Origin of the sequence: Rhodococcus sp. IEGM 1330, assembly GCF_033142445.1 — a bacterium.
Classification (GTDB): Bacteria; Actinomycetota; Actinomycetes; order Mycobacteriales; family Mycobacteriaceae; genus Rhodococcoides.
In genome coordinates this window covers 114,754-227,291 of the sequence record NZ_JAWLSB010000001.1, presented here as the reverse complement: position 1 = coordinate 227,291, position 112,538 = coordinate 114,754, and the positions used below count along the sequence as shown (strand labels likewise).

Sequence of the window (112,538 nt, the reverse complement as noted above, 5' to 3'; positions counted from 1 at the left end):
GACCGTCACTACGACCCGCAGCGTCGGCAGCCCCGACGTGAGCGCGTCGACATCGGCGGCCTTGTCTCTGAACGTCCCTCCGTACACGTACCCGTCGGCAGTGATCAGTGCCGTGGGTTCGAGCTGGCCCAGACGGTCGAGTGCTGCCGAGGCCGAGTAGTCCTGCCCGCACGCGGACCACACCGCACCCAGGCTCGCGGTCGCCAGGAATGCGATCACCGCCTCGGGAACGTTGGGCAGGTATCCGACGACGCGGTCGCCGCGTCGGACTCCCGCCCCTGCCAGCGAGCCCGCCAGCGCCCCCGCCTGATCGATCATCTCCTCCCACGTCACGGTCCGCGTCGAACCGTCTTCACGGGCGTGGACGATCGCGGCGCGACCGGGTCGAGCGTGCCGAATCACCTGGTCCACGTAGTTCAGTTCCGTACCCGGAAACCACTGTGCGCCCGGCATACTGCGATCACCGAGCACGACGGTCGGCTCCGTGGCCGCGTGGATCTCGAAGAAATCCCACACCGCTCGCCAGAACAGTTCCAGTTCGGTTGTCGACCAGCGCCACAGAGCCGGGTAGTCCGGTAGCAGCACATCGTGGCGTTGCTCGACGAAACGCGCGAACTCGGTCACCCGAGCCTCGGCGAGATCGGAATCCGTCGGCGTCCACAGCGCACTGATCATGGAAGCGAGTATGTCAGCCGAACGGCAGCTGTTCGATCAGGCCGAGCGATCGCTCGCGCATCTCCACCTTGCGTACCTTGCCGGTGACCGTCATCGGGAACTCGTCGACGACATGCACGTAACGCGGGATCTTGTAGTGCGCCAGCCGTCCTTCACAGAAAGACCGCACTGCGGCCGAATCGAGCGGCGCGACATCGTCTTTCATCCTGATCCACACCATGAGCTCCTCGCCGTACTTCGGGTCGGGCACACCGATCACCTGCGCGTCGAGGATATCGGGATGGGTGTACAGAAACTCCTCGACTTCGCGGGGATAGATGTTCTCGCCGCCGCGAATCACCATGTCCTTGATCCGCCCGGTGATCGCCACGTAGCCGTCTCCGTCCATCACCCCGATGTCGCCGGTGTGCATCCACCCCTCGTCGTCGATGGCCTCGGCGGTCTTCTCCGGCTGCTCCCAGTAGCCGAGCATCACCGAATAGCCGCGGGTGCACAGCTCGCCTGCCTCGCCTCGTGGCAGCGTTCCGCCGAGGACAGGGTCGACGATCTTGACCTCGAGATGCGGACCGACGCGTCCGACGGTCGACACCCGCTGCTCAACGGAGTCCTCGCTCCGAGTCTGCAGCGACACCGGAGACGTCTCGGTCATGCCGTAGCAGATCGACACCTCGGCCATCCCCATCCGCTCGATCACCTGCTTCATCACCTCGGTGGGACACGGCGATCCGGCCATGATGCCGGTACGCAGGCTGCCGAGGTCGAAGTCCTCGAAGTTCTCCAACGCCAGTTCGGCGATGAACATCGTCGGGACTCCGTAGAGCGACGTGCACTTCTCCACGGCGACGGCGGTCAACGTCGTCACCGGATCGAACGAGGGACCGGGAATCACCATCGCTGCGCCGTGCGACGTGCACGCGAGATTGCCCATCACCATGCCGAAGCAGTGGTAGAACGGCACCGGAATGCACACGCGGTCCTCTGCGGTGTAATGGCACAGTTCGCCGACGAAGAAACCGTTGTTGAGGATATTGCGATGACTGAGCGTCGCACCCTTGGGGAAACCCGTTGTCCCCGAGGTGTACTGGATGTTGATGGCATCGTCGCCGCGGAGCCGCTCGGACACATCGGTGATCATGCGCGGAGTCTTCGCCAACGCTCGATGCCCGCGATCGGTCATCGCCTCCCACTGGATGCTCCCGATGAACAGCACCTCACGCAGGGACTCCACCTCGGGGCGCACGTCGTCGATCATCGCCGCGTAGTTCGATCCCTTGAACTCTGTGGCCGACAACAACACCGACACCCCGGCCTGCTTCAGCACGAACTGCAGCTCGTGCGAGCGATACGCGGGATTGATGTTGACCAACACGACACCGATCTTGGCCGTCGCATACTGCGCCAGAACCCATTCCGGGCAGTTCGGAGCCCACATTCCGACGCGGTCCCCCACCTCGACTCCGGCCACGAGCAAGCCGGCCGCCAACAGATCGACGTCGGCGACGAACTCCGAGTAGGTCCACCGCCGCCCGGACCCAACATCGATCAACGCATCACGATCCGAGTATCGCGCCGCAGTGCGATCCAGATTCGCGCCGATCGTGTCGTCCAGCACGGCTGTGTCCGACGCACCGGAAGAGTAACTGTCCATGAACCCCACGGTAGTGAGCCCGGTCACGTACAGCCACCCCCGAATAGGGGGGACGTCACTCCAGTGTGAGGGCCTCGGCTGCCTCGAGCACATCGGCTCGCGAGGTGTCCTTCAACGCCACACCCGACCGCCCGAGCTTCCTCGCCCCGGCCAACAGACCGGCCACGATTCGTGCCGACTGCGCATACCCCTGCCCTTCCGGCGGATGGATGTTGGAGATGCAATTGCGATCGGCGTCGGTACACCCGGGTTTGGGCAGATGCGTCAGATAGATACCGAGACTGTCGGCGACCGACAACCCCGGACGCTCCCCGATCAGCACCAACACCGTCCGCACACCCATCGCCGCGGCGATGTGATCACCCAGCGCCACCCGCGCCTCGGTCGCGATCACCGGAGCAGCGATCGAATAACGATCGGAGAGCTCTGCTTTCAGCGCCTCGAGCATCGCCACACCGTGATCGGCAAGCGCACGCGGAGACAACCCGTCGCCCAACACTATGCCGATCTCGTCCTCGGAATGCGGCACCGTAGACAGATCTTTCGGCTGCCGACCCAGATCGGGCCGTCGCAGATACTCCGCACGACTCGTGGCCAACGACGTCACCACCGACGGTGCACCGAGACCGACCTGCTCGACCCGGCCCACGAACTCCTCGACCTCGAGCGGCATGTGCACCGCATCCCGAGCCGCAGCATGCGCCGAGCGAAACTCGAGCACCCGCGTGGTCGGCAACGAATCACCGATGCGCCCCAGGCCGATTCGAGCCTGCGTCATCGCTCGCAACTCGCCCCAGAACTCATGCTCCGGTTGCTTCACAGGTTCGTTCATCGCGCACTCATCAACGCTCGCAGCGGCGATCCCGCGGCGTCGACGTCGAGGACTCTGCCGTCGGCGTCCACCATTCCCAGTCGGGAGAGCCACGACTCGAATTCCGGTGCGGGTCGCAGACCGAGAACCTGCCGAACGTAGAGCACGTCGTGAAAGCTCAACGACTGGTATCCGAGCATGACGTCGTCGGCACCCGGCACCGCGATGACGAACGCGACGCCGGCGGTGCCGAGGAGCGTCAGCAGGGTGTCCATGTCGTCCTGGTCGGCCTCGGCATGGTTGGTGTAGCAGACGTCCACTCCCATCGGCAGTCCCAGCAGCTTGCCGCAGAAGTGATCCTCCAGGCCGGCCCTGATGATCTGCTTGCCGTCGTACAGGTACTCGGGCCCGATGAATCCGACGACCGTGTTGATCAGCAGCGGCTCGAGATCGCGGGCCACCGCGTAGGCACGCGTTTCGAGGGTCTGCTGATCGACGGGGCGGTCGCCTGTACCGATGTGCGCACCCGCCGACAATGCCGAGCCCTGACCGGTTTCGAGATACATGACGTTGTTCCCGACGGTTCCGCGGCGCAGCGATCGGCCGGCCTCGTTGGCTTGCCGAAGCAGCGGAATGTTCACTCCGAAGCTCGAATTGGCCCCCTCGGTGCCCGCGATGGATTGGAACACCAGATCGACCGGAACGCCCTTGTCGATCAGTTCCATCGTCGTCGTCACGTGCGAGAGCACGCACGATTGAGTGGGAATCTCGAAGCGCTGCCGAATCTCGTCGAGCAGATGCAGCAGGTCGGCCGTCGCCTGAGGCGAGTCGGTCGCCGGGTTGATCCCGATGACCGCATCGCCTGATCCGAGCAGCAACCCGTCGAGCGTGGCCGCGGCGATTCCACGGGGATCGTCCGTCGGGTGATTGGGCTGGAGCCGAGTGGTGAGTGTTCCGGGAAGTCCCACTGTCGTTCGGAACGCCGACGTCACCTGCACTGCTCGCGACACTGCGATCAGATCCTGGTTACGCATGATCTTGCTGACCGCTGCCACCATCTCCGGAGTCAGCCCGGCTGCCACCGACCGCAACGTCGCCGCCGCGTCCGGCCTCGCGGTGACCTGGAGCAGCCAGTCCCGCAGGCCTCCGACGGTCAGGTGCGACACCGCTCCGAAGGCGATGCGGTCGTGTGAATCGATGATGAGACGGGTGACCTCGTCGCTCTCGTACGGAACGAGCAGATCGTGCAGGAAGACATCGAGCGAGACCTCCGACAGCGCCCACTGCGCTGCCGCGCGCTCGGCATCCGATTCGGCTGCGCAGCCGGCCAATTCGTCACCCGATCGAAGCGGTGTCGCCTTGGCCATCAAGTCCACCAGACCGTCGAAGGTGTAGGTGGTGCCCGAGACCTGCTGGGTGTAGATCGTCATTCCAGCTCGGCCTCGGCCTCGGCCAGTGCGGCGAACTCCTCGTCCGGCGAGTTCGCGACCAGATGATGCCTGCTGTAGATGCCGAAGTAGGCCATGAACGCGACGAACACGGCCAGGCACCACAGTGCCGCTGTGGAATCGACGACGAACGTGGCAACGACGGCGAGCGCCGCGATGATCAACGCGAATCCGGTGGTCACGACGCCGCCGGGGGTTCGGTACGGGCGTTCCATGTTCGGCTCGTTGCGACGGAGCACGATGTGGCTGACCATCATCAGAACGTAGCTCAGTGCCGCGCCGAACACGGCCATGTTGAGCAACATTCCGCCCTGACCGGTCAGTGAGAGCAGGAAGCCGATGACGCCTGGGACGATCAGTGCGAGCGTCGGGGCCTTGCGAGAGTTGGTGATGGACAGTGTCTTCGGCAGGTATCCGGCACGTGAGAGAGCGAAGAGCTGGCGCGAGTACGCGTACATGATCGAGAAGAAGGACGCGACCAGTCCGGCCAGTCCTATGTAGTTGACGATCTTGCTCGCAGTTCCGTCACCGAGGGCTTCGACCAACGGGTTTCCCGATTCCTTGACGGCGTCGGCACCGCCTGCGCCGGTCACCAGGAACAGCACGACGGCACCGGTGACGAGCAGCACGCCCATGGCGGCGATGATGCCGCGCGGGACGTTCTTGGTCGGATCCTTGGCCTCTTCTGCGGCCAGTGGAACCCCTTCGATCGCGAGGAAGAACCAGATGGCGAACGGGACGGCAGCCCAGATGCCGAGGTAGCCGAACGGCAGGAATCCCGAAGCTCCGGCTGCGTCGGTGGGTGCGATGTCGGTCAGGTTGCTCGCGTCGAATTGTCCGATGGCGGCGATGGCGAACACGACGAGTCCGACCAAGGCGATCGCGGTGATGACGAACATGATCTTGAGGGCTTCGCCTGCGCCGGAGAGATGGATTCCGATGAACACCGCATAGACCACCAGGTAGACCCACCACCCGTCGGTGATGCCGAACAGCCCGAGGGATTCGACGTAGGCACCGATGAACGTCGCGATGGCGGCGGGAGCGATGGCGTACTCGATGAGAATCGCTGTGCCGGTGGCGAATCCGCCCCACGGTCCGAGAGCGCGGCGGGCGAAGGTGTAACCACCGCCGGCAGCGGGCAGCGCCGACGACATCTCGGCCATACCGAGGACCATGGCCAGGTACATGCCCGCGATGATGATCGCCGCGATGAGCAGGCCCCCGAAGCCACCCTCGGCGAGACCGAGATTCCATCCGGAGTAATCACCGGAGATGACGTAACTGACACCGAGACCCGCCAGCAGGACCCAGCCCGCCGTCCCCTTCTTCAAAGTTCGCTTGGCCAGGTAGTCACCGCCCTCGACGTGCGACCGAGTGCTCTCGTGGGAGCCTGCTTTGGGATGAGACGACTGGGGGTCTACTACGGACATTGCAAGCCTCTCGTAACCATTTCGCTCGGAGCGGGGTCACGCCCGAGGGGACGATTCACAACACGTGTGGCGCGCGAATCGGTTCAAGATAGGCCCGTGATGTAAGCGGCGCGTCATCGATGAATGACGGGCGAATTACGACTGGTACCCGACGGCGTTGACGTCGCCGATGTCTCCCTCGTCCGGTTCGGCGACTGTCAGTACTGCGTCCACCACAGCTCTGTTGGTTTCCAACTCACGCTCCAGCCGCCGGAGCGTGTGCGCGATGCGTGATTCTGCGAAATCACCGACGAGATCGACACTCGCCACCACGTAGAGCTGTTTGGGACCGACGAACTCGATGCGAACGAACCTGACCGACGCCACGTCGGGAAGTTCTTCGATCCGCTGCACCACCGCGTTCCATAATGCTCTCGATCCCGGTTCGCCGGTGAGGAATCGGCGGTTTCGATCGATCAGGACGAAGGCGACGATTCCGAGCAGCACACCCACCAGAATGGAGCCGATGGCGTCGAACGCCGCCGATCCGGTGAGCTGATGCAATCCGATTCCGGTGCCGGCGATGACGATGCCGATCAGTGCGGCACTGTCCTCCGCGAACACTGCGCGCAACGTCGGATCCGAGGTCTCGAGCGCGTAGTCGAGAAAGTCTCTGTCGTACTCGGCGGCCTCGCCGCGAATCTGTCGAACCGATTGCAGGAACGACACTCCCTCCAGCAGAAAGGCGACGGCGAGCACAACGTAGGCGACGAGGTAGTTCTCACTGCTCGATTCACCGTCGAGCAGTGAGGTGATGCCGTGCCACACCGACACTGCCGCACCGGCGACGAAGAGTCCGACCGCTGCGAGGGTCGACCAGAAATAGGTCTCCCGCCCGTACCCGAGAGGCCGTCGATCATCGGGCCCGCGCGATCCCCGGCGATTGGCGACGAGCAGGAAAATCTCGTTTCCGGTATCCGCCCACGAGTGCGCAGCTTCGGCGACCATGGACGCCGATCCGGTGAACACGGCCGCGAACGTCTTCGCGATCGCGACGCCGAGATTGGCGACGAAAGCGATGATCACGGTGCGAAGGCTCTCGCTGCCCTCGGCCGCGTCGGACTTCGGTGCGCTCTTCATCTTTCGCACTGTATGCGCTCCGCGCAGTGGTGCGGTCAGGTGCCTCCAAGGGCACTCAACCGCACCACTGCCGCAGGCAGTCAGCCCTGAAGCATCCCTGGGACGGGACACGCGTCGACGGCCTCGGCGACCACCAAGGGGTCTGCGGTAACCTCCGGTCGTCTACCTTCTTCCCAGTCGACACCGACCAGTGGTGGATGCTCCGCGAGGATGTCGTTCTCCTCGGCGGTGTACGCGCGTCCGCGGCTCAGGAAGCGCACTCCCTCGGGCGATTCCAGCGAGAATCCACCGCCGCGGCCGGGAACCACGTCGAGCACGAGTTGCGTGTGCTTCCATGCCTGGAACTGAGATCCCGAAATCCACACCGGCACACCGTCGCTCCCGCTCGGAAGGTCCCGTGGAACCTCGCCGACCCCGAGCCGAAGGTCGATGTACCCCAGGAGAACATCCCGGTCGCCGACGATGAATTCGCCTGCGGGATAACACATCGGCGACGACCCGTCACAGCATCCCCCGGACTGATGCATCATCAGTTCCCCGTGAATACCGCCGAGGCGACGGAGCAGGTCCATCGCCTCGACGGTGGTCTTCAGCCGCGCGGGCTGCGCAGCGTCGTTCATCAGAAGAAGCCCTGGGCCTTCTGGGCGTAGCTGACGAGCAGGTTCTTGGTCTGCTGGTAGTGATCGAGCATCATCTTGTGGTTCTCGCGGCCGATACCGGACTGCTTGTAGCCACCGAACGCGGCGTGCGCGGGGTACTGGTGGTACGTATTGGTCCACACCCGACCGGCCTGAATATCGCGGCCGGCACGGTAGGCGATGCCGCCGTCGCGAGACCAGACGCCTGCGCCGAGACCGTACAAGGTGTCGTTGGCGATCTCGATGGCGTTGTCGTAGTCGGTGAACGACGTGACCGAGACGACCGGCCCGAAGATCTCTTCCTGGAAGATGCGCATGTTGTTCTTGCCGGTGAAGATGGTGGGCTGCATGTAGTAGCCGCCGTTGAGGTCGCCGCCGAGCTGCGCGCGCTCGCCACCGGTGACGACCTGTGCGCCTTCGCCCTTGCCGATCTCGATGTACGAGAGGATTTTCTCGAGCTGATCGTTCGACGCCTGCGCGCCGATCATGGTGTCGGTGTCGAGCGGATCTCCCTGTCGCACAGCCTTGGTACGGATGGCAGCGAGGGCGAGGAACTCGTCGAAGATGTCCGCCTGAATCAGCGAGCGCGACGGGCAGGTGCACACTTCACCCTGGTTGAGGGCGAACATCGTGAAGCCCTCCAGAGCCTTGTCCTGGTAGTCGTCGTTGGCCTGAAGCACGTCGGAGAAGAAGACGTTGGGGCTCTTGCCGCCGAGTTCCAGCGTCACCGGAATCAGGTTCTGCGAGGCGTACTGCATGATCAGGCGGCCGGTGGTGGTCTCGCCGGTGAACGCGATCTTGGAAATACGCGGGCTCGATGCCAGCGGCTTGCCTGCCTCGACACCGAATCCGTTGACGATGTTCAGCACACCGGCGGGCAGCAGGTCACCGATGATCGAGATCAGGTGCAGGATCGATGCGGGAGTCTGCTCGGCGGGCTTGAGCACCACGGCATTACCGGCCGCGAGCGCGGGTGCGAGCTTCCAGACGGCCATGAGGATCGGGAAGTTCCACGGGATGATCTGCCCGACGACTCCGAGCGGCTCGTGGAAGTGGTAGGCCACTGTGTCGCTGTCGATTTCGGACAGCGAGCCCTCCTGCGCGCGAATGCAGCCGGCGAAGTACCGGAAGTGATCGATGGCCAGCGGGATGTCTGCGTTGAGGGTTTCGCGGATCGGCTTGCCGTTGTCCCAGGACTCCGCCAGTGCGATGGATTCGAGGTTGTCGGCGATACGGTCGGCGATCTTGTTCAGGATCACGGCGCGCTCGGCAGCGGAGGTCTTGCCCCAGGCTGGGGCTGCGGCGTGTGCGGCGTCGAGCGCAAGCTCGATGTCCTCGGACGTGGAGCGGGCGACCTCGCAGAAGTTCTCACCGGTGACCGGAGTCGGGTTCTCGAAGTACTGACCCTTGACCGGCGGTACCCACTCGCCGCCGATCCAGTTGTCGTAGCGCGACTGGAACGACATGACGGAATCGGCGGTACCTGGACGGGCGTAGACGGACATTGAAAATCCTCCTGATCGACACGTGCTTCACAGTTGATGCGGTGTGTGATTCAGGACACTAGGGGTTGCAACGTTGCAACTACGTTGCCGATGGGACTGAATCCATGTTGCCGCTGCTGTCGGAGGTGCCGCCAGTGGCGATACGGTCAGATTCCGAACTCGCGGTCGAGTAGATCGATACGCGCACTGACCTGCCCGTAGAGCGCGGAATCACTGCTCAGGGTGGCCCGGTACGCCTCCCATGCGATCACGTCCGAGCGACCGTGAATGGACGATGTCCACTGCGCCAGCAGCACCGGATCTCCGAGTCGGAGCAGCGCGGCCTGCATCCGGGACCGCAGTTCCTCGCGGATCTCCTCGATGCCGGGCGCGGACGATCCGGGAAGCACCGGGCCCGAATAGATACGTAGAGCAGCGTCGACGTCGCCGCGGTCGAGGGCACGCCGAATGTCTCCGACGTCCGACGACAGCTCGCCGACCAGACGATAGGGCCGCGATGCCAGGCCTGCAGTACCGAAGGTCTTGCGCAGTCTCGACATCTCGGCGCGGATGGTGACGGAGTCGAGCTCCTGCTCGTCGAGCAGCACGGCGAGGTGGTCGGAGCTCAGGCCTTCGGGATGCTCACCGAGCAGAAGCAGGATTTCCGCGTGTCGCTGAGAGAGCGGTATCCGGCCGGATCCGCGCACCACTCCCGGCCGTCCCGATCCGAGAACCTCGAGCCGAGGAGCTGTGTCGCCCAACGATTTCGGCGAGTTCATCAGGTGCAGACGCAACTCGGATTCGGCCGCGGCGACGGTAGCACGCACCAGGGAGAGCACCTCGGGCACCGCCACCCGCGGGCCACCGGTGATGTCGATGGCTCCCAGAATGTGACCGCTGGTGGGGTGGTGCACCGGCGCGGCCGAGCAACTCCACTCGTGGACCGACCGAGAGAAGTGCTCGGACGCAAAGATCTGCACACTGTGGTCGACCGCGAGAGCAGTACCCGGGGCATTGGTGCCTTTGCTCTCCTCGCTCCAATCGACCCCCTCGGCGAAGTCCATCGCGAGCGCTCGGTCCTTGGCCGCGGAATCACCCTCGACCCACAGCAGCCGCCCCTCGGCATCGGAGATGGCGACGAGCAAACCGGTGTCCGACGCGTCCTCGACCAGCAGCTTGCGGATGACCGGACGGATGATGGCCATCGGATGACCGTTGCGGTAGCGCTCGAGATCCGGCCCGGTCAACGCAGGAGTGTCGTTGCCGCCGTCGGGATCGACGCCTTTGGTACGACTGCGCATCCACGAATCGAGCACGACGGACCGCACCGCCGAGCCCTGAGTACGAATATCGTCGACGAAAGATTGATGGGCACTGGACATCTGGCGCGCGAGCACAGCGATGTCCTCACCGGGGCGCACTGCGACCCAGGGGTTGCCACCACTGTCCGATCGGCTTGCCATTCGACGCTTCCTCCGTGACCTGTCCACATCGCTGTAACCCAGCTCACAGGCAAGGATACAGCCGTGGCCGACACGCGCGGCCATGGCCGGTCGCGCCGACCCGGGTGCCTACTTCTTCTTGACGGCCGAGGTGATGATGTCGTTGCTGGTGTCACCAGTCGACTTGGCCCGCTTGTCCGCGCGCTTGTCCTTGAGCGATTTGCCGGATTTTTTGGTCATCGTGTTGCGGGGCGATTTGTCCGACATGGCAGTAACCCATCTATCGGGGAACCTGAACGGTCCCCAGACCACGAACGCTACGCCTCGACGCGCCGACCGTGGTCTGTAACAGTCACCAGTCATTCCGCCGGCTCCACTCCCATCAACGAAGCGGCGCGTTCTGCGAACATGATCGCCGTCGCATGCGGGCCGCGGCTGGGCACGACCGGAAACGCCGAGGTGTCGACGACGAAGACACCGTCCACTCCGCGCACGCGGCAGTGTTCGTCGAGCACCGCCCCCGGATCGGACTCCGGTCCCATCCTGGCGCTACCGGACAGGTGCAGCGACGTGCCCAATGCCGCCAGAGGGTCGTCGATCGAGGGGACTTCGACACTGCAGGCCATCGACGGCGACGCAAGCAGATCTCGCGCCAGTTCGACGCCACCTCGCATCGCCCGCCGGTCGCCCTCCGATTCGAGATAGCGGTATCTCACGTCCGGGGCCTCGAACGGATCCGTGCTGCGCAGCGCGATGCTCCCTCGTGCCGTCGAGCGCATGAGGCCGACGCCGAACACGTGCGGCCCGCGTGGAAGACCGGAGATCAGTTGATCGAATCTCCTCGTGTACGGCCGGATCTCCACGTCGCCCGCATGCAGCACCGCTTCCAGAACAGGAGATACCGTCGAGAATTCCTTCATCGTGACGACGGGAACGGCGACCTCGGGATGGTCACTGAAACCGTAGCCGACTCCCGGACTGTCGGCGATCACCGAAATACCCAGCGCAGCAGAGCCTTCGGACGGTCCAATGCCGGATCGAAGCAGCAACGCGGGGGTGTGCACCGCGCCGGCCGAGACGACAACGGTGTCGGACTCGACGACAGTGCGTACCCCGTCGACGACGATCTCGACCCCGATCACCCTGTTTCCCTTGAACATCAACGACGCCACCGTTGTATTCCCCTGTACCCGTAGGTTCTTTCGACCGATGACCGGCAAAAGATAAGCCAGAGCAGCACTTACGCGGATCCCGTTGCGGATGTTCGACGGAACTACACCTACTCCCCCCACGGCCGCGTCGGGAGCGTTCATGTCCTCGTGGAATCGAAAGCCCGCGTTCGTAGCGGCCTGCACGAATGATGCCGTCAGAGGATGTCGGTCCTGCTCGGGGGTGCGCGAGACCGGCATCGGCCCGCGGGAACCGTGCCACCGCCCGATCGCTCCGGCATCGACATCGGTTTCGGAGCCGATGTAGAACGGCAGCACCTGATCGAAGGACCACACCGACTGCGGCCAGGCGTCGAAGTCACCCGGAGTGGCGCGGATGAAGTAGCCGCCGTTCACTGCCCCGGAGCCTCCCAGCACCCGGCCTCGCGCGATCGCCCGAGAGACACCCGGTGCGAGTTCGGCCGCATAGGTTCCCACCCATTCGCTGCCGGGGCCGATGGGAAGCGTCGACGCGTCGAGCAAAGCCGCCGGAACATCGGCTACGCCGGAGAACGCCGGTCCGGCTTCGAGCAACAGCACCGACCGATCGGGATTCTCGCTGAGCCGCGACGCGACGACGCAGCCGCAGGAGCCACCTCCGACGACGATGACGTCGGCGAACTCGATCGGGTTCACACCGTCAGACGGAGCCGACGGGGCTCGCACCACGTCAGCCGTCGAGCCGTGGCTTGAGGGCCTCGACGCTGCGGGCGGACAGTGCGCCGCGCCACAGCCCCGCTCCGTAGGCGACGTCGTCGGCTCGTTTGTAGAAGGCATAACGCACAGGATCGAGGCCGCCGAGCTCACGATGCTTGTACCAGTCCGAGAATGCCTCTGCCACAGCCAGTCCCAGCGCAATTTTACGAATCCGGCTCGACAGCAGCACGGCAAGCAGGGTGATCGGCCAATAGTGTCGGCACAGGGCCGATGCCAATTGCCACAACCCCGCCACGAAACCCTCGGCGGCGAGGATGGCCGCGATCCGCGTGGGCTGATCCAGACCGACGAACATCTTGCGCAGGCGAACGATCGTAACGCCGAGCGTGGCGGCGGCACCGACAAGTCCGATCCGCGTCAGACTGGCGGCGAGCAGACACGCGACCAACGTCCACGGAGACATCGCGATCGGCGGCACCATTCCGGGATGACGTGCCGACAGCGGTGTGGCACCGGTCCCGTAGAACAGCTTGCGGGCGAACCACTCGACGAAGGTGACGCGATGCTCGTGCGCGACGTGGGCGACGGGTTCGTAGCGGAGCCGCCACCCCGCTTCCTGCAATCGCCAGCACAGATCCACGTCCTCGGCCACGTGCATCGACTCGTCGAATCCGTCGCAGTCCATCGCCACCGACCGGCGCATCAACATCGCGGCGCTAGGTACGTACGAGACCGAGCTGCCCGCCCGTACTGCCGCTTCCTTGCGACCCAGGTCGAGCGACGAGCGAGCGTGTTCGTACCTGGCCAGCGCACTGCCCTCGGGCTCGAGTGCGACGATGCGGGGGGCCACCAGAGCGACCGCCGGATCCGAGAAGTGACCGAGCATCACCTCCAGCCACCCCTTGCGCGGGACGACGTCCGAATCCAAGAAAGCTACAAAATCTGTTGTGGCACATCGCAAGCCAGTATTCCGCGCCGCAGCCGGTCCGCGCGAGCGCTCGTGCCGCAGTACCGTCACGCTGCCCACGCTCCACGAGATGCGCGGTACTGCGACCGGGACGTCCGATCCGTCGTCGACGATGATGACGTGGAGACCGTGGAGTGCCGCGATCAAGCGCTCCAACCCCGCCTCGTTGTTCTTGAGCGGTACGACGACGGTGACATCACACGGCGACGGGATCGACATCGGGCGCGGATTCCCGACACCCGAGTCGAGCAATTTGCGAGCGACGAGAGCGGACTGCGAGTCGGTCACTTCGATGAATCCATCGCCGATCATCGCCGCGGCGGTCGGTGCGAGCTTGAGCATGCGGGTCGGTGAACCACCGATCAGGACGCGCCCTTCGGAGAATGTGCGTACGCGTGGATCGACTCGCACCCCGAAGCCATCAGGCAACCGACCTTCACCCATCAGGAGATCGTAAGCGGACAAGCCGCCGGAGTGTCGGCCACCCGGGAAATAGGACGGAACATACCTGCGCCCCGTTTCGCGGGACTCGTCGCCCGATACCCCAGCAGGCGTTTCACCGTATTCGGTCATGCGATCACACCGTGCTCGGAGGGACTCCATCTGCGCACCGCATCGTCGGCGCGGGAGCTGAGGGCCTCGAAGAGAGCCCTGCCCTCCTCCGAATCGGCCCCGGTGGGATCGCCGAGTACCCCATTGGCAGTGATCGGTGCCAATCCACCGTCGCGAAGTGCCGGGAGCAGGGCGGCGATCTCGGTCACATTTCCAACCTGCGCCTTCGTCATGTCCACCGCCTCGGGCGAAAGGTGCAGTAGCAACGACGTTTCGGTCCGCCCGGCGTGAGCATCTGCTCCGGGTATCGCGCACGGAAACCACACGACATCGCGTCCCTCGTACCGGAGCTGCAGCACTGCGGTCCGCACAGTGGGCCCGTTTCCGCCGTGCCCGTTGACGAACACCACCCGCTCGGCCCACCGGCAGGCGGAGCGTCCGTACTCCACCAGGAGCGTTTCGAGCGCAGCGGCACCGATCGAGACGGTGCCGGGAAAGCCTTCGTGCTCGCCACTGGCCCCGTACGCGATCGGAGGGGCCACGACAGCGTCCGGAATGGTTCGCGCCACGGCGTCGGCGATACGAGTGTCGGTGTCGAGAGGAAGGTGCGGTCCGTGCTGCTCGATCGAACCGACCGGCACGACGAGGGTCCTCGACCCGTCGACGTCAGGCCAGTACTGCGCACCGAGGGGGTCCGTGGACATGGATGCAGATGCTATCGGATGGAACGAAGCCGTCACGCCGCCGAAACACGCGGGCGCTAATCTTCGATCCGTGCCACCCCGCCGTCGGTCCATATTGCTCTCGCAATTGTCGATATCGGCACCCGGCGGACCACAGCCGTCGATTCTGCGCGAATTGCGTCGAGTAATTCTCGCCGGCGACGCTCCACCGAATACTCCTATTCCACTCAACGAAGTGGCGGAACTGTTCGGGGTGAGCCGAATACCGGTGCGCGAGTCGCTCAAGACGCTGATCGGCGAGGGATTGGTCGATCACCGGCCGAATCTGGGCTACACGGTCGCCCAATTGACAGCAGCCGAACTACGCGAAATGTACATCGTCCGAGAGGTTCTGGAGACGGCAGCGCTTCCGATCGCCGTCGAACTCGCCACCGATGCCGACCGCGAGCACATCATCGAGATCAATCGGCAACTCGAAGCGTCGCTGGCTCGGGACGACTCGCGTGAGTACCACCGCCTGTCGCGGGAATTCCACCTGGCCCTGACGAATCCGTCGAGGATGCATCGACTCTTGAACATGCTCGAATCAGCCTGGAACATAACTGAACCCGTGCAACCGATGGTGCATGTTGCCGAGACCGATCGATCGTCCCTGCACAGCGATCATGCAGAGATGCTCAGTGCATTCCTGGCCCGCGATTCCGAGGCTCTGCTCAACGCCGCGCAACATCATCACACGCGTCTCAATTCGGTCATCTCGACACTCTCGAACGAGCACGGATTGTTCGCCGATCCAGCCCCGGATGCATCGCAGTAAATCAGCTCGGAAAGATATATCGCTTTCGTCACGAGCGCGCAACACTGCGCCGCTAGCTTTTCCTCATTCACTCGTTCACCTCCTTCGTTCACCTCAATGCCATGCCGTCAGGAGCATCGATGACAGATACAGCGCACGGTCCCGCTCAAACGGGAGATCTCGTGGAAGCCGCGGGCCACCCCGTCGGTGGTGGACTGATCAAGGACAGTTACGACCCGCGGCTGACCAACGAGGACCTCGCTCCGCTGAGAAAGCAGACGTGGACGTCGTACAACCTGTTCGCCTTCTGGATGTCCGACGTGCATTCGGTCGGCGGTTACGTGACCGCGGGCAGCCTGTTCGCGCTCGGGTTGGCCAGTTGGCAGGTGCTGATCGCATTGCTCGTCGGCATCACGATCGTCTACTTCTTCTGCAACCTCGTCGCCAAGCCGAGCCAGGTGTCGGGGGTTCCCTATCCGGTCATCTGCCGCAGTGTCTTCGGAGTCCTCGGTGCCAATATTCCGGCCATCATCCGCGGATTGATCGCGGTGGCCTGGTACGGCATTCAGACATTCCTGGCATCGGCTGCTCTCGACATCGTGCTGATCAAGTTGTTCCCGTCGCTCGGTAAGTACGCCGTCACCGCCGACTACGGTTTCGCCGGGTTGTCGCTGCTGGGCTGGGCGAGCTTCCTGTTCCTCTGGGTCGTCCAGGCAGCGGTGTTCTGGCGCGGCATGGAGTCCATTCGTAAGTTCATCGATTTCTGCGGCCCGGCCGTCTACGTCGTGATGTTCATGCTGTGCGGCTACCTGATCTGGAAAGCAGGCTGGGGCGCAATCGATCTCAACCTCGGTGAGGTCGAGTACACCGGCATGAGCGCAGTTCCGGTGATGCTCGGTGCCATCGCACTCGTCGTCTCCTACTTCTCGGGCCCGATGCTCAACTTCGGCGACTTCTCCCGCTACGGCAAGTCCTACGCGGCGGTGAAGAAGGGCAACTTCCTCGGACTGCCCATCAACTTCCTGGTGTTCTCCATCCTCGTCGTCGTCACCGCGTCTCTGACGCTTCCGGTGTTCGGTGAACTGATCACCGATCCGGTCGAGACAGTCGCGCGGATCGACAGCACGTTCGCCATCGTCCTCGGCGCACTCACGTTCGCCATCGCAACCATCGGCATCAACATCGTCGCCAACTTCATCTCCCCTGCATTCGATTTCTCGAACGTCAGCCCCCAGCGCATCAGCTGGCGCGCAGGCGGCATGATCGCCGCCATCGGCTCGGTGCTGATCACGCCGTGGAACCTGTACAACAACCCCGACGTGATCCACCTGACGCTCGAGACCCTCGGCGCATTCATCGGACCCCTGTTCGGCATCCTGATCGCCGACTACTACCTCGTCCGCAAGCAGAAGGTCGTCGTCGACGAGCTGTTCTCGATGTCGCCCACCGGGCTGTACTGGTACTCCAAGGGTTACAACCCGGCGGCGGTGTACTCCACCATCGTCGGCGCGCTGGTCGCGATGTTCACCGTGCTCTTCAACGGGGCCATCGACGGTATGCAGATCGCCGGTATGTCGACGGCGTCGAAGTACAGCTGGTTCATCGGCTGCGGCATCGGATTCGTCATGTACTACTACCTGGCGACGCGAACCAAGCTGGCTGTCACCAACTTCGACGTTCCAGTGAAGGCATAGGATCTCTTTCGTGCTCATCAAGGTCATCAATCCGAACACCACCAGTTCGATGACTGCAACGATCGGCGATTGTGCCCGGGCCGTAGTCGGCCCGGGCACCGTCGTCGACGCGGTCAGCCCCTCGATGGGGCCGGTGTCGATCGAAAGTCATGTCGACGAAGCCCTCAGTGTCCCTGGCATTCTCACCGAGATCGCCAGCGGTGAGACCGCCGGCGTCGACGGCTATGTCATCGCCTGCTTCGGCGATCCAGGTATCGATGCCGCCCGAGAGATGGCAGCCGGACCGGTCGTCGGGATCGCAGAAGCAGCGATGCACGCGGCAAGCTTTCTCGGGCGCGGGTTCAGTGTCGTCACCACCCTCGGCCGCACCGTCGGCCGCGCTCAGGATTTGGCGAACCACTACGGCTTCGGCCGTCACTGCCTCGGCATTCATGCCTGCGATCTACCGGTGCTCGATCTCGAGACGGATCCCGATGCTCGCAAGATCGTCACCGAGGCCTGCCGTGTCGCAGTCGAGACGGACGGCAGCGATGCCGTCGTGCTCGGATGCGCAGGCATGGCCGATCTGTGCCAACACATTTCGTCGGAGATCGGGGTACCGGTGGTCGACGGTGTGGCCGCGGGAACCCTGTTCGTGCAGTCCCTGGTCTCGCTGGGACTCGGCACCGGAAAGCGTGGCGAATTCGCCGTCCCGCCGCCCAAGCGCTACACCGGAATGCTGGAGGGATTCAGCCGCGCGTGACCATTACCGCGAACGAGTGAGATGGGAAACGGTGTAGCCGATGGCTGCGCCCGCGACGAGCACGCCGACCAGCAGCGACACAACTTGCAGGGCAGTCGACATCGAGTCATCGAAGAAGGCAACGTAGATCACGGCGCAGGACGCGACGATCGCCACGACAGCGGACAGCGTCGGAGTGTTCTTCGGAGACTTGGCGGTCATCGTGCCAGTACAACACCACCCGATTCGTTCTGGCCAGAGTCTGCGGTGGACGACGGCAACCGAATCAGCCCCTCGGTTCTGTATCTCGGACTCCGATCGGCGTCGGGTATACCGAACCGGGGAGCTGATTCGCTCGGGTGAAGCCAGGCAGCACGATGACATCCGACGGTGACAGTTCGTGGACCGACGCGCGGCCGAGGCCGAGTACTGCGGAGTCGAGACCGCCGCGCAGGATGTCGAGCACGTTCTCGACCCCGGCTTGACCGTTCGCCGCCAAACCCCACAGATACGCCCGGCCGATCAGGACGGCCCGCGCACCGAGCGCCAGTGCTTTCGCGACATCACTTCCACGCCGGATACCACCGTCGAGGGTGATCTCGACCTGATCGCCCACCGCCTCGGTGATCGACGGCAACACGCGGATCGACGCCGGCGAACCGTCGAGATTGTTGCCGCCGTGATTGGACACCGAGATCGCCGTGACGCCCGCGTCCACGGCCCGCAACGCATCGTCGACCCGCGAAATCCCCTTGAGCATGAAAGGACCGCCCCACTGCTCGCGTAGCCAGGCGATGTCCTCCCACGTCGGCAACGGCGTGGACTTCCACTCGCGGTACGCCGCGAAGAACGTCGGCGCAGGCCCTCCAGGCGGAGCAAGATTCGGGGCAGTCAGATCAGGGAAAATGCCCGAGCGTGCCCACTGTGCGAGCCACCGCGGCCGGGCGAGTACCTCGGGTGCCAACCGCAACATCGCCCGCAGATCGAGCCGTTCGGGGATCACCGGGCTACCCCAGTCCCGGCCCTCGGAGAACGACCAGTCCATCGTCAGAATCAGTCCGACCGCGCCTGCATCACGTGCACGATGAAGCATGTGCCCCAACAACTCCCGCGAACCAGCCCAGTGCAGCTGAAAGAACGTCTGCGGGTTGGCGGCGACGACCTCTTCGACAGGTCTGCTCGCGAACAACGACACACCCATCGAAATCCCCCGCGCCGCCGCCGCCCTGGCGACGGCGACCTCACCGCCGGGATGCACCGCCTGCACACCCGTCGGCGAAATCATCACCGGAAACGACAACGGTTGCCCCATCAGCGTCGTCGACACATCGCGTTCGTCGAAAAGCCCGGCAACGTGCGGGGCGAACCCGAGTTCACCGAACGCGGCTGTGTTGTCCGCAGCGGTCAGACCACGTTCCGATCCCGCCACGAGCGCGGAGTACACCGACGCCGGAAGCCTCTTGCGGGCCCTACGCTGCGCTTCGGCAACGCTCTCGAACCACTCGGTCACACACCCAGCCTGCGATCGAACCCGGGCGCCATCACCACATCCGACGGCGACAGATCATGCACCGACGTATGCCCGAGCCCCAGGACAGCGGAATCGACTCCGCCGCGCAGAATGTCGAGCACGTTCTCCACACCGGCCTGACCGCCCGCCGACAGGCCCCACAGGTATGCCCGGCCGATCAACACCGCTCGCGCACCGAGAGCCAGTGCCTTCACCACGTCGCTGCCGCGGCGAATTCCGCCGTCGAGCGTGATCTCGATCTGATCGCCCACGGCCTCGGCGATCGCGGGCAGAGCCCTGATCGGTGCCGGAGTGCCGTCGAGATTGTTGCCTCCGTGATTGGAGACCGAGATCGCCGTGCAGCCGGCGTCGACTGCCCGTTTTGCGTCGTCGACGCGCATCACGCCCTTGAGCATGAACGGCCCGCCCCACTGCTCGCGCAGCCACTCCACGTCCTCCCACGTCGGCAACGGAGTACCCATCCACTCGCCGTACGCCCCGAAGAACGTCGGGGCCGGTCCGCCGGTCGGTGGCGTCAGGTTCGGTGTAGTCAGATCGGGGATTTTGCCGGTCTTGGCGAACTCCCACAACCACTTCGGACGGGTGATGCCCTCGGGTGCGAACTGGACCATTGCCTTGAGGTCCATCTTCTCCGGGATCGACGGGCTACCCCAATCGCGGCCGTTGGAGAACGACCAGTCGAGAGTCATGATCAGCCCGACGGCTCCCGCTGCGCGTGCCCGCTCCATCCGCTGCAGCAGAATCTCACGCGACCCCACCCAGTACATCTGGAAGAATGTCTGCGGATTCGCAGCGGCGACCTCTTCGACGGACTTGCTCGCGAACGAGGACAGTCCGATCGGAATACCACGCGCCGCAGCAGCTCTCGCGACAGCGACCTCACCGTCCGGGTGTACGGCCTGAACGCCCGTGGGGGAGATCATCACCGGGAACGACAGCGGCTGCCCCATCACCGTCGTCGACAGGTCACGCTTGTCCGACAGCCCGGCTACATGCGGGGCGAATCCGAGTTCACCGAACGCAGCCATGTTGTCGTCGATCGTCAAACCACGCTCCGAGCCGGCCACCAGCGCGGCGTACACGGACTTCGGTAGACGCTTCTTCGCACGCCGCTGCGCTTCGGCAACGGTCTCGAACCACGCACTCTTCGCCATAGCTTGTTTCCTATTCCATTCCTGCGAGCGGGTTCTCGTCGCAGATCTTCGCCGGCGGGCGCATCATCAACGTGAGCGGCACCGACTTTCGAGGGGTCTTGCGCTGACCGGTACGAGAATGATCGACACTGGACTTGGGGATCTCCCCTGCCGCTGCCAGAGCCATTTCGCCGTTACCGATGACGCATTCGGGATCCGGGCCGTCCATCGGCAGGCCCGTGAAGAATTTCGCTGCCATGCACCCGCCACGGCACGAATCGAAATGGGCGCACTTGGTGCAGGCCCCCGAGGTCTGCGGCGAGCGAAGTTCCTGGAACAATTCCGATGTCTGCCAGACCGATTGGAACCCGCCCATGCCGTCTTTTGCGTCACGGACGATGTTGCCTGCGAGGAAGTTCTCGTGAATGGCGAAGGGGCAGGCGTAGACGTCGCCGATCGGGTCGATCAGGCACACCACACGCCCGGCACCACACAGGTTGAGCCCGGGCAGAGCGTCACCGAAGGCCGAGAGGTGGAAGAACGAATCGCCCGTCAACACGCCCTCGCCGTTGGCGACGAGCCAGTTGTACAGCTCGCGCTGCTGACCGGCCGTCGGGTGCAGATCGTCCCAGACATCCGCGCCGCGACCCGACGGCCGCAACCGGGTGATACGCAGTGTCGCAGCATATTTGTCGGCGAGAGCCTTGAAATCGTCGAGCTGACTCACGTTGTGTCGGGTGACGACGACGGAGATCTTCGCGTCGCGGAAGCCGGCCTCCTTCAGGTTCTCCAGAGCCCGGCACGCCATGTCGAACGAACCCGGTCCACGGACCGCGTCGTTGACCTCGGCGGTTGCGCCGTCGATGGAGATCTGTACGTCGACATAGTCCGACGCGGCCAACCGCGCGGCCACCTTCTTGTCGATCTTGACCCCGTTGGTGGAGAACTTCACACCCACCTGATGGGCCGTCGCGTAATCGACCAGCTCCCAGAAGTCCGATCGCACAGTCGGTTCGCCGCCGCCGATGTTGACGTAGAACACCTGCATTTTCTGCAACTCGTCGATGATCGACTTGCACTGCTCAGTACTGAGTTCGCGAGGGTCACGGCGACCCGACGAGCTCAGGCAGTGCACGCACGACAGATTGCAGGCGTAGGTCAGCTCCCACGTCAGACAGATCGGCGCGTCGAGCCCGAGCTCGAACTGATCGACCAGTTTTCCTACCGGAGCTGGTCTTTCGAGGGTGGAGGTCATGGGCGGAAGTCCTCTTCTGCAGTAGGTCTGGGCTTTACGGGCGAGTGATCATGTTCGAGTGAGCCAGCGTCGCGAGCGCCGTGACGTACGGGGCCGACTGCGACTCGGTGATCCCCGCGGCTGCGATCGCCGAACGCATGTCCGAGTGATCGGGCAGCGATTGGATGATCGCCACGATCGTGCGGTTCTTCAGAAACGAAAGCTTGCGAGTTCCGAAGTGGTAGAGCAGCGCCCCGAACGACTCGGGACGCAGCGCCACCTGCGGATGCAGAGCCCAACGCGCATCCAGATCCAACCCGACCGCATCGAGGTCATCGCGCACTGCAGTGGTCATGATCAGTACACGCCGCACATGCCGTCGATCGACACTTCCTCGACCAACGACTCCTCCACGAGATCGGATTCGACGACAGCCGTACCGACCACAGCATTCTCATTTTTCTTCGACATCTGGAACCTCCTGCGAAATATGCTCGGTCACAATCCGATTGGTTGTGTCTCGGATCACCACGCTAGCGGCCGATCACCAGTCGGAACCGGCGTGACGGGAGGAACTGGTCGGCCGTCGCGACGAACCGTCCATATGGGTAGGTAGCGGCCCGTCCGGCGCGCGGGGTTCACAGCGTCCGAGCGGCCCGACCTGCTCGGGAGCGGCCGATTCGCCGACCTACGTGTGGAACGCTCGACCTCACCGAAGGGGCAGCCACGCCGAGTGGGCGACGTGCGACGAACAGGAATGACTTCGATGACCGAATTGGATGCACTTGCACCGAGCCCGGATGGAGTGTGGGCTCACGAGAACGTGGTCGTTCGGCATCTTCCCGGACTGGAGTTCGACGCGGCCCGGACAGGGTCGACCGTGCAGGTGTGCCATGGCCTGACGTCGGCCGAGATCGGTGAGCGCCTCGTTCCGATCGTGACCGCACAGGCACGTCATGTGGGTCTTTCACAGCGCGAGTTCGAATTGGTCTTGGTCGGAATCGTGCGCACCACCGTCGCCGATCCGGTCGACGCCTGGGCCACCTATTACCGGAATTCGCTGGACGAGCTGCTCTCGGGAACCGCCGACTTCGCGCCGGTCCATGAACGCGCAGAGAAATTGGTCGTCGGATCGGTGCTCGACATGGGTTCGTGCTTCGGCTTCTTTCCGCTACGGCTGGCGATGAAGGGTCATTCGGTGACTGCGACGGACCTGTCGGCCGGCACCATGCGGTTGCTCGCCACCGTTGCCCCGCACCTCGGGATCACGCTCGACACCATGGTGTGCGACGCTGCGGATGTTCCAGTTGCCGACGGCAGTGTCGACACGGTGACTGCACTGCATCTCCTCGAACACGTCGACGCGGAGACAGGCTCGCGCATAGTGAAAGAAGCACTACGCATCGCGCGCACTCGTGTCGTGGTTGCCGTGCCCTTCGAGACCGAGACCACCGCCTGCCACGGACACATCCGCACGTTCGACCAGGCTGCCCTGGTAGAACTCGGTCGCTCGACGGGCTCTGGATTCGAGACCTCGGAGCACCACGGCGGATGGCTCGTGCTCGACAAGGCCTCGGCTCCCCAGTTTGCCTGATATTCCCGTCGAACCTGGTTCTGTCTCAGCAATTTTCGAGCATCGGCGTTCCCCTGTCGAGATCGGGATCAGGACTGCCGAACATCCTCGTCGGACCGACGCGTCGCCCGGGGCTTGGTGTCGGCCCGTCGAGTGAGAGCGATGACGAACCCGTCGACGAGACGATCGAAGCTCCGATCGATGTCTGCACTCATGGCAAACGCTCCTGCCGTTTCGTAGGAGACGAATCCGTGGAGAGCGGATCGGAACGCCCGGATCGCATCGACCGCATCGTCTCCTTCGAGGCGGTACGCGGTCAGTACGTCGGCGATGACACCGATGGCGGCCATGGAGACCGACTCGTCCTCGACATCGTCCGGGGCGGGAATCAGATTCGACGCCTCGTACCGGGCCGGATGCTCGAGCGCCCAGGCCATCGTCGGCAACTCGCTGGCCGCCGGGGCAGCGGTGATCGTCGCCGCCGATCATCCCCGCCAGGTCGACGGGTTGGCGCTGGTCGGACCGTACGTGCGTAACCCACCCTCGAATGTGTTCACGCGGGCGATGTTTCACACGATGATGGCACCGCTGTGGGTTGCCCTGATGTGGAAGTCCTACATGGCCTCCCTCTATGCGGGACGCAAGCCCGACGACTTCGACGACTACCGCACTGCGGTCGTCGCCAGCCTGAAACGGAAGGCGTACGGCACAGCGTTCTCGAAAACGACACGACAGACCGATCACGCGGTTGCCGAGGCCCGACTCGGTGAGGTTGCCGCACCCGTCGTGGTGATCATGGGAGAACTCGACCCGGACTTCGAAGATCCTGCGGCCGAGCCCACTGGATCGCCGACACACTCCACGGCGAGGTCGTCATGGTTGCCGAAGCCGGCCACTATCCGCAGGCACAGCAACCCGACGTGACCGCCGACGCCGTGCTCGAATTTCTCACCGCAGTACACAGCGCCTGACCCCACACCCCACCCGAACCTTCACGAACGGACACATCATGGGCATCGTGCTCACTTCGACCATCGACATTGCCGCCACCCCCGAGCAAGTCTGGGACGTGCTCTCCGACTTCGCTTCCTACGGCCAGTGGAGCAACTTTTCCCGCGTGACCGGAACAGCGACGAAGGGCACCAGGCTGTCCATCCGAATGCCGGGCATGTCCTTCCGTCCGTATGTGACCGCGGCCGTTCCGAATCAGGAGCTCGAGTGGTCGGCGAAGATCGCCACCGAACGCTTCTTCGTCGGTCGGCACACCTTCCAACTGATCCAGAACGACGACGGAACCACCCGACTGAACAACGTCGAAACCTTCTCCGGTGCCTCCGTACGGCCGTTCCGACGATTGTTCGCCAGCAAGGAGGACGACGGGTATGCCACGTTCAATCGTGCGCTGAAGCAACGGGTCGAGACACGACCGACCTCGAGATGAGTCCGTCGTTCTAGATCAAGCCCTGCTTACTCGCCGCGTACACGGCCTCGGCTCGTCTGGACACCGCGAGCTTGCGCATGATGTTGCTGACGTGGAACTTGACGGTCGTCGCCGAGATGAACAGTCTCGTACCGATCATGTTGTTGGACAATCCTGTTGCCAGTAGCCGAAGCACTTCGAGTTCGCGCTCGGTCAGGCGCTCGATGCTGCTCGGAGTGCCGTTGAGAGAGCGAACGACGGCCGAGGCACTCCGCGAGTCGAATGCACTCTCGCCTCGCGAGACCGCGCGGATCGCGCGTACCAACTCGGTGGTGTCGACGTCCTTGACCACGTATCCCCGCGCTCCCGCATGCACCGCCTCCACCACGAGTCGGTCGTCGAGGAAGGTCGTGAGCACCAGAAGCCCGATTCCGTTGTGCGCCTTGGCCAATTGTGCACACAGGGCAAGTCCCTCGTAATCCGAGCTGGCCGAGAGCTTGAGGTCCATCAGCACAATGTCGGGCTCCACCCGCGCGACGACGGCCAATCCCTCCTCCCGTGTCGACGCCTCCCCCACGATCGTCAGGTCCGTCTCACGCTCGAGCACCGACCGTAGCCCGTCGCGCAGAATCGCATGATCGTCGACCAGCACGATGCGGACCGTGGGTGCGGCCACTTTCCCTGGGCCTGTACGAACCGTCGGAACACTCACTGTGTTTCGCCCTCCTCGGATGGTTCACGAAATGGAATACGAACCGCAATTCGTACTCCCCCGGTACGGGCACGGCGGATCTCGAAGACGCCACCGTGCTCGCGGGTGCGGGCCGCCATGTTGGCCAATCCGCGGTGCCTGCCGTCGACGTCCGTGGACTCGGCCATGTGCAGCATCATGCGCAGATGGGCCGGGTCACCGTCACCGTCGTCGGCGACCGACAACTGCACGTGATCGGCCGTGTAGGTCAATCGGAGGATCGCCCGGGATGCATTCGCATGCACCGCCGTGTTGAACAACGCCTCGCCGGCAATGCGGAGCAATGCGTGCTCGCATTTACTGCTCAACTCCACGGGAGTTCCCTCCACGCGTAGGGAGACCTGCAATTCGTCGGGCATGTGGACCACGGACAGTTGTTCGAGCATCTCGGGCAGCGACGTGCGATCGGCGTCCTGCGGGTGATTGAGCGCGTAGATCGCCGACCGCAGCTGATCCACTGCCCTACGAGTCAGATCCTTGGCCAGATCCAATCTGTCACTCCGCTCCTCGGCCGATATGTCGCTGCGACACACCTCGATCTGCATCCCTGCGGACAACACGGCCTGGGTGACACTGTCGTGCAGTTCACGAGCGATGCGATGGCGTTCGTCGTCGAGGACCTGATGACGATGTGCGGCACCCAGTTGTCGCTGTGTCAGCAGGAGTTCGGCATTGCGGGCTGCGAGATCGGCTGCTGTTCGATTCGCCTCGGCATAGGCACTCTCGGTGCGCTCGAGCAATTGCCGTCGACTCTGAAAGAGAGCCGAATTCTGTAGCGCCACAGCAGTTTGGCTGGCAAGGATGCTCAGAACCGCCGCGTCGGTCGCGTCGAGCACCCGGTGGTCACCGGTCCACGCAGCGAACGCACCGACAACGCCTCCATCGAACGCAATAGGTACGAAGGCGTGATGGGCCGAGATGACCGGAGTCAGTCCGTCGCCACACGTCGAATTCCGGATCGACTCGAGACAGTCGATGACGTCGTCCGGCAGCGGTGGACCTTCGACGTTGTCGACCAGGAACGGTGTTGCGTCCGGTCCGAGCACCAGCCTCCTCGGACCGGCATCCGGGAGCGCGCCGTCCGCAAGCGCAAACACGACCCACCGTGCACTCAGATGGGCGCGAGCAGCTTCTGCGACGGCGCACACCAGTGTTTCCGGGCCGTCGACCGTGCGCACCAGAGCTCGTGAGATCAGTTCGAGTGCGTACACCACACGTTCCAAACGCTCTGCCGCACCACGATACTGGGGATAGAACGTGTTCTTGCCCGAGCGCAACCCGGTCAGCAGAGACAGATCCGGTCCTGAAGTCACAACGCACTCCGGAACAGATCGACCATCTCGCGATGCGTCGCCGAGCGCGGGTTGGTGGACATACAGGCGTCTCGTAGCGCGTTGGTCGCCAATACATCGATGTCGGTCTCGCTGACACCGATCTCCGCCAGTCCTGCAGGAACACCCACTCGACGGGCGAGACGGTCGACCCGATCGGCAACAGCTTCCGCGGCTTCCTCCGGACGCGCTCTCCCCTCGGGGAGCCCGAGACTGGTCGCAATCGCCACGTACGGCAGCGGATCTTCGGCGGCGTTGAAACGAATGACGTGCGGCAGCAGCACTCCGTTGATCACCCCGTGCGGCAGGTCGAGAAGTCCGCCCACCTGATGACTCATGGCATGCGTGGCCCCGAGAATCGCGTTGGTGAAGGCAAGTCCTGCTTCGAGGCTCGCCTGCGCCATCGATCCACGGGCGGTCATGTCGGTGGGTTCGTCGATGGTGCGTGCCAGCTGCGACATCACCATGGTGATGGCTCGGAGCGCATGGTGGTCGGTGAGCTGATTGTGCCCGAGCGAGACGAACGCCTCGATCCCATGGGTCAGCGCATCCAAACCCGTTGCTGCATTGAGCCACTCGGGCATCGTGGTGAGCAACCGTGGGTCGATGACGGTGATGTCCGGAACCAGTGCCCGGCCGAGGATCGTAATTTTCGTCGAGCGTGCGGTGTCGGTGACGATGCAGAACTGCGAGACGTCCGCACCGGTACCCGAGGTGGTGGGCACCATGACCAGAGGCGGGATCGGTCGGGTGGCTTGATCGACCCCCTCGTAGTCGAGAATCCCGCCACCGTTGCCGGCGAGAATGGCAATCCCTTTGGCCGCATCCATCACCGAACCGCCGCCGATGGCCACCAACACATCGCAGCCGAGTTCGGTGTAGGTCGCATACCCGGCTTCGATCTCGAAGTCCTTGGGGTTGGGTGTCAAGGCACTCCACACCTGTGGCTCCAGGCCCTGCATCACGAGCAGGTCGACCAGCTGCCCTGCCCAGCCACTCTCGAGCAGACCCGAGTCCGTGACGAGCATCGGCCGAACCCCGCCGAGCCGGCATGTCGCGTGCGCGACCTCACCCAGCGAATCCGGACCGAACACGATCTCGGGCGCATGGAACTTCAGGACTCGAGGGGCCTCGACCCGGCTGCGTTGCGAGTCCAGGTCGTGCAGAGCCTTGCCGACGTCCGCAGTAGCTGCCTGGTCCATCGTTCACACCCTCGCTGTCCCTCGGTCCGAGAATATCCGGGCCTGTGATTCAGGTTACAACCTTACGAGAGCTGCGGGTCCGATCCCACCAGCGCCGGGCCAGGTTCCTACCTACCCGATCGGGTAGGTAGTGCGAACCGATGGTCAGGTCAGGACAGCGCATGACCGAGTTCAGCTGCCTGCGCCGTCAACTGTTCCCCGTCCCGTGCGACCACCACCCGGTCACAGACCTGCTCGTAGTCCTCCATCGAACATGCGGCCTGCGCCCAGTAGCGTCGCGCTTCGGGAGTGATCCAGGCGATGCGGTGCACCTTGGACCGAATCTTCTCCAATGCGTCGAGTCCAGCCGGCCGGCCGTTGCACCGCCCGTCCCCCACGATGATCACGGCGGTGCGTTTGTTCAGCACGTCCCCATGAGAGTCCAGAAGATCCCCGAAGGTCTTGCCGTAATCACTGCTGGCTTCGAGGTCCAGCCGCGCATCGGCAAGCACGGCGGCGAGCGCGCCGTCACCGGTGCTACCGAGGAGGGAGGTCGTGACATCCACGGGCGCATCGACGAATCCCATCACCGTGCATCGGTGTGCGCGCGCATGCATCGCCTGGGCGAGCCGCAGGGTGAACGCGGTGATGGGCCGTACCGACAGTGAGACATCTGCCAGCACGAGCAATCGGACCTTGTCGGGTACAGGCGTTTTCGTGACCAGACGGAAAGGGATGCCGTCGGTCCGCAGACTCGACCGCACGGTGCGCCTCATGTCCAACGGCCCTCGGGAGTGCTCGCGCGGCCGCGGCCGCGGGGTACCGCGCATGTGCCGCAGCACTTCGTGACTCGCGCGCTCGATCTCGGCGTGCCGGTCCATCGCCTGCGCCGCACCGTCGATCGGTACCGGTGAGGACATCGTGCCGGTCAGATCACCCAGCGCCGCGACGAATGCCTCGACGGCATCGGTGATCCGGTCCAGCATCGCGGCACTGAGCGGACCGGAATCACCGCCGTCGCCGTAGACGCTACGCGGATCGTAGGCGTCGAACCACGCCAGGATGCTCGCTGGATCCTCCCAGTTCAGTTGTCCCGCAACCGCTCCGCTGGTGCTCGACGCCAACTCTCCCGCCGCCGTCGATCCGGACCGTTCCAGGTCGACGGTGTAGGTGACCCCGCGACGACCCATGTCGCCATCGGTGTCGATCGACAGATCGTGATCCTCGGAGGAAAGGCTGATGTCGTCGTCGTCCTTGTGCGGGTTGAAGCCCTTGTCGGCCTCGGGCGCGTCGAGCAGATCCCCGATCTCGACGGCACGCTCGTTGTACTCGGCGTATTTCGCCGCCTCCTGATCCGCTCCCACGTCCAGATCCGTCGGCAGTCCGCCTGCTACCTGGGCGCCCAGAGGCGAACGGTGCTCGTCCACAACCCCCTCGGCCGCACGGTGAAACATCGACTCGAACGCGAGATCGAAGCCGTGCTGTTCGTGGTCGTACTTCGCGCACGTCGCGCGCAATGCCGCGCGTAACACCGTCAGGTCACGGCCCCCGAGAAGACCGAGGACGCGTCGTACCTCGATGACCTCGGCCGGCGACGCCGCTACTCCGAAGCGCCTGAGCGTCCGCCCGAAGACAGCCGCCAGCACATCGAGCACCACCGATGCCGAGAACGACTGGCGCCCGGTCATCGTCGTATTCCGATGCCGCCCTTGTCGCGTCCACCGTGTCCTCGGAATGCCGTCGCGGTCGTATTGACGATCGTTCCGAGTGATGTTGCTGCAGTGGATGTTTCTGCTACCGGCCCTGCCATGGCGATCTTCATGTCCGAGGAGTACTTGACCAGCGCGGCGAGCAGATACTTGCGGGTGTCGTCGGCGTGTCCGAGCACCGACGCGATGCGGGCCGCATCGATCACCTCCGAGATCGACGGGCTCTTGCGTAGCGGTAGATCGCGCAATTCGGATGCCAACTCGACGATTTCGGCGACTATCTGTGCGGGCACCTCAGGAGCTCGAGCGGTGACGATCTCTCGTTCACGCGTAGCCGTCGGGTAGTCGAGATGGAAGTGCAGGCAGCGACGCTTGAGGGCCGAGGACAGCTCACGAGTGTCGTTGGAGGTCAATATCACCCACGGATCGCTGCGCGCGGTGAACGTGCCGACCTCGGGGATCGTCACCTGCTTCTCCGCAAGTACCTCGAGCAGCAACGCCTCCATCGATTCCTCGGTACGATCGACCTCGTCGACCAGGAGCACCACCGGCTCCTCCGAGAGCACCGATTCCAGCAGGGGGCGCACGGCGAGGAAAGGCTCGGAGTAGAGACCGAAATCTTTGGCAGCGAGCATCTTCGAGGCGTCGTCGATATCGGTGACGTGTTGGGTGAGCGCGCCGATGTGCTCGCGAAGCATCTGCACGTGCAGCAGTTGCTTGGCATAGTCCCACTCGTAGAGGGCTCGGTTGTCGTCGAGGCCCTCGTAACATTGCAGCCGAACCAGCTTGCGTCCGCTCGCCGCGGCGAGGGACTTGGCCAGCTCGGTCTTGCCCACGCCCGCGGGGCCTTCGAGCAGGAGCGGACGATCGAGTGCTGTCGCCAGATGCACCACGGTGGCGAGGTCGTCGTCGGCGATGTAGTCCTGCTCGCCGAGCGCGCGCTGCAGATGAGACGCGTCGGTGAATCGAACGGTGCCGGTGTCGTCGCTACGCACTGTCGACAGCGAGGTCATGTGTTTCCCTTCGGAAGGCGGCTGCGCCGCATGTGAGCGGAACTTCGACCCCTGCTACGAAGTTCCGCTCACATGGGTGGCGGTTAGTACGACTCGTTGATCGCGTGAGAAACGACGGGAATCATCGACTCCACGGTCACCTGACGGGGGTTGCCCGGGGTGCACCAGTCTTCCTGGATGTGCTCGGAGATCTTCAGAACCGACTTCTCGTCGCCCTTGATCACGTCGCCCTTGCCGGCGTACTTGCCGGTGTTCATCCGGTTCTTGTCGTACGTCGCGGAACGGATGGAGCCGAAGTTGTCGGGAATCCCGACGTCCTTGGCGAGCCGGATGGCGGCTTCGACGGCAGCATCGGCTGCCTGCACGGTGGTCATGTTCTTCGTATCGACGCCCATGGCCACGGCGATCTCGGCGTAACGCTCGTAGCGTGAGGGCAGGTTGTACTCCCACACGCGCGGCAGAGCGATGGCGTTGTTGAGGCCGTGCGCGCTGTCGTAGAACGCGCTGATCGCGTGCGAGATCGAGTGGATGACACCGAGTCCGCCGGAGTTGAAGGCCTGCGTCGCGATGTACTGGGCGTTCATCATGCCCTCGCGAGCCTTCAGGTTGCCCGGGTCGTACACAGCTTCACGAAGATGCTTCGACACCAGCCCGATCGAGTAGATGGCGTTACCCAAGGACGGCGCGAAGTCCAGACGCGAGACGTACGGCTCGGCGCCGTGTGCGAGAACGTCGAAGCCACAGAACGCGGTCCACTGCTGGGGGCAGGTGTAGTAGAGCAGCGGATCGTCCAGTGCCAGAGTCGGTGTCGACGCCTCGTCGAAGGCGAGCCACTTGTGCGGCTTTTCCATGTCCGAGGTGTCGGTGATGACGTAGGCCCAGGATGTCTCCGAACCCGTTCCGGCAGTGGTCGATACGGCGATGTGCGGCGGGTTCTGCTTGTTGGTGGACTTGGAGAAGCCCTCGAACTCGTTGATGTTGCGGCCGTCGTGGGCGACGACGACGCGGATGCCCTTGGCTGCGTCGTGGCTCGAGCCACCACCGATGGAGATGACGCTGTCGCACTTCTCCTTCTGGTAGAGCGCGGCACCGTCCATGACGTTGTAGTCCTTGGGGTTCGACTCGACCTTGTCGTAGAGGACCACCTCGACGCCCTGGTACTCGATCTTGCCGATCAGTTCCTCGATGATTCCGGACCCGCGCAGACCGGTCGTGACCAGCAGCGAGCGCTTGAACCCGAGTTCCTTGGCCTCGACACCGATCATGTCGTGGGCGCCGACACCCAGCTTGGCGCGCGGCAGCGGGTGAAACTCCTTGATGGGGAATTCCCAGATCTGATTGAGCTCGATAACCATCGGTGTCTCCTCGGTGAGTGTGAGTGACAAGACGCCTTCTTCTGTGATCGGCGTCTCACTGATGACCACACTTCACTGCCCTGCACCGCGTGGGAACACCTCGAGGCGGGAACCCTGCCAACGACCCGACCGAACTACCCGATCGGGTAGGAGTACTCGCTCACCCTCGGCAGAGGAAGACTCACAGACTCTGGCGCACTATCGATCTCGCCGCTGTGCCAGCGAGAATCCGAGAACCGAGAACAACGCCATCGTTATGACGAACGCGCCGTACACCTCCACCGTCGTGCTCAGCCCCAGTCGGTGCACGGCCAGTCCTGCGGCCACTGCGGGCACGCTGAAGGCGAGGTAGCTGATGACGAACGTCGTGGCGAACACCCCGCCTCGCTCGGCGGCGGGAACCAGGGCACCGAGCGTGCGCATCGCGCCGAGAAATGTTGCCCCCCAACCCGATCCGGCGATGACGGCCCCGACGAAGTACAGTGCTATCGACTCGATCTGCACCGACACCAGGGTCAGCGCGACGCCTGCAGCCAACACCGTCGCACCGGTCATCATCACTGTCCGAGGGAACCCGTTGCGCACCACCGCAGCTGCCACTGCGCCCGAGGCGAACAGTGCGAAGATCTCCAGCCCGCCGACGATGTGGTTGTCGATACCGAAGACGCCACCGACGATCGAGGGTCCGAGCGAGAGGTGGAAGCCACCGAGAGACCAGGTAGCGAACAGAGCAGGGGCGATGAGAAAGAACGGTGCCCGCACCGACTTCGGGATCGACATCCTCGGCAGCAGGGTCGACGCGAGGTGACGGCGGGAATCGAAGCCGCGCAATGCCGAGGTCTCGGGGACGAACAACAGGGCGACGGCCAGGGTCAGGGCCAGGGCGATCAACAGTGCGAAAACCAGGATCTCGGGCGCGGGAGCCAGTTGAACCAGCAGCCCGGCACCGAGCGCACCGCCCGCCAGACCGAGGGAGGGGGCAACGCTGTTGAGCAGCGGTCCGGTGGAGGCGTTGGGCTGCAGATCGATGACGGCCGCACTCATGGCTCCCGTAGCCGCGCCTGCGGCAATTCCCTGCACGACGCGAGCGGCGATGAGGAGCGGAACGCTGTCGGCGACGATGAACAGCACCAGGCTCACGACGAGCAACAGCAGCGATGTGATGAGAATCGGCTTACGGCCGATGTGGTCCGACAGGCTTCCGACGGTGAGCAGCGTCGCCAACAGCGCGACCGCGTACACGGCAAAGATGAGGGTGAGCGTGATCGCGCTGAATCCCCACGACTGCTGATACACCGGGTACAGCGGAGACGGTGCCGCCGAGGACGCCATCAGGATTACGAAGGCGACGCCGACAACCCAGAACGCGTATCGATGCGGCATGCGCACCGCCGTCCGTCCCGCTGGACTCCGAGTGTCGACGCCGACCATGTGTTTCCCTTCACCGCAGTGACCGTTAGCTCAGTGAAAGACAACGCTCGGGAGCGTCCAGCATTCCCCGACGGTCAGTGTTGCTCTGCTCGAGCGTCGCCCCGCAGCAGCATTCCTTCGCGGTACCGCTGCGCGCTCGCAGGCAACCCGCCCTCGATTCCGCTCAACCACACCGATACACGGCCGGTACCCGAACCGCTCGAACCGACTTCGTCGACGCGTCGCACCGTCTGGTTGGCCACCGCCTCGGCGCTGTCGAACATCGTCACCCGGGTGGGCAGCTGCGCCACGATCTCGTCGAGCACCAGCGGGTAGTGAGTGCAACCCAGCACGATCGACTCGACATTGTCCGGAGTGGCTGCCACGGCCGCGGCGATGGCGGCACCGATCCCCCGCACGTCACCGCGATCGATCGAATCCGCCAGACCGTGGCACGCCACACTCGTCACCGTTCGGTGCGAGGCGAACTCCTCGATCAAGCGCGCCTGATACGCGCTCGCCGTCGTTGCCGCCGTCGCCCAGATTGCGATCCGATCGCTCACCGCTGCAGCGGGTTTGATCGCCGGAACGGTACCCACCACCGGAATCGTGTCACCGAGCGCGGCCCGAACGTGACTCAGCGCCGTCACACTGGCGGTGTTGCACGGAAGCACGACCACCTCGGCACCGAGTTCGACGGCATGCTGCGCTGTGCCGACAACCCGGTCCACGACCCACCCGTCCGGCTTGGGTCCCCATGGAGCGTTGTCGGGGTCCATCATCAGCACCAGATCGAGCTCGGGGCGCGCTTGTCGCAGCCGCGCAGCCGTCGGGAGCATCCCCAGGCCCGAGTCGATCAGTGCGACGATCATGCCAGCGCTTGCTCGACGTCACCGACCAGATCGGCACCGTCCTCGATACCGACCGACAGACGCACCAGATCGTCGGGCACCTCGAGCAAAGACCCGGCCGTCGACGCATGAGTCATCGCGCCGGGATGTTCGATCAACGATTCGACGCCACCCAAGGATTCGGCGAGGGTGAAGATCTCGGTCTTCGCGCAGAAGTCCAGTGCAGCCTGCTTGCCACCGGCCAGACGAACCGAGACCATCCCGCCGAAGCGTCGCATCTGCTTCGCGGCGACCGCGTGGGACGGATGGGATTCGAGCCCGGGGTAGATGACCTGCGAAATGGCCGGATGCCCGTCGAGGAATTCGACGATCTTCTCGGCGTTGTCGCTGTGTCGCTCCATCCGCAGCGCAAGGGTCTTGATGCCGCGCAGGGTCAGGAACGCGTCGAACGGTCCGGGAACGCCGCCCGCGCCGTTCTGCAGGAACGCGAACGCCGTGTCCAGTTCCTCGCTGTCGGTCACCAGTGCGCCGCCGACGACATCGGAGTGACCACCGATGTACTTGGTGGTCGAGTGCAGCACCACGTCGGCACCGAGGCTCAGGGGCTGCTGCAGATACGGGGACGCGAAGGTGTTGTCGACGACGAGCTTGGCCCCGCCCTCGTGCGCGACGCCCGCGAGCGCCTCGATGTCACCGACGTTGAGCAACGGGTTTGTGGGCGTCTCGACCCAGACGAGCTTGGTGTTCGGACGCATCGCCGCGCGGACCTCGTCGACGTCCGACACCGCAGCCACCGAGTATTCGATGCCCCACTGGGTGAAGACCTTGTCGATCAATCGGTACGTGCCGCCGTAGGCGTCGTTGGGGATGACGAGGTGGTCACCGGGACGCAGCGCCGAGCGCAGCAGGCAGTCCGTGGCCGCCATGCCCGAGGAGAACGCGCGACCGTAGGTGCCGGACTCGATGGCCGCGAGATTGGCTTCGAGCGGCCGACGCGTCGGGTTGCCGGTGCGCGCGTACTCGAATCCGCTGCGCATGCCGCCGACGCCGTCCTGAGCGAAGGTGGAACTGGCATAGATCGGCACGTTCACCGCGCCGGTCAGCGGATCGGGCTCGTAGCCGGCGTGGACCGCCTTCGTGGAAAAGCCCTGCCAGGAGGTGTTGTCTGCCTTGCTGCGCTGCTCACTCATGGCCTCCACACTAATCGGCCTGCTTCGCCCGGCGGGGTCGTGGGTAACCTGCGAAGACAACCCCCAGCGGAAAGAGGCACCGTGGCCAACTCCCAGAGCGTCGACGAACTGTTCGCGATCGATTCACTCCTCGACGACGAGGAGCGACAGATCAGGGACACCGTGCGCAAGTTCGGCAACGAGCGCATCCGTCCGCACATCGCCGACTGGTTCGAGGAGGGCACAGTGCCCGTGCGAGAGCTGGCCAAGGAACTGGGCTCGCTCGGCCTGCTGGGCATGCACCTCGAGGGCTACGGCTGCGCCGGAACGTCCGCGACGGCGTACGGCCTGGCCTGCCTCGAGCTCGAAGCGATCGACTCCGGCATCCGTTCGCTGGTCTCGGTGCAGGGCTCGCTGGCAATGTTCGCCATCTGGAAGTACGGCTCCGAGGAGCAGAAGCAGCAGTGGCTTCCGGGGATGGCCGAGGGATCGCTGATCGGTTGCTTCGGGCTCACCGAGGCCGACTTCGGATCGAACCCCGGCGGCATGCTCACCCGCGCCAAGCGCGACGGTGACGACTGGATCCTCAACGGCAGCAAGATGTGGATCACCAACGGACCCGTCGCCGACGTCGCCGTGGTGTGGGCACAGACCGACGACAAGATCCGCGGATTCGTCGTTCCCACCGATACCCCGGGATTCACCGCCAACACGGTCAAGAAGAAGCTGTCGCTGCGTGCGTCGATCACCGGAGAGTTGGTGTTCGACGACGTCCGACTCCCCGCAGACGCGATGCTGCCCGAGGCCCTCGGTCTGCGCGGACCCCTCAGTTGCCTCAACGAAGCGCGCTTCGGCATCGTCTTCGGCGCGATGGGCGCGGCGCGGGACTGCATCGAATCGGCGATCGAGTACTCGCAGACCCGCGCGGTATTCGACAAGCCACTCGCCGGATACCAGCTCACCCAGGCCAAGCTCGCCAACATGGCCCTCGAACTCGGTAAGGGTCAGCTGCTCGCCCTGCACCTGGGCCGACTCAAGGACAAGGGCGAACTGCCGGGCGAGCGAGTGTCACTCGGCAAGCTCAACAACGTGCGCGAGGCCATCAAAATCGCCCGTGAATGCCGAACGATATTGGGGGCCAACGGAATCACGCTGGAATACCCGGTGCTCCGTCACGCCAACAATCTCGAATCCGTCCTTACCTACGAAGGTACGTCCGAGGTCCATCAACTCGTGATCGGACAGGCACTGACCGGCACCAGCGCAGTGCGATAGAGCGGCTGGCGCCGCAGGTGAGTGGAACTTCGTAGCAGGCTACGAAGTTCCACTCACATCCGTGGCCCAACCCAGGAGGGCGTCGGCTGTTGCAGCGGGTTGATCCTCGGGAAGAAAGTGCGTGCCACTGCCCACGTCGACGATCGTCATCGCGCGTCCATGGTTTCGGCACCACGCGACCTCGGCGCGCCCGACAACCGCACCCGGAGTGCCGTGCATGAGCAAGGTCGGCATCGTTGCATCCGCGAACACCTGCTGATTGCTCGTCACGATCGAGACGACATCCGACGGCTCCCCTGCGATCGGTATCTCACGCGTCCACCGGAGCATCGGCTCGCGCGAGTCCGGATTCACGAATGGACGGCGATAGGCATCCATTTCCTCGGGACTCAGTGTCCGAAGGATTCCCGATGGCAGCACCGTCTCGATCATGACGTTGTCCACGAACACCATTCCCTCACCTACACCGGCGGTGCGCAACGCCGAGAACAGTGCTCTTGCGCCGTCGTCCATGTCGTCCCATCTATCGATGGGACGTAGATGACCCTCCATCACCGCTACGCCGCGCACCCGGCCCGGATCCGAGCGGGCGAGAGCGAGAGCGATGACCGCGCCCCAGTCGTGGCCGACGAGAATGACGTCGGACAGACCGAGCTCGTCGATGAATTCACCGACCTGGGCAATGTGGTCGACCAGACGGTACCCGGAGGACGACACGCCCGACCGACCCATCCCGACGAGATCGACGGCTATGCACCGATAGCCGGCAGGCGCGACGACGCTGGTCACGTCCCGCCACAGATACGACGACGTCGGGTTGCCATGCAGAAACACCATCGCCGGACCGTCGCCGGATTCGACGTAATGCACTGGTCTACGCCAGGCCTAGGCGCCCTTGCTGAGGAATCCGAGCAGATCGTGGCGAGTGATGACGCCGACGGGCTTGCCTTCTTCGACGACCATCAGCGCATCGGATTCCCCGAGTGCCTTGGTGGCGTCGGAGACGGTTTCGCCCGCACCGATCAGTGGGAACGGCTCGCTCATGTGCTTGGCGACCGGGTCCGCCAACGCTGCGCGACCCTCGAACACGGCACTGAGCAGATCACGCTCGGTGACGCTGCCGGCAACTTCGCCTGCCATGACGGGCGGCTCCGCTCCGACGACCGGCATCTGCGAGACGCCGTACTCGCGCAGGATCTCGATGGCGTCGCGCACGGTTTCCGACGGGTGGGTGTGCACCAGATCCGGCAGCGCACCGGACTTACCGCGCAGCACCTCGCCCACCGAGGTCTCGTGGGTCTTGCCGTCGAGGCGTGAGCGCAGGAATCCGTACGACGACATCCACGAGTCGTTGAAGATCTTTGCCAGGTAGCCGCGGCCACCGTCTGGGAGCAGAACCACCACCAACGCGTCGGGCCCCTCGCGCTCGGCCACCTCGAGCGCGGCCACCATCGCCATGCCGCACGAGCCGCCGACCAACAGGCCCTCCTCTCGGGCGAGGCGACGGGTCATGTCGAATGCGTCGGCATCAGACACGGCGATGATCTCGTCGGGGATGGACGGGTCGTACGCGCTGGGCCAGAAGTCTTCACCAACCCCTTCCACGAGGTACGGACGTCCGGTGCCACCGGAGTACACCGAACCTTCTGGATCTGCACCGATGACCTTGACCTTGCCGCCGGACATCTCCTTGAGGTACCGGCCCGTCCCGGTGATGGTGCCGCCGGTGCCGACGCCGGCCACGAAGTGCGTGATCTTGCCGTCGGTGTCAGCCCAAATTTCGGGACCGGTGGTCTCGTAGTGGCTTTCCGGGCCGGCCGGGTTCGCGTACTGGTTGGGCTTCCACGCACCCTCGATCTCACGGACGAGGCGATCGGAGACGCTGTAGTAGCTGTTGGGGTCGTCGGGCGCGACGGACGTGGGGCAGACGACGACCTCGGCTCCGTAGGCGCGCAGCACGTTGCGCTTGTCCTCGCCGACCTTGTCGGGGCACACGAACACGCACTTGTAGCCGCGTTGTTGAGCGACGAGCGCGAGGCCGACGCCGGTGTTGCCGGACGTCGGCTCGACGATGGTCCCGCCGGGCTTCAGTTCTCCGGATGCTTCTGCGGCGTCGATCATCTTGACGGCGATGCGGTCCTTGGAACTGCCACCCGGGTTGAGGTACTCGATCTTGGCGGCCAGGGTTGCCGAGCCGGCCGGGACAACAGAGTTGACCTTCACCAGCGGGGTGTTGCCGATGAGTTCGGTGATGTGCTGAGCGATGCGCATTGCACCATCTTCCCAGATGCGGGTATTCGACTCTCGGTCACGGCCGTCGACACCCCGCATACGATGGTGTCGACGGCGCGACGAGAGGGATCGATCTGTGACGGCGAGCGGATGGCGCACCGCTGCGAAAGCGAGCGCCGCGACGGTACTTGCGGGCTCTGGAGCAGGGACTGCGTCCTGGGCCGCATACCGACATCTGATGGCTCAGGCCGCTGCAGCTCGTGGTGTCATCGGGCGCACCACCGCCAAACCACCGGAGGCCGACGGCATCTACACCGCTGGATGCGCGGCCCCGGAACGGTGGCGGATGGGAAATTCAGCAGATATTCATCTGATGATCTTCGGCGACTCCACTGCTGCAGGCGTGGGCTGCATCGTCGCCGACGAAGTTCCCGGCGTGCTACTCGCCCGCGGACTTGCAGAGGAAACCGGGCAACGAATTCGATTGAGTACCAAAGCAATTGCCGGTGCCACCTCCAAGGGCCTCGAAGGCCAGGTCGACGCCATGTTCGTCGCGGGTCCGCCGCCCGACGCAGCGGTCATCTTCATCGGGGCGAACGACGTCACCAAGAAGTTCTCCATCCCGGCTTCGGCGGCCCGGCTCGGCGACGCGGTCGAACGATTGACGGCCAAGGGCTGCGTCGTCGCCGTGGGCACGTGCCCCGATCTCGGTGTCGTGACGGCCATTCCGCAGCCGCTGCGCACCGTCGTCCGCAATTGGGGTCGACGCCTCGCGAACGCGCAGACGGCCCGCACGCTCAGCGCCGGCGGACATCCGGTGGCGCTGGCGGATCTGCTCTCCCCCGAGTTTCTCGCGGCGCCCGACACCATGTTCTCGGCGGACCGCTTCCATCCGTCGGCCGCTGGCTACGAGCTCGCGGCACAGCAGATTCTGCCCGTACTCGCATCGGCATTGGGGGTGTGGCACGGCGGCCCGTTGCCCGAGCTGCCGACCGTGTCCGCTGCGGCCGAATCACGCAGGGCCATCCCCCGCGCCACGGCCGCACTCGATCGCTTCCTGCGTCGCAGAACGGCAGAGCTCGATGCCGAGATCGTCACTGCGTCGGAGGATCTCGTACGTCGTGGCGGCGGCGGTCAGGCGGGGTTGTAAGTTCGGTCAGGAGACATCGCCTACTCGGCGGTAACAGAGCAGGTAAGCAGTATCGATTCGAAGGAGATCTCATGCCAGAGGCAGTCATCGTCGCCACCGCGCGCTCACCGATCGGCAGGGCGATGAAGGGGTCGCTCAAGGACATTCGTCCTGACGACCTCACCGCTCAGATGGTCGCCGCCGCGCTGGCCAAGGTGCCCTCGCTCGACCCGAAGGACATCGACGATCTCCTCCTGGGCTGCGGACTGCCCGGCGGCATGCAGGGCAACAACCTTGCTCGCATCGTCGCGGTTCAGCTCGGCTACGACTCCCTGCCCGGAACGACGATCACGCGCTATTGTTCGTCCTCGCTGCAGACCACCCGGATGGCGCTGCACGCGATCAAGGCAGGCGAGGGTGACGTGTTCATCTCCGCCGGTGTCGAGAGCGTGTCCAGCTTCATCCATGGCAGCTCCGACTCACTGCCCGCGAGCCACAACCCGATCTTCGCCGACGCCGAGGCCCGCACCAAGAAGGCACAGGAAGAGGGCGCGGACAGCTGGACCGACCCCCGCGAGAACGGCGAACTGCCCGACGCGTACATCGCGATGGGCCAGACGGCAGAGAACGTCGCCCTCCTCACCGGCATCACCCGTGAGGACCAGGACCACTGGGGCGTCCGCAGCCAGAACCGCGCCGAAGAAGCGATCAACGCCGGCTTCTTCGAGCGCGAGATCACTCCGGTGACCCTGCCCGACGGCACCGTCGTCAACACCGACGACGGACCTCGCGCCGGCACCACGTACGAGAAGATCAGCCAGCTCAAGCCGGTCTTCCGTCCGAACGGCACCATCACTGCGGGCAACGCCTGCCCGCTCAACGACGGCGCAGCAGCGCTCGTCATCATGAGCGACACCAAGGCCAAGGAACTCGGCCTGACCCCGCTGGCCCGCATCGTTTCCACCGGAGTCACCGGCACATCCCCCGAGATCATGGGCCTCGGCCCCATCGAGGCCACCCGCAAGGCGCTGAAGATCGCGGGCATGTCGATCTCCGACATCGACCTGTTCGAGATCAACGAGGCCTTCGCAGTTCAGGTCCTCGGTTCTGCACGCGACCTCGGCATCGAGGAGGACAAGCTGAACATCTCCGGTGGTGCCATCGCGATCGGTCACCCGTTCGGCATGACCGGTGCCCGCATCACCACCACGCTGCTGAACAACCTGACAACACAGGACAAGACGTTCGGCGTCGAAACCATGTGCGTCGGCGGCGGCATGGGCATGGCCATGGTGCTGGAACGCCTGAGCTGAGCAGTAGCTCCCCCGAAAGACAGAAAGCCCCGCACTCCGAAAGGAGTGCGGGGCTTTCCTCGTGAGTACTAGTCGTTGTTGAAGTAGGTCAGCAGGCGCAGGATTTCGACGTACAGCCACACCAGAGTGATGGTCAGGCCGAGGGCGACGCCCCAGGCTGCCTTCTCGGGAGCCTGTGCACGGATCAGCTGATCGGCCTGGTCGAAGTCGAGCAGGAAGCTGAACGCTGCGATACCGATGCAGACGAGGCTGAAGATGATGGCGATGGGTCCGCCGTCACGCAATCCGAAGCCACCGTCCATGAAGAAGCTGGCGACGAGGTTGCCCAGCATCAGAACGACGACACCGATGAGGGCACCGACGATCATGCGGGTCAGGCGCGGCGTGACGCGAATCGCACCGGTCTTGTAGACGATCAGCATGCCGAAGAACACGCCGAACGTGCCGAGCACGGCCTGGCCGATGAGGGCCGATCCACCGACTCCGCCGAACTCGACGCCGGTGAACATCATGGACAGCGCGCCGAGGAATACGCCCTCTGCCGCGGCGTAGGCGAGCACGATCGCCTTGTTGTCCATCTTGCGCCCGAATGTCGCGAACATGACCAGGCCGAAGCCGATCAAGCCGCCACCGATCACGAACGGGATGGCCAGATCGGGGTTACCCGATACGAGGAAGTACGAGATGATCGCCGTGACGCTCAACACACCGAGGGTGATGCCGGTCTTGGTGACGACATCGTCGATCGTCATGGCCCGCTGAGCGGGCTGCGTGGTGTACGGATCGGCCTGCGTTCCGGGATGCTGGCCGAAGGTTGCGGCCTGCGAGGCTCCAGCCGTCGCAGATCCGAATGTGGCGTAGCCGCCGCCCTGCTGCTTGGGCAGGTTGCGGAACACCGGGTTGCTGGAGGTGCGCACCGTGTCTCTTCCCTTCGTAAGTTCTGATCCCCACCGGGGATCTCCCCGTCGGTCATCAGTAGAACGTCTGACATCCGGACAAAAGTTCCCAGGAGGAGAACTTCTACGACGGACAAATCGGACTCTACCGGGTAGGGCCTCGACACGCGGAGACGACGGCGTGTGTGACACCGAATCGAAACGGGCACTATGAGGAAATGGCTATCGAAGACGGACCCGACCAGACTTTGGACCCCAGTGAAAGCGTCGACTCCGACGAGGTGCGCAACGACGACGGTGACACCGTGGTCGATCCCCCGGACCACTGGAGCGAAGCCAACAGCTTCGGAACCACAGCCCGTGAGGCCGCCGAGGGCGAGAGCCTCGACCTCAAGCTCAGCGAGGAAGAACCCGACGTCGCCGTCGAGGAGGACCTCGACCGCCCGATCGCGCAGACACCCGACGACGAGCTGACCGAGGAATTGGTGGATCACGTCGTCGAGGAGTCGGACGAAGATCCCGACATCGACTACGCGGAAGGACAGCGTCAGGCAGAGATCGTCGAAGGCACTCTCGTCGAAGATCTCGGACGCAACCGGGGACAGATCGACGGAACTCCCGAAGACGGCGGCCCCGTCACCTGATACTCACCGTTGCTCGCTCGGGCGTACCGAGCGAGCGACGGTGAACTTGCCGTTGCGCCCCATCAGGTCGGTGGGGCCAACGGCGTCGGCCAGTTCGCGCCGATAGTTCAGATGAGTGTTGAACACCGTCCACAGCTGACCGCCCGGCCGCAGCACCCGACCGGCCGCGACGAACAACTTGCTGGCCCCACCCGTGTGCACCGCAGCACCCTCGTGGAACGGCGGGTTGCACACCACCAAATCGACCGACTCGGACTCGACAGTGGACATCGCGTCGTCGGAAAGCACCGATATTCGCGCCCCATTCGCCTCCGCAGTGGCCGCTGCCGACGCGATCGCGGCGGCCGAGCGATCGGTGGCGATCACCTCGAGATCAGGCCTCGTCCGAGCCAACTCGGTCGCGAGAATTCCTGTGCCACAGCCCAAGTCGACGGCGACACGGGCTCTCGGGAGCATCTTCGGAACGAACTCCAGCAGATATCGCGTCCCGATGTCGAGACCGGCCCCCGCGAACACCGCACCGTGCGCCACCACCGTCAAGTCCAGGTCGGCAATCCGCTTGCTCACCGGATACGTCATGCCCGACGCCACCGCCCCGCGTGCGGTGAGCACTCGGGCTTTCTGCCGTCCTCGGCCGGCCGTGACGGTCTCGAACGACTTTCGCAGGACGTCGTTCATGGCCGGGGTCATGTGCTTGTCTCGTCCGCCCGCGAGGACGACGACGTCCGCCGACGTGTGTGCGGCGATGTGTTCGGATATCTCGGTCAGTTCGGCCAGTCCTCGCGGCAACTGCATCAACACCACCCCGACGCCGTCGAGCAGTTCGGCACCGAGGGCGTGCTGGGTGTAGCTGCCCGACATCGAGACCCGCGCGGCGTTCAGCTCGAGCGCCCGCACGCCGGTGACGGCGTCCTGATGAACGCGTACCGCGGTGAACCCCAGCGAAACGGCCCCGAGGGTCAGGGCTCCGTACCGGTCGCCGATCACCGCGATCGGCGTCGCCCTGTCGATTCCGGGGAGTTCGTCGACGGTATCGAGGACGAGGCGGTCCGCAGCGTCGACGGCATGGAGGTTGGGTGCCTCGGCGTCGGGCTCACGCCGCAGGGCGTCGAACAGGGATTCATCGGGCACTCGAGCAGTATCCCACCCGAATACGACCGGTCGGACACGGTCGTTCCGCGCGGCAAGTGGCTATTGCGGCGAATCAGGGGCATGCTCGGGGAATGGAACACAAAGACAAGAACGAGGCACTGTTCAGCCATCCCGACGACGCATCGACCGATGCGCACGCCGAAGCCTCGAAGCCGGCCGTCTACACCGCCCTCTTCAGCGGCGCGAACGAATAGCACTCACGACAGGTAGCGCAGATACTCCAGCGCCTTGGTCGCATGCACGTGACCGCGCTCGCTCTGCACCATCATCCGCACCACTCGGTGCCGATCGATAACGAACGTCGTCCTTTTCACGGACAGCAACTGCCTCAGATATCCGCGTCGGCCCGCGTTCGAGTGGCCGCGTTCGAGCTCTCGGAGCCGACGCCGCCGGGTGAACCACCCGCCTCGCCGCACTCCGAACTGTTCGGCCACCGCACCGTCGGGATCGGACAGCAACGGAAAGTCGAACGACCTCTGCAGCGCGAAATGATGGTTGCGATCTCGGGTGTCGGTACTGATGCCCACCCGTTGTGCTCCGAATCTCTCGAATTCCGAGCCCAAGTCCCTGAAGTGACACGCTTCGGCCGTGCAGATGGGGCTGTTGGCCGCCGGGTAGAAGAACAGCACCACCGGACCCGATGCCGTCAGCTCCGAGAGCGCACGAGACTCACCCGAGTGATCGGGGAGCTCGAAATCCGGGGCCGTCTGTCCGATTCGCATGACGCAGAGGCTACCGCTCAGTCCTGAACCAATTCGGCGACGAGCCGTCCGCGCAGACGTTCATCGATACCCAGGTGACTCAGATACGCCTCGAACGATCCGTGATTGGTCGCCACAGCCGCCATTCCGCGTTCCAGATAGGACGCACGGACTCCCAACAACGCCTCCCCGGGCACTCCGGCGTCATCGATACCCGACCACGTCCGGCGCACGTGGGCGAGCAGCGGCTCCACCGCAGCATTGCTGGCGAGGTAATCGGCGAGGATCTCGTCCTCACTCACCCCTACCGCCCGCAGCACGGTCGCGACGGTCCACCCGGCCCGATCCTTACCTGCGGCGCAATGCACCAGAACTCCGCCTCGGCCGGCGGCGATGGCCTGGACCACGTGCTTGATCGCGTACGCCGCCCCGTCCAGCACCGGAAACGACGCGTACGCGCGCAGCAGGTAGTCGACCTGACTCTGTTCTTCGTGGGTCGGTGCCTCGTGCGGAGCGCGCTCACCTCTGTCGTTGTGGAACGGTACCGAGATCGACTGCACGCCGTCCGGAACTCTGTCGACACCACTTCGTGCGATCTCGGAGTCACTACGAAAATCGAACACCGTGCGTATCCCGAGATCGACGACGGCGCGTTGTCCGTTCTCGGTGAGAGCGCTCAATTCCGATGCGCGATAGAACTTTCCGGGCCGAATCTTCGAGCCGTCGACAGTGCGAACACCGCCGAGGTCTCGAAAGTTCCAGGCCCCGTCGAGAGCGAACTGGTTGTGCACGTGGGCGTCGGGCATGACCTCGACTGTATAGAAGCGAGGCTCGTCTCAGGCGCGCGGTACGAGCCACTTCCGCAGCCGGGCGGTGACGAACGGCATCACCACGTAGACCATCAACGGCGTGCAGATCATCACCACGACCGCCGTTCGCAGGGCCACGTTCAACCCTGTCAGATGCGGTGTGAGAACGATGTTGACCAGCAAGCTGACGGCATAGAACGCCACACCGATCGAGATCGCCTGCTTCCACCGGGGTGGCGGGCCGCCGATCACTCGAACTGCGTCGGTCAGGTTGGACTGCGGCTCGAACCATCCCTCCACGCCGGAAAGACGATGTGTTGCAACGTCGTCGGCGATGGGCCGGCCGCTGCTGAGCCAGCGGCGTCGAGAGTCCGAGTGCAGCCAAGCGTCGAGGTTGTCGTGGGTCTCGAACCGGTACACCACGTGATAGTCGTTCGATCCGCCGGAGCTGCGCAGCCAGCCGCCACCGAGAAAACCGGGGAAGGTTCGGACGAGATCGATACCGCGATCGGTCCATTCGACAAAATCTGCTTCGTATCCCTCGCGAACGCGCCGTGCGACCGAGGTCGTGACGTGATCGAGCGTGTCCGTCGTGGTCATGCGGTGCCCCTCCTGCGCGTGTTCGTCGCGGATCGATGTGTTCTACACAGAGTGCGGCCAGATGGACCGACATTCAAATCGAGAGCCGAATCGGAGATCAATGGCCAGATGCACCAAAAGGTGTGACAATTCGTCTACGCAGACCCCTCTCGAGCGACCTGGAGTGGACGGATGGCACAGCACCGACCCGAGTACCGACTCGACGACGTGGACCGACGCATCGTCACCGAGCTCAGCCGTGACGGTCGAATGTCCATGCGCGCCCTGGCCGAGGCCACCCATATTTCGCGAGCACACGCCTACGTACGCGTCGACCGTCTCGTCGACGAAGGGGTCATCGAGGGATTCACCGCACGCATCGCCTACGAGAAAGCGGGGTTCGGCGCGTCGGCGTATGTGGCACTGTCCATTCGGCAGGATTCCTGGCGCGCCGTCGCCGACGACCTGAGCACCTTCCCGTTCGTCGAACACGTCAGCCTCATGGGTGGCGACTTCGACGCACTCGTTCTGGTGCGAGCTCCGGACACCTCGGCGCTACGCCATCTGGTGCTCGACAAGCTGCAGGGACTCGACGGGATACTGTCGACGCGAACCTGGCTGATCTTCGACGAGGCGATCGGACCCGGAGCGCAGTGGACCGCAGAGACAACGAACGGGAGCAATCCATGACCACGTCCGAGCGAGAACCGAACTCCACCGACGTCATCGTGATCGGCGGCGGAATCGGGGGTGTCTCGCTCGGTTACGAACTCGCGAGCGACCGACGCGTCACACTGCTCGAGCGCGAACCGACCCTGGCCTTCCACACCACCGGACGCTCGGCCGCTCTTTTTCTGGAAACCTACGGCAACAACACGATTCGTGCTCTGACGACGGCCAGCCGTGACTTCCTGGAGAAACCGCCGGAGCACTTTCGATCAGAACTGCTCGCCCCGCGGCCCCTGCTCCAGTTCGCGTCCACCGGACGAGGCGACGCGCTCGAAGCGATGTACGCCGACGTCAGCCGACTGACACCCGACGCCCAATTGGTCTCCCCGACCGACGCGCGTACGCTCTTTCCGCCGCTGCGTCCCGAACTGATCGATTGTGCACTGTACGAACCACATTCGATGGAGGTGGACGTTCACGCACTGCATCAGGGCTTCGTGCGGGGGCTGCGCGATCGAGGTGGACGAGTCCACACCGGGGCAGGCGTAACGCAGCTGAGCCGCGTCGACGGACTGTGGCACGTGCACACCACGGACGGGTCTGTCCACACTGCGCCGCTCGTCGTCGACGCAGCAGGCGCATGGGCTGACGTCATCGGCGCATTGGCGGGTGCCCATCCGATCGGACTCGTCCCGATGCGTCGGTCGGTGTTCATGGTCGCCGCGCCCGACGATCTGGAGACTGCGAATCTTGCGACGTTGAGCGACATGGACGAGAAGTTCTACATCAAACCCGAAGGCGCTCAGCTACTGTGTTCTCCTGCCGACGAGACGCCCACCGAGCCGAGCGATGCCCGGCCGGACGAGCTGGAGATCGCGCGGGCGTTCGACGACATCGCCGAGGCGACCACGTTGACTGCGCGGCATGTGCGGTCGTCCTGGGCCGGTTTGCGCAGCTTCGTGCCCGACCGAACTCCGGTCGTCGGATTCGATCCGAACATCGAAGGTTTCTTCTGGTGCGCCGGCCAGGGTGGATACGGAATCCAAACCTGTGCGGCGCTGGCCCGAGTCGGCGCGACAATCGTTCGCGGAGAACCACTTCCACAGGACGTGGCGTCGCGGGGCCTGCACGCGGGCGATCTGACTCCGAACCGATTCGGGTGAGAGGCGCTTCGCGCCACGTGCACGAAAGTTCGACCTCTGCTACGAAGTTCCACTCACGTCGAGAAGCTCAACCGACCACGACGCGTCGGAGATCACGCACCGTGGTTCGGTAGATGTCCAGCAGATCGGCGTCTTGCCCACCGTCGACTCGCTTGGCCCAGTCGTCGAAGGCGATGCGCATGACCATGCCGGCTCCTTCGACCAGAAGTCGTGCGTAGGACCGTGGCTCGTGGCCACCGAGCTTATCGGCCACCGCATCGGTGACGCGGCACAACGTCATCGCGTCGTGAGCGAAGGCCGCGGATCGCAGATGCGCGTCGGCCCCGATCAGCCGTCGGGTACGCCGAAGACGATCCCGCACCTCGTCCGGTGCGGAGGAAAATCGTTCGACGGATCGCTCGTAGAGTGCTTCGATACCAGAGATGGTGATGCTCTCCGGTGCCGTGGACGCCAGCCAGGCGTTCAGGTCGACGTCCAGCTCAGGATCGTTTCCGAGGACGGATTCTTCCTTCGACGCAAAGCTGCGGAAGAACGTGCTGGGCGACACCCCTGCCCGACGCGCGATCTCGTCTACCGTCGTCGCGGCGCACCCTTGCTTCTCGAACAGGTCGAGCGCGGCGCGCGTGATCTCGAGCTGGGTGTCTCGGCGACGTCGCTCTCGCAGATCCGGCACTCGTTCGCTCATCCTCGCCACTCCTTCATCACCTCGCTGTCAACTTACCAGTAGAATTCAAGTTGACAGTCACTGTCATCTTGATTCAAGCTATCTAGGCGGGCCTTTGTCCGCGCCTTGTACCCAAACTCGAAAGCTTTCGATGACCTCACCTGAGACCGACCACGTATCCGAGTCCACGCCGGACGGCGAACTCGCGCCGGGCAGCACACTGCTGATCGGCATTCTCGTCATCGCCGCGTTCGTCATGATCCTCAACGAGACGATCATGAGCGTGGCACTACCGACCCTGATGGTCGACCTCGACATCACGGCGACCACCGCGCAGTGGCTCACTACCGGATTCCTGCTGACCATGGCCGTGGTCATTCCCGTCACGGGATACCTGTTCCAGCGATTCACGTTGCGTCAGGTGTTCGTGGCAGCGATGACGTTGTTCACCGTCGGCACGCTGCTCGCGGCATCCGCCCCTGGCTTCGAGCTGCTCCTGCTCGGACGCATCACCCAGGCCAGCGGCACAGCAATCATGTTGCCGCTGCTCATGACCACGGTGCTCACCGTCGTCCCGGCCCACAAGCGCGGCGCGATGATGGGAATCATCTCCATCGTCATCGCCGTCGCTCCGGCCGTCGGCCCGACGATCTCGGGAGTCATCCTCGATTCACTGAACTGGCGTTGGATGTTCTGGCTCGTTCTTCCCATCGCACTCATCGCGTTTGCGATCGGAACCACGCTGGTGAAGAACGTGACACAAACCGGTCGGCCTTCGTTCGATCCCCCGTCGGTCGTGTTGTCCGCCTTGGCGTTCGGCGGAATCGTCTACGGCCTGAGCAGTCTGGGACATTCGGCCGAAGAATCGGTGGTACCGGTATGGCTACCGCTGGTGGTCGGTGTGATCGCACTCGTGGTGTTCGTGCTGCGCCAGATCTCTCGTCAGGACCGCGGCGGCGCACTGTTGGACATGCGGCCGTTCCGCACCACCACGTTCAGCATCGGCCTCGGCATGATCGCGATCTCGATGATGGCCCTGTTCGGTGTCCTGATCCTGCTGCCGATGTATCTGCAGAACGTTCGCGGTCTCGACACTCTCGACACCGGCCTGATGCTGCTCCCCGGAGGATTGCTGATGGGTCTCCTCGCTCCGTTCGTCGGCCGAATCTTCGACCGAGTCGGGCCGCGTCCGTTGGTCATTCCGGGGGCCATCGTGATGAGCGCCGCCCTGTGGTCGATGACCGTGCTCGACGCGCAGACCGCGCTGCCCGTGGTGATCGGCATCCACATGCTGCTTTCGGCAGGGCTCGCGTTCATCATGACTCCACTGATGACGTCGGCACTGGGTTCGCTGCCCACCCCGCTGTACTCGCATGGAAGCGCAATCTTCAACACGGTGCAGCAGTTGGCCGGTGCTGCCGGAACCGCACTGTTCGTCACCGTCATGTCGAACACCGCGGCGGCCCGAATCTCCGACGGCGCAACCGAGGTCGGCGGTTCGGAGGCCGGCATCCACACCGCCTTCCTCTACGGCGGGGCCGTGTCACTGGTGGCGGTGGCAGCGTCGTTCTTCATCCGAGCACCGGCACGCAGTGACACCGACGCCGTCGCCCCTGCCCAACCGGTGCACTGAGTCACTCGACTTCGATCAGCTTCACGGCCGCAGCGACGATCTGGTCTTCCGACAGGAGGACCAGATCGGCCGCGGCGCCGAGTGGTACGAACGAATTCTTGCTCGACACTCTGCGGATGGCACCGTCGTAGCCTCCCTCGACCAGAGCTGTCACGACGCCCTCGCCGACTCCCCCGTCGTGCCGGGTCTCGTCGGCGATCAATACCCGACCGAATTGCGAGAGACGTCGCAGCAGATCCTCGGTCGGTAGCGGAACGATCCATCGCAGATCGACAACCGTCACGCCGATCCCGTGTGCGCGCAACGTGGACGCGGCGCGCCTGCTCATCACCACCCCGTTACCGAAGGTGACGATGGCCAGATCGTCACCGTCCGAATGGGTTGCGATGGTGCCGAACTCGGCCGACGCGTCGTCGACGCACCGCAAAGCCCCGTCGCCGTCGTTCAGATCGACGCGGTGGTACAGCGCAATCGGCTCCAGAAAGACGCATACCCGTCCCTCCTCCACGGCCAGTGCCACACACGTCCGCAGCAGAGCGGCGGCCTCGGCCGCGGAACTGGGAACGGCAACGACGATGCCCGGAATGTCGCGCAGAACCGCAACCGCGTTGTCGTTGTGGAAGTGCCCTCCGAAACCGCGCTGATACGCCAGACCGGCGATGCGCACGACCATCCCGTTGGTGAACTGCGAGTCGGAGAAGAACTTGAGCGACGCGGCCTCACCGCGCAGCTGATCCTCGGCATTGTGCAGGTACGCCAGATACTGAATCTCGGGTATCGGGACGAATCCTGCGAGCGCAGTACCGAGGGCGGTGCCGAGCACGGTCTGCTCATCGAGCAATGTATCGAAAACCCTTGCTGCGCCGTACTTCTTGCGCAAACCCTTCGTGACGCCGTAGACGCCGCCCTTGACGGCCACGTCCTCCCCGAACACGAGGACCTCCGGTCGCGCCGCCATGATGTCGGTGAGCGTCCTGTTGATCATGGCGGCGAGCGTCAGACGCGGCCCGCCCTGTGCAGGTCGCAGGCTCAGCTCGGTGGCTGCCACGGCAATCGGTCGCCGTTCGGTGAGCGGAGCCACCACCGCGGCCGCGGTAGCCAGGCGCAACGACGCCCCGGACCGCAGCGACTCGACCACCGCCTCGGCCTCGGTCATCACGGTCTCGCGCATTGCCTCGTAGCGGCCTTCGACGTCGGCTGCCGAGAGCACACCGGCCCCGATCAGCGCACGTGCACAGGCGAGCAACGGATCTCGCTCGTAGTCGCCGACGATGTCTGCATTGGTGCGGTACGCGAGCTCGGCGTCGGATCCGGCGTGGCCCATCAACCGCACCGTCTCGAGATGCACCATCACCGGCCGACGCCCCGACCGCACTGCGTCGACAGCGGCGTCCACGGTTCGCATCAGCGCGACCGGGTCGGTCCCGTCGGCTCGCACGTACTCGATCGAGGCGAACCTGCCGAGCGACTGCTCGATCCAGCCCCTCGGCGATCGGGTACTGATTCCGATGCCGTTGTCCTCGCAGACGAACAGGATCGGCATCGGAATCGACTGGTGGGCAAAGTACGCAGCCGAATTGAGCGCACCCACCGTCGTCGAATGATTGGCCGAGGCATCGCCGAAGCTACACACCACGATGGCGTCCTCGGGCCATGGTGTTCGATGACGCAGCGCCTTCGCTCGCCCCAGCGCGAATGCAAGTCCGACCGCGCGCGGAACCTGCGAACCGATGGTGGACGTCTGTGGCACGATGCCCAGATCTGGGTGCCCGAACACCTTGTGCCGCCCGCCCGAGATGGGGTCGCGGGTGGAGGCGACCAACCCGGCCAGCACGTCGCGGATCGGATTGGACCCGGGATTCTGTTGTGCACGTGCGGCATAGAAGCCGCCGGAGCGGTAGTGCAGCAAAGCCGGGTCGGTGACCGTTGTCGCGGCACCGACGGCTGCATCGGACTCGTGCCCGGACGACCCGATGGTGTAGTAGCCGAAGCCCGTGGACTGCAACCAGCGGGCTGCGAAGTCCAGGTGTCGGCTCGCGAGCTGCGCATCGAAGTACCGCAGCAGACGATCCGGATCGGCTAGCTCCGGCCCGCTCGTCGCCGCGACCCGGATCCGGTCCAGGAAATGCGCGTCGATCGCGTCCGCCACGCTCGCCCCTTTTCTTCTCCCGGTACGAGCTGGGAAGTCAGCCCAGCGCGATCATATCCATCGGAGTGCTCAACAACCGGCCGACGAGCGCGAGGAACTGCGATCCTTGCTGACCGTCGACGAGGCGATGGTCGAACGAGAGCGACAGTGTCGTCACCGACCGCAGTGCGATGTCGCCCTCGTGTTCCCACGGCATGCGGCGAATGGAGCCGAAACAGAGGATGGCGGCCTCACCGGGGTTGAGGATCGGTGTACCGGCGTCGACTCCGAACACTCCGACGTTGGTGATGGTGATCGTGCCGTCGGCGAGATCGGCCGGACTGCTCTTGCCTTCCTTGGCCGTCCGCGTCAGATCCGACAGCGCGCGCGCGATGTCCACGAGAGAGAGTTCGTGAGCGTCCTTGATGTTCGGCACCATCAGGCCGCGCGGAGTCGCGGCGGCGATACCGAGGTTGACGTAGTGCTTGGTGACTATCTCCTGAGTCGTCTCGTCCCAGGAGGAGTTGAGCGACGGATTCGATTTCAACGCAACGAGAACCGCCTTGGCGACCAGAGCCAGCGGGGTCAGCCGCACGTCGGCGAAGTGGGCCGAGGAACGCAGGGACTCGAGCAGGTTCAGGGTTTCGGTGACGTCGACGGTCACGAACTCGGTGACGTGTGGAGCGGTGAATGCACTGCGCACCATCGCATCCGCCGTGTGCTTGCGCACTCCAATGATCGGTGTGCGCACTTCGCGTCCGACCCGCAGCGGTGCCCGCTCCCCTTCCGGATCTTCACCCCCGAGATAGGTCTCGATGTCCTGCCGGGTGACGTCACCGCGGCCTCCGCTGGCGGGCACGGCGGCGAGGTCGACGGCGTTGTCCTTGGCGATCTTTCGCACCGGCGGCGCAGCCAGCGGTTTCCCGTTCTGCCCGTTCGGCGTCGGGGTGACCGGTGCAGCACCTCTGCCGCCGCGCCGACTGGAGCCTTCCTTCGCCACTCCGTAGCCGACGAGAACCGGAACGCGTTCGTCCCCATCCTCGGCCGGGGCTGCCCCGTCGGTATCGGGAGCGACGGGCTCGGGCTCGGAACCGCTTTCGTCGTCGCCACCGACCCTGATGTCGATGATCGGCACCCCGACCTCGACGGTGTCACCCTCCGAGACGTGCAGCGCGGCAACGACACCGGCGAACGGCGACGGAAGTTCGACGGCTGCCTTGGCCGTTTCGACCTCGGCGATGTTCTGGTTCAACTCGATCGTGTCGCCGACCGCGACGAGCCAGGTCAGCAGGTCGGCCTCGGTGAGGCCCTCCCCGAGGTCGGGCAACGGAAAGCTCTTGATGGTGGGCATCGTCGGATCCTGTTCGGTGTCGAGATCGGCGTTCGGTGAGCGCGAGGTCAGTGCGAGCGGCAGCGGTCGACTGCGTCGAGGATCCGATCGACGTCGGGAAGGAAGAATTTCTCGAGTTTCGATGCCGGGTACGGGGTGCCGAAGCCACCGACGCGCAACACCGGTGCCTCGAGGTTGTAGAAGCACCGTTCGGAGATTCGAGCTGCGATCTCCGAACCGAGTCCCATGAACACCGGGGCCTCGTGGGTGACGACGAGACGCCCGGTCTTGCGTACCGAGGCCTCGATGGTCTCGAAATCGATGGGCGAGAGCGAGCGAAGATCGATGACCTCGATCGACATTCCCTCGTGGGCAGCGACTTCGGCGGCCTTGCGTGCGGTGGCGACGAGCGGTCCGTACGCGATCAGGGTGACGTCGGTGCCCTCGCTGACCACTCGCGCCCGATGCAGCGGGTACGACGCGTCGGCGTCGAGGTCGATCGGGCTCTTCTCCCAGTACCGACGCTTCGGCTCGAAGAAGAGCACCGGATCGTCGCTGGCGATGGCCTGCTGAATCATCGAGTAGCCGTCGGAAGCGTTGCTGCACGTGACGACGCGAAGGCCTGCGGTCTGCGCGAAATAGCCTTCGGGAGATTCGGAGTGGTGCTCGACGGCACCGATTCCTCCGCCGTAGGGCACCCGAATCGTCATGGGAATTTTGACGTTGCCACTGGTGCGGTAGTGCAGCTTGGCCACCTGCGAGACGATCTGGTCGAACGCCGGGTAGATGAAGCCGTCGAACTGGATCTCGCACACCGGCCGAAAGCCTCGCATCGCGAGCCCGACGGCGGTGCCGATGATGCCCGATTCAGCCAACGGCATGTCGAGCACGCGGCCGGGGCCGAAGTCCTTCTGCAGCCCGTCGGTGATGCGGAAGACGCCGCCGAGCTTGCCGATGTCCTCTCCCATCAGCAGAACCTTCGGGTCGTTCTCCATCGCCCGCCGCAGGCCTGCGTTGATCGCCTTGCCCAGCGGAAGACCGGTGGGCCGTTCCAGGGTGGTCATGACGAAACTCCTTCGAATCCGGCCTGATACGAGGCGAATTGGGCGCGCTCCTCGTCCAGGAGGGGGTGGGGGTCGGCGTAGACGTTGTCGAACACCGACATCGCGGCCGGTTCGACGGTCTCGAGGCAGCCGCGGCGAAGCTCGGCTGCGACCTCGTCGGCAGTGCGCTTCACCGAGGCGGCGAATGCGTCGTCGAACACGCCGATTCGCCTGAGCAACTTCTCGATTCGATCGATCGGATCCTTGGCGCGCCATTCGTCGTCGGTGGCACCCGAGCGGTATCTCGTCGGGTCGTCGGAGGTGGTGTGCGGGCCCATGCGGTAGGTGACGGCCTCGATGAGCGTCGGGCCGCTACCTTCGCGGGCGCGAGCGAGCGCGGCCCTGGTCACAGCCAGGACGGCGAGAACGTCGTTGCCGTCGACGCGGACCGACGGTATTCCGTATCCCTCACCGCGGGCGGCGATCGTCGCCTTCGTCTGCACCGTCACCGGTTCGGAAATGGCCCACTGATTGTTCTGGCAGAAGAACACCACAGGTGCGTGAAAACTCGCGGCGAAACCGAGTGCCTCGGAAATATCGCCCTGGCTGGTTGCGCCGTCGCCGAAGTAGGTGATGGCCGCGCCCTCGGCTCCCTCGAGTTGCAATCCGATCGCGTACCCGGTTGCGTGCAGGCCCTGCGATCCGACGATGATCGCCGGCGTCGTCATGCGGTATTCGTACGGGTCCCAGCCGGACAGGGTCGATCCGCGCCAGAACCGCAACATCCGGGTGGGGTCGACGCCCCGGCAGTAGGCGACGCCGTGCTCGCGATAGCTGGCGAACACGAAGTCTTCGGTGTCGAGCGCGCGAGCCGAACCGACCTGCGCTGCTTCCTGCCCGAGCAGCGGTGCCCACAACCCCAGTTCGCCCTGTCGCTGGAGTGCGGTCGCCTCGGTGTCGATGCGTCGGACGACCACGAGATCGCGGTACATCTCCATCATCGCGGCCGTGTCGATATCGGCGACGAGAGGCGAGTAGGTCTCGTTGCGGACCACCGTTCCAGATTCTTTTATCAGCTGTACCAGCGAGGTGGTGTTCATGTTCGTGGCACTCTCCGTCGTGGTGTGATGTCTTTCACAAGCACACCACCGACATCCACCCTGCACAAGTGATGACTTCACAACTGCGCAGTGTGCACACTATTGGGTAACCAACGAGCTACAGGAAGTGCGCAATGACCGATCTGGACAAGACCGACGCCCGACTCCTCCTCGCCCTCTGCGCCAAACCACGAGCCACCGGCGTCGAACTCGCCACCACATTGGGCCTGTCCCGCAATACCGTCCAGGCGCGCCTCGGTCGATGGGACGACAAGGGATCGCTCACGCCGATCGATCACCGCATCCCACCGAAATCTCTGGGGCGGCCACTGCAGGCATTCGTCACCGCACAGGTCAACCAACACACGCTCGCCGCAGTGACCCAACACCTTCGCACCATCCCGGAGGTGCTCGAAGTGTTCGGACTGTCCGGAGCCGCAGACATGCACATCCGCATCGCGGCCGTCGACGCCGACGACCTGTATCGCATCGCGGGCCTCATTCTCGATATCCCCGGAGTCGAGCGCACCAACATGTCCATCGCGATGAGCGAGTTGATCCAGTACCGCACCAAGCCGTTGCTCGAACAGCTCGCCGAGGAGGGCCGACGCTGAGCAGCCAGACCAGCTCCGCCGAGTCGATCCACGCGCCACCGTGCAACATGCACGTTCTCGGCGACGGCGGTTGACCAGCATGCACGTTCACGACACTCTTCGGGGACAAGAATCCCGGGTACCACCGACTTCCGGTACCGCCGCCTCATCACCGAAAGAGACCGACTGTGTCCGTCGTTGCCGACCGTCCCGCCGCCGTACCCACCCCGACCGACCACCTGCCGACGGGCGTCTTCGATCGTCCCGACATGCCGCGCGACTCTGCACACGAACGCGTCGTGTTCTGCCAGGATCCCGACACCGGTCTGCGCGCGATCATCGCGGTCCACTCCACAGCGCTCGGTCCTGCACTCGGCGGAACTCGCTTCTATCCCTATGTTTCCGAGCAGGAAGCGTTGACCGACGTACTGCGACTCTCCCGTGGAATGACGTACAAGGCAGCCGTCGCGGGAGTCGACCTCGGCGGCGGAAAAGCAGTGATCATCGGCAACCCCAACGCCCTCAAGACCCCGACGCTACTGGGCGCGTACGGCCGGTTCGTCGAGTCGCTCGGCGGAACGTACGTGACGGCAGGCGATGTGGGCACCAACAGCGACGATCTCGACATCATCGCCGAGGAGACGGCGCACGTCGTCGGCAAGAACACCACCGCAGGCGGCACCGGCGACAGCGGCCCCCAGACCGCGCTCGGAGTCTTTCTCTCGCTCCTGGCCGCAGCCGAATCGACCTGGGGCTCGGACGATCTGACCGGCAAGCGCGTCGGCGTCGAGGGTGCAGGCAAAGTGGGCTACAACCTCGTCGCACTGCTTCGCAATGCAGGTGCCGAGGTGATCGTCAGCGACTCCTACGCCCCCGCCCTCGATCGCATCGTCACCGACTTCCCCGGTGTCACCGTCGAATCCGACATCATCGGTGCCGACCTCGACGTCTATGCACCGTGCGCCATGGGTGCCACTCTCGACGCCTCGTCGGTGGCCCGGTTGTCGGCGTCCATCGTGTGCGGCGCAGCGAACAATCAACTCCTCACACCCGAGGTCGAGACGATGCTGGCTGCGCGCAACATCGTCTGGGTACCCGACTACGTCGCCAATGCCGGCGGCCTGATCCAGGTGGAAGGCGAACTGCGCGGCAAGGATTCGGCCGAGGTGATGGCCACGATCGGCAAGATCCGCAGCACGGTCGCCGGCATCTTCGCCATCGCCCGCGCCGAGGGCATCCTGCTCGGGGCAGCGGCAGACCGCCTCGCCGAGGATCGAATCGCCGCAGCCCACAGCTGATCGTCGGCCTGCACCCTCTCGCTCCACTCCAGGCTCGAAGTCACCGATTCCCGCGTACCCGAGCGCGGAGTGGAGCGTCGCGTGCACGGATTACCGTAGAGCGATGTACTTGGTCTCGAGGTATTCCTCGATGCCCTCGGAGCCGCCTTCGCGTCCGAAGCCCGATTCCTTCACACCACCGAACGGGGCTGCGGCGTCGGAAATTGCACCGCGATTGACGCCGACCATGCCGGTGTCCAGTGCTGCCGACACGCGAAGGGCGCGGTCGAGGCTCTCGGTGTAGAAGTACGCCACCAACCCGTACCGGGTGTCGTTGGCTGCGGCGACGGCTTCGTCCTCGGTGTCGAACCCGACGATCGCCGCGACCGGGCCGAATATCTCGTCCTGCAACAGATTCGCGTCGGCCGGGATTCGGTCGAGCACCGTCGGCGCGTAGAAGAAGCCGGGTCCCTCGGGCGCGGCTCCGCCGGTGCGCACCCGGGCTCCCTTCGCGACGGCGTCGTCGACCAGTGCCATGACCGTTCGACGCTGCTTGTCGTTGATGAGCGGCCCGATGTCGGTTCCGTCTCGGTCACCCGGCCCGACCGTCAGCGCGTCGATCCGCGCGGTCAGCTTCGCGGTGAATTCCTCGCGCACCGAGTTGGCAACGTACAGACGATTCGCTGCCGTGCACGCCTCGCCGCCGTTGCGCATCTTGGCCAGTATCGCTCCGTCGACAGCGGCGTCGATGTCCGCGTCGTCGAACACGATGAACGGGGCGTTGCCACCGAGCTCCATCGACGTCCTCAGTAGTCGATCCGCAGCGTTGCGCACCAACAGTTTTCCGACTCCGGTCGAACCGGTGAACGTGATCTTCCGCAGCCTCGGATCGTCCATCAACGGTCCGGTGACGGATGCGGCGTCGGAGGCCGGGAGTATCGACAGCACACCACGGGGCAACCCGGCGTCAGCGAATATTAGTCCGAGCAGAAGCATCGTCAGCGGGGTGTCCTCGGCCGGTTTGACGATGACGGTGCAGCCCGCCGCCAATGCCGGGCCGATCTTGCGTGTGCCCATGGCCAACGGAAAGTTCCACGGAGTGATTGCCAGGACCGGGCCGACCGGCGACTTGGTGACCAGGATCGAGCCGTTGCCCGCAGGGGCGGGGGTGAACCGGCCACCGATTCGGACGGCCTCCTCACCGAACCAGCGTAGGAATTCGCTGCCGTACTTCACCTCACCGTGGCTCTCCACCAACGACTTTCCCATTTCGAGCGTCATCAGCAGAGCGAAGTCGGCAGCACGCTCCTGCAGCAGGTCGAAGGCGCGCCGCAGAATCTCGGCTCTCTCACGAGCGGGCGTCGCCGCCCACCCCTGCTGAGCCTCGGCGGCAAGGTCGAGCGCGGTGATGCCGTCGGCCGCGGTGGCGTTTGCGACAGTCGTCAACTCCTCGCCGGTCGCCGGGTTCAGAACGGCGAACCGTGCGCCCGACGCGGAGGGAGACTGCACGCCGCCGAGCCAGAGATCGGTGGGCAGCGAGGAGATCAGGTCGGCAGCCGACATGTCAGTTCCCCTGTGCCGCAGCACGAAGCGCGTCTTCGAGCACGGTGAGCGCCTCGTCGAGCAGCTCGTCGGAGATCACCAGTGGCGGAAGCAGTCGGATGACGTTGCCGTAGGTGCCGCACGTCAGCACTATCACCCCGGCCGCGAGTGCCGCCGCCGCAACGGCTTTGGTGGCCTCCGGGTTGGGCTCACGCCCACCCGGCACGACGAGCTCGATCGCAAGCATGGCTCCGCGACCACGCACCTCACCGATGATGCCGACCTCGGTACTCAACGCAGTCAGTCGCTCGAACACGATGCGTTCGATGTCGCGGGCGCGCGCGTTGAGGTCGAGAGTCTCCATCTGCTCGATGGACGCCAGGGCCGCGGCGCAGGCGACGGGGTTGCCGCCGTAGGTGCCACCGAGTCCACCGGGGTGCACGGCGTCGATCAGATCGGCACGGCCGGTGACCGCGGCAAGCGGCATGCCACCTGCGATTCCCTTCGCCATGGTGATCAGATCCGGCACGACGGCCTCGTGTTCGCTCGCGAACCACGCTCCGGTACGGGTGAACCCGGCCTGCACCTCGTCTGCGATGAACACGACGCCGTTCTCGCGGGCCCAGTCCGCGAGTGCCGGCAGAAATCCTTCTGCGGGCACGATGAAGCCGCCCTCGCCCTGAATCGGCTCGATCAGGATGGCCGCGAGATTGCCTGCGCCGACCTGCTTGTCGATGACGGAGATCGCCCGGGCCGCAGCCTGAGCGCCGGTTACCGCGGAACCGTCGGCGTTCAGGCCCTCCCTGAACGGATACGACATCGGAGCGCGGTAGACCTCGGGAGCGAACGGCCCGAAGCCGCTCTTGTACGGCATCGACTTCGAGGTCAGTGCCATCGTCAGGTTGGTGCGTCCGTGGTACGCGTGGTCGAACACCACGACAGCGGAGCGTCCGGTGGCATGCCGTGCGATCTTGACCGCGTTCTCGACGGCCTCGGCACCACTGTTGAACAGAACGGTGCGCTTGTCGTGATCACCCGGGGTCAACTCGGCCAATTTCTCGGCGACCGCGATGTAGCCCTCGTACGGCGCGATCATGAAACACGTGTGGGTGAAGTGCGCGACCTGATCTTGCACGGCGGCAACCACAGCCGGGTTCGAGGCACCGACGGTCGTGACCGCGATTCCGGCTCCGAGGTCGATCAGAGAGTTACCGTCGACATCGACGACGACGCCGCCGTCCGCGTCGGCCACGTACACCGGCAACGTCGATGCCACACCCGCACCGACAACGGCCTTACGTCGCTCCGCCAACTCCGACGACTTCGGACCGGGGAAGGCGGTGACGATCTTGCGCTCCTGCGGAAGTCGGTACTCGATCGAGGCCATGGTCGCACCTTTCGTGTGGGCTTGTCGTGCCAGTATGCGACTCTCCGAGCGAAACGTCCGGACGCCATTTCGTACACCTCAGCGGAAGATTGCACTCCATTTCGGCAGTCGTGCCGCTACAGTTCCATCGGTGAGCGTGCAGATGTCCTGGCTGCTGAGGCAGCAACACCTTCGCCTGAGTCATCGCGGCGGACCGGAGCGCAGCACTGCGCCGATCACCTTCGCGCAGGCGACCGAACTCACCGATCCCAGTCCCTGGCTGTCCGGCGGTGAACTGATTCTCACGACCGGGCTCGGCTTCGACGCCGACGGCCCAGCTCTCGGCACCTACGTCCGGACCTTGGCGGCCGCGGGTGTCGCCTGCCTCGGCTTCGGAGTCGGGTTGTCCCACAGCACAATTCCGCGTCACATTCTGGACACGGCCGAGGATGTCGGGCTTCCCGTCGTGGAGGTTCCCTACGACATCCCGTTCGCCGCCGTGATCAGAGCGGTCATGAAGCGCATAGCCGAGCAGGAATACGAGCAGGTTCTGCGCGCCGCGTCGGTCCAGACCCGCATCACTCGGGCAGCGCTGCACGGCGGCGTCGACGCGATCGTTCGCGAACTGGCCGTCGCCACATCCACGTCCGTGGCGCTGATCGGCAATCGCACCGAATCCTTTCATCCCGCCGCCGCATCCGATCTCGTCGAACGCGCCCGCGACGTCGCCCGCAGCATTCACCCGTCGTCGTCACCGGCCACGGTGTCGGTCAGCGAACCGGGGTGCACCGTGACTCTGCACTCCGTCGCGATCTCCGGCGGGGAGTCGAGCTTTCTCGCCATTCGCACCGCAGGCCCGGTGACGGGCGTCGAGCAGATCCTGCTGGGGCACGCGGTCTCGCTGGTGACACTCGAACTCGAGAAGCCCACGCGTCTGCGCGCCGAGCAGTCCCGACTCAACACGCTCGCACTCGGGTTGTTGTTGGACGGCCATCTGCCCTCCACCGACGGCACTGCGTTACCGAGCTATCTCGTCGACGCCGCCGACGACGACTCTCGCGTCAGGGTTGCGATGGTCCGCGGACCGTCCGAGCGCATCGTCGAGGCGATCGATGCCGAGTGCCGGGCCCGGGTGCGGCCCACGTTCGCACGGAAGACCGACATCGGTGTCGCGGTATTGCTGCGCGGTACCGACGACTCCGATCTCGTTGCCCGACTGCTCGATTCACTGCCGAGGTCGGTGTGCGTCGGCCTCAGTTCCAGCCACCACATCACCGAGACCCTCGTAGCTTCGAAGCAGGCTTCCCTCGCGTGTGCCTCAGCCGGCTCGAGCGATCGGATCGTGGAATTCACCGGATCCATGCTGTTGGCCTCCGAACCGGTACAGGAGTCGTTGCGTGCCATGGCTGCTGTGACCATCGCAGTACTGGCCGAGTACGACCGCACCCATTCCGCCGATCTGGTGGGATCACTTCGCGCTTTCCTCGAGGCAAACGGGCATTGGGAAACCGCTGCGGCACACCTGTCCGTTCATCGTCACACGCTGCGAAACAGGATCACGCGGTGCGAGGAATTGCTCGCGGTGGATCTGTCGTCGGCGCGGGTGCGAGCCGAACTGTTGCTCTCACTGCTTGCCGCGACAACGTGAATATCGGCAATCGTGTCAGGATTTCCCGATGACCACGCCTCGACCCGAACCGCACATCGCCGTCGCAACTGCGAAATCGGTTCGGCTCGGAGTTCTGCTGGCGGCAGTCGGTGGATTCCTCGACGCGTACACCTACATCACCCGTGGCGGCGTGTTCGCCGGTGCGCAGACCGGCAACGTGGTGCTGCTCGGCGCCGATGTCGCCGGTGGCCGGTGGGTCGAGGCGCTGGCTTTTCTGCCGCCGTTGGCGGCCTTCGTCCTGGGTGTCGCGACCGCAGAATTCATTGCTCTGCCCGCGGTCGCGAAGATCGTGCGACGACCGGTGCGGGCGGTGCTGGTGTTCGAGATCCTGGTGGTCCTCGTCGTCGGATTTCTTCCGGCGACCGTGCCCGATGCGGTGGTCTCGGTGGTCCTCGCTCACGTTGCCGGCGTTCAGGTGACCACCTTTCGCGTACTGGTGGATTCGCCGTTCAACACCACCATGACGACCGGGAATCTCCGCAGCATGGCGATGGCTGCATTTCATCGGGTGGTGGAACACGATCTCGAGGCCGGAACCCGCGCCCGACGGTTCGGCGCGGTGATCTCGGGATTCTTCGGCGGGGCGCTGCTCGGCGCAGTCGCGGTCGAGCTGTTCGGGCTGCGGGCAATCTGGGTCGTAGCCGTGATGCTGACCATCGCTCTGGCACTGTTCGTGTTCGACGAGCGCACACCCAGGTCGTTGCCTCCGAAAGGTCAGTCGCCCAACCGAAGCGGAGCAATCGACTCGAACACATCGCCCGGTCCCGGGTTGCCTTCTGCCGACGAACCGCCCAAGTGATGCACGACGCCCCACACCGCATTCAGTGCGGTGTGGATGGCACCCTCGGCCCATCCTGCGGTCCACGAGATGTCGTCGCCGGCGAGAAAGATCCCCCGGTGCCTGGGGTCGAGCTGGTGCTGGACGAAGTGGGTGAACAGCCTTTCCTGGTAGCGGTAGTGACCCGGCAGGTTGGCTTTGAAGGCACCCATGAAATCGCGTTCGGTTTCCCAGGACAGCGTCACCGGTGTGGAGATGATGTGGCTGCGGAAATCGACGCCGGGATAGATCTCCTCCAGTGATCGCAGCATGATGTTCATGCGTTCGGTGGGGTCGAGGGCCAGTAGCTTGAGTGAGTCGTCGGACCACGTGTAGGACAGGCAGATCAGTCCCGGACGGCCCTCACCCTGGTCGAGTAGGTACGTGCCACGGCTCATCCGGTCGGTCAGTGTCATGCTGACCAGATCGCGGCCGGTGACCGGATCCTTGTCCTTCCAGAACGGTCGGTCGACCAGTGCGAACACCTTGGTCGAGCCCATGTAGTGCGTGCGTTCGATGGCGGTCCAGTGGTCGATGGGGAACAGATCGTCGTCACATCTGATGTTGCTGAGCAGCATCCAGCTCTGGGCGGTCACGACGGCGGCTGCGTACGTGCGGATGTTGCCGCGGTCGTCGTGGATCGTGGTGCCGCCATCGGTGCGTCTGATCTCGGCGACCCGAGACATGGTGGTGCCGCCGTTGAGCGAGGCCACCGATGTGCCCGCGGGCCAGTGCGCCATGTTCTCGGGCGATCGAGTCCACAGCCGCATCGGCAGTTGCTGTGAGCCACCGACGATTCCGCGATGGTGATCGTCCGCTGCTGTGATGACGACGCGAAGGATCTCGAGAATGGAATTGGGATAGTCGGTGTCCCAACCGCCCGTTCCGAAACCGACCTGGCCGAACAACTCTCGCATCCGAAACGACGAGAAGTGCTCGGATGCGGCGAGAAACCCGTAGAAGGTCTGATCGTCGAACTTCACGATCAGCTCGTTCCAGATTCGTTTGATCTCTGCCACGTCCCGCCTGCGGATCGCGCGCTGCAGCGGAATCAACTCGGCGTGTTCCTCGAGCGTCCTGTTCCACGCGTCGGCAACCTCGGCGAAGATCGGCGGGAGATCGTCGAGCTTGCGTGCGTAGTGGCTCTCACCCTTGAGGTCGATCACCGTGCTGGGGGTCACCTCGGCCAACGGGTTAGGAAACGGAGTGGTCTCGAGCCCGACTGCGTCGAGGTAGTGGAACAGTGCAGTCGACGACGGCGGAAACCGCATCGCACCCATCTCGGCCACCACGCCGGGGTGCCCCTCGAACGGCACCGACCGCATCCGGCCGCCGATTCGATCCGATTCGTACACAACGGGTTCCAGGCCGAGCTCGAGCAGTTCATGGGCAACGACCATGCCGGCGAGCCCGCCCCCGATCACCGCGACCTTGGTACCGAGGGCAGCGTCGGGAACGCTGCCGAGGCCGGCCGGGTGCGCCAGGTAGTCGTCGTAGGCGAACGGGAAATCCGGACCGAACATCGTGAGCGGCTGGTCGTCCTCGGATTCGATTGCGCTGTCCGGGGTGACGGGTGTGGTCATCGGTCGGTCTCCTGCTCGGCCCGCGAGGGTCCTGTCGGGTAGAGGTCGGTACGGCGATCGGCCAGGTGGGTGTTGACCGCGCGTGATCGAGCGAGTTCGGCCGAATCCAGATCCACCGTCAGCAACTGTTCGTGCACGCCCGCACGCGCGAGGTCGGCGCCTCCCGGCGCGACGGCACAGGTCAGTCCGCAGTACGTCAGGCTCGCCTCGGTGCCACAGCGGTTGACGTAGGTGATGAACAGTTGACTCTCGTATGCCCTCGTCGGCACGACATGGGTTGCGATGATCTCGAACGGAGTCATCAGACCCGTCGGAACGATCAACCACTGGGTTCCGGCGTCGGCGTGAGCGCGAACGGCCTCGGGAAATTCGACGTCGTAGCAGGTGAGCAGACCGCAGCGCAGTCCGCCGAAGCCGAACTGCACCAACAGTTCCGGCCCCGGTGTGAAGTGCGTTCGATCGAGTTCACCGAACAGATGGGTCTTGCGATAACGCGCCAGCGAGCGACCGTGTGCATCGACCACCTGCACCGCATTGAACACGGATTCACCACTGCGCTCGGGATATCCGTAGACGATTGCGACGCAGTGAGATCGAGCGATCGTCGACACCTTCTCGAAGATCGGACCGTCGAACGGTTCGGCTCGCTGGAGCACCAGATCACCGATGTCGTATCCGCTGACCGACATTTCCGGGGTCACCAGGATCGACGCGCCTGCCGATGCCGCGCGCCTCGCTGCGTCGTCGAGTGCGGCGAGGTTCGCATCGACATCGCCGGCAAGTTCCGGCCCTTGGAACAGCGACACGGTGACGGTCATGCTTGCAACTCCTGTTTCCTCATCGGCAACTCCTCGGGTAGCGCGGGTGCCAACACCCACAGGACCTGAGCACCATCGCTGCCTTCGGCTCGAAAACTGTGCCTGCGACGCGGCGAGAAGGTGAACGCATCTCCCGGACCGAGCAGCACCTCGTCGCCCGCGAACGTACCGTCCACTTCGGCCTCGAAGGTCACCCGCAATTCGCCCGCGATCACGTGCACGAAGGTCACGTCGAGCGGAAGGGTGTACGCCTCGGCTCCGCTGCCGCCACCGGCGTCGATATGGCCCAGCAGCACCTGCACCCGACGCTCCCCCACCGGTGTCAGCAGGTACTCGGTCATCGCTTCCCCGCCGAACATGATGCGCGGCAACGACTGCGCCCGGACCACCTCACCGGACGGGGCGTCGTCGAACAGCGAGCCGACCGGAAGCTCCAAGGCGGCGCAGACTCGAACCAGGGACGCCACCGACGCGTTGACCTGGTCGCGTTCGAGCTTGGACAGATATCCCTTGGTCACTCCACAGGTGTCGGCGAGTGCGTCGAGAGTCAGTCGCTTCTTCTGCCGAGCCTCCTTGAGGCGCGCACCGATACGCGGCGCATCGCTGATGACCGACGTAGCAAGGGACACCGCTCTCGCCTTTCAGGAAACTCGTGTTGACAAGATCGAGCATCAGAGTAACGCTTGCCGGGCGAACTGGTCGACCCAACCGTCACCGGACTCCTGAAAATTCGGAAGGAATTCTCGATGAACCCGAGCAATCCCGAGCACCCACCGATCGGTCCGGTCGACGCCACCAAGGTCCCCCGCTTCGCCGAGCCGACCACCTTCGCGCGCCTGCCCCGTCTCGACGAGGTGTCCCGCGCCGACGTCACCATCCTCGGCGTCCCGTTCGATTCCGGAGTGAGCTACCGGCCCGGCGCACGCTTCGGCCCGGGACACATCAGAGCAGCGTCGAAACTGTTGCGGCCCTACAATCCTGCGCTACAGGTCTCACCCTTCGCCCGACAACAGGTGGCGGATTTCGGTGACATCGGCGTCAATCCGTTCGACATCACCGAGGCACTGACCACGGTGCACGACGCGGTGACGGACCTGCGCGCCGACGGCTCGTCGGTTCTCACCCTCGGCGGCGACCACACCATCGCACTGCCGATTCTGCGTTCGCTCGCGCGCGATCACGGGCCGATCGCGGTACTGCACTTCGACGCACACCTCGATACGTGGGACACGTACTTCGGTGCTCCCTACACGCACGGCACACCGTTCCGACGGGCCAGCGAAGAAGGTCTGATCGATCTCGAACGCTCGCAGCACATCGGCATTCGCGGCCCGCTCTACAGCGCGCAGGATCTCGAGGACGATCGTGTGCTCGGCTTCCAGGTGATCCGGTCCGACGACTACGAGGTGGACGGCGTGGCCAGCATCGCCGAACGGATGCGCCGACGGCTCGACGGCGGCCCGGTCTACGTCTCGGTCGACATCGACGTTCTCGATCCCGCGCACGCACCGGGCACCGGCACCCCCGAGGCCGGTGGCATGACGTCCCGAGAGTTGCTCAACACCCTGCGCGGACTCGTCGGCCTGAACGTGGTCGGTGCCGACATCGTCGAGGTGGCACCCGCATACGATCACGCCGAGATCACCGGTATCGCAGCGGCACATGTTGCCTACGAGCTGTTGTCGGTGCTGGCCCTCAATCGATGACCCGCCCGCAGCTCACCGCCGTGGTAACACCAGGATCGGCACCGGTGAGTGTCGGATGATCTTGGTCGCCCGTGACCCGAGGAACACCCGAGCGATCGGCCCCAGTTGCCCGGACGATCCGATGGTCAGTACTTCGCCGTCCTGCCAGTGAACTTCGTCGAGGGCCTCGCGCCAGCTGCCTGCCATGGCCAGTTCGGTTGTCACCTGTTCGGCCGGAAGCCCTACTGCGACTGCGTCGTTTATCGCCGCGGTCAAGGCTTCCCTCAACCCGACGGCGAGTTCGGCGGCGACGTCGTCCTCGACGCGTAGGCCGACTTCGGGCGGATACATCGTCGCCCCGCGCACGACGAACGACGCCAGGCGGAGCGGGATGCCCGAGTCTCGGGCGAGTTCGGCAGTAGGACCCACGACACGCGAGGCCTCGCTGTCGCCGGAGAACGCGCACGTGATCCGGGTCAGCGTGGCGCGTTCGCGCATCCGGTAGCCGCGGGGAGCGAGCGCCACGGTCACCGGGGACGAGTGCAGAAGCTTGTCTGCCGTCGACCCGACGACCACCTGCCCGAGAGCACCGTCGCCCGAGGAGCCGAGAACCAGTACCGAGGCCGAGATGCTTTCGGCCGCCTCGGTCAACGCCGTCGACACCGAACGGTGTGCTAATCGGTGGAACGACGCGGTGATGTCGGGTGCCCGGTCTTCGAGGTAGTGCCGCGCTTTCGCCTCCGACTCGGCTGCGGTCGTCGCTGCCCAGTCGGCGAACTCCGCATCCACCCGTGCCATCGACGGAGTCGACCAGGGCTTGGGTACCACCGTCGCCACGTCGATGGTCGTACCCGTGGATCGCGCGAGTTGGGCACCGAGATCGAGGGCACCCACGCTGCCTTTCCCCGGCGCGAATGCGATCAGCACGCTCATCGTGCGTCCTGTTCGGCCCCACGCAGTGTCGAGTGATGCCGTCCCCAGAAGAAGTAGAACGCCAGCACTATTGCGAGCCACAGCCCGAACCAGAACCACGTGGTCCAGTGCAGTCCGGACAGGATGTACAGGCAGGCGAGGACCGACAGCACCGGAGTCACCGGGTATCCCGGAACCTTGAACGGCCGTTCGAGATCGGGCATCGAGCGGCGCAGCACGATCACTCCGATGGACACGACGATGAACGCGACGAGGGTGCCGATCGACACCAGGTCCGCCAGCTTGTCGAGCGGAATGAACGCGGCGAGAATCGAGATCACGACGGCGACGACGATCGTGTTGTTGACCGGCGTGTGCGTGCGAGGACTGACCTTGGCGAAAGCTTTGGGCAACATGCCGTCCCGGCCCATCGCGAACAGGATGCGAGTCTGTCCGTACATCGTCACCAGGGTTACCGAGAAGATGGATATGACCGCACCTGCAGCCAGAATCGTTGCCGGCCAAGCTTGCCCGGTGACGTTGCGCAGGATCTCCGCCAGCCCGGCTTCCTCCTGGCCGGCGAAGTCGGTCCAGGGCTGGGTCCCCAGGGCGGCCACGGCCACGACGAGATAGAAGACGATGACGACGATCAGCGCCGCAATGATGGCCCGCGGCATGGTCTTCTGCGGATCCTTCACCTCGTCGCCCGCGGTGGACACCGCGTCGAGTCCGATGAACGAGAAGAAGATCGTGCCCGCGGCCGCCGTCACACCTGCTGCGCCCAAGGGCATGAAGTCCGAGAAGTTGCCGGAGTCGAAGGCAGTGAATCCGACGATCGAGAACAGAGCCAGCACACCGAGTTTGATGACGACCATGACTGCGTTGACGGCTGCCGACTCGCTCGCACCGCGAATGAGCAGAACGGCGCACAGCACGATCAGCACAACCGCAGGCAGATTCATGATGCCGGGATCGGCGTCACCCGGCGCAGCGGACAGCGCGTGGGGGATGGTGAAGCCGAAGAGGTTGTTCAACAGCTCGTTGAGGTACCCGCTCCACCCGACGGCAACGGCAGCGCTGGACACTCCGTACTCGAGCAACAGGCAGGCGGCGACGCCCATCGCGACCACCTCGCCCATCGTCACGTACGCGTAGGAATAGGTCGAGCCCGAAACCGGTACCGCCGATGCCATTTCGGCGTAGCAGATGGCTGCGAGCCCGGCCGCGATACCCGCGGCCAGGAACGAGAGCACCACTGCGGGACCGGCTTCGGGGACCGCGAGCGACAGGACGAAGAAGATGCCGGTTCCGATGGTGGCGCCGACTCCGAACATCGTCAGCTGGAACGTACCGATGGTCCGTTCCAGCCCGCCACTGCTCTGCTGGTCCGGATCGACGATCGGCTTCTTGCGAAGCAGTTGCGATCGCAGACTCGATGCAGGTCGGTTCGACGATGCCATGGCCGGCACTCCCAACGTGGAGACGAACGGTGCGGATCGGCTGATTGTGCTCCCAGATACCGCCTCTCGCACGCCGAACACGCGGTGAAATCGTTCGATTCACACGCCTATCCGTTTCTCCACCGCGGCCGCGATGCCTACCATTGACCTTCAGTCGGATGGGAGACACGAGAACAGATGGCCACACAGCGCGATGCGCTACCGCTCGATTCGGTCGCTGCGCAGGCAGCGTCGGACGCCGGCGGACTCGACGTCGCTCTGCTGGGCAGCTTCCTCGAAGTCCTCGCCGACGCCGTCGATGCGGGCGTCCCCCTGAGCCGCGGGCAGCTGCACGAGTTTCGAGCGCAGGGCGATGCTGCTGCCCGCGCCGGCGTCGCACTGCGCGCACTGCTGGATCTGTACCTGTCCTCGGCGTGGCGACTGTGGCGGGAACTACCCGCTGTCGCCGCCGCCGCGGACGACCCGGCCGGAGTCGTCACGGCCGGCGAGGTGATGCTGCGCGCGGTCGACGACGCAGTGGCCGAACTGGCCGAGGGATTTCAGCTCGCCCGCCGCACTCTCGTGCGAGCCGAGGTACTCGCCCGCCGTGAATTCGTCGACGATCTGCTTTCGGGCACCTCCGATGTCGCCGGGGTGCTCGGGCGCGCGCAGACGTTCGGCCTCGACCTGTCGAGTCCGCACGTGGTGGCTGTGGTCACGTCGACCAAACCGTTCACCGACGCCAGCTCTGCCATCACCCTCGTCGAGCGCAGTGTGCAGGGCAGCAAGGGAGACGCCGAGTTGCTCGTGGCCACCAAGCAGGACCGGTTGATTCTGGTGTTCCCGGCACCCGACCTCGACGCCGTCGACCACGTCCTCAACCGGGTGGGACGCGCCCTCGGTACGTCCACGCCGGCGTCGGGCGAATCGGTCGATCTCCGTCGGAAAGGGGAGTACGGCCGGACGCAGATCGGGGTCGGCCGCCCACGCAGCGGGGCGGTCGGGGTCGCGGCGTCGTACCGGGAAGCCCTCGACGCACTCGATCTCGCCGCCTCGCTCGGATTCGACGCATCTGTGGTCGATGCTCGCGATCTGCTCGTCTACCGCGTCTTGATCAGCGATCGTGCGGCGATCGCCGATCTGGTCGACACGTTGTTGACACCGCTGCTGGGCGCGCGAGGCGGGGCGGGTCCCCTGTTGGAGACTTTGCAGGTGTATTTCGACACCGGTGCGAACACCGCCTCCACCGCACGACGGATGCATCTCTCGGTGCGGGCGGTCACCTACAGATTGTCTCGAATAAAGGATTTGACCGGGCAGAATGTGGGCAACCCCGTCGAGGCATTCGCGCTGCACACGGCGGTACTCGGAGCGAAGCTGCTCGACTGGCCCCAGGTTCGCTCGTCGTCGTGACGGCCAGAGACCGCTCGAATTGCCGCAACCAGGCAACGAAATCGGTCGAAACGTGTCCGCAAAACGACCATGCCTGCTGGAAAGCGAACAGTCACACTGGAGTAGTCGCGGAATGACCACGCGTTTTCCGCCGAGGCCCGAACGCACGGCCGGAACACCGGTAGGACGAAGACAGACGAGAACGAAAAGGAGCGTGTGACAGATGGCGTCGTTGACACAGAAGTTGACATCGTTCGCTCGCAGCCCACAGGGCAAGAAGATGATCGATCAAGCACGTCGGTACGCAACCAAGCCCGAGAATCAGGCGAAGTTGAAGCAACTCGGCAGCAAATTCACGAGTAGAGGTGGCCGTTCATGAACGTCGTCCCGTGGTGGGCATGGGCGGCATTCGGTGCCGTCGTCCTGATCCTGTTGGCCATCGACCTGTTGGCACACCGCGGTGCCCACATCATCGGTTTCAAGGAAGCCGCATGGTGGAGCGCACTGTGGGTCGGCGTGGCCATCATCTTCGGCATCGTGGTGTTCTTCACCTTGGGAACCACGGCCGGAGTCGAATACACGACGGCCTGGCTACTGGAGAAGAGTCTGTCCGTCGACAATCTCTTCGTCTTCGCGCTGATCTTCGGTTACTTCAAGGTTCCCCGTGAGTACCAGCACCGGGTGCTGTTCTTCGGTGTGATCGGTGCCCTGGTCTTCCGCGCGATCTTCCTGGCCGCCGGTGTGGCCATCGTCAGCAAGTTCGCTGCCGTTCTGTTCGTCTTCGCAGCCATCCTCCTGTACAGCGCCTACAAGCTGATGAAGGACGAGGACGACTCGTACGACCCGAGCACGTCGCTCGCAGTGCGCCTACTCCGCAAGATCATCCCGGTCCAAGACGAGTACTCCGGTACCAAGTTCTTCGTCAAGGAAGCCGGCAAGCGCGTGGCCACGCCACTGCTCGCCGTCGTGGTGGCGATCGAGGCCGCCGACCTGGTGTTCGCAGTCGACAGCGTCCCCGCCGTTCTGGCGGTGACCGACGACCCGTTCATCGTCTACTCCTCGAACGCGTTCGCCATCCTCGGCCTGCGTGCCCTGTACTTCTTGCTCGCAGGGTTGCTCGAGAAGTTCCACTACCTGTCCAAGGGACTGGCGATCATCCTCGCCTTCATCGGCGTGAAGCTGATCCTTCAGGCCGGACACAAGGTGATCAGCACGTCGATCCCCGAAATCCCGTCGCTGGTCAGCCTGGTGGTCATCATCGTGGTCCTGGCAGGCTCGGTCATCCTGAGCCTGAAGAACCCGCCGAACGAAGACGACGAAGCAGGCAAGATCGACACGGTCGCCGCCGACAGCCCGATCGTCGATCCGACGGACGGAACCTCCTCGGCCGGAACCTCGTCGGCCGGAACGTCGGGCACGGATTCACCGCGACTCGACAAGTCCTGACCTCTCACCACACATGCCCCGCCGAATTCGATTCGGCGGGGCATGTTTGTGTTCCGGGGGGATGGGGCAAACCCTGCACATGGCTGAAAAGAACTCGTACACCGTTCCCGGACTCACCTCGGAAGTGGGCGCGCGCGTCGCCGCGATCCTTCAGGATCGACTGAACGCCTACAACGATCTCCATCTGACGCTCAAGCACATTCACTGGAATGTCGTCGGACCCAACTTCATCTCGGTACACGAGATGCTCGATCCGCAGGTCGAAGCAGTTCGCGGTTTCGCGGACGACGTCGCCGAGCGCATCGCGACCCTCGGCTCCTCGGCCAAGGGCACACCAGGCACCATCGTCTCCGAGCGCAGCTGGGACGACTACTCGATCGGTCGCGCGACGGCCATCGAGCACCTCGGTGCACTCGACCTGGTTTACACCGGAGTCATCGAGACCACTCGCAAGAATATCGAAGAGGTCGGCGAGATCGATCCCATCACCGAGGACATGCTCATCGGTCAGAGTGCTCAGCTCGAACTCTTCCACTGGTTCGTGCGGGCACACCTGGAGAACTCCGGTGGCCAGCTCTCCACCGCGAGTGCGACCAGCGAGGTAGAGGCAGCACAGCAGGCAGGCTAGACACTCTCCACTCGAGCACCGATCTCGCCGTGACCCGGCGAGATCGGTGCTTCGTCGTTTCCGGCCGGTGTCAGTCGGTCGGTCTCGCTTCGTGCCCGCTGCGACCGTGGGTTCGGCGCCGCTCCTTCATCTCGGATTCGAAGACGTGGCGACGACCGTCCATCAACTCGCTTCGCACTGCACGATCGTGTTCGCGCAACGGGCCCCAATATCCGTCGTCGAATTCCTCGACGAGCTGAAACGTCCACCGCCCCGGCGCAATGTTTCGACCGATCATGTCGGTGTCGATTCGCTCGGACGTGGCGGTATGGCCGGCGTCGGCGAGCGCGTCGACGGCGTCACCGAGAAGTAGATCTGCGTGCCCCATCAGCTGGTGAAACGAATACAGGTGTCCACGAGCGCGCTCGACACATTCGAGGGCCTCGGACAGCTTCCCCACCGCGGCCACAGTGGCATCGTCCACGCCGCTCGGGCGCTGATGGGACGAGGGCATATCGGAGGCGGACTTGGCGTCGTTGTCTGGGTCCATGGGCGTCGGTTACCCGAATCGGCCCGGCACAATCCGCATGTGCAGTGCATGGTTACCGACTCCGATCGCGGGTATAGCTTTCTGTGAACGGACGAAAACAATCGATTTCGAGGAGTTCTCATGGCTGATTTCATCGACAAGGCAAAGCACAAGGCAGAAGAGCTCGTGGGCGAGGCCAAGGAAAAGATCGGCCACAAGACCGACAACGACGATCTTGCTGCCGAAGGCGCAAAGGATCAGGCGTCGGGCAAGACCAAGCAGGTCGGCGACGACGTCTCGGACGCCGCAGGCAACATCAAGGACAAGTTCACGAACTGATCGTCTCGATCCGTCGTATCGAAACCCCGTACCCAGGCCCCGGCCGTCGAAGGTGCGGGGTTTCCTCGTTGCCGGCCACTGATCAGATCGGCCGATTCGGCAGCGGCAACGGACGGCCGAACATCCAGCCCTGACCGAGGGTTGCTCCCAGAGACCTGGCGCGACGTAGATGCTTGCGGGTTTCGATTCCTTCTGCCAGCAGAACGGCATCGCTCGTGCGGACGTAGGCCCGCACCTGCCGTACCGCGGCGCGCGACCGATACGGGGACCTGATGATCGACGCGTCGAGTTTGACGATGTCCGGCGCGACGGCGGCCAGCAGCGCCAACGTTGCAGGCGTGGCACCGACGTCGTCCATAGCCACCGACATACCGCGAGCGCGGGCTCCTCGAACCAGGGCCATCAGCAACGGGACGTTTCGGTCGAGGTCTCGCTCGGTGATCTCGAGGACGACGTCGAGGTCGTCACCGATCGCATCGAGGTGGCTGTCGACGTCGCGTTCGTCGACGAAACAGCCCGGCTCGATGTTGAGAAAGAAGCGCACCCGACGCGAATACACGTGCTCGCGTGCCGCCCGAAGTGCGGCGGCGCGACACGCGACGTCGACGCGACCCACCATCCCGCGCTCTCGGGCCAGCGCGAACACGTCCTCGGGAACGGCCAGGCTCGGAGACGGCCACCTGGCCAGAGCCTCGTATCCGACGACTGTCCCGGTGGCCAGTTCGACGACGGGCTGAAACAGAGCAGCGACGGACTCCACCGAATCGAGCGCCGCCGATGCTGCGAGCACCGCGCCGTCCGGCGCGGTCACAGTGATCGCTCGTCCACCGGAACGCGACGGGCTTCGAGGCGATCGGCGATCAGAGCAGCGTGCAGTCTTCGCAGTCCGGACGGCTTCATCGGATCGAGTCCGGTGAGCTGCTCCACCCTCTTCAAACGGTAGTCGACGGTGTTGGGATGCACCGTAAGCCAGGTGGCCGTCTTCTTGCGATTGGAGTCCGAGTCGACGAACGCTTGCAGAGTCGGCAACAGGTCGACCGAATCGCGCAGCGGATCGATCAATGTCACGAGGTGTTTGCGACCCAGTCCCGGCCTGCTCACCTGGTACTCGAACACGACATCCGAAATCCGGTACGTCCCAGGTGCGTACCGGAGCCGACGCACGAGACTCAGCAGTTCGTACAGGTGGGGCGCGGTCGTGGCGATGTCGTCGATCGCGGCCGAACCGGTCGTCGCGGTCACCGCCACCTGACCCGCGTCGGCCAATCGATCGACCAGTTCACCGATGTCGACACCGGGGACATCGGGCAGCAGGACGGTTCCGCCGGTGGGACTGATCGAGGCGATGGGCAGGCACTCCGCGTCGAACGTGGCCAGCGCTGTGTGGATTCTTCGCAGCTTTCGAGCCGCCATCATTGCGGCGTCGATCCGTCGGCCACCTTCGTCGACGTGGGCCGGAAAGTGCAGGGCGACAACGTGATAGTCCTCGGCGAGCAGCGTACCCATCCGATCGGCGATCTTGCGAGCCGTTCCGTCACCGGTGAGCAGTGCGTCGAGCAGTTCCACGTCGTGACGGGGACCGTTCTGAGTCAGCGTCCGAAATTCGGCCAGGTAGGCATCGGACACGGCCGCGGTGACGACGTCCAACAGTTCCATGACCAGGACGGTTCCGTCGACGACCCGATCGTCGACACCCTCGTCGACCGAGCGCGGTGCCTGTCGCACAGCCAGTGCGCAGCCCTCGTTGATGGAATGTTGGATACGACCGAGCGGTACACCGTCACGGGCCCACCGGGTTGCCGCGTCGCGAAAGACGTCCATGGCACCGGGTATCGGTAGCCGACCGGATTCGAGGACTCCGGTCGCCAGTTCGCAGCAGGTTGTCGTCATGTCGTCGAGCTCACCGCGGGCGCACTCGCGCGGCGGTGGTGTGTCCTCGGGTTCGCCCAAGTACTGATCCAGCATGCGTGCGGCAGTCTTTCTCGGTGTCCGCAGGCGGTCGGAGGCCCGTCGCCCACTGACGTACTCCTCCTGCGACACGTGCACGCTCTCTGCTGCCGTCACCGAAGACCCCACCCCTCGAACTCGAAACCTACTTCAGGTTTGTTTTCCCGTCGGACCGCTATCTCGGAAGATCGCTCGGTCTCGACGTCGCGCGCATGCATCCGTAACGGTCGAACCGGGCGGGACGCAGACATACGAACAGTAGAACAACAATCAAACCTGTGGATTGTTTTGCCCAAGATATTCGGCAGTCCATCCGGATTCGGTACCCAGGAGCTCAGTTGTGACCTCCTCTCGCAGGTGGACTCGTGACCCGCCAGTACCTGCGCTTCGAGGGTGGAGCCAACCCGGCCGACCCGACGAAGAACAAGGTGAACACCGTCGTCAGCGTCGCCGGGTCGAACCACGGCACCACCCTCGTCGGTATCGGCACCCTGGGTCGTACGATCAACAACCTGGGCCTGAACGTGCTCGGCGTCGTCGGGGCCATCGCCGGACCCGCTGCCTCGGATCAGGTCATCGACTCGGACTTGGTCAAGGGACTGGCAGTGGGCGGTGACACCGACCCCGGGATCGAGTACACCGTGATCGGCACCAAGTACGACGAGGTCGTCACCCCGTACAAGACGACGTTCCTCACCGCAGGCCCCGGTGCCACGGTCAACAACGTCACCCTGCAGAACGGTTGCGAGATCGATCTGTCGGATCACCTGTCGATCTCGGTCTCGCCTCGTGCGATCGGCATCGTGAAGAATGCACCGGATCCGAAGGGCTTCCCCACGAAGTCGATCCCGTGTGCATTCGACTCACCCATCACCGGCAGCTAGTTCGCCTCGGTGAGGGCGATCGGCCATCGACTCCGATCGCCCTCACTGCTGCCCGGGCACCCATCCGAGTAGGGGCCCGAGCGTGTGTGCCATGTCGGTCAGGATCTGCACGTAGTCCTCGTGGTCGAAGCTGAACGGCAATGCGAACGCCACCTCGTCCACCTCACGAAACGACCTGTTGGCGTACAACTTCTCGGCGATCATGTCCGAAGTCCCGACGAGGTCGGGCGCGAACATCATCCGAGCCGGACCCTGTGGCTCGAGCGTGCGCGCGAATCGCCCACGCGCGTACTGCTCGTACTTGGCCGTCTGCGAAGGGCTCGCACTGTCGGTCGGGATCACCACCAACCCCTGCGAGACCCTCGCATCACCCCCGGCCGGGTGAAACTCACGAAAACGCCGAATGTGCGAGAGCTGGATGTCGTCGAAGTCGGTCGACTCCTCGGCGCGCACCACGCTGCTGACCAGAAGATTCATCTCGTTCTCTCCGGCCCACTGCGCCGACCGCAGGCTCGCTCCCCCGTACCACATCCGACTGCGCAGACCGGGTGAATACGGCTGTACGCGAGTGGAATACGACTCGATGCCCTCGGTACCCGACCACGTCGACGCCGGCTCTCCGGCGACGAACCCGAGCAGCCTCGACACCCGTTCGTACCCGAAATCCTCGGTATCCGCGGTGTCGGGATAGAGCGAATGATTGACCCGCTCGAACTGCATCGGTTGTCCCACACTGACTCCGGGATTGATCCGCCCACCGGACAACACGTCGACGGTCGCCAGATCTTCGGCGAGACGCAGGGGGTTCTCCCAACCCAGTGGTGTCACTGCCGTACCGAGCGCTATCCGGTCGGTCCGCTGCGACGCCGCAGCCATGACTGCGATGGGTGACGAAATTCCGAACTGCAGGTGGCGATGTCGAAGCCATGCGCTGTCGAAGCCGAGCTGCTCGCCGAGTTCGATGATGTTCAGCGTCGATTCGTGGCCACGCGCTGGATCGGACTCGTCGAACAGCCCGATCGTGAGAAATCCGAGAGAACGCAACGGGTGAGAAGACGTAGGCACGTCGAGTCTCCATTCGGTCGAATTTCGACCCAGCCTAAACGAATCGGTCGGCCGTGCGGCGAATCCCGGAGCCGTCGAACTCGACGAGGCCGCGAGCGGCGAAGGCGTCGAGCCAGCCGATCATCGGCCACCGACCCCATCGATCGAAGAATGTACGCGCATTGGCGACGATGTCGTCGAGGTGTTCCACCGGAGGATCGGAGACCGGATGGAACTGGTGGTAGGCGTGCGCCCCGCCGACCCACCGCAACCCCATGCCCGACGCCTCCGCGGTGGCTCCGAAATCGGTGTCCTCACCGCCGTAGCCGGTGTAGTCCTCGCAGAAGCCGCCGAGTTCGGTCCAGGTCGCTGCCCCGACCGCGAAGGACAGTGACCAGAACAGATCGAAGTTGTCTCCGTGCTCGACGGTGTCGACCGGTGGGTTCGGCCGCGCCGGATGCGGCGCGGTCAGCAATCTCAGGGCCCCGCCCTCGGCACCGATGTCCTTCTCTTTCAGGTAGGTCACCGGACCGCAGAGCAGCGATCGCTCGTTGCCGGGCAGTGTTGCCGCACTGCGGTATCGCTCGATCGTGTCCGGGCCCGGAATGCAGTCGACGTCGAGGAAGACCAACAGCTCCGCGCTGCGGTCGATTGCAGCAGCCGCGCCGAGGTTGCGCGCACGGGCCAGCGGTAGGGCGCCGTCCGCGGGGATCTCGAGACAGGTGGCGGCCGAACCCGATCGAGCGAGTACGTCGACGATCGCGTCGTCGCCCATGGACACGACGATGTGGTCGACCGGTTCCTCGGTGGTCCCTCGCAGACCGCGCACCTGAGCGGCCAGGTGCTCGTGTCGACCGGACACCACCGTGACGACGACGGTCTTCACTGTCGCACCGTTCGAGGCGCGGCCTGCTCGATTGCCCTGGCGGCGCGGGCGGGCGCACCCTCGGTACGCAACGCAGACCACCGACGGCCACCGATCTCGCGGGCGCGGTTCGCCGCAGCATGCCACCGCGCGACGGACGGCCACGAGTGGTGAACGTCGGCGAACGGTCCGCGCGCCAGTGCGGCGGCGGTGGCCGACTGCTCACCGAAGGGTCGAGCCTGCGGCACCACGATGGCGGGCGCGCCCGAGGCGGCGACGTCGGCGACGGCGTTCTGGCCGGCGTGCGTGACGACGAGTGCTGCCGAACACAGCACCGGCCACACGTCGTCCACCCAGTCGCCGCCTGCGACGCCGAGTGCGCGGAACTCGAATCGGGCGTCCACCGCCGACCACGAGTCCACCAGGTCTCGGGTCAGCTCCGTGCCACCGGCGGCACCCAGAACCACCACCGTCGGATCGGCGTGGGCAGTGACTCGCTCACGTTCGGCGAATCGACTGATCGAGCCTGCATAGGTGGTCTTCTCGGCGAAGGGACGCAGCCAGGTCGGGTCGTAGACCTCGCGCGACCACGGCGCGACGATGTGGGTCGCTGCCCGATAGGCGAGGGTGTGGATCGGATCGTCCCGCTCCCCCGGTATTGCCATCACGATCACGCGAACACCCATGAGCCGCAAGAACATCGCCACTTCCACCGATACGTCGACCACCACGGCCCACGGCCGCTCGCGCGCCACCCACTCCGCGATGATCGCCGACCGCTCGGTCAGACCGTCCACGTCGTGAGGGGCCCAGTGCAGCAATCCTCCCGCTGAACTGTTCTGTGCCACAGCATCTGTGGACTCGTCCACATCGAGCGGCAGCGAGAGCCACTCGGCCGCCGCATGCCCCGGAGGTCGAGTTCTCGAGGACAGCACGGTCATGGGTTCCGACATCGAGCGAGCGATCGCGTCGGCGCGGGTGACGTGACCGACCCCGTGGTGGTGCGCGTAATAGCCGATCATGCGATCGCGAGTCGATCGTGGACGGAGTCGGCAGCCGCGGCCATTGTCGAGTGGTACAGCGCCTCGTACTCGTCCACCATCCGGTCCATCGAGCACACCTGCTCCGCCCGCGCCCGGACGTCGGACCTCCTCAGCGCTGCCGCCGCGGGGATCGCCGCGGCGAGGCCGTGTACGTCGTCGGCCGCTACCAGCACTCCCGACGAGGCATCGACGATCTCCGGTATGCCGCCCCTGGCGAACGCGGCGACGGGAGTGCCACAGGCCAGTGCTTCCGCCACCACCAGGCCGTACGGCTCGGACCAGACCGGTGACACGAGCGCGACCTCGGCGCCGGCCACCAACGCCGCCAGGGCGGGCTGATCGAGGTGTCCGACGTAGCGGATGTTCTCGTCCAGCATCGGCTCGACGAACTCGTGGAAGTACTCGAGATTGCTCAGCGGGCCGGCGATACGCAACGAACGGCCTGCTTCCTTCGCAGCCGCAATGGCCAGGTGCAGCCCCTTCTCCGGGACCACCCGACCCGACCACACCACGTAGTCACCGCCGGTGCCGAACGGCCACTCCTCCAACGAGATTCCGTTGCGAATGACGACGGTTCCGGCGGTGACATCGGCCCACTGCGAGGCGGCGAACTCGCTGACCGCGGCAAATGTGTTGGCACCGGGAGGGGCCAACGCAACTGCGGACTCCAGCCACGCGAACGGCGGTGTGTGCAGTGTCGTCACCATCGGTACCGACAGCGTCGCCGACATCGCCAGCGGTAGGTAGTGCAGGCTGTGGTTGTGCACGATGTCGAAGGATCGAGACAGCGTCCCCGCAAGTTCCAACATGACCGCCAGGTACGCGTGATGCTCGCGGATCGCGGTGGGAGTGATCGAAACGTCGGCGACGGAGATCGGCGTCAGATCCAGCGTTCGGACCGGCAACAGCGTTGCGTCGAGGTCGACACTCGACCCGTCTGCAGCGAACAGACTCACCTGATGCCCACGCTCGGTGAGCGCACGCACCAGGTTGTAGACGTGTGCCTCCAGACCGCCGGCGAAGGGCTGGGCCACCGGAAAACTCGACGACGCCAGCACCGCGATGCGAAGTGGGTTCTCGTTCAACGCATCTCCTTTGTCACTGCTGAGTAGATCGCTGCATGAGTTGCGGCGATTCGTTGTCGTTGCTCCGCGCGAACGCCGACATCGACTGCCGGGGTTCGATCGGCGTGCGATGCCAGCACGGCAGCAACGAGGGTCGCGGGATCGAACGAATCGATTCCCATTCGGAAACTGTGCACCCGGGCCTGATCTGCGTAGAAGCCGCAGTCGGACGCGACAACAGAGGTACCGAGATCGCGGCAGGCCTCGAGCCAGCCCGAGTGTGTCCCGAATCGATACGGCAGCACCGAGACATCGATCGACGACAGATAGTCCCACAGCGCGTCGTCGTCGAAACGTTCGTGCACGCGCACGTCGACATCGGGAAAGCTCGTGTAGTCCAGCAACTTTGCGCCGACCGTCGGGCTGTACCGATGACTGGAGGAGTCGAACACGTCCTCATCGATGTCCAACCGCACGGTGGCGTCGGGTAGCGAACGTGCGGCCTCGACCACCGCATCCATCACAGCCAACGGGTCCATGTTGGACCGCAGGTTCTTGGCGTGGACGCCAATGACGAACGAGTCCGACGCCGGGCGCGGGAGTGCCATCCGCTCCAGCGGCACGACGTGCGGATGGTCCACCACCGTTGCCTCGACGCCCCACCGATCGTGAATCCAGGCAGCGGCTCCCGCGGTGAGGGTGATGACAGCGGCGGCTGCGCGAACCAATACGTCCAGCTGTCGCAGATGAGCGGCACTGTCCGCGAAATGAGGATTGTGCAGGTCGTGGACCGTCAGAACCAATGGCTGCCGGTGTGCGCGCAGATGGTCGACAGAACGGGTGAGCTCGTCCGGAGCGAAGGTCTCGAACCCGAAATGCACGTGTAGAACATCGAAGTGCACGTCGGTCTGCTCGGCGAGCCACCGAGCATCGAGCAGGCGTGGGGGCCACCACTGGCCGGGTACGTCGATTCGGACAGGGGCCGGATCGGGCAGCACGATGAACGATGGGTCGGCCGACGCCGCGCGTGCGGAGTCGCCGACGACGGGCTGCAGGTGTCGGACATAGGCGTGCGAGGACGGAACCGATGCAACGCGAATCATGAATTCCTTCGGGTACAGGCAGTTGGATCGTGCCTGGTCCCGACACGCGATACGTAGCCAGTACCCAGTTGCACCCGGGTTCAATCGGGGTTGGCGAAGCCCGTCCACCGGGTCTACGTTGACGAGAGAATGGTCCAACACGAACGAGCACACGACGTCGGGGCAAGCATGGACGGTCGCACCCGCCACTACGGCGACTTCTACGGACTGGTGGACAACCCGGGACGCTGCGCCGAGAACGACAGACCGCTTCTGCTCGTCTGGGGAAATTGCCAGGCCGAGGCGCTGCGTATCCTCCTCGATTCCGATCCGGCCATGCCGCTGCGCACGGTGCGCATCCCTCCGGTCCACGAGCTGGAATCCTCGGACCTGCCCCACGTCGACCGCCTCGTGCGCCAGGCGTCGGTGCTGCTCACCCAGCCGATTCGAGCCGGCTATCGGTCACTGCCGCTGGGGGTGCCCGACCTCGCCGAGGCGCTCGCGCCCGACGCCACCGTCGTCCGATGGCCGGTGCTCAGATACGCGGGGCTGCACCCCTTCCAGGTCATCGTTCGACACCGGAGTGACCCCGCTGCCGTCCCGAACATGGTGCCGTACCACGATTTACGCACGATTCTCGCCGCCCATCGCGGACTCGGCAGCGACGCGGACTGGGACGTACAGGTCTCGGAAGACGGTCTGCGACAGGCAGCCGAGGCGAGCCTCGACGAGTTGCGCCGACGCGAACGCCGGGACATCGACATCGTTGCTTCCGACCTGTTTCGAGATGCCGGCAGCAACGCCACCCACACGATCAACCATGCGAGCAATGTGGTGCTCAGTGCTCTCGCGCAGCGGATACTCGATCACCTGAATACCGGCAGCACGGTCCGGGATCCGGGACGCGAGTTGCTCGGAGGTGTTCGAGCGCCCGTCGAGGGACGAGTGCTGAATGCTCTGGGCCTGCACGGCGATCCGCGGCCGAACTGGTCGGTCGACGGCGCTCCCCTGTCGCCGGATTCCGTTCACCGCGCTCACCTGCAGTGGTACGCAGATCGTCCCGAATTCGTCGGTGCGGCGCTCGAACGTCACGCCGAGCTGATCCGAACCCTGGAGCTGGCACCGTGACCGGGACGGTACATCATCTGGTGCTGGGGCCGAACGAGCACGGTGTCGTCCGTTGCGCACGCGAATTGGCCTCCGCAACAGCGAGTCCGGTGATCTCCGATCTCGAGCATCTGCCCCTCGACACTGCGATCCACGTGCACTTCACCGACCGGTTGTTCGGCCGTACTGCGGAGGAGGCAGCGGATGCTGTCGTCGCCTTCGCGCAGCGGCACCGCGCACCGATCACCCTCACGGTGCACGATGTGCCGCAGGCATCCGACGGCCACGCATTCGAGGCTCGGAAGGACTGCTACCGACGTGTGATCGACTGCGCAGCGACGGTGGTGGTCTCCAGCATGCACGAGCAGCTGCTGCTCGAGAACGTCCTGAACAGTCGGCACGACGTTCGGGTGATCCCGCTCCCGATCGGACGCGCGGCGGCGCGGACCGAAGAACGGGTCGCCCCGCGAAGAGTCGTCGGTGTACTCGGATTCGTCTATCCGGGCAAGGGGCACGAGGAGGTACTCGATGCCATGACGTCGCTGGACACCGACGTCGACGTTCTCTCGATCGGGTCCGCGTCACCGGGCCACGAATCCATGATCGGCGAACTCGGTCGTGCTGCAGAGCAACTCGGTCGATCGTTCACCTCGACCGGTTTCGTTCCCGATGCCGAGCTGGGCGAGATCCTGCGGTCGGTCGCGATTCCCGTCGCGTTCCACCGACACATATCGGCATCGGGTTCGATCAATTCCTGGATCGCGGCAGGCCGTCGGCCGCTCGTCCCGCGAGGTCGGTACGTGGAGGAAATGGAGACCAACTCCCCCGGGGCGCTGTGGATTCACGAGAATTCGGTCGAGGGCCTGGCCGCTGCGATGGCGGAGGCTCTACGCCATCCCGACAGGACATGGCGCAAACACGACGTGGTCACCTACCCCACGCTCGAGCAGGCAGCCGCGCTGTACCGCGCACTGTTCGACGAACAGTGCGCGACAGCGGCGGAAAAGCTATCCGACGGCCGGTGGGTGGTACCGGGCAATCGGTGGGATCTCGCCGGGCCCGTCGATCGGGATCCGCGAGTATCCGTGGTGATCCCGTACTTTTGCCAGCAGCGTCAGCTGGAGTTCGTACTCACCGCGCTGACACTGCAGAGCTACTCGGCCTCCCTGCTCCAGGTGATCGTGGCCGACGACGGGTCGCCCGAAGCACCGGACGTCGACGCCTTTCGGCCCGCTCTCGACATCACCGTCGTTCGACAGGAGGATCTCGGCTTTCGCGCGGCGGCTGCGCGCAATCTCGGCGCATCGGCCGCCGACGGGGAGATTCTGTGTTTTCTGGACGCGGACACCGTTCCCGAACCCGGGTACATCGCGGAATCGGTACGGCTGACGGGGGCAGTTCCCGATGCCCTCACCGTGGGTCGGCGACGCCACGCCGATCTGACGGGCTGGTCCGCCGAGAACGTGGCCGGGTGGTTCGGCGGCGGATCGTCCGGACCACCGGAATTGTCGGAGCCAGGGTGGCTTCGGGACGGGTATTCCCGCTCGCGCGACCTGCTCGATGCCGATCGACGTTCGTACCGGTACGTCATCAGCGCAGTCATGTCGTGCAGCCGTCAGCTGTTCTCCGAGATCGGTGGATTCGACGAAACCTTCGTCGGATACGGCGGAGAGGACTGGGATTTCGCGCATCGGGCCTACGACGCCGGTGCCCTCCTTGCGCACCTGCCCCGAGCGGTCGCCTGGCACGACGGACCCGAATGGGCCGAGCGGACGGGCGGGGATCGCGAACGCAAGAATCTCGAAGCCCTGATGCTGTCCTCGCGTATCACCGACCCTGCGGCTCGCACTCACGGCCTCGTCTACGCGGTGCCCGAGATCGTCGTGGTCGTGGAGTCCGCCGGACACAGCTCGGCCTCGCTGCTGTCCACTGTGGGATCCGTTCTACGCGAGCGCGATTGCGCGGTGTGGATAGACGGGCCGGACGCGGCGTCGTTGCGGGAGCAGTGGGGCGACGTCGACCCCCGCGTCCATCTGGGTCGGCCCGCTGACACCGGCCGCAGCCACATCGTCGTGCACGTGCGCGGACTCGTGGTGTTCGGTGCGCACGCACTGCGTCGAATGCTGGCGACCGGTGCCGATCGCATGACCGTGGACGTCGGCGGCAGTGGTGTCGTCGAGTGTCGCAGTTCGCGTTCGAGTGCGCGTGCGGCGCGGTGGGCCGATGCGCTCGGTCGTGATCCGCTCGACGTGGCCGGAGATCTCTTCGGGCACATGCACCGCACAGCCGTCGAATTCGGGATCTCGACCGGTGAACATCAGCCGAATCTGTCCTGGTGACGGGGAATACGGTGCGGCGGCTACTGATGGAACAATGGATGTCCGCGCTCGTCGGGGACAACGTAACAGCAAGGTCGGGTGAACAATGAACAGAACGCTGCATTCGATGATCTGGATGATGGCGATCATAGCCTTCGTCGCATTGATCTGGGGCACAGTCGGTTACGTGTACGCCGACGAACACCCGCTGCGCCGTGCGGCGTTCGTCGGTGGCGGAGTGTTGATCTCGGGATGGCTGATCGTGTTCGCTGCTGTGGGCATCAAGATCTCGCGACTGAAAGCGCGCCGGAGAGCGAGTAACTCCGACGACGACTGACAACTCGGCCGGGGTGCCGATTGAGAACGTCGTCGGCGGGTACTCCGCTTCGAAGTCTCGACGCGCAATCGCCGGTCACCTGCTCGTCGAGTTCCTCTCAGTCAGTGCCGAGCAAGGGTTCTCGATGGTCAATCAACGCAGTACGTCGAAGCAGCATGGTATTCCGGCACGACCGGCGACTCGCGAGGAGTATCTGTCGACCTGGTCGACGCTGCACAACGGCATCGATCCTTCCTCGTCGGCGTTGGTGTCGGGTTGGCTTCGCGTCGTGTATTCGCTGAGCGCGCCGCTGGTTCGCGCGTCCGTGTCCGCGCACGCCGTCACCCTCACCGCCGTAGTCGTGGCAGGGGCGGCAGTGGCGCTGTCGCGACCCGGCACCTCGGCACCATTGATCGCAGCTGTGCTGATCGTGATCTCCGGCCTGCTCGACGGTATCGACGGCGGAGTCGCGATGATCGGCCGTTCCCAATCCCAGTGGGGGTACTTGCTCGACACCGTCGCCGATCGCTGCAGCGACCTGCTGCTACTGGCGAGCGGTCTTGCTCTGGGAGCCCCGATGCCGCTCGTCGTTGCGGTCGGTGTGACGACGTTGCTGCACGAGATGGCCCGTGCCCGCGCGGTGGGTTCCGGTATCGATGATGTCGGCTTCCTGACGGTATGGGAGCGTCCCTCGCGGGTGATCGCGGCTGCGGTCACGGCGACGGTCGCCGGTGCCGCTCCGGCTACTGCCGGAACATCGGCGACCATCGGAATGTCGGTGACGTGCGCGCTCGCAGTTGTCGGGTTCAGCCAGTTGATGTTCGGGTTGCATCGTCGTGCCGATCGAACTCGGCCGTGACCAGCCAGCCGGCGAGGGCCAGCACGTGGAACACGAACATCCACAACATGATTGCGACCCCGCCTCCGATCGCGGTGAGGCCTCCGAACGGCGCACCCAGGTCCACCGGTATCGCCAGGAACAAGATGAATCCGTGTACGAATCCGGTGATGATGGACGAGGTGACGAGTGATCCGACGATCAACGCCCGCCAGCCCACCGCGCGTGGCGCAATCACGCGATAGGTCCACGCCAAGGGGACCGACAGGATCACCCACAGGCAGTTGAAGCCGAGGAACACGCGCAGCGCCATGGCACCGATTCCGCCGCCCCCGGTCGATGCTTCGAGCAACCGCGCAACACAGAGGACCCCTGCCAGCAAGACCGGTGCAGCGGCGAAGAACGGCACCATCGCCAACCGACCCCGCCAACCGGTGAACGATTCTCGAGTCGGAGCGAACCGCACGATCGCCCGGCGCAGACCCTCTCCGTAGAACGTCGCGGGGAAGATGGCAATCAGCACGCCGATCGGGCCGAGTTCGACTCCGGCCGTGGCCAATCCATCCACTGCCGCGCGAGCACCGAGGGCGTCGGGCAACAACGCCGACATGGCGTCGAATCCGCCGCGCACCCAGTCCGCCGACACCAACAGACTGCACGCGCGGATGGCCAGAAGCAGCAGCGGTACCACAGCGATGACGGCGTAGAACGTCAGGCCGCCCGCGATCAAGGTGGTGTCCTCGCGGGCGAATCCGGCTTTGATCGCGCCGACTCCCCGCGTTGCCCGGGTGCGTATCGAGGTCATCTCGCGCGTGCACGGAAGAACACGCCGACCGTCACGGCGTCATTCAAGGGTGACGTCCACTCCGTCGATGACCTTGAGAAACGGGCAGATCGAAGTCGCCTGCGCCAACACTGCTTCGGCGTCATCGGTGCCTGGAAGAGAGACCGCGAGGGCGAACGTCGCGTCGTAGCCGGATGCATCCGAGTCGGTGAGTACGACGGTGCCCTTCACCGCGAGTTCGTCGACGCTACCCCCGACGGTTCCGAGCGCGATGCGCAGAGATTCGACCAAGCAGCTCGACAGTGCGGCGGCCATCAGCTGTTCCGGGTTGGTGTGCTCCCCCGGCCCTCCGAGTTGCTTCGGTTCTCGGACACCGAGGGACAGAACCCCGTCGTCGGAGGTGACTCCCGTCGCGGTGGCAGAGACAGTTGCTGTGTACAGCTGGGTGTTCATCGATGACGGATGTCCAGTCGGCTGCCGATCGAAACCGGCGGGGCTCGCGGCGCACGACGAGACTGAAGGGTACGTGTCGATGTTCACACATCGAAAGCCTCAGTTTGACCGAACCTACCGACGGGTAACGCTGCTGTCAGGGCCGAGCATCACGCTGTGACCCACAGGCATCGGCCAGAGAAAATCGACCACCCGACCGAAAGGGGAGCACCATGAGCACATCCACGTTGATCGCGCAGTTGCGCATCGCACTGCAGCTGACGAACACCGAAATCCAGATCGCGGAAACTCGCGTCGTTCAGGCGCGCACCGAGGCGGTACGTAGGGAGTTGACTCAGAACGCCGCGAACGGCCGTGAGCGCGCGGCAGCCATCGAAGAATCCCTTCGCGGACTCGGCGGACTACCCGAACTCGTCGCACCATTCCTGGGCCGCACACTCGCTGCCGTCAAGACGGTCGCGGAGCAGGCACAGCCTTTCGACGAGGCCCTGCTGGGCGATCTCGCACTCGAGCAGCAATTGCTGGGCCGCGCCAAGTACATCAAGGCACTGGCCACGGCAGCGAACGAGCCCACCGTCGTCGCACTGGCGACCCGGCTGGCCACCGCGCACACCGCAACCGTTGAATGGCTCGAGACGGTGCTCGCGGAAGATGCACTGGGCGGACCCGCAGCGCTGCGTCGCACTCCGTTTCAGGCCGCCGCAGGCACCGCGGTCAAGATCGTCAACGCTCCGGCAACCTGGTCGGCTCGCAGTCTCGACCGCGCACTGGACGCAGCTCGCGCCACCCCGGACCGCCTCGCCGCGCTTCTGGGCCGCGGCGCTCACGCCGGTGACGTGGCTGTCAGGACTCTGACGGCAAGTCGCGACGCAGCGCTCGAGGCGGCCGAGGACGTCACCCGCAGCGAGGGAGTCGACAGTGTCGCCGACGCGATCCATACCGCACGGTCGGCCAGCGGAACCCTGGACGCCGACGAGCTGCCGATCGCAGACTACGACGACCTGAACGTCTCGGACGCCGTCGCCGCGATCAAGGACCTATCGAACCCGACCGACGTTCGCACCGTCGTGACGTACGAAGAGGCACACAAGAACCGCCACGGAGTCGTGTCCGCAGGACAGGCGCGCGTGGCAGCAATCGCCAAGGATGTCATCTCCATCGATTGATGTAGATCGACCGACCCTTCTGCGAATACCGATGCGGCCCGTGAACTTCCGGGCCGCATCGCTGTATTCGAAGCCCTACGCCTTCAGCAGAACCTTGATGGCACCGTCCTGCTTGTTCCGAAAGATCTCGTACGCCGGCCGTGACGGCTCACGAACACCTGTGCGGACAGCGATTGGTACCGCCCCGCGATGGGTAGCCTCAAGTATGACCGAGCTTCTGTCCGCCCGCCCGACCGCCGCACGCTCCCCCGTCCTGCCGGTGCCGTGCGGGCCGATTTCGAATTCCGTCGTACGCTGCTTGACCAGAGGTGAGCCGGGCAATACCTCGATCCTGCCGACTCTCACGGACGTCGATTCCACGTCACGAGACGTACAACTCACCCTGCTGATCTGCTACGAATTGCACTATCGCGGCTTTGACGGTGTCGCCGACGCATGGGAGTGGGACCCCGACCTTCTCCGCCTGCGAGCAACACTCGAATCCGCTTTCCTCGAGTACGTTCGGGCTCACGTCGAACCCGGGCACGACGCGGCCGCGGAGATGGACTCCCTGTCCGTCGAGGCGACCTCGGGAACCGGCCCGTCGTGGTTTCTGCGGGACGAGGGCTCGTGGGAGCAGATGCGCGAGTATTTCGTACATCGGTCGATCTACCATCTCAAGGAAGCCGATCCGCACGCCTGGGCCATCCCCCGGTTGACCGGTCAGGCCAAAGCTTCGTACGTAGCAGTCGAATTCGACGAATACGGCGGCGGGAAGGGTGATCGCGTCCACCAGAAACTGTGGGCCGACTCCATGGCGGCCGCCGAGCTCGACGCGTCGTACCTCGGATACGTCGACCGTGTTCCCGCTCAGACTCTCGCGTGGGTGAACCTGATGTCGCTCTTCGGTCTGCACCGAGGACTCCGTGGTGCCACGGTGGGACATCTTGCCGCCACCGAGATCACGTCGTCGCCGGGCTCACAGCGGTACGTACACGGTCTGACGAGGTTAAAGGCACCCCAGGCATGCATTGCGTTCTACGCAGAGCACGTCGAGGCGGATGCGATGCACGAGCAGGTACTTCGGCACGATGTCGTCGGAAATCTACTCCGCGACGAGCCCGAGCTCGAGGCCGATGTGGTGTTCGGAATGCGCGCACTGGATTTCGTGGAGAACGAACTCGCCGATCACGTGATGTCGCGCTGGTCCGCCGGTCGGTCCTCGCTGGACTGAGCCGGCCGTTTCTTGGCGCGATGGCTGGTGTCGCACAACGGATAGTTCTTGCTCCGTCGGCATGTGCACACCGCCACCGCGAATCGGTCGGAACACACTCGTGTGCCGTCGTCCAACTCGATCTCGACAGGCCCGTCGATGACAATCGGCCCACCCTTGACGATGCGGACGATGGTGCGTTTCGTTGTGGACGCCGCGGGACCATCGTTGCCGCCGACGGCACTGCCCTCATCGTCGGTCGGCACGAATGACCACCAGATCCTCGATGTCGCGGGATGCTTCGAGCAGTCCGACCTGCTCGAGCCAGGCAGCCCTCTCCGTCATGACCGGGCCGAACGAGATCGATCGACGTGCGGCCACGGACACCGTCATGCCAGTACGGCGCAGCATCGCCTCGGTTCGTGCAGGGTCGGAGTACTCCGACTGCACCACCATCAGAGTCCCGCCGGGAACGAGCAAGTCGTGGGCGGCAGCGCACAGCGGATCCAGCACCACTCGGCCGTCGTGGCCGCCGTCCCACGCTCGGTGCGGACCGACACCTTCGGGCACCGCCTCCGAGGGCACGTACGGCGGATTGCACAGAACCACGTCGAACGGCTCGAGCATCGCCGCGTCCGCGAACGACCCGAGGCGGGCGTCGACGACGACATCCAGGGCGGCAGCGTTGCGGCGAGCGCACGCCACCGCGAGCGGCGAGATGTCGAACGCCAGCACTTCACGTGCCCCCAACGACGCCGCAGCGAGCGCGACGGCACCGCTACCGGTACACATATCGAGCACCCGGGCACCCCGCACCACCCCGGCCCGCGACGCCATCTCACACAGGAGCCATGAATCGTCCTGCGGCTCATACACTCCGGGGTCTGCGTGTACCACGCGGGTGGATCTGAACGTGTCGAATTCCGCCGTCGTCATCGAGGTGTCCTCTCGGAGATCGTCATCGCAAGACGTGCCCTCTCGGGCTGTGTGCCGAGCGTGGACTCCACTCGAAGGTGGAAGCTGTATGCCCGATTGCACCGGTCGCAAACAAGCCGCTTGAAACCGCACGAATCGGGTAGTCCAACTACAACCTGCGGTGAAGCAAACGCCGCTGTTCGCCCGTGTCGGGCCCACACCGTCTGCGTCGGCATCACTGCCCGCGTCGTTCATCGAGGAGATTCTCTTGTCGGTTCTACCCTCCATCGACCCTGTTCCCACCGTCGTCGTACCGTCGCTCAGGCAGGTGTTTCCGGCACCGACTGCTGGTGCCGGCATCACCGTCACCGAACTCGGCGGTGCCACCGTCGTTCGCATCGTCGGAGAATTCGGTCGTCAGGATCTCGGCGTGCTGGCGGAGACACTCGGTGATGCATCGGTCGAAGGTTCTCGGTTGGTGCTCGATCTGAGCGCAGTAGACGCGGTGCCGGCAGGCACGGCGGCAATTCTCGATGCCACGTCGATGCACCTGAGCCGGTGGGGCACTCGACTGGCTGTGGTCGGTTCGATCGAGTCGACCCGAGCGCTGGCCGCGGACGCACGCGGCCGCACCGCATTTCACACCACTCTCGACGCTGCACTCGCATACACAGAGATTTCGGCTTGACATCGGCAGGCGTCGACGGCCGCCACGACGTTCTCGTTCTCGGCGGCGGCAACGCGGGCGTCAGCGCGGCAGCACGCGCAATTCGGCTCGGTATCGACGATGTAGCAGTCATCGAACCCCAGTCCGTGCACACCTATCAGCCACTGCTGTCGTATGTCGGCGGCGGCCAAGCCCGACTCAGCGACGCCGAGCGAACCCAACGTTCGGTGATGCCGAAGAGCAGCACCTGGATCCAGGACACGGTAGCCCGAGTCGACCCCTACGAGAAGGTGGTCACGACCGCCTCCGGTCGGCGCTACGGCTATCGAGACCTGATCATCGGGACCGGTCTGGTGCCCGATCACGACGCTCTTCCCGGAATCACCGCAGCCGCCGACTCGGACGCGGTGACGAGCAACTACCTGGGTCGCGCAGAGAAGACCTGGCAACTGATCTCCCACTTCCCGTCACCCGAGGTCGGCGACTCCTCCAAGCGCGGCATGGCAGTGTTCACGGTGCCGCGGCCACCCGTGGGCTGCACCGGCACCACGCTCAAACCACTGTTCCTGGCCGCCGCCCACTGGCGGGCGACCGGGCAACTCGCCGACATCGACATCACCCTGGTGATCGACCGCGAGGGTCTACTCGATGTGCCTCGGCTGGATTCGGTGTTGCTCGATCAGCTCCGCGATCTCGGCGTCCGGATACTGCATCGCACAGCAGTGACCGCGCTTTCCCCAGAAACTCGGCAGATCACCGTCACCGATCACCTCGGCGCACAGGAGATCATCGACTACCGGATGCTGCACCTGGTGCCACCGTTTCGCGGACAGCCGTGGGTCGAGTCGTCGAAACTGACCGGAGAGGGACAGCACGGACTGGTCGATATCGACCCCCGCACCCTGCGACACCGCGAACACAGCGAGATCTGGGCCGCCGGTGACGGTGCCGGAATCGACACCGATTCTTCCGGCGGTGGGCTGAGAAAGCAGATAACCGTTCTGATCGACAATCTGCTGGCCGCCAGAGCCGGACGAGAAATGTCCTGGTACGACGGGTACACCGTGGCACCCGTGACGATCGACGCCCACCGTCTCGTTGCGGCCGAGTTCGACCGAACCGGGTCACTCACGCCCTCGCTACCGTCGTTTCTCGATCCACTGAAAGCGCGACGATCGGCCTGGCTGTTCGACCGCTACGGCCTGCCACTGAGTTACTGGAACATGATTCTCCGCGGACGGCTCTGACAGCACCGCCCATCGATCAGTCGAGTTCGAGCACTGCCATCAAGCCGTGCGGATCCTCGAAGTCGACGTCGTGGCCGTCTTCGCGCAGACCGGCGGCCGCGTCGTCGAGGAGCCGACGCGCCACGTCGTCCATCGCGCGAACGTGGTTCAGATCGAGGGTAATTCGGTGCTGGGCGCCGATGCCCTCGGCCAGGGTGGCCAGTACCGATTCGGCTCCGGCGAAACGTAGGTCACCTTGCAGTTGCACGATCGTGGAGTTCTCACCCGTCACCTCACGAATGGCCGACGTACCAGTCGGTGCTACATGCATCATGTGCAATTCGAGATCCCGAGAGAGACGCTCGAACACGGCGACTCCCCGCACACTGTTTCCGTGTTCGTTCAACTTGGGCGACAGCACAGCCAACCCGACCTGCCCCGGCAGCACACCGACGATCGCACCGGCGACCCCACTCTTGGCCGGAATACCTACCGCCGCAACCCAACTCCCCGATCCGTCGTACATCCCGCAGGTGGACATCACCGACAGCACGTGACGATTGACCGCGCCGTCGATCAACCGTTCCCCGGTGATCGGATCGACTCCTCCGTTGGCCATCACCGACGCAATCGTGGCCAGGTCCACACAGTTGACGTCCACCGAACACTGGCGGGCGTAGCCGTCGACCACCTCGGCCGGATCGGCTGCGAGAACTCCGACGGATTTGAGAAGGTATGCGATCGCGGTATTGCGATCGTCCGATTCGATCTCGGCTTCGTAGACAGACGTGTTGGTGCTCAATTGCCTTCCGGCGCAGCGGCTGTGCAAGTCCCTGACGCGTTCGGCGCGCTCCTGCGCAGAGCTCCCCCGAATCATCGAGTGCACAGCGAGTGCGCCTGCGTTGATCAGCGGATTGCGCGGTCTACCCGTGTCGCGTTCGAGCGAGATCTCGTTGAACGAATCGCCGGACGGTTCGACGTCGGTGGCCTCCAGCATTCGTTCGAGTCCGTTGTCTTCGACGGCCAACGCATACGCGAGGGCCTTGGAAATGGACTGGATGGAGAACTCGGTGTCGCGATCACCTGCGGCGTAGACCGATCCGCTGACGGTCGCAAGGGCCACCGCGAATGTCTCGGGGTCTGCTCGCCCGAGTTCGGCGTTACCCTCCGCGACTGCACCGCCGTCGAGTTGTCGGCAATCGTCGAGGACGGATTCGAGGTAGCGGGTGATCGGTGACTCCATCTCATCACGCTAACTCGACGCGGAGGTCACTTTCGCATCGCCCGATTCAGTGCTCGCGCTCGGAGTTCGTCGTCGATGCGCTCTGAAACATTTCCAGGAAAGAGCCGAAGCCCTTGCCACTCGTCGCAGTGTTGTCGCGTGTGTCCTGTGCGGGTCCGACCGCCGCGTTGTCTGATTCCATGACACAGATGGTGCCGTTCGGACATTTCAGCGGATCTGGGGGCACTGTCACGATAGGGCAACAAAAGGTAACGAAACGATAACGGCCACCGAGGTACCGCCGTCGTGACGAGTAACAAGTGGCCGAGGGAGTTCTCGGGTTCGCGAACGACCGAACCTCGACGTGCGCGGTTTGTCGGATCGGCGACTGTAAAGTCAGGCCCGACCGAAAGGACGATGTGACGCACGCGACACCTGGACGGCGCACGGTATCGCGTCGCTCTTTCTTCACGGCTGTGGTGGCCGGCTCGACGTTGATGCTCGTGACGCGGACGACGGCCTCTGCAGAGCCGCCCGACAGTGACGAACCCGAACAGGTACTCACCACGCTTCCCGCCGACTCCGATCTGGTGATCCTCGAGGTGCGCGGGGACGGATCCGTGCACTGCGCCTTACCCCGCGCCGAGATCGGACAGGGGCTCACCACCTCGGTGGCGATGCTGATAGCAGAAGAGCTGGACATCCCACTCGACAAGACCGTCGTGTCACTCTCACGCGGCCGACAGGAACTGATCGGAAACCACTACACGGGCGGCTCCAACTCCATCCAATCTCTCTGGGAGCCCACGCGATCCATCGCTGCGACGGCACGGGCGCGGCTGCTGCGCGCTGCCGCCGATCGGTGGGGTGCCGACGTCGCCACGCTGAGGATCGTCGACGGTGTCGTCATTGCACCGGACGGACGGGCGGCGCACTTCGGCGAGCTGGCAGCCGCTGCCGCGGCTCCGGAACTGCGCTTCGAGGCGGTGGACCCGAAGTCGGAGGAAGATCTGACGGTCGTCGGCACACCGACCACGCGCCAGGATGCTCGCGCGATCGTCACCGGTCGGCTCACCTACACGCTCGATCTCGACGTGCCCGACGCCATGCCTGTCGTCGTCCGACGCCCACCGACGATCAACGGAACCGTCGCCTCGGTGGACGAGGCGGCGCTGCGAGCGATGCCGGGGGTCATCGATGTTGCCGTCGTGTCCACCGGGGTCGCCATCATGGCGCGCACCTTCGGATTCGCGCTCGCCGCGAAGGACGCCGCGGTGGTCACGTGGAACGCCGGAACCATCGACGACGAGTCCACCGATTCCATCCAGGACAGGCTTCGGCGCAGCACCCCGGCGTTCACTGGTTTCGGCGGAGTGGGTAGGCCCGAGCTGCCGGGCGAAACGAAACTGAACGTCGATTTCGACTTCGCTCCCGTCTCGCATGCCGCGATGGAAACCAATTCGGCAGTCGCCGACGTGCGATCCGATCGCGCGGACGTCTGGGCATCGATGCAGCTACCCAATTACGCCGGGCAGAAAATTGCTCTGACACTGGGCATTCCGTTGAATCGGGTCACCACCCACGTGATGAACGGGGGCGGCTCGTTCGGCAGGCGGCTCTACTTGGACGGCCCGCTGGAGGCCGCCGTGATCTCGCGAGCAATGGGCAAACCGGTACGGCTGATGTGGTCGCGGGTGGACGACATGCGGCACGGTCGAGCCCGGCCCGCGGTACACACCAAGTTCGATGCGGTCCTCGCCCGCGGCGCGGTGATCTCCTGGGAGCAGCGCGTGGCCGCAGTGTGTACCGATTTCGACGGCGGTTTCGGTGACCTCGTCACCGACGCATCGGCACCGTCCCCGCTGATCTCCCAGACGCTGTTCCACAGCACCCGCGACCCGTACTCGTTCACCGACAGCAGTATCAGGACCCTCGTCGAGGTACCGATGGAGATGCCAACCGGCAGTTGGCGATCGGTGTTCTCCGGAACGGTACGTACCGCGGCCGAGATCATGGTGGATCGCATCGCCGACGCCCTCGATACCGATCCGCTGGAGCTACGCGTCGGGGCGGTGGCGAGCGACCGCCACCGTGACGTACTGCGCACGCTCGCCGCAGAGGGCAACTGGGGTGCAGATCTCGGCCCCGGCCGCGCGCAGGGCATAGGGTTCCATGCCGAATTCGGTTCCAGTGCAGGATATCTCGTCGAGATAGATGCGCAGGACCCGCAAACGCCCCGCGTGAGGAAAGCCGTCATCGTCGTAGACGTCGGCCGCGTGGTCAACCCCCGCAGCCTCGAGGCCCAGATGATCGGCTGCCTGATGGACGGCATCTCGACCACCCTCAGGGCCGGACTGCACTACGAGCAGGGGCTGCCGCTCGAAGGTAGTTACTCGCAGTTCCACTATGCCCGCCAACGCGATTCACCACCGGATGTACGGGTGGTGATCATGCCGCCCACCACCGAGAACCCTGGTGGCGCAGGAGAATTGGGAGTGCCCGCTGCTGCCGCCGCGGTGGCCAACGCATACGCACGCGCCACCGATACCACCCCCACCAGCTTCCCGATCCTGTTCGACGTCGACTTCGAACCGTTCCCGAAATGAGGATCCATGGCTGAACAGAAGTTCGTCGTCAACGGGGTCGCGGTGTCGGTCGACCTACCCGACGACATGCCGTTGCTCTGGGCCCTGCGAGACGAACTCGGTGTCCGCGGCCCCAAGTACGGGTGCGGCATCGGCGTGTGTCACGCCTGCACGAGCCATCTCGACGGGGAAGAGGTGCTCGCCTGTGTCACACCGGTCTCCGATGCCGTCGACAAAGAGGTCACGACCATCGAAGGACTCGCGGACGGCGATGTTCTCCATCCGGTGCAGCAGGCGTGGATCGACGAGGACGTCTCCCAATGCGGCTACTGCCAGCCGGGCCAGATCATGGCTGCCGTCGCACTGCTGAAGCGTATCCCCGACCCGACCGACGAGGACATCGACACCATCGAGAACGTCTGCCGGTGTGGTACCTATCCCCGAATCCGACGGGCCATCAAGGCGGCCGCTGAAGCGATGTCGCAGCGCTGATCGAAAAGTTTTCTGCCACAGCACAACACCCCGCGAACAACAGGTTCGCGGGGTGTTGTGTGAACTACCCGATTCAGCTCAGTTCGAAGCGATCGAGCATCATGACCTTGTCCCAGGCCGCGACGAAGTCCTGGACGAACTTGTCCTTTGCGTCGTCGCAGGCGTACACCTCTGCGAGAGCACGCAATTCGGAGTTCGATCCGAACACCAGGTCGTTACGGGTTCCGGTCCACTTCGTCTCACCGGTCGAGGCATCCTTGGCCTCGTAGATGCCGTCCTCCGCGGTGGGGACCCATTCGGTGCCCATGTCGAGGAGATTGACGAAGAAGTCGTTGGTGAGCGTTCCGACCTTGTCGGTCAGGACGCCGTGCGACGACTTTCCGAAGTTGGCTCCGAGCACACGCAGTCCGCCGACGAGCACGGTCATCTCGGGTGCGCTGAGCGACAGCAGGTTCGCCCGATCGACGAGGTTGAACTCGGCCGGAAGCTTCTGGCCCTTTCCGAGGAAGTTGCGGAAACCGTCGACCTTCGGCTCGAGATCGGAGAACGAATCGACGTCCGTCTGCTCCTGCGTGGCATCCATGCGGCCCGGTGTGAACGGGACCGAGACCCCCGATGCCTGCTCGAGTGCGGCAACGCCACCGAGCACGACGAGGTCGGCGAACGAGACAGTTCCGGAGAACGACTGCTGCACACCTTCGAGGACTCGGATGACCTGTGCGAGCTCGTCGGGCTCGTTGACCTCCCAGCCGGCCTGCGGCTGCAGGCGCAGACGGCCACCGTTGGCTCCGCCTCGCTTGTCGCTCACGCGGAACGACGATGCCGCTGCCCAGGCAGCCGAGATCAGCTGGTCCTGAGTCAGGTCGGAACCGAGGATCGTCTGCTTGAGCTCGGCGATCTGCGCGTCGTCGATCAGCTCGTGATCGACGGCCGGGATCGGGTCCTGCCAGAGCAGGGGCTCCGCCGGAACCTCGGGGCCGAGGTAACGCGAGACCGGGCCCATGTCACGGTGGGTGAGCTTGAACCACGCCTTCTGGAATTCCTCTGCGAGTTCCTCGGGATGGTCGAGCCAGCGACGGGTGATCTGCTCGTAGATCGGGTCGACGCGCATCGCGATGTCGGAGGTCAGCATCGACGGGTGGCGACGCTTGGTGGGATCGGCAGGGTCGGGAACGAGATCTGCGCCCTCGCCGTTCTTCGGGCGCCACTGATGCGCACCTGCGGGGCTCTTGTGGAGCTCCCACTCGAATCCGTACAGCGTCTCGAGGAAGCTGTTGTCCCACTGGGTGGGCGTGGGGGTCCAGATGACCTCGAGGCCACTGGTGATCGCATCTGCGCCGACACCACTCTGGTAGCTGTTCTTCCAGCCCAGGCCCATCTGCTCGATGGGTGCGCCCTCGGGCTCGGCACCGATGTGCTCGTCGGGGTCCGCTGCGCCGTGTGTCTTACCGAACGTGTGTCCGCCGACGGCGAGTGCCGCGGTCTCGATGTCGTTCATGGCCATCCGGCCGAAGGTTTCGCGAATGTCCAACGCGGACTGCACCGGATCCGGGTTGCCGTTGGGGCCTTCGGGGTTGACGTAGATCAGGCCCATCTGCACTGCGGCCAAGGGGTTTTCGAGACTCGTGCGGTCACCGTTGTAGCGCTCGTCTCCGAGCCAGGTCTGCTCCGGGCCCCAGTAGACGTCCTCGTCCGGCTCCCAGGCGTCGACGCGTCCGCCGGCGAAGCCGTAGGTGGGCAGGCCCATCGATTCGATGGCGACGTTACCGGTGAGCACGATGAGGTCGGCCCAGGAGAGCTTGCGACCGTACTTCTGCTTGACCGGCCAGATCAGACGGCGAGCCTTGTCCAGGCTCGCGTTGTCGGGCCAGCTGTTCAGGGGTGCGAAGCGCTGCATGCCCGCTCCGGCACCGCCGCGTCCGTCCTGCTTGCGGTACGTGCCTGCGGCGTGCCACGCCATGCGAATGAAGAAGGGGCCGTAGTGACCGAAGTCGGCAGGCCACCAGGGCTGCGAATTGGTCATGAGGGCTTCGATGTCGCGCTTGACCTCAGCGAGGTCGAGGGAGTTGAACTCGGCTGCGTAGTCGTAATCCGCACCCATCGGATCGCCGACGGCCGGGTTCTTCTTGAGGATCTTCAGATTCAGGGCCTTGGGCCACCACTCACGGTTGCTTCCACCTTCGACGGGCGTAGGCATCGAGTCGTGCATGACGGGACACTTGCCGCCCGACTCCTGTGGCTGATCCTCGTTCATCTCTTTTTCGCGTGTTACGTGATCTTCAGACACGTGCTTCCTTCCAAGGTGTGACGATCGGGCTGTGATCGGTGGTCACGAACTACGGTGCGTTCGAGACCGGGGAGGGAACTGAACGGGAACTGCCGGCTGCTCGCGAGCAGCCGAACACTGTGCGCAGAAGCCCCAGTAGATGACTTCCGCCTCGTCGATCGTGAAACCGACGGAGTCCGATGCGGTGAGGCACGGCGTCTCGCCCACCGCGCAGTCCACGTCGGCGATGACGCCACACGAGCGACACACCGCGTGATGGTGGTTGTCTCCGACGCGTGACTCATACCGCGCGGGCGAACCCGCCGGCTCGATCCGCCGCACCAGGCGCGCCACCGTCAGCGCATTGAGGACGTCGTACACCGTCTGCCGCGACACCTCGGGCAGCACCGATCGCACGAGTCCGAGGATCGTGTCGGTGTCTGCATGAGGATTGGATCCGACGACCTCGAGCACCGCGACCCTGGGACGGGTCACGCGCATGTCGGCGGTGCGTAACAGCTCCGCGTACGGTGAGATCGGCATCACAGTAATACTATCCTCCGCTTTTCTGGACAAAGTCAAGTATGCAGCCGAATTCGCCGGATGTCGACCTCAACGTCGCACAACAGCGTCGTCTCGGAGAAAACACGACTCCCACTGTTCGCTCTCCCGTCGCTCCCTCGTGGGATTCGACCCGGCCTCAGGCCAGTGCCAGGAACAGCTTCTCCAGTTCGGCCTCGGTCATCGGCTCCTTCTCGCCCGCGCTCTCGCCCGTCATGCATTCACGCAGACCGGTGGCCACGATCTTGAATCCGGCCTTGTCCAGCGCTCTGGAGACAGCAGCGAGCTGAGTGACGACGTCCTTGCAATCGCGACCGTTCTCGATCATCCCGATGACGCCGGCAAGCTGACCGTGCGCACGCTTGAGCCGGTTCAATACCAGTGCGATGCTGTCTTCGTCGCCGATCATGTCGATCCCCTCGATGGTTGTGGTGATGAACCCGATGGTACCCCCGGGGGCATTAAGCGGGATCGGATCCGGTACCACCCAGTGCCGCGATCGCCGCCTGCAGTTTCGCGGTGGCCTCGGAGGCGACCGCACCCAACTCGGGCTCACCGGTGACCTCGACCATGATGGCCGGGTTCATCGCCTCGACGACGACGGATCCCGCAACTGCCGTGTTCTCGCGGACCACCACGTTGCACGGCAACAGCAGACCGATCTGCTTCATCACTCCTACGGCGCGATGAGCAAGTCCCGGGTTGCATGCCCCCAGAATCACGTAACGCTCCATGTCCTCGCCGAGCTTGGCTTTCAGAGTAGCCTGCATGTCGATTTCGGTGAGAACTCCGAATCCTTGCTCCGACAACGCCTTTCTCGTGCTGTCGATCGCGGTGTCGAAATCGGTGTCGGTCAGTGTGGTGGACAATGCGATGTTCATGGTGACTCCTGAGAAATTGTCGTGTGGTGTGAGATGTCAGTGCGAAAAGCGGATGGAGGGCAGCAACGCGCGCAGCCACGCCGGCGACCACCAGGCACCGTGCCCGGTCAGTCGCAACAGCACAGGAAGCAGCACGAGTCGAACGAGGAACGCGTCGAGCAGTACAGCGACACCGAGGATGATGCCCATCTCCTTGGGTGGCAACGGTTCGGACAGTGCGAACGTGAAGAACACTGCCACCATCACCGCTGCTGCGGCGAAGATGACCCGCCCGGAGTGGGCCAACCCGTCGACCTGAGCAACCTTGGAGTCACCCGAGCGCTCGTAATGTTCCTTGGCGGTGGCCAGCAGGAACACCGTGTAGTCCATGGCGATGGCGAAGATCATCGCGAAGAAGAACACCGGGCCCCAGCCGTCGAGGAATCCTTGCGGTGTGAAGCCGAGCAGTGACGCGCCGCGGCCGTCCTGGAAGATCAACGTGGCGACTCCGAAGGCTGCGGCAGTCGACAGCAGGCTCACCAGAGTGCCGAGCAGCGCGATCAGCGGGGCCTGCAGCGCCACCAGAAGCAGCAAGAAACCGAGGACCAGGATGATCCCGACGACGATCGGCAGGTAGTCGTTCAAGGCCTGCTGAAGATCCAAGTTCTCCGCGGGTGCGCCACCGACGAGTGCCGAATCGGGCAGCGTGGCGCGCAGATCCGCGAGAATGGTACCCATCGCTTCGTCGGACGGATCCACCGACGGAATTGCCTGCAGCAGTGCATATCCCGACCCGTCGGTCGCACTCTGCGGCGGCGTCACCATCGAGATCCCGTCGACCCCCGCAGCGCCGGTCGCGGTGCCGAGAGCATCGGCGTCGGGAACCACGATCTGCAGCGCACCCGGCGCACCCGGCCCGAACCGATCCTGAACGAGCTCGTAGCCCTGGCGCACCGGTGCATCCTCGGGCACCACAGTGATCGACGGCATCGCCACCTTCAAGCCGAGTACCGGAAGTGCCAGGGCGATCAGGATTCCCACGGAGACGACGGCGAACGGCCACGGGTGCTTGTGCAACAACTCACCCCACGCCGCGAACCTCGGGGATCGATGCTCTTGCCGCTTGGCATACGGCAACGAGGCGGCGTTGACCTTGGGTCCGAGCGCCCCCAATGCCGCAGGCAGCAGCGTCATGGTCGCCAGCAACACGAAGGCGACGGCCAGCATGATCCCGACAGCCATCGTGCGCACCGCAGGCGCGGGGACCAGCAATACTGCGGACAAACTCACCAGCACCGTCAGCCCGGACAACACGACGGCTTTGCCTGCGGTATCCATGGTTTCGGCAACAGCTCCCCTGGGATCGGCGTTACGCAGCGCGTCGCGGAATCGAGCGACGATGAACAGGGCGTAGTCGATGCCGAGGGCAAGCGCGAACATCATCGCGAAATTCATGGCCCACACCGAGATCGGCGTGACACCGTTGAGCAGAACGAGGCCACCCGCGGACGCGACGAGTCCGGCGACGGTGAGCAGCAGCGGTAATCCGGCGGCGACGAGCGATCCGAACGCAAGCACCATGATCGCCAATGTGACTGGCCACGAGAACAGTTCGGCTTGGATCATCGCGTCGTGGTTCGCCTTGTTGAAGTCCGACCACAGGGCCGACGAACCGGTGGGATACACCTCGATTCCGTCGGTCGAGAGCGCGGTCAACCGCTCCTTCACGTCGTCGACGGCCTTCACCATCTCGTCGGTCGTGCCGTTCGCCCCGGCGATGACGATGCCGGTTCTGCCGTCCGGACTGATCGTCATGCCCGGTTGCGGCGCAACGACGTCCCCGAATCTGGTGTCACCGGAGAACATATCGGACACGTCGGTGATCACTGCCTGAACGGCGGGATCGGTGATGGATGCCGCGTCGGAGTGGACGACCACCTGCACCGCCGCCGAGGAATTACCGCCGAAGTGCTGCTGGGCCAACTCTCGAACCTGTACGGATTCGGATCCGTTCGCCTGCCATCCCGCTCCGGCGAGAGACGAGAACACCGAGGGCGCAAACGAACCAAGGCCGATCAGCGCGATGAGCCACACGCCGAACACCCAACGCCGATGGGTCACCATCGCGCCGCCCGCACGGCCGAGTAGGCCTGGCCCTCTCGCGGGCCGGTCATCAGGCGGACGAAGAATTTCGGCATCGCGCAGCGACATGGTTCTCCTATACGGGTGGGGGTATCGACCGGGGCAAACGAAACCCCGGACGATCGAACATTCCCACCATCGCATATACCCAACGGGGTATGCAAGTACCCCTGGGGGTATCACCCCAGGGGTACTCGAATCACATCAGGCGCGCCGCTGCACTCAGTCGCCGATCAGTGCCGACCGTTCCACTGCTTCTCTATCCCCCGCAGAACCTCGAGCGTCTGGGCAGAGTCTGCATCGACCGCCATCCTCGACCGAGCGCGCTCGAGCGCGCGCTCGGCGCGTGTCACGGCACGGTGGCCCGAGTCGGTGGCCTCGACCAAGTACTGCTGCCGATTCCGCGGATTGACACTTCGCACCAGCAGTCCCGCGTCCACCAGGCTCGCGGTGGTCGCAGTGATACTTGTTCTGTGCCGCACCAACTCTCGCGACAGCGTGCTGTACGACGTCGGCCCTCGCCTGCACACCAGTTCCAGCACCTCGTACCTCGCCCAGCTCAGCCCCTGTGCGTCCAGTGCCTCCGCCAGACGAACCCGCGCCGCCGACGCCATGCGCAGCACCGTGGACACGATTTCGAGCTCGGTGGAATGCACCGGAGAGGTACCACCATCGAACGATTCAGCGAGGGCAGTCATCGGACACTCCCCTACTTGATCTCTGCGAGGACGGTGCCTTGGGTGATGGCGTCGCCTGCGGTGACGGTCAGGCCGGTGATGGTGCCTGCTTTGTGGGCGTTGACGGGGTTTTCCATTTTCATGGCTTCGAGGACGGCGATGAGGTCACCGGATTCGACGCTCTGGCCTTCCTCGACGGCGACTTTGACCACGGTGCCCTGCATGGGTGCGGTGACCGAATCGCCGGAGGCGGCTCCGGCTCCGGCACCGCCACGGGTCCGGGCTTTGGGTTTGCGCCGCACCGCTCCCGCAGGTCCGCCGCTGTTGCCTGCACTGTTGCCGCCGAGGGACAGTTCCCCGGGCAACGAGACCTCGACGCGGCGGCCTCCGACCTCGACGACCACGGACTGACGCGGCAGGACGTCGTCGTCGTCGAGCGGTTGCCCGGCGGTGAACGGGGGGACCTGGTTGTCCCATTCGGTTTCGATCCAGCGGGTGTGGACGGAGAACGAGTCGCCGTCGCCGATGAACGCCGGGTCGGAGACCACTGCGGCGTGGAACGGGATGACCGTCGCGAGGCCTTGGACATCGAATTCGGCGAGTGCGCGACGGGACCGGGCGAGGGCTTGTTCGCGGGTGGCTCCGGTGACGATGAGCTTGGCGAGCATCGAATCGAACTGGCCACCGATCACCGAGCCGGATTCGACTCCGGAGTCGACGCGCACACCCGGGCCGGAGGGGGCGGTGAAGGTGGTGACCGGTCCGGGGGCGGGCAGGAATCCGCGTCCGGCGTCTTCGCCGTTGATCCGGAACTCGAAGGAATGCCCTCGCGGTTCGGGGTCTTCGGTGATGGACAGTTCCTCGCCGTTGGCGATGCGGAACTGCTGCAGGACCAGGTCGATGCCGGAGGTTTCCTCGGTGACGGGGTGTTCGACCTGCAGTCGGGTGTTGACTTCGAGGAAGCTCACGAGGCCGTCTTGTCCGACGAGGTATTCGACGGTGCCGGCACCGTAGTAGCCGGCTTCGAGGCAGATGGCTTTGGCGGAGGAGTGGATTTCTTTGCGTTGGGCGTCGGTGAGGAACGGGGCGGGGGCTTCTTCGACGAGTTTCTGGAAGCGGCGTTGCAGGGAGCAGTCGCGGGTGCCGGCGACGATGACGTTGCCGTGCTGGTCGGCGATGACCTGTGCTTCGACGTGGCGGGGCTTGTCGAGGTAGCGCTCGACGAAGCATTCCCCACGCCCGAACGCGGCGACGGCTTCGCGGGTGGCGGAATCGAACAGTTCGGGGATTTCCTCGCGGGTGCGGGCGACTTTCATGCCGCGGCCGCCGCCACCGAATGCGGCTTTGATGGCGATGGGGAGGCCGTGTTCGTCGGCGAAGGCGAGGATGTCGTCGGCGTTCTTGACCGGTTCGGAGGTGCCGGGGACGGAGGGGGCTTTGGCGCGGGCGGCGATGTGACGGGCGGTGACCTTGTCGCCGAGGTCGCGGATCGATTGCGGGGACGGTCCGATCCAGATCAGTCCTGCGTCGATGACGGCTTGGGCGAAGTCGGCGTTCTCGGAGAGGAATCCGTAGCCGGGGTGGATGGCGTCGGCACCGGACTTGGCGGCGGCGTCGAGGATCTTGTCGATCACCAAATACGATTCCGCTGATGTCTGACCGCCGAGCGCGAACGCTTCGTCGGCCAGGCGTACGAACGGGGCATCGGCATCGGGCTCGGCGTACACAGCGACACTGGCCAACCCGGCATCGGCGGCCGCCCGGATCACCCGCACCGCGATCTCACCACGATTGGCGACGAGAACCTTCGAGATTTTCTTATGGGAAGTCGAGGTGGTCATGTACTGAAATTCCTTCACTGGCCATATCGGGCATTGACGAAAAGGGCTGGGGCACCGGCAAGTCCGTATCGGTGCAGATCCTCGGGTCGACCCCACAGATCAGGTACCACCGGAAATTCGGCGAGCACGGACGACTGCGCCACGGTCAGTACCGCAACCACAGCAGCGATGTCGGTGTCGCTCGGTTTCCCGCGAAACAACCAACTAGGCGACGCAGCAACATGATTCGCTTCGATCACTGCGTCATGATTCGCTTCGTTCATAGGGGGATGTTTCCGTGTTTCTTGGGTGGGAGGGTGACTTGTTTGCGTTCGAGTAGTCGTAGTGCGGTGACGATCTGGCCGCGGGTGTGGCTGGGGGGTATGACGGCGTCGAGGTAGCCGCGTTCGGCGGCGATGTAGGGGTTGACGAGGGTGTCTTCGTATTCCTGCTGCAGTGTCAGGCGCAGGGCGTCGACGTCCTCACCGTTCTTGGCGGCGTCGAGCAGTTTCTTGCGGTACACGAACCCGACGGCACCGGAGGCTCCCATGACGGCGATCTGCGCGGTCGGCCAGGCGAGGTTCACATCGGCTCCCATGTGCTTGGATCCCATCACGTCGTACGCCCCGCCGTACGCTTTGCGGGTGATGACGGTGATCTTCCCGACGGTCGCTTCGCCGTAGGCGTAGAGCAGTTTCGCGCCGCGGCGGATGATGCCGTTGTATTCCTGGCCGGTGCCGGGCAGGAACCCGGGCACATCGACCAGGGTGATGATCGGGACGTTGAAGCAATCACACGTGCGGACGAAGCGGGCCGCCTTTTCGGAGGCATCGATATCGAGGGTGCCCGCGAACTGGGTGGGTTGGTTGGCGACGATCCCCACCGATCGGCCGTCGATGCGCCCGAACCCGACGATGATGTTGCGGGCCCGACCTTCTTGGACTTCGAGGAATTCGTCGTCGTCGAGGATCCGGGTGATGACCTCGTGCATGTCGTAGGGGGTGTTCGGTGAATCGGGGATCAGGGTGTCGAGTTCGAGGTCCTCGGCGGTGAGCGAGTCCTCGATCGACCCGGTGATCGGATCCGACGGTGCGGTGCGGGGCGCGTCGGCGCGATTGTTCGAGGGAAGGTACGAGAGGAGGTCGCGGACGTAATCCAACGCGTCGTGTTCCCCGGAGGCGACGTAGTGCGCGACACCGGATTTCTCCATGTGGGTCGTCGCGCCGCCGAGTTCTTCCATGGTGACGTTCTCGCCGGTGACGGTTTTGATGACGTCGGGTCCGGTGACGAACATCTGGGAGGTGCCGTCGACCATGACCACGAAGTCGGTCAGGGCCGGGGAGTAGACGTGCCCGCCGGCGGCGGGTCCCATGATCACCGAGATCTGTGGGATGACGCCGGAGGCGCGGACGTTGCGGTGGAAGATCTCGCCGTACAGTCCGAGGGAGACGACCCCTTCCTGGATGCGGGCTCCGGCACCTTCGTTGATGCCGACCAGGGGGCGGCCGGTCTTGACGGCCAGGTCCATCACTTTGACGATCTTCTCGCCGTAGATTTCCCCCAGCGAGCCTCCGAAGACGGTCGCGTCCTGGGAGAACACGCACACATCGCGGCCGTCGACGGTGCCGTAGCCGGTGACGACACCGTCACCGAAGGGCCGGTTGTCGGCCAACCCGAAGTTCTGGGAGCGGTGCCGGGCCAGGGCGTCGAGTTCGACGAACGAGCCGTCGTCGAGCAACGCGGTGATCCGCTCGCGGGCGGTCAGCTTGCCTTTGGCGTGGACCTTGTCCACCGCCGCCTCACCGGACGGAATCTCCGCAACCGCGAGACGTTTACGAAGATCGGCCAATTTACCCGCAGTGGTATGGATATCCGGTTCGGTCGTTGTCATGAAGGTGTCCCCTACGTTCTCGGTGCGAAGAATCGAATGTCAGTTGGATGCAAGCGAGCGCGCGATCACCAGACGCTGAATTTGGTTGGTGCCCTCGAAGATCTGAGTGATCTTGGCGTCGCGCATGTATCGCTCGACGCGGAAGTCGCGGGTGTACCCGTAGCCACCGAACACCTGCACGGCATCGGTGGTTACCTTCATGGCAGCATCGGTGGCGATCAGCTTTGCCACGGAAGCGTTGCGCGAGTAGGGAAGTCCGGCGTCACGCCGACGGGCAGCATCGAGGTAGGTGGCGCGGGCCGAGTCCACTGCCGCCGCCATGTCCGCCAGCACGAAACCGAGGCCCTGGTGGTCGATGATCTTCTTACCGAACGCAGTACGCTCCTGGGCGTACTGCACCGCGTCGTCGAGCGCCGCCTGGGCGATTCCCACTGCTACAGCGGCAATTCCGAGCCGTCCGGCATCGAGTGCACTGAAGGCGATCTGCAGCCCCTGCCCCTCCGCACCGATTCGCCACTCGGTGGGTACGTGCACGTTGTCGTAGTGCGCCGAGGTCGTCGGAATCGCATGCAGTCCCATCTTCTCCTCGGGCCTGCCGAAGCTCAAGCCGTCGGTTCCGTTCGGAACGAGGAAGCACGAGATCCCCTTCGAGCCTTCTCCGGTGCGGGCGAAGAGGTTGTAGAAATCGGCCACACCGCCGTGCGTGATCCAGGCCTTCGATCCGTTCACCGTGTAACCGCCGTCGGTTGGGGCAGCCTTGCAGCTGAGCGCCGCAGCGTCCGAACCGGCCTGGGCCTCGGACAGCGAGTACGCACCGATCTGGGCACCGCCGAGCATGCCGGGGAGCTTGTCTTCCTTCTGTCGATCGGTGCCGAACGCCATCATGGGATAGCAGGCCAGACCGTGCACGCTCACCGCAACTGCAACGGCGGCCCAGCGCGATGCCAGTTCTTCGAGGACCTGGAGGTACACCTCGTACGGCTGGCCGCCGCCGCCCCATTCCTCCGCGTACGGAAGGCTCAACAGCCCGGCCTCGCCGAGAGTTGCGAACACGCCGTCCGGGTAGGTCTCGTTGCGTTCGTGTTCGTCGACGATCGGGTCGAGTACCTTGTCCGCCACATCTCGGGTGAGCGCGATGAGGTCACGTGCTTCGGCGGTGGGCAACAGGCGATCGACGGGCACGGACAACCTCCGGGGCGTTTCAGCATCAGTACTGCAGGGTGATCCGCAGTACTGATGCACAGTACTGCACAAGTCGATGCAGTACCATCCTTGGTGTGAACGCACCCGTGACCTCGCACGCCACGGCGCGCCGTTCCGAGCTCTTCGACCAACTCGTGAGCCTGTTCTTGGCCGAGGGCTTCGCACACCTGACGCTCGACACCATCGCGGCCCGCCTCCGTTGCTCCAAGTCCACCCTGTACACCCTGGCGTCGAGCAAGGATCAGCTCGTCGGCGGTGCCACCGTGCACTACTTCAAGTCCATGACCACCCAGGTCGAAAATGCGGTCGCCGAAGTGAACGGCACCCGCAACCGCATCACCACGTATCTCACCGCCGTCGGCGCAGCCCTGGAAACCGCGTCCGAGCAGTTCATGACCGACCTGGCGTCACTCGAGGCGGCCCGATCGGTGTACGAACGGAACACCGCAATCGCCGCGCGCCGCGTCCAGGAGTTGATCAGCGAGGGCGTGGCCAGCGGCGAAGTGCGCGACGTGCACGCGGCCTTCGTCGGCGACGTCGCCTCCTCGGTCATGGTTCGCATTCAGACTCGCGAGGTGTTCCGCCTGACCGGACTGAGCGACGGCGACGCATATCTCGAACTGGCGAAGCTCTTGACCGCAGGCATCGGCACGTAGACCCGACGCCGGGAATGGATTCACCCCGACACACGCTGAAGTACAGTGAATATAGTTGATCCTTCAACGAAAGAGCACGTGATGAAGAAGATCGGATTCCTGTCCTTCGGACACTGGTCACCGTCCCCACAGTCGCAGACAAGGTCCGCGTCGGACGTGCTGCTGCAGTCCATCGACCTCGCGGTCGCAGCCGAGGAACTGGGTGCCGACGGCGCGTACTACCGCGTTCATCACTTCGCCAACCAACTCGCGTCGCCGTTCCCCCTGCTCGCTGCCGTCGGCGCCAAGACGAGCACCATCGAGATCGGCACCGGCGTCATCGACATGCGCTACGAGAATCCGTTCTACATGGCCGAGGACTCGGGTTCCGCCGATCTGATCTCGGGCGGACGGTTACAGCTCGGAGTCAGCCGAGGATCGCCCGAGCAGGTCATCGAGGGTTATCGCTATTTCGGCTACGCACCCGCCGAGGGCTCCGATCACGCCGACATGGCCCGCGAGCACACCCGCATCTACCTCGACCTCCTCGAGGGCAAGGGATTCGCACAGCCGAATCCACGGCCGATGTTTCCCAATCCACCCGGACTACTGCGCCTCGAACCGCACTCCCCCGGTCTGAGGCAACGCATCTGGTGGGGTGCCGGCACCCGCGAGACCGCCGAGTGGACCGCACGACAGGGCATGAATCTGATGAGTTCGACCCTGTTGAGCGAGGACACCGGTGTGCCGTTCCATCAGCTGCAGGCCGAGCAGATCGAACGATTCCACAAGACGTGGAGCGATGCCGGACACGACTTCGCGCCGCGAACGTCCGTGAGCCGTAGCATCTTTCCAATCGTCAACGATCTCGACCGTGCCTACTTCGGCCGGGAGGGCACTGGTGACGACCAGGTCGGCTATCTCGACGGCGGCAAAGCGCGATTCGGCAAGACGTACGCAGGTGAGCCCGATCGACTGATCGAAGAGCTCGCTGCGGACGAAGCGATCGCGGCCGCAGACACTCTGCTGCTCACCGTCCCCAATCAGCTGGGCGTCGACTACTGCGCGCACGTACTCGACACTGTGTTGAATGACGTCGCTCCCGCGCTGGGGTGGCGCTGACCACTCACAGAGCGAGAAGGGATTGGTATCGGCGGATACGGGTAATGGCAGCACGTTCACCCACCACCACCTGCCAGGAGTTCCCGTGCTCAAACGCGACGTATCCGCGCGCCTCGATGTAGACATCACCGCAGCCACCACACTCGAATTCCAGATCGCGATCGCGCCGCACCCGGGCACGACGGTCACCGAATCACTGTCCTTCGTTCTCGACGGCAACCCCATCGAGGCGAAGGAAGTGAGCGGACCGCACGGCAACCGAATTCACGTCATGCCTGCCGATGTGGGCAACCTGCAGGTGTCGTACGACGCCACCATCCTGGGCAACACCACCCCGGCACCCGTGACCGACTACGACATGTCCCTCTACCTCCGACCCAGCCGGTACGCCGAGGCCGACAAGTTCTACGGTTTCGCCGCAACCGAATTCGGTGACTACGCGGACTCCGAGGAACTGCTGGCCAAGATTTCCGCGTGGGTCGGCGCTCGCCTGAGCTACGTTCCGGGAAGCAGTGATCCGATCGACGGAGCTGTCGATACGCTGCTCGCCGGACAGGGCGTCTGCCGGGACTACTCGCACCTCGTGGTCGCCATGCTGCGTGCGGTCAACGTTCCGGCACGCCTGGTCGCGGTGTATGCACCCGGCTGCGATCCGATGGACTTCCACGCCGTCGCCGAAGCGTTCGTAGGCGGCCAGTGGCGCGTCGTCGATGCCACGTGCCTCGCACCTCGCTCGACGCTGGTCCGGATCTCGGTCGGTCGCGACGCCGCCGACACCGCATTCCTGGACAACCACAAGGGTGCCATCACCCTGAACAGTTCCGTGGTCACTGCCGTGGTCGACGGCGAGCTCCCCCATGACGACATCACCGAACTGGTCTCCCTCACCTGATCCCCAACCGAACGCCGCCGTGAGCTACATCACAGCGGCGTTTGTTCTCGGGCGCGAAAACCGACTAAGTATCCGTTACCAACATTCACAGCCACCTGAAAGGTGTTCACCATGAGCTTCATCGACAAGGCAAAGAACGCAGCAGAAGACGCCATCGGCAAGGCGAAGGAAGTTGTGGGCGACGCCACCGACAACAAGGACCTCGAGGCCGAGGGCAAGAAGGATCAGGGTTCGGCAGGCGTGAAGAAGGTCGGCGAGAACATCAAGGACACCTTCAAGTAACACCCTCCATCTCATCGAGTGCCGCCGATCTCGATGATCGGCGGCACTCGCTTTTCACCCCACCTACTTCACACCAGAGAACGGATTCCCCTCATGACCACATCGACCGAGACCACCAAGCGCCGCGGCGGATTCGCCTCGAAGTTCGCCCTCCTCATCACGCTCGTCCTCGTCGCAGCTCTGGTGATCTTCGTGCTGCAGAACACGATTCACACCAACATCAACTTCCTCGGCTGGAACTTCGAACTCGCTCAGGGCGTGTCCCTGCTCGGTGCAGCTGTCGTCGGTGCCGTCATCGCGCTCGCCGCAACCGCCGCACTGAAGGTTCGACGCGCAGTCCGATGATTCCCTTGCTCGCGCGTAAATACCTGTACCGCTACCTCATCGTCGCGATAGGGCTCCCCATTCTCGCCCGGCTGCTGGCATTCGCCGGTCAGAGCCTCGAAAAGCGAACGGGGAAGGACAACGTCGTATCGAAAAGCTTGAAGTCGGCCAGCAGATTCGCGCAACGGCGAGCAGACAAGTCGCAGGGCAAGAAGGACCGCAAGTCCCAGCACACAATCCGCTAGGCCGGTCGACGGGTGCGTCGACCGGCTTCACCGGCTTACGCGGTGACGATCAATGTCCTGCCGGGTCGGTCAGCGACTTGCCTTCCTGAGCCTTCACGCGCTTGCGTTCCAGCAGCACCAGCACGATTCCGGCAACCAGGAGGACCGGCGCGGCTACCACCCCGATCCACGTCCAGCCACTGAACCCGTACCCGGCCGCGGTGAGTGTGAGGCCGAGGCTCACCAACGCCAGACCGATGCAGATGTATCCCGGCCAGTTGCGTGTGTCGACGATCGCCTCACCGGCGTGGCCACGGG

The 112,538-nt window shown here is 64.6% G+C and carries 114 protein-coding genes (2 of these 114 only partly in view); 41 read left to right on the top strand and 73 right to left on the bottom strand.

What is annotated here, in order from left to right:
• The 13 genes from R4P57_RS01080 to mftE all read right to left on the bottom strand — a co-directional run.
• A protein-coding gene (locus R4P57_RS01080) for an acetoacetate--CoA ligase (protein WP_317801063.1) crosses the window boundary here: on the bottom strand, positions 1-675 show its beginning. It extends 1,272 nt beyond the left edge of the window; the window shows 675 of its 1,947 coding nt (coding positions 1-675); it begins with the start codon at positions 673-675; its stop codon lies off the left edge, out of view.
• Between the two features lie 13 nt (positions 676-688).
• Positions 689-2,323, bottom strand: coding sequence for an AMP-binding protein (locus tag R4P57_RS01075; protein WP_317801062.1), 1,635 nt, complete (start codon positions 2,321-2,323; stop codon positions 689-691).
• A gap of 55 nt (positions 2,324-2,378) precedes the next feature.
• The gene (gene eutC / locus R4P57_RS01070) at positions 2,379-3,155 is read right to left on the bottom strand and encodes an ethanolamine ammonia-lyase subunit EutC (protein WP_317801061.1); all 777 of its coding nucleotides are present in this window, start codon (positions 3,153-3,155) and stop codon (positions 2,379-2,381) included.
• Positions 3,152-4,564, bottom strand: coding sequence for an ethanolamine ammonia-lyase subunit EutB (locus tag R4P57_RS01065; protein ID WP_317801060.1), 1,413 nt, complete (start codon positions 4,562-4,564; stop codon positions 3,152-3,154). Before R4P57_RS01065 ends, eutC begins: the two co-directional genes overlap by 4 nt.
• Entirely contained in the window at positions 4,561-6,015 is a 1,455-nt protein-coding gene (gene eat, locus R4P57_RS01060) for an ethanolamine permease (RefSeq protein WP_317801059.1), read from the bottom strand. Before eat ends, R4P57_RS01065 begins: the two co-directional genes overlap by 4 nt.
• A gap of 135 nt (positions 6,016-6,150) precedes the next feature.
• Complete coding sequence (locus tag R4P57_RS01055) at positions 6,151-7,134, bottom strand: cation diffusion facilitator family transporter (protein WP_317801058.1); 984 nt, start codon at positions 7,132-7,134, stop codon at positions 6,151-6,153.
• Between the two features lie 80 nt (positions 7,135-7,214).
• Positions 7,215-7,754, bottom strand: a complete 540-nt coding sequence (locus tag R4P57_RS01050; protein ID WP_317801057.1) for a DUF779 domain-containing protein — start codon at positions 7,752-7,754, stop codon at positions 7,215-7,217.
• The gene (locus R4P57_RS01045) at positions 7,754-9,277 is read right to left on the bottom strand and encodes an aldehyde dehydrogenase family protein (protein WP_121870459.1); all 1,524 of its coding nucleotides are present in this window, start codon (positions 9,275-9,277) and stop codon (positions 7,754-7,756) included. Before R4P57_RS01045 ends, R4P57_RS01050 begins: the two co-directional genes overlap by 1 nt.
• 146 nt (positions 9,278-9,423) lie before the next feature.
• A complete protein-coding gene (locus tag R4P57_RS01040; protein ID WP_317801055.1) occupies positions 9,424-10,719 on the bottom strand; it encodes a transcriptional regulator in 1,296 nt (431 codons plus the stop codon).
• Positions 10,720-10,827: 108 nt separating this feature from the next.
• A complete protein-coding gene (locus tag R4P57_RS01035; RefSeq protein WP_317801054.1) occupies positions 10,828-10,965 on the bottom strand; it encodes a hypothetical protein in 138 nt (45 codons plus the stop codon).
• Positions 10,966-11,057: 92 nt separating this feature from the next.
• Positions 11,058-12,542 carry a mycofactocin system GMC family oxidoreductase MftG gene (gene mftG / locus R4P57_RS01030; protein ID WP_317801052.1) on the bottom strand — a complete coding sequence of 495 codons (1,485 nt, stop codon included), beginning with the start codon at positions 12,540-12,542 and terminating at the stop codon, positions 11,058-11,060.
• A gap of 34 nt (positions 12,543-12,576) precedes the next feature.
• The gene (mftF, locus tag R4P57_RS01025) at positions 12,577-13,974 is read right to left on the bottom strand and encodes a mycofactocin biosynthesis glycosyltransferase MftF (protein WP_317801655.1); all 1,398 of its coding nucleotides are present in this window, start codon (positions 13,972-13,974) and stop codon (positions 12,577-12,579) included.
• A 125-nt stretch (positions 13,975-14,099) separates the two neighbouring features.
• Entirely contained in the window at positions 14,100-14,786 is a 687-nt protein-coding gene (gene mftE / locus R4P57_RS01020; protein WP_317801051.1) for a mycofactocin biosynthesis peptidyl-dipeptidase MftE, read from the bottom strand.
• Between the two features lie 70 nt (positions 14,787-14,856).
• On the opposite strand from mftE, the gene R4P57_RS01015 reads away from it, so the two are divergent.
• From R4P57_RS01015 to R4P57_RS01005, 3 genes are all read left to right on the top strand, one after another.
• Entirely contained in the window at positions 14,857-15,582 is a 726-nt protein-coding gene (locus tag R4P57_RS01015; RefSeq protein ID WP_317801050.1) for a GntR family transcriptional regulator, read from the top strand.
• 119 nt (positions 15,583-15,701) lie between these two features.
• Positions 15,702-17,255: an NCS1 family nucleobase:cation symporter-1 gene (locus R4P57_RS01010; protein ID WP_317801049.1), complete on the top strand. Its 1,554-nt coding sequence runs from the start codon at positions 15,702-15,704 to the stop codon at positions 17,253-17,255.
• A gap of 10 nt (positions 17,256-17,265) precedes the next feature.
• Positions 17,266-17,997, top strand: a complete 732-nt coding sequence (locus tag R4P57_RS01005) for an aspartate/glutamate racemase family protein (RefSeq protein ID WP_317801048.1) — start codon at positions 17,266-17,268, stop codon at positions 17,995-17,997.
• Between the two features lie 3 nt (positions 17,998-18,000).
• Here R4P57_RS01005 and R4P57_RS01000 read toward each other — a convergent pair whose 3' ends face one another.
• From R4P57_RS01000 to mftA, 6 genes are all read right to left on the bottom strand, one after another.
• The gene (locus R4P57_RS01000; RefSeq protein ID WP_317801046.1) at positions 18,001-18,198 is read right to left on the bottom strand and encodes a hypothetical protein; all 198 of its coding nucleotides are present in this window, start codon (positions 18,196-18,198) and stop codon (positions 18,001-18,003) included.
• A 64-nt stretch (positions 18,199-18,262) separates the two neighbouring features.
• Positions 18,263-19,486: a pre-mycofactocin synthase MftD gene (gene mftD / locus R4P57_RS00995; RefSeq protein ID WP_317801045.1), complete on the bottom strand. Its 1,224-nt coding sequence runs from the start codon at positions 19,484-19,486 to the stop codon at positions 18,263-18,265.
• On the bottom strand, positions 19,483-20,661 hold the full coding sequence (gene mftD / locus R4P57_RS00990; RefSeq protein ID WP_317801044.1) for a pre-mycofactocin synthase MftD: 1,179 nt from the start codon (positions 20,659-20,661) through the stop codon (positions 19,483-19,485). Before mftD (R4P57_RS00990) ends, mftD (R4P57_RS00995) begins: the two co-directional genes overlap by 4 nt.
• Before the next feature lie 10 nt (positions 20,662-20,671).
• On the bottom strand, positions 20,672-21,895 hold the full coding sequence (gene mftC, locus R4P57_RS00985) for a mycofactocin radical SAM maturase (protein WP_317801043.1): 1,224 nt from the start codon (positions 21,893-21,895) through the stop codon (positions 20,672-20,674).
• Between the two features lie 34 nt (positions 21,896-21,929).
• Positions 21,930-22,229: a mycofactocin biosynthesis chaperone MftB gene (mftB, locus tag R4P57_RS00980; RefSeq protein WP_317801042.1), complete on the bottom strand. Its 300-nt coding sequence runs from the start codon at positions 22,227-22,229 to the stop codon at positions 21,930-21,932.
• A 2-nt stretch (positions 22,230-22,231) separates the two neighbouring features.
• Positions 22,232-22,345: a mycofactocin precursor MftA gene (gene mftA, locus R4P57_RS00975; RefSeq protein WP_080730438.1), complete on the bottom strand. Its 114-nt coding sequence runs from the start codon at positions 22,343-22,345 to the stop codon at positions 22,232-22,234.
• A 295-nt stretch (positions 22,346-22,640) separates the two neighbouring features.
• Here mftA and mftM point away from each other — a divergent pair, with 295 nt between their 5' ends.
• Positions 22,641-23,468 (top strand): mycofactocin oligosaccharide methyltransferase MftM, encoded by an 828-nt coding sequence (gene mftM / locus R4P57_RS00970; protein WP_317801041.1) that lies wholly within the window; start codon positions 22,641-22,643, stop codon positions 23,466-23,468.
• A gap of 68 nt (positions 23,469-23,536) precedes the next feature.
• On the opposite strand, the gene R4P57_RS00965 is transcribed toward mftM, so the two are convergent.
• The gene (locus R4P57_RS00965; protein ID WP_317801040.1) at positions 23,537-23,884 is read right to left on the bottom strand and encodes a TetR-like C-terminal domain-containing protein; all 348 of its coding nucleotides are present in this window, start codon (positions 23,882-23,884) and stop codon (positions 23,537-23,539) included.
• Between R4P57_RS00965 and R4P57_RS00960 the strand changes: the two genes are divergently transcribed.
• Entirely contained in the window at positions 23,796-24,371 is a 576-nt protein-coding gene (locus R4P57_RS00960) for a hypothetical protein (protein WP_317801725.1), read from the top strand. The two genes, R4P57_RS00965 and R4P57_RS00960, sit on opposite strands and share 89 nt — an antisense overlap.
• 94 nt (positions 24,372-24,465) lie before the next feature.
• Positions 24,466-24,888, top strand: a complete 423-nt coding sequence (locus R4P57_RS00955) for an SRPBCC domain-containing protein (protein ID WP_317801039.1) — start codon at positions 24,466-24,468, stop codon at positions 24,886-24,888.
• Positions 24,889-24,898: 10 nt separating this feature from the next.
• Here the strand turns inward: R4P57_RS00955 and R4P57_RS00950 are convergent, their stop codons facing one another.
• The 9 genes from R4P57_RS00950 to R4P57_RS00910 all read right to left on the bottom strand — a co-directional run bounded on the left by R4P57_RS00950 (position 24,899) and on the right by R4P57_RS00910 (position 35,658).
• Entirely contained in the window at positions 24,899-25,579 is a 681-nt protein-coding gene (locus tag R4P57_RS00950) for a MadR family response regulator transcription factor (RefSeq protein WP_317801038.1), read from the bottom strand.
• Positions 25,576-26,931, bottom strand: coding sequence for a MadS family sensor histidine kinase (locus R4P57_RS00945; protein WP_317801037.1), 1,356 nt, complete (start codon positions 26,929-26,931; stop codon positions 25,576-25,578). Before R4P57_RS00945 ends, R4P57_RS00950 begins: the two co-directional genes overlap by 4 nt.
• The gene (locus R4P57_RS00940) at positions 26,928-28,151 is read right to left on the bottom strand and encodes an iron-containing alcohol dehydrogenase (protein ID WP_317801036.1); all 1,224 of its coding nucleotides are present in this window, start codon (positions 28,149-28,151) and stop codon (positions 26,928-26,930) included. The genes R4P57_RS00945 and R4P57_RS00940 overlap by 4 nt, the downstream gene beginning before the upstream one ends.
• Positions 28,152-28,300: 149 nt before the next feature.
• Positions 28,301-29,818 (bottom strand): MadC family VWA domain-containing protein, encoded by a 1,518-nt coding sequence (gene madC, locus R4P57_RS00935; protein ID WP_317801035.1) that lies wholly within the window; start codon positions 29,816-29,818, stop codon positions 28,301-28,303.
• On the bottom strand, positions 29,815-30,852 hold the full coding sequence (locus R4P57_RS00930; RefSeq protein ID WP_317801034.1) for a MadB family AAA-type ATPase: 1,038 nt from the start codon (positions 30,850-30,852) through the stop codon (positions 29,815-29,817). The genes madC and R4P57_RS00930 overlap by 4 nt, the downstream gene beginning before the upstream one ends.
• 83 nt (positions 30,853-30,935) lie before the next feature.
• Complete coding sequence (gene mdo / locus R4P57_RS00925; RefSeq protein WP_317801654.1) at positions 30,936-32,207, bottom strand: NDMA-dependent methanol dehydrogenase; 1,272 nt, start codon at positions 32,205-32,207, stop codon at positions 30,936-30,938.
• Positions 32,208-32,405: 198 nt separating this feature from the next.
• Positions 32,406-33,590 carry an MFS transporter gene (locus R4P57_RS00920; RefSeq protein WP_317801033.1) on the bottom strand — a complete coding sequence of 395 codons (1,185 nt, stop codon included), beginning with the start codon at positions 33,588-33,590 and terminating at the stop codon, positions 32,406-32,408.
• Positions 33,591-33,712: 122 nt separating this feature from the next.
• The gene (locus tag R4P57_RS00915) at positions 33,713-34,489 is read right to left on the bottom strand and encodes a glutamate racemase (protein ID WP_317801031.1); all 777 of its coding nucleotides are present in this window, start codon (positions 34,487-34,489) and stop codon (positions 33,713-33,715) included.
• Complete coding sequence (locus R4P57_RS00910) at positions 34,486-35,658, bottom strand: cystathionine gamma-synthase (RefSeq protein WP_317566383.1); 1,173 nt, start codon at positions 35,656-35,658, stop codon at positions 34,486-34,488. The genes R4P57_RS00915 and R4P57_RS00910 overlap by 4 nt, the downstream gene beginning before the upstream one ends.
• Before the next feature lie 81 nt (positions 35,659-35,739).
• On the opposite strand from R4P57_RS00910, the gene R4P57_RS00905 reads away from it, so the two are divergent.
• Positions 35,740-36,912: an acyl-CoA dehydrogenase family protein gene (locus R4P57_RS00905; protein WP_317801030.1), complete on the top strand. Its 1,173-nt coding sequence runs from the start codon at positions 35,740-35,742 to the stop codon at positions 36,910-36,912.
• A 39-nt stretch (positions 36,913-36,951) separates the two neighbouring features.
• On the opposite strand, the gene R4P57_RS00900 is transcribed toward R4P57_RS00905, so the two are convergent.
• Both R4P57_RS00900 and R4P57_RS00895 read right to left on the bottom strand, forming a co-directional pair.
• The gene (locus tag R4P57_RS00900; protein WP_317801029.1) at positions 36,952-37,782 is read right to left on the bottom strand and encodes a haloalkane dehalogenase; all 831 of its coding nucleotides are present in this window, start codon (positions 37,780-37,782) and stop codon (positions 36,952-36,954) included.
• A 15-nt stretch (positions 37,783-37,797) separates the two neighbouring features.
• A complete protein-coding gene (locus R4P57_RS00895) occupies positions 37,798-39,183 on the bottom strand; it encodes a cystathionine beta-synthase (RefSeq protein ID WP_317801028.1) in 1,386 nt (461 codons plus the stop codon).
• A gap of 97 nt (positions 39,184-39,280) precedes the next feature.
• Here R4P57_RS00895 and R4P57_RS00890 point away from each other — a divergent pair, with 97 nt between their 5' ends.
• Positions 39,281-40,294: an SGNH/GDSL hydrolase family protein gene (locus tag R4P57_RS00890; protein WP_317801027.1), complete on the top strand. Its 1,014-nt coding sequence runs from the start codon at positions 39,281-39,283 to the stop codon at positions 40,292-40,294.
• A gap of 71 nt (positions 40,295-40,365) precedes the next feature.
• Positions 40,366-41,586, top strand: coding sequence for an acetyl-CoA C-acetyltransferase (locus tag R4P57_RS00885; RefSeq protein WP_317801026.1), 1,221 nt, complete (start codon positions 40,366-40,368; stop codon positions 41,584-41,586).
• Between the two features lie 68 nt (positions 41,587-41,654).
• On the opposite strand, the gene R4P57_RS00880 is transcribed toward R4P57_RS00885, so the two are convergent.
• Entirely contained in the window at positions 41,655-42,503 is an 849-nt protein-coding gene (locus tag R4P57_RS00880) for a Bax inhibitor-1/YccA family membrane protein (protein ID WP_317801025.1), read from the bottom strand.
• Positions 42,504-42,700: 197 nt separating this feature from the next.
• On the opposite strand from R4P57_RS00880, the gene R4P57_RS00875 reads away from it, so the two are divergent.
• Positions 42,701-43,126, top strand: a complete 426-nt coding sequence (locus R4P57_RS00875; RefSeq protein WP_317801024.1) for a hypothetical protein — start codon at positions 42,701-42,703, stop codon at positions 43,124-43,126.
• Positions 43,127-43,129: 3 nt separating this feature from the next.
• Here R4P57_RS00875 and R4P57_RS00870 read toward each other — a convergent pair whose 3' ends face one another.
• A complete protein-coding gene (locus tag R4P57_RS00870) occupies positions 43,130-44,257 on the bottom strand; it encodes a class I SAM-dependent methyltransferase (RefSeq protein WP_317801023.1) in 1,128 nt (375 codons plus the stop codon).
• 92 nt (positions 44,258-44,349) lie between these two features.
• Between R4P57_RS00870 and R4P57_RS00865 the strand changes: the two genes are divergently transcribed.
• Complete coding sequence (locus R4P57_RS00865; RefSeq protein WP_254925592.1) at positions 44,350-44,472, top strand: hypothetical protein; 123 nt, start codon at positions 44,350-44,352, stop codon at positions 44,470-44,472.
• Positions 44,473-44,475: 3 nt separating this feature from the next.
• Here R4P57_RS00865 and R4P57_RS00860 read toward each other — a convergent pair whose 3' ends face one another.
• From R4P57_RS00860 to R4P57_RS00850, 3 genes are read right to left on the bottom strand one after another with little or no spacing between them, the layout of a single operon-like run.
• On the bottom strand, positions 44,476-45,000 hold the full coding sequence (locus tag R4P57_RS00860) for a peroxiredoxin (RefSeq protein WP_317801022.1): 525 nt from the start codon (positions 44,998-45,000) through the stop codon (positions 44,476-44,478).
• Positions 45,001-45,017: 17 nt separating this feature from the next.
• The gene (locus tag R4P57_RS00855) at positions 45,018-45,785 is read right to left on the bottom strand and encodes a tyrosine-protein phosphatase (protein ID WP_317801021.1); all 768 of its coding nucleotides are present in this window, start codon (positions 45,783-45,785) and stop codon (positions 45,018-45,020) included.
• 30 nt (positions 45,786-45,815) lie between these two features.
• Positions 45,816-46,388: an antibiotic biosynthesis monooxygenase gene (locus tag R4P57_RS00850; protein WP_317801020.1), complete on the bottom strand. Its 573-nt coding sequence runs from the start codon at positions 46,386-46,388 to the stop codon at positions 45,816-45,818.
• 171 nt (positions 46,389-46,559) lie between these two features.
• Between R4P57_RS00850 and R4P57_RS00845 the strand changes: the two genes are divergently transcribed.
• A complete protein-coding gene (locus tag R4P57_RS00845; protein ID WP_094686552.1) occupies positions 46,560-47,057 on the top strand; it encodes an Lrp/AsnC family transcriptional regulator in 498 nt (165 codons plus the stop codon).
• Positions 47,054-48,199: an FAD-dependent oxidoreductase gene (locus tag R4P57_RS00840; RefSeq protein ID WP_317801019.1), complete on the top strand. Its 1,146-nt coding sequence runs from the start codon at positions 47,054-47,056 to the stop codon at positions 48,197-48,199. Before R4P57_RS00845 ends, R4P57_RS00840 begins: the two co-directional genes overlap by 4 nt.
• A 67-nt stretch (positions 48,200-48,266) precedes the next feature.
• On the opposite strand, the gene R4P57_RS00835 is transcribed toward R4P57_RS00840, so the two are convergent.
• Positions 48,267-48,884: a helix-turn-helix domain-containing protein gene (locus R4P57_RS00835; protein ID WP_317801018.1), complete on the bottom strand. Its 618-nt coding sequence runs from the start codon at positions 48,882-48,884 to the stop codon at positions 48,267-48,269.
• Positions 48,885-49,014: 130 nt separating this feature from the next.
• On the opposite strand from R4P57_RS00835, the gene R4P57_RS00830 reads away from it, so the two are divergent.
• Positions 49,015-50,496 carry an MDR family MFS transporter gene (locus tag R4P57_RS00830; RefSeq protein WP_317801016.1) on the top strand — a complete coding sequence of 494 codons (1,482 nt, stop codon included), beginning with the start codon at positions 49,015-49,017 and terminating at the stop codon, positions 50,494-50,496.
• Position 50,497: 1 nt separating this feature from the next.
• On the opposite strand, the gene R4P57_RS00825 is transcribed toward R4P57_RS00830, so the two are convergent.
• The 4 genes from R4P57_RS00825 to pdhA are packed head-to-tail and all read right to left on the bottom strand — an operon-like array spanning position 50,498 to position 56,097.
• The gene (locus tag R4P57_RS00825) at positions 50,498-52,645 is read right to left on the bottom strand and encodes a thiamine pyrophosphate-dependent enzyme (RefSeq protein ID WP_317801015.1); all 2,148 of its coding nucleotides are present in this window, start codon (positions 52,643-52,645) and stop codon (positions 50,498-50,500) included.
• Positions 52,646-52,682: 37 nt separating this feature from the next.
• Positions 52,683-53,975 carry a dihydrolipoamide acetyltransferase family protein gene (locus R4P57_RS00820; RefSeq protein ID WP_317801014.1) on the bottom strand — a complete coding sequence of 431 codons (1,293 nt, stop codon included), beginning with the start codon at positions 53,973-53,975 and terminating at the stop codon, positions 52,683-52,685.
• Positions 53,976-54,022: 47 nt separating this feature from the next.
• Complete coding sequence (locus tag R4P57_RS00815; RefSeq protein ID WP_317801013.1) at positions 54,023-55,018, bottom strand: alpha-ketoacid dehydrogenase subunit beta; 996 nt, start codon at positions 55,016-55,018, stop codon at positions 54,023-54,025.
• Complete coding sequence (pdhA, locus tag R4P57_RS00810) at positions 55,015-56,097, bottom strand: pyruvate dehydrogenase (acetyl-transferring) E1 component subunit alpha (RefSeq protein ID WP_317801012.1); 1,083 nt, start codon at positions 56,095-56,097, stop codon at positions 55,015-55,017. The genes R4P57_RS00815 and pdhA overlap by 4 nt, the downstream gene beginning before the upstream one ends.
• Positions 56,098-56,231: 134 nt before the next feature.
• Between pdhA and R4P57_RS00805 the strand changes: the two genes are divergently transcribed.
• The gene (locus tag R4P57_RS00805) at positions 56,232-56,711 is read left to right on the top strand and encodes an Lrp/AsnC family transcriptional regulator (protein WP_094629362.1); all 480 of its coding nucleotides are present in this window, start codon (positions 56,232-56,234) and stop codon (positions 56,709-56,711) included.
• Positions 56,712-56,959: 248 nt separating this feature from the next.
• Positions 56,960-57,988, top strand: coding sequence for a Glu/Leu/Phe/Val family dehydrogenase (locus tag R4P57_RS00800; protein WP_317801653.1), 1,029 nt, complete (start codon positions 56,960-56,962; stop codon positions 57,986-57,988).
• 90 nt (positions 57,989-58,078) lie between these two features.
• Here R4P57_RS00800 and R4P57_RS00795 read toward each other — a convergent pair whose 3' ends face one another.
• Together R4P57_RS00795 and gabT are read right to left on the bottom strand one after the other, a co-directional pair.
• Positions 58,079-59,530, bottom strand: a complete 1,452-nt coding sequence (locus R4P57_RS00795) for an NAD-dependent succinate-semialdehyde dehydrogenase (protein ID WP_317801010.1) — start codon at positions 59,528-59,530, stop codon at positions 58,079-58,081.
• Position 59,531: 1 nt separating this feature from the next.
• Positions 59,532-60,896, bottom strand: coding sequence for a 4-aminobutyrate--2-oxoglutarate transaminase (gabT, locus tag R4P57_RS00790; protein ID WP_317801009.1), 1,365 nt, complete (start codon positions 60,894-60,896; stop codon positions 59,532-59,534).
• A 130-nt stretch (positions 60,897-61,026) separates the two neighbouring features.
• Here gabT and R4P57_RS00785 point away from each other — a divergent pair, with 130 nt between their 5' ends.
• The gene (locus tag R4P57_RS00785) at positions 61,027-62,523 is read left to right on the top strand and encodes a PucR family transcriptional regulator (protein WP_317801008.1); all 1,497 of its coding nucleotides are present in this window, start codon (positions 61,027-61,029) and stop codon (positions 62,521-62,523) included.
• 28 nt (positions 62,524-62,551) lie between these two features.
• Positions 62,552-63,343: a YoaK family protein gene (locus R4P57_RS00780; protein ID WP_317801007.1), complete on the top strand. Its 792-nt coding sequence runs from the start codon at positions 62,552-62,554 to the stop codon at positions 63,341-63,343.
• Here R4P57_RS00780 and R4P57_RS00775 read toward each other — a convergent pair.
• Genes R4P57_RS00775 through R4P57_RS00765 form a run of 3 tightly spaced genes read right to left on the bottom strand, consistent with a single transcriptional unit; the run spans position 63,259 to position 66,391 of the window.
• Entirely contained in the window at positions 63,259-64,944 is a 1,686-nt protein-coding gene (locus tag R4P57_RS00775) for an NAD(P)/FAD-dependent oxidoreductase (protein ID WP_317801006.1), read from the bottom strand. The two genes, R4P57_RS00780 and R4P57_RS00775, sit on opposite strands and share 85 nt — an antisense overlap.
• A complete protein-coding gene (locus R4P57_RS00770; RefSeq protein ID WP_317801005.1) occupies positions 64,941-65,762 on the bottom strand; it encodes a carbon-nitrogen hydrolase family protein in 822 nt (273 codons plus the stop codon). Before R4P57_RS00770 ends, R4P57_RS00775 begins: the two co-directional genes overlap by 4 nt.
• Positions 65,759-66,391, bottom strand: coding sequence for an XRE family transcriptional regulator (locus R4P57_RS00765; protein ID WP_317801004.1), 633 nt, complete (start codon positions 66,389-66,391; stop codon positions 65,759-65,761). The genes R4P57_RS00770 and R4P57_RS00765 overlap by 4 nt, the downstream gene beginning before the upstream one ends.
• Positions 66,392-66,508: 117 nt before the next feature.
• On the opposite strand from R4P57_RS00765, the gene speB reads away from it, so the two are divergent.
• A complete protein-coding gene (gene speB, locus R4P57_RS00760) occupies positions 66,509-67,468 on the top strand; it encodes an agmatinase (protein ID WP_317801003.1) in 960 nt (319 codons plus the stop codon).
• A gap of 12 nt (positions 67,469-67,480) precedes the next feature.
• On the opposite strand, the gene R4P57_RS00755 is transcribed toward speB, so the two are convergent.
• Positions 67,481-68,380 (bottom strand): universal stress protein, encoded by a 900-nt coding sequence (locus R4P57_RS00755; RefSeq protein WP_317801002.1) that lies wholly within the window; start codon positions 68,378-68,380, stop codon positions 67,481-67,483.
• Positions 68,377-69,819 carry an amino acid permease gene (locus R4P57_RS00750; RefSeq protein ID WP_317801001.1) on the bottom strand — a complete coding sequence of 481 codons (1,443 nt, stop codon included), beginning with the start codon at positions 69,817-69,819 and terminating at the stop codon, positions 68,377-68,379. Before R4P57_RS00750 ends, R4P57_RS00755 begins: the two co-directional genes overlap by 4 nt.
• Before the next feature lie 177 nt (positions 69,820-69,996).
• On the opposite strand from R4P57_RS00750, the gene R4P57_RS00745 reads away from it, so the two are divergent.
• The 4 genes from R4P57_RS00745 to R4P57_RS00730 all read left to right on the top strand — a co-directional run bounded on the left by R4P57_RS00745 (position 69,997) and on the right by R4P57_RS00730 (position 73,264).
• Positions 69,997-71,211 (top strand): PucR family transcriptional regulator, encoded by a 1,215-nt coding sequence (locus tag R4P57_RS00745; protein ID WP_317801000.1) that lies wholly within the window; start codon positions 69,997-69,999, stop codon positions 71,209-71,211.
• A gap of 202 nt (positions 71,212-71,413) precedes the next feature.
• Positions 71,414-71,569: a hypothetical protein gene (locus tag R4P57_RS00740; RefSeq protein ID WP_183130214.1), complete on the top strand. Its 156-nt coding sequence runs from the start codon at positions 71,414-71,416 to the stop codon at positions 71,567-71,569.
• A complete protein-coding gene (locus tag R4P57_RS00735; RefSeq protein WP_317800999.1) occupies positions 71,566-72,636 on the top strand; it encodes a TerC family protein in 1,071 nt (356 codons plus the stop codon). The genes R4P57_RS00740 and R4P57_RS00735 overlap by 4 nt, the downstream gene beginning before the upstream one ends.
• 79 nt (positions 72,637-72,715) lie before the next feature.
• Positions 72,716-73,264 (top strand): DNA starvation/stationary phase protection protein, encoded by a 549-nt coding sequence (locus R4P57_RS00730; protein ID WP_317800998.1) that lies wholly within the window; start codon positions 72,716-72,718, stop codon positions 73,262-73,264.
• A 70-nt stretch (positions 73,265-73,334) separates the two neighbouring features.
• On the opposite strand, the gene R4P57_RS00725 is transcribed toward R4P57_RS00730, so the two are convergent.
• Positions 73,335-73,793, bottom strand: a complete 459-nt coding sequence (locus tag R4P57_RS00725) for a hypothetical protein (protein WP_317800997.1) — start codon at positions 73,791-73,793, stop codon at positions 73,335-73,337.
• Between the two features lie 120 nt (positions 73,794-73,913).
• Between R4P57_RS00725 and R4P57_RS00720 the strand changes: the two genes are divergently transcribed.
• Positions 73,914-74,111, top strand: coding sequence for a CsbD family protein (locus tag R4P57_RS00720; RefSeq protein ID WP_027496220.1), 198 nt, complete (start codon positions 73,914-73,916; stop codon positions 74,109-74,111).
• An 82-nt stretch (positions 74,112-74,193) separates the two neighbouring features.
• On the opposite strand, the gene R4P57_RS00715 is transcribed toward R4P57_RS00720, so the two are convergent.
• Positions 74,194-74,922: an EAL domain-containing protein gene (locus tag R4P57_RS00715; protein ID WP_317800995.1), complete on the bottom strand. Its 729-nt coding sequence runs from the start codon at positions 74,920-74,922 to the stop codon at positions 74,194-74,196.
• Complete coding sequence (locus R4P57_RS00710; RefSeq protein ID WP_317800994.1) at positions 74,919-76,175, bottom strand: helix-turn-helix domain-containing protein; 1,257 nt, start codon at positions 76,173-76,175, stop codon at positions 74,919-74,921. Before R4P57_RS00710 ends, R4P57_RS00715 begins: the two co-directional genes overlap by 4 nt.
• 248 nt (positions 76,176-76,423) lie before the next feature.
• Here R4P57_RS00710 and R4P57_RS00705 point away from each other — a divergent pair, with 248 nt between their 5' ends.
• Complete coding sequence (locus R4P57_RS00705) at positions 76,424-76,942, top strand: hypothetical protein (RefSeq protein WP_317800992.1); 519 nt, start codon at positions 76,424-76,426, stop codon at positions 76,940-76,942.
• 42 nt (positions 76,943-76,984) lie between these two features.
• Here R4P57_RS00705 and R4P57_RS00700 read toward each other — a convergent pair whose 3' ends face one another.
• The 5 genes from R4P57_RS00700 to R4P57_RS00680 are packed head-to-tail and all read right to left on the bottom strand — an operon-like array spanning position 76,985 to position 82,061.
• Positions 76,985-78,007, bottom strand: coding sequence for an LLM class flavin-dependent oxidoreductase (locus tag R4P57_RS00700; protein ID WP_317800991.1), 1,023 nt, complete (start codon positions 78,005-78,007; stop codon positions 76,985-76,987).
• Positions 78,008-78,041: 34 nt separating this feature from the next.
• Positions 78,042-78,872: a glycosyltransferase family 2 protein gene (locus R4P57_RS00695; protein WP_317800990.1), complete on the bottom strand. Its 831-nt coding sequence runs from the start codon at positions 78,870-78,872 to the stop codon at positions 78,042-78,044.
• Positions 78,869-79,873 carry a glycosyltransferase gene (locus R4P57_RS00690; protein ID WP_317800989.1) on the bottom strand — a complete coding sequence of 335 codons (1,005 nt, stop codon included), beginning with the start codon at positions 79,871-79,873 and terminating at the stop codon, positions 78,869-78,871. The genes R4P57_RS00695 and R4P57_RS00690 overlap by 4 nt, the downstream gene beginning before the upstream one ends.
• Positions 79,870-80,979 (bottom strand): glycosyltransferase, encoded by a 1,110-nt coding sequence (locus tag R4P57_RS00685; protein ID WP_317800988.1) that lies wholly within the window; start codon positions 80,977-80,979, stop codon positions 79,870-79,872. Before R4P57_RS00685 ends, R4P57_RS00690 begins: the two co-directional genes overlap by 4 nt.
• On the bottom strand, positions 80,976-82,061 hold the full coding sequence (locus tag R4P57_RS00680; protein ID WP_317800987.1) for a glycosyltransferase family 1 protein: 1,086 nt from the start codon (positions 82,059-82,061) through the stop codon (positions 80,976-80,978). Before R4P57_RS00680 ends, R4P57_RS00685 begins: the two co-directional genes overlap by 4 nt.
• A 168-nt stretch (positions 82,062-82,229) precedes the next feature.
• Between R4P57_RS00680 and R4P57_RS00675 the strand changes: the two genes are divergently transcribed.
• The 4 genes from R4P57_RS00675 (at position 82,230) to R4P57_RS00660 (ending at position 86,640) form a co-directional block, all read left to right on the top strand.
• A complete protein-coding gene (locus tag R4P57_RS00675) occupies positions 82,230-83,168 on the top strand; it encodes a WcbI family polysaccharide biosynthesis putative acetyltransferase (protein WP_317800986.1) in 939 nt (312 codons plus the stop codon).
• Positions 83,165-85,486, top strand: coding sequence for a glycosyltransferase (locus R4P57_RS00670; RefSeq protein ID WP_317800984.1), 2,322 nt, complete (start codon positions 83,165-83,167; stop codon positions 85,484-85,486). The genes R4P57_RS00675 and R4P57_RS00670 overlap by 4 nt, the downstream gene beginning before the upstream one ends.
• An 85-nt stretch (positions 85,487-85,571) precedes the next feature.
• Entirely contained in the window at positions 85,572-85,802 is a 231-nt protein-coding gene (locus tag R4P57_RS00665; RefSeq protein ID WP_317800983.1) for a hypothetical protein, read from the top strand.
• A gap of 13 nt (positions 85,803-85,815) precedes the next feature.
• Positions 85,816-86,640 (top strand): CDP-alcohol phosphatidyltransferase family protein, encoded by an 825-nt coding sequence (locus R4P57_RS00660; RefSeq protein WP_317800982.1) that lies wholly within the window; start codon positions 85,816-85,818, stop codon positions 86,638-86,640.
• Here the strand turns inward: R4P57_RS00660 and R4P57_RS00655 are convergent.
• Both R4P57_RS00655 and R4P57_RS00650 read right to left on the bottom strand, forming a co-directional pair.
• Positions 86,588-87,424, bottom strand: a complete 837-nt coding sequence (locus tag R4P57_RS00655; RefSeq protein WP_317800981.1) for a YihY/virulence factor BrkB family protein — start codon at positions 87,422-87,424, stop codon at positions 86,588-86,590. The genes R4P57_RS00660 and R4P57_RS00655 overlap by 53 nt on opposite strands.
• Positions 87,425-87,463: 39 nt before the next feature.
• The gene (locus R4P57_RS00650; RefSeq protein WP_317800980.1) at positions 87,464-87,856 is read right to left on the bottom strand and encodes an OsmC family protein; all 393 of its coding nucleotides are present in this window, start codon (positions 87,854-87,856) and stop codon (positions 87,464-87,466) included.
• A gap of 212 nt (positions 87,857-88,068) precedes the next feature.
• Here R4P57_RS00650 and R4P57_RS00645 point away from each other — a divergent pair, with 212 nt between their 5' ends.
• Together R4P57_RS00645 and R4P57_RS00640 are read left to right on the top strand one after the other, a co-directional pair.
• On the top strand, positions 88,069-89,022 hold the full coding sequence (locus R4P57_RS00645; RefSeq protein ID WP_317800979.1) for a ferritin-like domain-containing protein: 954 nt from the start codon (positions 88,069-88,071) through the stop codon (positions 89,020-89,022).
• A 205-nt stretch (positions 89,023-89,227) separates the two neighbouring features.
• The gene (locus R4P57_RS00640; protein WP_317800978.1) at positions 89,228-90,235 is read left to right on the top strand and encodes an iron-containing redox enzyme family protein; all 1,008 of its coding nucleotides are present in this window, start codon (positions 89,228-89,230) and stop codon (positions 90,233-90,235) included.
• Here the strand turns inward: R4P57_RS00640 and R4P57_RS00635 are convergent.
• Both R4P57_RS00635 and R4P57_RS00630 read right to left on the bottom strand, forming a co-directional pair.
• On the bottom strand, positions 90,190-90,480 hold the full coding sequence (locus R4P57_RS00635; protein WP_317800977.1) for a CDGSH iron-sulfur domain-containing protein: 291 nt from the start codon (positions 90,478-90,480) through the stop codon (positions 90,190-90,192). The two genes, R4P57_RS00640 and R4P57_RS00635, sit on opposite strands and share 46 nt — an antisense overlap.
• Complete coding sequence (locus R4P57_RS00630; RefSeq protein WP_317800976.1) at positions 90,464-91,150, bottom strand: HemK2/MTQ2 family protein methyltransferase; 687 nt, start codon at positions 91,148-91,150, stop codon at positions 90,464-90,466. Before R4P57_RS00630 ends, R4P57_RS00635 begins: the two co-directional genes overlap by 17 nt.
• A 160-nt stretch (positions 91,151-91,310) precedes the next feature.
• On the opposite strand from R4P57_RS00630, the gene R4P57_RS00625 reads away from it, so the two are divergent.
• Both R4P57_RS00625 and R4P57_RS00620 read left to right on the top strand, forming a co-directional pair.
• Positions 91,311-91,817 carry a hypothetical protein gene (locus tag R4P57_RS00625; protein ID WP_317800975.1) on the top strand — a complete coding sequence of 169 codons (507 nt, stop codon included), beginning with the start codon at positions 91,311-91,313 and terminating at the stop codon, positions 91,815-91,817.
• A complete protein-coding gene (locus tag R4P57_RS00620) occupies positions 91,814-93,043 on the top strand; it encodes an NAD(P)/FAD-dependent oxidoreductase (protein ID WP_317800974.1) in 1,230 nt (409 codons plus the stop codon). The genes R4P57_RS00625 and R4P57_RS00620 overlap by 4 nt, the downstream gene beginning before the upstream one ends.
• A gap of 16 nt (positions 93,044-93,059) precedes the next feature.
• On the opposite strand, the gene glsA is transcribed toward R4P57_RS00620, so the two are convergent.
• On the bottom strand, positions 93,060-94,265 hold the full coding sequence (gene glsA, locus R4P57_RS00615) for a glutaminase A (protein ID WP_317800973.1): 1,206 nt from the start codon (positions 94,263-94,265) through the stop codon (positions 93,060-93,062).
• A 46-nt stretch (positions 94,266-94,311) separates the two neighbouring features.
• Positions 94,312-94,446, bottom strand: a complete 135-nt coding sequence (locus R4P57_RS00610; protein ID WP_317800971.1) for a hypothetical protein — start codon at positions 94,444-94,446, stop codon at positions 94,312-94,314.
• 217 nt (positions 94,447-94,663) lie between these two features.
• On the opposite strand from R4P57_RS00610, the gene R4P57_RS00605 reads away from it, so the two are divergent.
• Both R4P57_RS00605 and R4P57_RS00600 read left to right on the top strand, forming a co-directional pair.
• The gene (locus tag R4P57_RS00605) at positions 94,664-96,850 is read left to right on the top strand and encodes a molybdopterin cofactor-binding domain-containing protein (RefSeq protein WP_317800969.1); all 2,187 of its coding nucleotides are present in this window, start codon (positions 94,664-94,666) and stop codon (positions 96,848-96,850) included.
• 6 nt (positions 96,851-96,856) lie between these two features.
• On the top strand, positions 96,857-97,321 hold the full coding sequence (locus R4P57_RS00600) for a (2Fe-2S)-binding protein (protein WP_317800968.1): 465 nt from the start codon (positions 96,857-96,859) through the stop codon (positions 97,319-97,321).
• Positions 97,322-97,394: 73 nt separating this feature from the next.
• Here the strand turns inward: R4P57_RS00600 and katG are convergent, their stop codons facing one another.
• The 10 genes from katG to R4P57_RS00550 all read right to left on the bottom strand — a co-directional run bounded on the left by katG (position 97,395) and on the right by R4P57_RS00550 (position 108,720).
• The gene (gene katG, locus R4P57_RS00595) at positions 97,395-99,575 is read right to left on the bottom strand and encodes a catalase/peroxidase HPI (protein ID WP_317801652.1); all 2,181 of its coding nucleotides are present in this window, start codon (positions 99,573-99,575) and stop codon (positions 97,395-97,397) included.
• 75 nt (positions 99,576-99,650) lie between these two features.
• Complete coding sequence (locus R4P57_RS00590) at positions 99,651-100,130, bottom strand: Fur family transcriptional regulator (protein ID WP_317800967.1); 480 nt, start codon at positions 100,128-100,130, stop codon at positions 99,651-99,653.
• A 157-nt stretch (positions 100,131-100,287) separates the two neighbouring features.
• Positions 100,288-100,557: a metal-sensitive transcriptional regulator gene (locus tag R4P57_RS00585; RefSeq protein ID WP_032397635.1), complete on the bottom strand. Its 270-nt coding sequence runs from the start codon at positions 100,555-100,557 to the stop codon at positions 100,288-100,290.
• A 52-nt stretch (positions 100,558-100,609) separates the two neighbouring features.
• Entirely contained in the window at positions 100,610-101,029 is a 420-nt protein-coding gene (locus R4P57_RS00580) for a DUF302 domain-containing protein (protein WP_317800965.1), read from the bottom strand.
• A 36-nt stretch (positions 101,030-101,065) separates the two neighbouring features.
• On the bottom strand, positions 101,066-103,219 hold the full coding sequence (locus R4P57_RS00575) for an MMPL family transporter (protein ID WP_317800964.1): 2,154 nt from the start codon (positions 103,217-103,219) through the stop codon (positions 101,066-101,068).
• A gap of 164 nt (positions 103,220-103,383) precedes the next feature.
• Positions 103,384-103,848 (bottom strand): MarR family transcriptional regulator, encoded by a 465-nt coding sequence (locus tag R4P57_RS00570; RefSeq protein ID WP_317800963.1) that lies wholly within the window; start codon positions 103,846-103,848, stop codon positions 103,384-103,386.
• Between the two features lie 11 nt (positions 103,849-103,859).
• A complete protein-coding gene (locus R4P57_RS00565) occupies positions 103,860-105,668 on the bottom strand; it encodes an acetyl/propionyl/methylcrotonyl-CoA carboxylase subunit alpha (RefSeq protein ID WP_317800962.1) in 1,809 nt (602 codons plus the stop codon).
• 14 nt (positions 105,669-105,682) lie between these two features.
• Positions 105,683-105,931 (bottom strand): acyl-CoA carboxylase epsilon subunit, encoded by a 249-nt coding sequence (locus R4P57_RS00560; protein WP_317800961.1) that lies wholly within the window; start codon positions 105,929-105,931, stop codon positions 105,683-105,685.
• Complete coding sequence (locus tag R4P57_RS00555) at positions 105,928-107,538, bottom strand: acyl-CoA carboxylase subunit beta (protein WP_317800960.1); 1,611 nt, start codon at positions 107,536-107,538, stop codon at positions 105,928-105,930. The genes R4P57_RS00560 and R4P57_RS00555 overlap by 4 nt, the downstream gene beginning before the upstream one ends.
• A 39-nt stretch (positions 107,539-107,577) precedes the next feature.
• Complete coding sequence (locus tag R4P57_RS00550; protein ID WP_317800959.1) at positions 107,578-108,720, bottom strand: acyl-CoA dehydrogenase family protein; 1,143 nt, start codon at positions 108,718-108,720, stop codon at positions 107,578-107,580.
• Between the two features lie 95 nt (positions 108,721-108,815).
• Here R4P57_RS00550 and R4P57_RS00545 point away from each other — a divergent pair, with 95 nt between their 5' ends.
• The 6 genes from R4P57_RS00545 (at position 108,816) to R4P57_RS00520 (ending at position 112,241) form a co-directional block, all read left to right on the top strand.
• Positions 108,816-109,397 (top strand): TetR/AcrR family transcriptional regulator, encoded by a 582-nt coding sequence (locus R4P57_RS00545; protein ID WP_317800957.1) that lies wholly within the window; start codon positions 108,816-108,818, stop codon positions 109,395-109,397.
• A gap of 81 nt (positions 109,398-109,478) precedes the next feature.
• Positions 109,479-110,498, top strand: coding sequence for an LLM class flavin-dependent oxidoreductase (locus R4P57_RS00540; RefSeq protein ID WP_317800955.1), 1,020 nt, complete (start codon positions 109,479-109,481; stop codon positions 110,496-110,498).
• 85 nt (positions 110,499-110,583) lie between these two features.
• Positions 110,584-111,390, top strand: coding sequence for a transglutaminase-like domain-containing protein (locus R4P57_RS00535; protein ID WP_094680263.1), 807 nt, complete (start codon positions 110,584-110,586; stop codon positions 111,388-111,390).
• A gap of 111 nt (positions 111,391-111,501) precedes the next feature.
• On the top strand, positions 111,502-111,672 hold the full coding sequence (locus R4P57_RS00530; protein ID WP_008718579.1) for a CsbD family protein: 171 nt from the start codon (positions 111,502-111,504) through the stop codon (positions 111,670-111,672).
• 93 nt (positions 111,673-111,765) lie between these two features.
• Entirely contained in the window at positions 111,766-112,017 is a 252-nt protein-coding gene (locus tag R4P57_RS00525; protein WP_317800954.1) for a lipopolysaccharide assembly protein LapA domain-containing protein, read from the top strand.
• Complete coding sequence (locus R4P57_RS00520; protein WP_317800953.1) at positions 112,014-112,241, top strand: hypothetical protein; 228 nt, start codon at positions 112,014-112,016, stop codon at positions 112,239-112,241. Before R4P57_RS00525 ends, R4P57_RS00520 begins: the two co-directional genes overlap by 4 nt.
• Positions 112,242-112,290: 49 nt before the next feature.
• On the opposite strand, the gene R4P57_RS00515 is transcribed toward R4P57_RS00520, so the two are convergent.
• Positions 112,291-112,538 carry the 3' portion of a hypothetical protein gene (locus R4P57_RS00515; RefSeq protein ID WP_317800952.1) on the bottom strand. The gene runs 43 nt beyond the window's last position, so only the last 248 of its 291 coding nucleotides appear in the window; its start codon lies beyond the right edge, outside the window; its stop codon occupies positions 112,291-112,293.

What these genes read in the sequence shown, in the direction of transcription:
- R4P57_RS01050 (WP_317801057.1), bottom strand. Translation starts at nt 7,754, where the DNA reads ATGAACGACGCTGCGCAGCCCGCGCGGCTGAAGACCACCGTCGAGGCG.
- mftB (WP_317801042.1), bottom strand. Translation starts at nt 22,229, where the DNA reads ATGACCACTGCAGTGCGCGATGACCTCGATGCGGTCGGGTTGGATCTG.
- mftA (WP_080730438.1), bottom strand. Translation starts at nt 22,345, where the DNA reads ATGTCGAAGAAAAATGAGAATGCTGTGGTCGGTACGGCTGTCGTCGAA.
- R4P57_RS00875 (WP_317801024.1), top strand. Translation starts at nt 42,701, where the DNA reads ATGGCTATCGAAGACGGACCCGACCAGACTTTGGACCCCAGTGAAAGC.
- R4P57_RS00570 (WP_317800963.1), bottom strand. Translation starts at nt 103,848, where the DNA reads ATGACTGCCCTCGCTGAATCGTTCGATGGTGGTACCTCTCCGGTGCAT.
- R4P57_RS00865 (WP_254925592.1), top strand. Translation starts at nt 44,350, where the DNA reads ATGGAACACAAAGACAAGAACGAGGCACTGTTCAGCCATCCCGACGAC.
- R4P57_RS00755 (WP_317801002.1), bottom strand. Translation starts at nt 68,380, where the DNA reads ATGAGCGTGCTGATCGCATTCGCGCCGGGGAAAGGCAGCGTGGGTGCC.
- R4P57_RS00795 (WP_317801010.1), bottom strand. Translation starts at nt 59,530, where the DNA reads ATGTCGGCTGCCGACCTGATCTCCTCGCTGCCCACCGATCTCTGGCTC.
- R4P57_RS00585 (WP_032397635.1), bottom strand. Translation starts at nt 100,557, where the DNA reads ATGATCGGCGACGAAGACAGCATCGCACTGGTATTGAACCGGCTCAAG.
- R4P57_RS01035 (WP_317801054.1), bottom strand. Translation starts at nt 10,965, where the DNA reads ATGTCGGACAAATCGCCCCGCAACACGATGACCAAAAAATCCGGCAAA.
- R4P57_RS00910 (WP_317566383.1), bottom strand. Translation starts at nt 35,658, where the DNA reads ATGAGTGAGCAGCGCAGCAAGGCAGACAACACCTCCTGGCAGGGCTTT.
- mftC (WP_317801043.1), bottom strand. Translation starts at nt 21,895, where the DNA reads ATGACCTCCACCCTCGAAAGACCAGCTCCGGTAGGAAAACTGGTCGAT.
- speB (WP_317801003.1), top strand. Translation starts at nt 66,509, where the DNA reads ATGAACCCGAGCAATCCCGAGCACCCACCGATCGGTCCGGTCGACGCC.
- R4P57_RS00730 (WP_317800998.1), top strand. Translation starts at nt 72,716, where the DNA reads ATGGCTGAAAAGAACTCGTACACCGTTCCCGGACTCACCTCGGAAGTG.
- R4P57_RS00565 (WP_317800962.1), bottom strand. Translation starts at nt 105,668, where the DNA reads ATGACCACCTCGACTTCCCATAAGAAAATCTCGAAGGTTCTCGTCGCC.
- R4P57_RS00930 (WP_317801034.1), bottom strand. Translation starts at nt 30,852, where the DNA reads ATGACCTCGCTGTCGACAGTGCGTAGCGACGACACCGGCACCGTTCGA.
- gabT (WP_317801009.1), bottom strand. Translation starts at nt 60,896, where the DNA reads ATGGCCTCGATCGAGTACCGACTTCCGCAGGAGCGCAAGATCGTCACC.
- R4P57_RS00740 (WP_183130214.1), top strand. Translation starts at nt 71,414, where the DNA reads ATGGCGTCGTTGACACAGAAGTTGACATCGTTCGCTCGCAGCCCACAG.
- R4P57_RS01040 (WP_317801055.1), bottom strand. Translation starts at nt 10,719, where the DNA reads ATGGCAAGCCGATCGGACAGTGGTGGCAACCCCTGGGTCGCAGTGCGC.
- R4P57_RS00815 (WP_317801013.1), bottom strand. Translation starts at nt 55,018, where the DNA reads ATGACCACCCTGGAACGGCCCACCGGTCTTCCGCTGGGCAAGGCGATC.
- pdhA (WP_317801012.1), bottom strand. Translation starts at nt 56,097, where the DNA reads ATGAACACCACCTCGCTGGTACAGCTGATAAAAGAATCTGGAACGGTG.
- R4P57_RS00665 (WP_317800983.1), top strand. Translation starts at nt 85,572, where the DNA reads ATGAACAGAACGCTGCATTCGATGATCTGGATGATGGCGATCATAGCC.
- R4P57_RS00645 (WP_317800979.1), top strand. Translation starts at nt 88,069, where the DNA reads ATGAGCACATCCACGTTGATCGCGCAGTTGCGCATCGCACTGCAGCTG.
- R4P57_RS01075 (WP_317801062.1), bottom strand. Translation starts at nt 2,323, where the DNA reads ATGGACAGTTACTCTTCCGGTGCGTCGGACACAGCCGTGCTGGACGAC.
- R4P57_RS00555 (WP_317800960.1), bottom strand. Translation starts at nt 107,538, where the DNA reads ATGACAACGACCGAACCGGATATCCATACCACTGCGGGTAAATTGGCC.
- mftF (WP_317801655.1), bottom strand. Translation starts at nt 13,974, where the DNA reads ATGGGTGAAGGTCGGTTGCCTGATGGCTTCGGGGTGCGAGTCGATCCA.
- R4P57_RS00835 (WP_317801018.1), bottom strand. Translation starts at nt 48,884, where the DNA reads ATGAGCGAACGAGTGCCGGATCTGCGAGAGCGACGTCGCCGAGACACC.
- R4P57_RS00845 (WP_094686552.1), top strand. Translation starts at nt 46,560, where the DNA reads ATGGCACAGCACCGACCCGAGTACCGACTCGACGACGTGGACCGACGC.
- R4P57_RS01045 (WP_121870459.1), bottom strand. Translation starts at nt 9,277, where the DNA reads ATGTCCGTCTACGCCCGTCCAGGTACCGCCGATTCCGTCATGTCGTTC.
- R4P57_RS00915 (WP_317801031.1), bottom strand. Translation starts at nt 34,489, where the DNA reads ATGATCGTCGCACTGATCGACTCGGGCCTGGGGATGCTCCCGACGGCT.
- R4P57_RS00725 (WP_317800997.1), bottom strand. Translation starts at nt 73,793, where the DNA reads ATGGACCCAGACAACGACGCCAAGTCCGCCTCCGATATGCCCTCGTCC.
- R4P57_RS00820 (WP_317801014.1), bottom strand. Translation starts at nt 53,975, where the DNA reads ATGCCCACCATCAAGAGCTTTCCGTTGCCCGACCTCGGGGAGGGCCTC.
- R4P57_RS00860 (WP_317801022.1), bottom strand. Translation starts at nt 45,000, where the DNA reads ATGCGAATCGGACAGACGGCCCCGGATTTCGAGCTCCCCGATCACTCG.
- R4P57_RS00775 (WP_317801006.1), bottom strand. Translation starts at nt 64,944, where the DNA reads ATGACCACACCCGTCACCCCGGACAGCGCAATCGAATCCGAGGACGAC.
- R4P57_RS00735 (WP_317800999.1), top strand. Translation starts at nt 71,566, where the DNA reads ATGAACGTCGTCCCGTGGTGGGCATGGGCGGCATTCGGTGCCGTCGTC.
- R4P57_RS00630 (WP_317800976.1), bottom strand. Translation starts at nt 91,150, where the DNA reads ATGACGACGGCGGAATTCGACACGTTCAGATCCACCCGCGTGGTACAC.
- R4P57_RS00745 (WP_317801000.1), top strand. Translation starts at nt 69,997, where the DNA reads ATGGCCACACAGCGCGATGCGCTACCGCTCGATTCGGTCGCTGCGCAG.
- R4P57_RS01000 (WP_317801046.1), bottom strand. Translation starts at nt 18,198, where the DNA reads ATGACCGCCAAGTCTCCGAAGAACACTCCGACGCTGTCCGCTGTCGTG.
- R4P57_RS00580 (WP_317800965.1), bottom strand. Translation starts at nt 101,029, where the DNA reads ATGAACATCGCATTGTCCACCACACTGACCGACACCGATTTCGACACC.
- R4P57_RS00640 (WP_317800978.1), top strand. Translation starts at nt 89,228, where the DNA reads ATGACCGAGCTTCTGTCCGCCCGCCCGACCGCCGCACGCTCCCCCGTC.
- R4P57_RS01055 (WP_317801058.1), bottom strand. Translation starts at nt 7,134, where the DNA reads ATGAAGAGCGCACCGAAGTCCGACGCGGCCGAGGGCAGCGAGAGCCTT.
- eat (WP_317801059.1), bottom strand. Translation starts at nt 6,015, where the DNA reads ATGTCCGTAGTAGACCCCCAGTCGTCTCATCCCAAAGCAGGCTCCCAC.
- R4P57_RS00680 (WP_317800987.1), bottom strand. Translation starts at nt 82,061, where the DNA reads ATGATTCGCGTTGCATCGGTTCCGTCCTCGCACGCCTATGTCCGACAC.
- R4P57_RS00780 (WP_317801007.1), top strand. Translation starts at nt 62,552, where the DNA reads ATGACCACGCCTCGACCCGAACCGCACATCGCCGTCGCAACTGCGAAA.
- R4P57_RS00750 (WP_317801001.1), bottom strand. Translation starts at nt 69,819, where the DNA reads ATGGCATCGTCGAACCGACCTGCATCGAGTCTGCGATCGCAACTGCTT.
- R4P57_RS00600 (WP_317800968.1), top strand. Translation starts at nt 96,857, where the DNA reads ATGGCTGAACAGAAGTTCGTCGTCAACGGGGTCGCGGTGTCGGTCGAC.
- R4P57_RS00805 (WP_094629362.1), top strand. Translation starts at nt 56,232, where the DNA reads ATGACCGATCTGGACAAGACCGACGCCCGACTCCTCCTCGCCCTCTGC.
- R4P57_RS00590 (WP_317800967.1), bottom strand. Translation starts at nt 100,130, where the DNA reads ATGCCGATCTCACCGTACGCGGAGCTGTTACGCACCGCCGACATGCGC.
- R4P57_RS00610 (WP_317800971.1), bottom strand. Translation starts at nt 94,446, where the DNA reads ATGGAATCAGACAACGCGGCGGTCGGACCCGCACAGGACACACGCGAC.
- R4P57_RS00655 (WP_317800981.1), bottom strand. Translation starts at nt 87,424, where the DNA reads ATGACCTCGATACGCACCCGGGCAACGCGGGGAGTCGGCGCGATCAAA.
- mdo (WP_317801654.1), bottom strand. Translation starts at nt 32,207, where the DNA reads ATGGTTATCGAGCTCAATCAGATCTGGGAATTCCCCATCAAGGAGTTT.
- R4P57_RS00920 (WP_317801033.1), bottom strand. Translation starts at nt 33,590, where the DNA reads ATGCCGCATCGATACGCGTTCTGGGTTGTCGGCGTCGCCTTCGTAATC.
- R4P57_RS00855 (WP_317801021.1), bottom strand. Translation starts at nt 45,785, where the DNA reads ATGCCCGACGCCCACGTGCACAACCAGTTCGCTCTCGACGGGGCCTGG.
- R4P57_RS00675 (WP_317800986.1), top strand. Translation starts at nt 82,230, where the DNA reads ATGGACGGTCGCACCCGCCACTACGGCGACTTCTACGGACTGGTGGAC.
- R4P57_RS00800 (WP_317801653.1), top strand. Translation starts at nt 56,960, where the DNA reads ATGCCGCGCGACTCTGCACACGAACGCGTCGTGTTCTGCCAGGATCCC.
- R4P57_RS00830 (WP_317801016.1), top strand. Translation starts at nt 49,015, where the DNA reads ATGACCTCACCTGAGACCGACCACGTATCCGAGTCCACGCCGGACGGC.
- R4P57_RS00560 (WP_317800961.1), bottom strand. Translation starts at nt 105,931, where the DNA reads ATGAACGAAGCGAATCATGACGCAGTGATCGAAGCGAATCATGTTGCT.
- R4P57_RS00895 (WP_317801028.1), bottom strand. Translation starts at nt 39,183, where the DNA reads ATGCGCATCGCTCAGCACATCACCGAACTCATCGGCAACACCCCGCTG.
- R4P57_RS00850 (WP_317801020.1), bottom strand. Translation starts at nt 46,388, where the DNA reads ATGACCACGACGGACACGCTCGATCACGTCACGACCTCGGTCGCACGG.
- mftM (WP_317801041.1), top strand. Translation starts at nt 22,641, where the DNA reads ATGACCGAATTGGATGCACTTGCACCGAGCCCGGATGGAGTGTGGGCT.
- R4P57_RS00965 (WP_317801040.1), bottom strand. Translation starts at nt 23,884, where the DNA reads ATGGCCTGGGCGCTCGAGCATCCGGCCCGGTACGAGGCGTCGAATCTG.
- eutC (WP_317801061.1), bottom strand. Translation starts at nt 3,155, where the DNA reads ATGAACGAACCTGTGAAGCAACCGGAGCATGAGTTCTGGGGCGAGTTG.
- katG (WP_317801652.1), bottom strand. Translation starts at nt 99,575, where the DNA reads ATGAACGAGGATCAGCCACAGGAGTCGGGCGGCAAGTGTCCCGTCATG.
- R4P57_RS00520 (WP_317800953.1), top strand. Translation starts at nt 112,014, where the DNA reads ATGATTCCCTTGCTCGCGCGTAAATACCTGTACCGCTACCTCATCGTC.
- R4P57_RS01065 (WP_317801060.1), bottom strand. Translation starts at nt 4,564, where the DNA reads ATGACGATCTACACCCAGCAGGTCTCGGGCACCACCTACACCTTCGAC.
- R4P57_RS00770 (WP_317801005.1), bottom strand. Translation starts at nt 65,762, where the DNA reads ATGACCGTCACCGTGTCGCTGTTCCAAGGGCCGGAACTTGCCGGCGAT.
- R4P57_RS00720 (WP_027496220.1), top strand. Translation starts at nt 73,914, where the DNA reads ATGGCTGATTTCATCGACAAGGCAAAGCACAAGGCAGAAGAGCTCGTG.
- R4P57_RS00690 (WP_317800989.1), bottom strand. Translation starts at nt 79,873, where the DNA reads ATGATCGGCTATTACGCGCACCACCACGGGGTCGGTCACGTCACCCGC.
- R4P57_RS00940 (WP_317801036.1), bottom strand. Translation starts at nt 28,151, where the DNA reads ATGGACCAGGCAGCTACTGCGGACGTCGGCAAGGCTCTGCACGACCTG.
- R4P57_RS01010 (WP_317801049.1), top strand. Translation starts at nt 15,702, where the DNA reads ATGACAGATACAGCGCACGGTCCCGCTCAAACGGGAGATCTCGTGGAA.
- R4P57_RS00840 (WP_317801019.1), top strand. Translation starts at nt 47,054, where the DNA reads ATGACCACGTCCGAGCGAGAACCGAACTCCACCGACGTCATCGTGATC.
- R4P57_RS00885 (WP_317801026.1), top strand. Translation starts at nt 40,366, where the DNA reads ATGCCAGAGGCAGTCATCGTCGCCACCGCGCGCTCACCGATCGGCAGG.
- R4P57_RS00530 (WP_008718579.1), top strand. Translation starts at nt 111,502, where the DNA reads ATGAGCTTCATCGACAAGGCAAAGAACGCAGCAGAAGACGCCATCGGC.
- R4P57_RS00540 (WP_317800955.1), top strand. Translation starts at nt 109,479, where the DNA reads ATGAAGAAGATCGGATTCCTGTCCTTCGGACACTGGTCACCGTCCCCA.
- R4P57_RS00525 (WP_317800954.1), top strand. Translation starts at nt 111,766, where the DNA reads ATGACCACATCGACCGAGACCACCAAGCGCCGCGGCGGATTCGCCTCG.
- R4P57_RS00960 (WP_317801725.1), top strand. Translation starts at nt 23,796, where the DNA reads ATGGAGACCGACTCGTCCTCGACATCGTCCGGGGCGGGAATCAGATTC.
- R4P57_RS00650 (WP_317800980.1), bottom strand. Translation starts at nt 87,856, where the DNA reads ATGAACACCCAGCTGTACACAGCAACTGTCTCTGCCACCGCGACGGGA.
- R4P57_RS00575 (WP_317800964.1), bottom strand. Translation starts at nt 103,219, where the DNA reads ATGTCGCTGCGCGATGCCGAAATTCTTCGTCCGCCTGATGACCGGCCC.
- mftD (WP_317801044.1), bottom strand. Translation starts at nt 20,661, where the DNA reads ATGGCGAAGAGTGCGTGGTTCGAGACCGTTGCCGAAGCGCAGCGGCGT.
- mftE (WP_317801051.1), bottom strand. Translation starts at nt 14,786, where the DNA reads ATGTCCACGGACCCCCTCGGTGCGCAGTACTGGCCTGACGTCGACGGG.
- madC (WP_317801035.1), bottom strand. Translation starts at nt 29,818, where the DNA reads ATGACCGGGCGCCAGTCGTTCTCGGCATCGGTGGTGCTCGATGTGCTG.
- glsA (WP_317800973.1), bottom strand. Translation starts at nt 94,265, where the DNA reads ATGGAGTCACCGATCACCCGCTACCTCGAATCCGTCCTCGACGATTGC.